The organism is Amycolatopsis sp. NPDC051716 (genome assembly GCF_040681595.1).
Classification (GTDB): domain Bacteria; phylum Actinomycetota; class Actinomycetes; order Mycobacteriales; family Pseudonocardiaceae; genus Amycolatopsis.
The window spans coordinates 55,743-171,085 of sequence record NZ_JBFAZA010000014.1 but is presented as its reverse complement, the minus strand read 5'-3'; the positions used below and the strand labels follow the sequence as shown (position 1 = coordinate 171,085).

Here is a 115,343-nt window from a genome sequence, read left to right as displayed (position 1 = left end):
TCGGTACCAGCCCCATCGCCGGGCAGTCCGATGTGGACGCAGCGCTCGAATCGGCCGCGCAAGCGTTTGCGACCTGGCGGCGCAGCACCCCGGCCCGACGTCAGCTGGCCTTGCTGAAGATCGCGGACGCCCTCGAAGCCCGGGCTTCCGAGTTCGCCGACCTCGAAGTCCGGGAGACCGGGAAAATCCGGTCCGTGGTGCTCGAGGAGGAGATCCCGGAGTGCGTGAGCGCCTTGCGGTTCTTCGCCGGCGCCGCCCGGCACCTGGAGGGCACCGCGGCGGGCGAGTACACACCGGGCCACACGTCGGTGATCCGCCGCGAGCCGATCGGCGTCTGCGCGCAGATCGCGCCGTGGAACTACCCGCTGATGATGGCGGTCTGGAAGATCGCACCGGCCCTGGCGGCGGGCAACACGGTGGTGCTCAAGCCGGCCGAGACAACCCCGTCGACGGCCCTGCTCCTGGCTCGCGTCGCCGCGGAGTTCCTGCCACCGGGGGCGTTCACGGTGCTGACGGGCGACCGCGACACGGGCTGGGCGTTGGTTCGCCATCCGATCACCGACCTGGTCTCGATCACCGGCTCGACACGGGCGGGCATCGACGTCGCCACGGTCGCGGCCGCCGACCTCAAGCGCACCCACCTGGAACTGGGCGGCAACGCACCCTTGCTGGTCTTCCCGGACGTCGACCTGGCCACAACGGCGGAGGGCATCGCCGGGGCGGCGTTCTACAACGCGGGCCAGGACTGCACGGCGGCCAGCCGCGTCTTGGTGCACGAGTCGGTCCACGACGCCTTCGTCGCGACCCTGACGAAGGCGGCTTCGGAGCGGACACCGGGCGTGGACTACGGGCCGCTGAACAGCGCGGCCCAGTTCTCACGCATCGAAGGCCTCATCGCCCGGCTCCCACCGCACGCACACATCGAGACGGGCGGCACACGGTTCGGAGCACAAGGTTTCTTCTTCTCCCCCACCGTGATCTCGGGGGTCCGACAGGAAGACGAGATCGTCCAGGAGGAGATCTTCGGCCCGGTGATCACGGTCCAGTCCTTTTCGGACGAACCAGCGGGGGTAGCACTGGCCAACGACGTCCCTTATGGCCTGGCATCGTCGGTGTGGACTCGCGACCTCACCGTCGCCGCACGGGTGTCAGCCGAGCTGGACTTCGGCTGTGTCTGGGTGAACACGCACGGACCACTGGTGGCCGAGATGCCCCACGGCGGTTTCGGCCACTCAGGCCACGGCAAGGACCTCTCGACATACGCATTCACCGAATACACCCGGGTCAAGCACGTGATGACGAGGTTCGCTTCAACCCAGGTAGAAACCCTCAGCTCCGATTGGCATCCTTACGCCGAACCGGCTCCTCCGAAGACCCCAGACGAGAAGCCCACTCGGTAACCCGCCGAGCGACATCCTGAGCAGTCAACCCGATCCGCCCCAGCACCTCATCCCGGCTCCCCAGATCATGGAAAGCCTGCGGCACAGCCAAATCCCGCAACGGAACATCACACTCGGCATCCCGGAACAGAGCGGCCAGAGCCGACCCGAACCCCCCATGCCGCCCACTGTCCTCGACAGTCACGACCAGCTTGTGCTGCGAAGCCAACGCCACGAGCTCAGCCGGCACGGGAAGCACCCACCGCGGATCCACGACGGTCACCCCGATCCCCTGATCAGCCAGCCGATCCGCGGCCGCCAACCCCAGCGTGGCAAAGGCCCCGACCGTCACGAGCAAGACGTCGGCACCAGCACCAGGCCGACGCAGCACATCGACCGTGCCGACCCGCTCGACGGCGGTCACATCGGTGCCGACCTTCCCCTTCGAGAACCGCAGCGCGGTCGGCCCGTCGGAGACGGCAACCGCCTCCCGCAGCTCCTCCCGCAGCGTCCCCGGGTCACGCGGAGCGGCCACCCGCATCCCCGGCACCATGCCGAGCAGCGACAGGTCCCACATGCCGTGGTGACTGGGCCCGTCCGGCCCGGTGATCCCGGCCCGGTCGAGCACCAGCGTCACCGGCAGCCGGTGCAGAGCGACGTCCATCAGCACCTGGTCGAACGCCCGGTTCAGGAACGTCGAGTAGATCGCGACGACCGGGTGCAGCCCGCCCATGGCCAACCCGGCGGCGGAGGTGACCGCGTGCTGCTCGGCGATACCGACGTCGTACCAGCGGTCCGGGAAGGCCTCGGCGAACTTGTCCAGCCCGGTGGACCGCAGCATCGCCGCGGTGATGGCGACGACGTCCTCACGCTCGGCGCCGATCGCCGCCAGCTCGGAGCCGAACACACCGGTCCAGCTCGGGCCCTTCACCGGCGGCAGGCCGGTCTCCGGGTCGATCGGGTCGGTCTGGTGCATCTGGTCGTGCTCGTTGTTGACCGCGGGCGCGTAGCCGTGACCCTTTTCGGTGACCACGTGCACGATCACGGCGCCGCCGAAGGAACGCGCGCTGTACAGGGCCTTCTCCAGCGCCACCTGGTCGTGACCGTCGACCGGGCCGAGGTACTTCAGGCCCAGGTCGGAGAACATCGCCTGCGGGCTCAGCGCGTCCTTCAGGCCGGCCTTCGCGGCGTGCAGCGCGGCGTAGATCGGCCGGCCAACAACCGGGGTGTGTTTGAGGATCTCGCGGCCGCCGTCGAGGAGCCGCTCGTAGCCGGGCTGCAGGCGCAGCGCCGCGAGGTGGTCGGCCAGGCCGCCGATGGTCGGCGAGTAGGAGCGGCCGTTGTCGTTGATCACGATGACGACCGGGCGGTCCTTGTGCGCGGCGATGTTGTTGAGCGCCTCCCAGCACATGCCGCCGGTGAGCGCGCCGTCGCCGACGACGGCGATCGCGTGCCGGCCGCCGCCGGCCAGCTCGAACGCCTTCGCCAGGCCGTCCACATAGGACAGTCCGGACGACGCGTGGCTGCTTTCCACCCAGTCGTGTTCACTCTCCGCGCGCGACGGGTAACCGGTGACCCCGCCGGTCTGGCGCAGCAGGTCGAACCCGGCTGCGCGGCCGGTGACGAGCTTGTGGACGTACGCCTGGTGACCGACGTCCCACACGATCGCGTCGCGCGGCGAGTCGAACACGCGGTGCAGGGCCAGGGTCAGCTCGACGACGCCGAGGTTCGGGCCCAGGTGGCCACCCGCCCGGCGCACCTTGTCGACGAGGAAGTCCCGGATCTCGGCGGCCAGTTCGCCGAGGTCCTCGACACTCATGCGCTTCAGGTCCGCCGGCCCGCCCAGGGACTCCAGCATCGTCACTCGTCTCCACCTCACTCGCTCGGTTCCGGCCAGTCTACGGAGACCCGCCAGGGCGGGACCGCAGGCCGCGTCCGGCGTCACAACCGGAGCGCGACCGCCGGTCAGCACCCGGGGTGAACCTCGTCTCCTCGCGTCGCTGTGGCGGTCACGCGGCGTGGCCACGAGAATGGGCCGCATGGCGGATTTCTTCATCGGCGGCGAATGGGTGGACGCGGTGGACGGCGGCCGGCGGGAGATCCGCTGCCCGGCCGACGGCTCCCTGGTCGCGACGGTCGCCGAGGGCACCGCCAAGGACACCGAGGCCGCCATCGCGGCGGCCCGCCGGGCTTTCGACAGCGGCCCGTGGCCCGGTACCCCCGCCCACCTGCGCGGTGACCTGCTGCTGAGGGCGGCGGACCTGCTGGATCGCGACGCGGAGGCGTTCGCCCGCGCCGAGTCGCTCGACACGGGCAAGCGCCTGGTCGAGAGCCGGTACGACATGGCCGACATCGCCGCCTGCCTGCGCTACTTCGGCAAGCTCGCGGCGCAGGACGCCGGGCGCGTCGTCGACACCGGCAGCCCGGACGCGATCAGCCGGATCGTGCACGAGCCGGTCGGCGTCTGCGGGCTGATCACACCCTGGAACTACCCGCTGCTGCAGACCGTGTGGAAGATCGCACCGGCGCTGGCCGCGGGCAACACGTTCGTGCTCAAGCCGAGCGAGCTCACCCCGCACACGGCGATCCTGTTCCTGAGGCTGCTCACCGAGGCCGGCCTGCCACCGGGCGCGGGCAACCTGGTGCTGGGCGCGGGCGCCGAGGCCGGCGCGCCCCTGGCGTCCCACCCGGACGTCGACCTGGTGTCGTTCACCGGCGGCCTGGCGACCGGTCGCGGCATCGCCGCCGCGGCCGCCGGGACCGTCAAGAAAGTGGCCCTGGAGCTGGGCGGCAAGAACCCGAACGTGGTGTTCGCCGACGCCGACTTCGAGACGGCGGTCGACTACGCGCTGACGGCGGTGTTCCTGCACTCCGGCCAGGTCTGTTCGGCGGGTGCGCGGCTGATCGTGCAGCGCGAATGGCACGACGAGTTCGTCGGCGAGCTGGTGCGCCGGGCGGAGCGGATCCGCCTGGGCGGCCCGTTCGACTCGCAGGCGGAGACCGGCCCGCTGATCTCGGCGGCGCACCGGGCGAAGGTCGAGGCGTACGTGGCGGCCGCGCTGGCCGAGGGCGCGGTGCTGCGCACGGGCGGCCGCCGTCCGGACGACCCGGCCCTGGCCGACGGCTTCTACTACCTCCCCACCATCCTCGATCAGGTGAAACAGGGTTCGTCGGCGGTGGTCGACGAGTCGTTCGGCCCGGTGCTGACGGTCGAGACGTTCACCGACGAGGACGACGCGGTCCGCATCGCCAACGACACCCACTACGGCCTGGCCGGCGCGGTGTTCACGAACGACGCTTCGCGGGCGCAGCGGGTGGCGGGGCGGCTGCGCCACGGGACGGTGTGGATCAACGACTTCCACCCGTACCTGCCCCAGGCCGAGTGGGGCGGCTACAAGCAGTCCGGCTTCGGCCGCGAGCTGGGCCCGACGGGGCTGGCCGAGTACACCGAGGTCAAGCACATCTACCAGAACCTCCGGCCGGCACCGCAGCGCTGGTTCTCGGGCTGAGGCCGGTCCGCGCCTTATGCTGCCTCCACCGCGAGGCAGGGAGGCCGGAGTGGACCAGAGGCGACCGTGGAAACGGCTCCGGGGCCCGCGGGCCGTACTGGTGGGCGCGGCGGCGCTGGGTGTGCTCGCCGGCCTCACCCTGCGGACGGCCGACTACCCGGGGGTGCTGCCGCCCGGAACACCCGACCCGGAGCTGGACCTGAGCCTGCGCCTGGTGTGCGCCGCAGCGGTGCTGATCGCGGTGACGCTGGCGTACCTGACGTTCGCCCGCCACCAGGACGAGCCCCTGGCGATGGCGTGCCTGCCGGGGCTGGTGGTGACCGGGGTGATCCTGCGGCACTTGGTGGTGACGCTGCCGGGAGTGACCCGCCTCCAGCCGGCGGCGAGGGTGGTCCCGGGAGCCGGGGCATGGGTGCTGCTGGTGTCGGGCGTGGCGATGACGGCGACCGGGTTGGCGGCGGCGTTCGCGGTGCGCCGGGCGAGCTGAGGTTCCCGGCGGCGTTCGCGGTGCGCCGCGCAGGCCGAGGCCCCCGGCAGCGTTCGCGGTGCGCCGGCCAGGCCGAGGCCCCCGGCAGCGTTCGCGGTGCGCCGGCCAGGCCGAGGCCCCCGGCAGCGTTCGCGGTGCGCCGGCCAGGCCGAGGCCCCCGGCCGCGTTCGCGGTGCGCCGGCCAGGCCGAGGCCCCCGGCCGCGTTCGCCATGCTCCGGGCAGCCTGAGGTCCCCGGCCGCGTTCGCGGTGCGCCGGGCAGCAGACGCGACCACCCGCTCGGTCCCGCCCTGCCAGCCGATCCGTCGCTGCCGCGTGGCGCGAACACGAGGTAAACTCGTTTCATGCCGCAACGAAATGAATCCGCCGAACTCGCGCGGGCCGTCATGGAGCTCATCGACCAGGGGCATCGGCGGATCTCGCGGCGCCTCGACCTCACCCGCCTCCGTGTGGCCGGGCTGCTCGCCGCCCAGGGCCCGATGCGGCCGCGCGACATCGCCGGCGCACTCGACCTCACCGCCTCCGCCACCAGCCGGCACCTCACCGCTCTCGAGCGGGAAGGGGCGGTGGCCGTCGAACCGGATCCGGACGACTCGCGCACCTTCCTCGCCGGCGTCACCGCGGACGGCCGCGCCGGGATCGAGACCGCCGTCGATGCCGGTGCCGCCGTCTTCGCGCGGGTCATCGCCGACTGGCCCGACGAAGACGTCACTGCCGCGCGCGTGCTCGTCAGCCGCCTCAACGAGGCCTGGGCGCGGCACGGCGGCAGCGCCGCCCCACCCGCCGTCCCGGGCTGGCAGCGGGCTCGCCACAAGGACGCCTGACCGTGGCACCGCGGAGCCAGCCGGCACCCGTCCAGGCCGCCCGGGCGCTGCTCGCTTTCGTCGGGCTCGGCCACCTCGTCATCCCGGCCGTCATGGGGGCGCGCGAAGACACACTGCGCGACCAGATCGCCGCTCGGCAGCCGGACTTCGGCACCGCCGAAGTCGCGCGCTCAGCCGATATCGCCGTGCTGTCCGGCGCCGTCTTCCACGGCATCCTGTTCGTCCTCTGTGTCCTCCTCACCGTCAAGCTCGCCACGGGCCGTCCGTGGACGCGCCGGCTCGCCACCGTCTCCCAGCTGCTGTCCGTGGTCTTCGGCTTCTTCTCCTGGTCGTCCTCGCCGATGTTCCACGCCGTGATCCCGGTGGCCGCCGCCGCGCAGCTCGCCGTCGTCGGCCTCGTCTGGCTGCCACGGCCGTCGCGGGATTTCTTCGCCACCTCCTAGCCGTTCACCGCCTTCCGGCCCAGGAAGGCCGCCAGCTCGTCGGCCGCCGTCGCGTCCGGGGGTGGCGGGATCTCCGGCCCGAACGGGCCGCCCGGCTGCCGTGGCGTCGCGCGGAACCGCGTCCGCCACTGCTCCAGCGCCCGCGCCGCCAGCTCGGGCGCCAGGTCTGTCGGCTGCCCCGTCGCGTCCGCGATGTCCCAGCCGTGGGCGAGGTACTCGTTCACCCTCATGTGCACCAGGAACACCCCGGGCACCTCACCGAGCGGCGTCGTCACCTGCCGCGAAAACAGCCCTGGCTCAGCCAGCACCGCCCGGGTCGCCGAGACCGACGCGGTGAACGCCTCGGCCGGTGAGGAACCCAGGTAGTCGCCGTCCGGGGCCGGGGGGCCCGTGCCCGCCCAGAAGGCCACTTTCGCGTTGCCGTGCGCCAAATGGTTCACCACCGCGCGCACGTCCCAGTCCGGGCACGCCGTCGGGAGCGCCCACTGGCCGGCCCGGACCGTGGTGACCAGGCGGGTCACCGTCGAAGCTGCGAGGTCGAAGTCGTCGAGAGCGGTCATGGCACACAGTGTGCCGACCACCACCGACAGTTTTGAGAAGGCGAGTCAGGAAAGCAGCGCCACGCACTCCACGTGGTGGGTCATCGGGAACGCGTCGAACGCCCGCAGGTCCGTCAGCGAGTACCCGTGGGCCGCGAAGGTCGCCACATCGCGCGCCAGCGCCGCCGGATCGCAGGCCACGTAGACGATCCGGTCCGGGGCACCCGCCACGATGGACTCCACGACCGCCTTGCCCGCACCCTTGCGCGGCGGGTCCAGGACCACGACGTCGACCGGCTTGGCCGCCGACGCCAGCACGTGCTCGACGCGCCCGGCCTGCCACGAAACCTGGGGCAGGTCCGCGAGGTTGCGCTCGCCGTCGGCGACCGCGCGCCGGCCGGACTCGATCGCCAGCACCCGGCCCGACGTCCCGACCTGGGCCGCCAGCACCGACGCGAACAGCCCGACCCCGGCGTAGAGGTCCCAGGCCGAGCCGCCCACCGGCGCCTCGGCCCACTCCGCCACGACCGCGGCCAGCGTCGACGCCGCCGCCGGGTGGACCTGCCAGAAACCGTGCGCGTCCAGGCGCCAGTCGCGGCCCGCCGCGTGCTGGACCGCGACCCCGCCGGTCAGCTGCCGCGCCCGGACCTTCCCGCGCACCGTCGACAGCTCGCGGACGTGCACCCCGCCGTCACCGTCCTGGGTGACCTCCAGCTCGCTGCCCGGCCGCCAGCGCCGCGCCAGGACGTCGTCGAGCTCGCCCGGGACGGCGATCGGGCAGTCGTCCAGGGCCACCACCCGGTGGCTGTGGTGGGCGCGCAGCCCCGCGCGCCCGTCGTGCCCGGCGACCAGCCGGACGCGGCTGCGCCAGTCCAGGGGCCCGCCGTCGAGCGCCTCGACGACGACTTCACGTTCGATGCCCGCCAGCCGCCGCAGCTGTTCCGCCACCACCGACGCCTTCAGCGAACGCTGGTAGTCCGGGTCGGCGTGCTGCCAGTCGCAGCCGCCGCAGCCGCCCGGCACGGCCAGCGGGCACGGCGGCGGAACCCGGTGCGGCGACGCGCCGAGCACCTCGACGGCGTCTCCGCGGCAGAACGAGCCGCCGTTGTCCTCGGTGATCTCGACGCGGACCTGCTCCCCCGGCAGCGCGTGCCGGACGAACACGACCCGCCCTTCCGCGCGGGCGACGCAGTGGCCGCCGTGCGCGACCGCGCCGACCTCGACCTCGAGGACGCGGCCCAGCCAGCTGGTCATTCGGCAGGCTCCTTGGGCTTCGGGACCACGACCGGCTTCCCGTTGGGCGAGAACCCGCGGCGGACGTCGCCCGCGGCCGGGCGCTCGTTCCGGACCCGCGCGGCCGCCTTGGCCGACGACTCCAGCTGCCACGGCACGCTCGCCACGATCACGCCGGACTGGAACAGCAGCCGGCCCTTGAGCCGCAGCGCGCTCTGGTTGTGCAGCACCTGTTCCCACCAGTGCCCGACCACGTACTCCGGGATGAACACGGTGACCACGTTGCGCGGGTTGTCCCCGCGCACGCGCTTCACGTAGTCGAGAACGGGCTTCGTGATCTCGCGGTAGGGCGATTCGACGACCTTCAGCGGCACCTTGAAGTTGTGCGCGTCCCACTCGGCGGTCAACCGGCGGGTGTCCGCGTCGTCCACATTGACCGTCACGGCTTCGAGCACGTCCGGGCGCATCGCCTTGGCGTAGGCCAGCGCGCGCAGCGTCGGCCGGTGCAGTTTGGACACCAGCACGATGGCGTGGTTGCGCGAGGGCAGCACGGTCGGGGTGTCGCCGAGGTCCTTGAGCTCGTCGGCGACGCGGTCGTAGTGCCGCCGGATCGCCGTCATCAGCACGTAGATGGCCACCATCGCGGCGATCGCGATCCACGCGCCGAGCAGGAACTTGGTGATGAGCACGATCACCAGGACGGTCGCGGTCATGGTCAGGCCGATCGCGTTGACCGTCTGCGAACGCCGCATCCGCCGCCGCGCGCCCGGGTCGGTTTCCTTGGCCAGCAACCGGTTCCAGTGCCGGATCATGCCCGCCTGGCTCACCGTGAACGACACGAACACGCCCACGATGTAGAGCTGGATGAGCCGGGTCACCTCGGCGTCGAACGCGATGATCAGCACCAGCGCGAAGGCGGACAGGAACAGGATGCCGTTGGAGAACGCCAGCCGGTCGCCGCGGGTGTGCAGCTGCCGCGGCAGGTAGCGGTCCTGCGCCAGGATCGAGCCCAGCACCGGGAAGCCGTTGAACGCGGTGTTCGCGGCCAGCAGCAGGATGATGCCGGTGGAGAAGGAGATGTAGTAGAACGCCGGCGGGAAGTCGGCGAACACCGCGTGCGCGATCTGCGCCACGATCGTCTTCTGCTCGTAGCCGGCGGGCGCGCCCTCGAGCTGCCGCGCCGGGTCCTCGGCGAACTTGACGTCGGTGATCGTGGCCAGGGTGATGATGCCGACCAGCATGGTGACCGCGAGCACGCCCATCATCAGCAGCGTGGTGGCCGCGTTCTTCGACTTCGGCTTCTGGAACGCCGGGACGCCGTTGCTGATCGCCTCCACCCCGGTCAGCGCCGCCGCGCCGGAGGAGAACGCCCGCAGCACCAGGAACGCGTACCCGACGCCCGCGAAAGTGCCTTCGGCGGTCAGGGTGAACCCGGCGCTCTCGGCCTTCACCTCGGTACCGGTGGCCGCCTGCACCAGGCCCCACACGACCATGACCATGATGCCGATGATGAACCCGTACGTCGGGATCGCGAAGGCCTTCCCCGACTCGCGGATGCCGCGCAGGTTCAGCGACGTCAGCACCACGACGATGACGATCGACGCGAGCACCTTGTGCTGGGCGACCCACGGGACGGCCGAGCCGATGTTGGCCACACCGGACGAAGTGGACACCGCGACCGTCAGCACGTAGTCGACCAGCAGGGCGCTGGCCACCGTCAGGCCGAACCGGCCGCCCAGGTTCGTGTTGGCGACCTCGTAGTCACCGCCGCCGCTCGGGTAGGCGTGCACGTTCTGCCGGTAGGAGGCGACGACGACCAGCATGACCAGGGCGACCATGATGCCGATCCACGGCGCGAGCGCGTACGCGGACAGCCCGGCGACGCTCAGCGTCAGGAAGATCTCTTCCGGGGCGTAGGCGACGCTCGAGAGCGCGTCCGACGCGAAGATCGGCAGCGCGATGCGCTTGGGCAGGAGCGTGTGAGCGAGCCTGTCACTGCGGAACGGACGTCCGAGGACCAGGCGTTTCAGCACGGTCGGGAACTTCGACACCACGGAAGCGTAACGGGCGAGCGGCACGGTAGGTTCGGCGCTGGTAGGTAGGGGTGGCAACGGACGGGTAACCGCCGAGGAGGAGGCAGGGCGTGCACGTGGTGATCATGGGGTGCGGCCGGGTCGGCGCGTCCCTGGCCGCTGCGCTGGAGCGGCTCGGCCACGAGGTGGCCGTCATCGACAAGAACCAGCAGGCGTTCCGCCGGCTCGGCAGCGACTTCCACGGCCAGCAGGTCGTCGGCGTCGGCTTCGACCGCCGGGTGCTGATCGAAGCCGGCATCGAGCGGGCCGGCGCGTTCGCGGCGGTGTCCAGCGGCGACAACTCGAACATCATCTCGGCCAGGGTCGCGCGCGAGAACTTCGGCGTCGAGCACGTCGTGGCGCGCATCTACGACCACAAGCGCGCGGCCGTGTACGAGCGGCTGGGCATCCCGACGGTCGCGACCGTGCCGTGGACGACCGACCGGTTCCTGCGCAGCCTGCTGCCGGACGGCGTCGCGTCGGCGTGGCGTGATCCGTCGGGCAACGTCGCGCTGCTGCAGCTGCCGCTGCACGAGGGCTGGGTCGGGCACTCCGTCCGGTCCCTGCAGCAGGCGAGCGGCGCGCGGGTGGCGTTCATCATGCGGATGGGCACCGCCGTGCTGCCGGACACCAAGACGGTGCTGCAGGCCGACGACGTCGTGTGGGTGGCCGCGCGCTCGGGCACCATCACCGACGTCACCAGTGTGGCCCAACGCGAACCGGAGGACGAGGCATGAGGGTCGCGATTGCCGGCGCCGGGGCGGTCGGCCGTTCCATCGCCGCCGAGCTGATCGACGGCAGGCACCAGGTGATGCTGATCGAGCGCGAGGCCGACCAGTTCGAGCCGCACGCGGTCGAGCAGGCCGACTGGGTGCTCGGCGACGCCTGCGAGGTGTCGATCCTGGAGGAGTCCGGGATCGAGCAGTGCGACGTCGTCATCGCCGCGACCGGCGACGACAAGGCGAACCTGGTGGTGTCCCTGCTGGCCAAGACGGAGTTCGCGGTGCGGCGCGTGGTGGCCCGGGTGAACAACCCGGCCAACGAGTGGCTGTTCACCGACGCGTGGGGCGTCGACGTCGCGGTCTCGACCCCCCGCATGCTGGCGGCGATGGTCGAGGAGGCGGTCAGCGTCGGCGACCTGGTGCGGCTGATGACGTTCCGCCAGAGCAACGCGAACCTCGTCGAGCTGACGCTGCCGGCGGAGACCCCGCTGGCCGGGAAGCCGGTGAGTGAGCTGACGCTGCCCCGGGACGCGGCCCTGGTGACGATCCTGCGGGGCGACCGGGTGATCGTGCCGCAGCCGGAGGACCCGCTGGAGCCGGGTGACGAGCTCCTGTTCGTGGCGACCGCTGATGTCGAGCCGGAGATCCGGACGGCGCTCGGGTACTGAGATCGATCGGGGAAGGCCCTTGGCGGGTTCGCCGGGGGCCTTTTTCGCGGCCTGGCTCGGCTCAGCCTGGCCTGGGCTCGGCCCGGCTCGGCATGGCTCCGCTTGGCCCGGCCGGTCTGGCCCGGCCCGCCTGGCTCCGCTCGGCCTGGCTCCGCTCCGCTTGGCTTGGCCCGGCCGGTCTGGTCTGGCCTGGCTTGGCTTGGCTTGGCTTGGCTTGGCTTGGCTTGGCTTGGGCCCAGCCTGGCTCGGCCCGGCCCGGCCCGGCCCGGCCTGGGCTGGGCTGGGCTGGGCTGGGCTCAGCCTGGCTCCGCTCGGCTCGGCGGTGGGGCGAGTGGGCAAGTGCGGCGACCGGAAATGTCGGTGCCTGCAGGTAGCGTGGAAAACGGGGGGCGCCCCCGCGCGCCGGGGATCTCGGCGACTTCCGGACCTTCTCACCACCCTGCCCGACGTGGTCGGGGAGGAAATCTCGGCTTGGCCGGTGACGAAACTGTGTCGGCTTGGCCGGGCTGGAAATCTCGGCTTGGCCGGGGCCGGAACTTTCACACTCGAAGGCGAGCGCCGGGGTACCTCGGCCCGGATCTCGCCCGAACCTACCCGCATCTCGCGTGCTCCAGCGCGGATCTCCCGTGACTCGAGGCGAAACTCGCGTGATCGAGCACAAACCGAGAAGGCATCTCGCGTGCCAAACGGGTATCTCGCGTGATTGGAGGGGCATCTCGCGTGATTGAGGGGGCATCACGCGTGACCAGGCCGCCGACACGGCGAAACTGTCGGTGCCTGCCGGTAGAGTCGAAAACGGGGGGCACCCCGGCGGGTCAGGCTTCCGGAGTCGCGTACTTCTCGCGCAGCCGGGCCTCGACCTCCGCGTCGGTCTCCGGGGCCGGCTCGTCCTCGGCCATCGCCTTCAGGCGCTTGTCCGACCGGCGGACCGCCCACACGACCACCAGCAGGCCCAGCGCGTACAGCGGGTAGCCCATCGCGATCTTCGCGAAGGCCAGCCAGCCGGTGTAGTCCTCCTGGTAGAGCCACCGCTGCACCACGAACCGGGCGGCGAAGATCGCCGCCATGGCCAGGGTGGCGACGTCGTAGCCGTAGCGGGAGGGCTTGTCCTTGCGCCAGGCCTGGCCGGTGCCGTTGAGCAGGTTCCAGACCACGCCCGCGATCGGCCAGCGCACCACCACCGACAGCACGAAGATGCCGCAGTAGATCAAGCTCGCGTAGATCCCGAACAGGAAGAAGCCCTTCGCCGACCCCGTGCGGTAGGCGATGAACGCCGCGATCGCGACGCCGAAGAAGCCCGAGATCGCCGGCTGCAGGGGCTCCTTGCGGAGCAGCCGCAGCACCGTGATGGCCACGGCACTGCCGATCGAGGTCCAGATGGCCGCGGTCAGGCCGAAGAACGAGTTCGCCAGCACGAAGACGATCACCGGCACCGAGGAGTAGATCAGGCCGGACACGCCGCCCATCTGCTCGAGCAGGGTCGGCTGCGGCTCGTCCTCGTCGGTCTTCTTCTCGCTCGGGGCGGGTTCAGTCACGATGGGTGATCAACTCACTGGGCTCTGGAGCTCGTAATAGGGGTTGTACAGCACCTTCTGGCCGTCACGCTCGGCCATCCGACCACGCACCTTGATCGTCCGGCCAGGCTCGATGCCCGGGATCCGGCGGCGGCCGAGCCAGATTAGCGTCACGCCCTGTGTTCCGTCGAACAGCTCGGCCTCCAGCGTGGCGGCCTCGTTGGTCGGGCAGAGCTCGACGCTGCGGAGCCGCCCCATCACGGTGACCTCTTCGCCGGAGCGGCAGTCACAGGCCCGCTGCGCGCCTTCGGCGCCGGACCTCATCGACATCTCGTCGGCGTCGAGATCCTCGACGTCGCTGGTCAGCTTGCGTACCAACCGGCTGAAGTAGCCGCCGTCTTTGGCGGACATAGGTGCTCCTGTGCTCCGGGGCCCGGCGACGAATTTGCTTGCGGCCCGTGCGATTCCAGCGTACTGCGGTCCCCGCCAGGGAAACGCCTTTGCGCAAAGATCGCAACGTGACGTCCGCAATCAGAGTTCCCGCCGCGGTGCTGCTCCCCGGTACCGGCTCGGACGACGTCTTCGTCCGTGCCGTCTTCGAACGGCCCCTGCGCGCCCTCGGTGTCCCGCTCATCGCGCCACCCCCGCCGCCGGGCGCGGCGCTCGCCGAGGGCTACCTGGCCGTCTTGGACGCGCTGGCGGACGAACACGGCGAACTGCTCGTAGGCGGCATTTCGTTCGGCGCGCACCTCGCCGCGGAGTGGGCGGTGCGCAACCAGGGCCGTTGCGGGGGCCTGCTGGCCGCGCTCCCGGCCTGGAACGGCCTCCCGGGCCCGGCACCCGCATCGCTGGCCGCGACGCTGACGGCGGATCTGGTGGCCGGTTCCGGCGTCGGCGCGGCACTGGCGCAGACCGAGGGCAGCCCGGGTTGGCTGCGGACGGAGCTGGACCGGGCGTGGCGGCGGCACGGCGACGGCCTGGCGGACAGCCTGCGTGTCGCGGCGGGCCGGGCGGCGCCGACCTCGGCCGAGCTGGCGGCGCTGCCCGTCCCGGCCGGGATCGGCACGTGCACCGACGACCCGATCCACCCGACGAAAGTCGCGGCGGAGTGGGCGGGCGCACTCCCCCGCGCGGCCCTCGGGGAGACGACGCTCACCGCCTTGGGCGCGGACCGCGAGTCACTCGGCCGGGCGACCGTCCTCGCCTTCCTCCGGGCCCTGCGAAAGCCGTGAAGGCCACCTTGGGGGACCCAAGGTGGCCTTCACGGACCTGCGGGTGGCTCAGCCCTGCTGCTGCTGGGCCGCGATGTGCTCGGCGACCGCCTCGGGCAGCGTGATGGTCAGCGGAGTCCGGACCGGCATGGGCGCGTCGCCGCGGTCGACGATGGTCCGCCGGACGATCTCGCGCAGCACCTCGACGGCCCCCGCGGCCTCGGACTGCGGCCCGGCGATGACGCCACGCAGCATCCAGCGGGGCCGGTCGACGCCGACGAAGCGCAGCGCCACGTCGCCGATGATGGCCGAAATCTCCAGGCCCCAGAGGCCGCGGCCGATGGTGACCTTGGCGCCGTCGGCCCGCAGCTGGTCGGCCAGCTCGGAGCTGACCTCCCGCCACAGCCCGCCGGAGCGCGGCGCGGCGTACGCGCTGACCGTGATCTGGCCCTGCTCGGTGACGACGTGCACGGCGCGCACGCCCCCGGCCTCCGGGTCCATCTCGACCTGGACCTGGGAACCGTCGGGCACCGGCACCTTCACCGAGCCGAGGTCGATCCGCGGGATGCCGTCGTCGTCGAAGTCGGCCACGTCGAACGGGCCGTCGGAGACGTCCGACAGCTCCGGCCCGTCCTCGTCGTCGTACGCCTCGTCCTCGAAAGTGTCGTCGGCCTCGGGCGCGGCGTGCCGTCCGGCGGACCCGCCCTCGGTCCGTCGCTTGCGTCCGAAAATCCCCACTACTTCTCCGTTCCTTCCCCCGTGGCGGCGCTCGCGGCGAGCGCCGGTGCTCCCAGTGTGGCGTGTCCACCCGTCGAGCCGTAGCCTCCGTCGCCCCGCTCGGTCGCGTCGAGCCCGTCGACCTCGACGAACTCGGCGTGCTCGACCCGCTGCACGACCAGTTGGGCGATGCGGTCGCCGCGCGTCAGCTCCAGCGGGTGCACCGGGTCGTGGTTGATCAGGCAGACCTTGATCTCGCCGCGGTAGCCCGAGTCGATCGTTCCCGGGGTGTTCACGACCGAGAGGCCGGCCCGGGCGGCCAGGCCGGACCGCGGGTGGACGAACCCCGCGTACCCGGGCGGGAGCGCGATCGCGACGCCGGTGCCGACGACACCGCGTTCCCCGGGTCCGAGGACGATATCCGAGGTGGTGACGAGATCGGCGCCCGCGTCGCCCGGTCGGGCGTAGGCGGGCAGCGGGACATCCGGATCGAGCCGGGAGAGGAGTACCTGAACGCTGGACACGGGCGGCGAGATTACTCTCTACCCGTGGGTGAATCAGCGAAGACGGCCGCGAACGCCGCGGTGCGGCACTCGGAACGGCTGTACGTCCCGTGGTGGGGCTGGCCGCTGCCGGTGCTGGGGGCGGTCCTGCTCGCCGCCGAGATCGACCTCGGGTACCCCGGGATCCGGGCGTGGCTGCCGTACGTGATCGCGTTGCCGGTGGTCGTGGCCCTGCTGCTGTCGCTGGGCCGGTCGAAGGTCCGGATCACCGGCGGTGCCGAGCCGGAACTGTGGGTCGGCGACGCCCACCTGCCGCTGCGCTACGCCGGCGAGGTGGAGATCTTCGACAAGGAAGCCAAGCGCAAGGCCCTGGGGCGCGACGGCGACCCGGCGGCCTACGTGCTGCACCGCGGCTGGGTCGGCCCGGTCGTCAAGGTCCGGCTGACGGACGCGGACGACCCGACGCCGTACTGGCTGTTCAGCACCCGGCACCCCGAGCGCGTCGCCGAGCTGCTCAAAGGCGCCTGAACCGGCGCCACCCCCGCAAGACATGGGAAGGGGGCCGGCCTTCCGGCCGGCCCCCTTGTCCCCAGCGCGCTTCGAGCCTCGCCCTCGGGAAACACTGCCCTCGAGGCTCTCCGTCGCGTCTGTTCGTCCCCTGTGTCCGAGAACCCCTTCGCGCTTGTCAGGCGCAGTCGCGGCAGATCAGGCGTCCGCCGTTGTCCTCGGCCAGCCGGCTGCGGTGGTGCACCAGGAAGCACACGGAGCAGGTGAACTCGTCCGCCTGCTTCGGCACCACCTTCACGGTCATGTCCTCACCGGAAAGCCCGGAGAGGTCGGCACCCGGCAGCTCGAAGTTCTCGGCGGTCGCGTCCTCGTCGACGTCGACGACGCCGGACTGGTTCTCGTTCCGCCGGGCCTTGAGCTCCTCCAACGAGTCTTCGGCCAGCTCGTCGGCTTCGCTGCGGCGCGGAGCGTCGTAGTCGGTAGCCATGTGTCCCTCACCCCTGCGATCAGCTTGTGTAGTCGTTTTCCCGGACCCCCGGATGCGCCCGTGAGTCCGCCGTGCCGCTGGTCAACGTTCCAGGGCCCTCGTTTGTGCCCGACGGCCGAAGTGACCGAGGTCTCTTCTTTTTGCGCCTCTTCCTGCGGCCGGAGCCCGGGAAGGGTAGCTCACCGCTGTCCGGGTTCTGCAACGAGTCAGACATTGCCGGGGAATCGTCACCCGACAGGGGGAACCCGCAGGTAAGACGCGTTGTCGTCCGTTCGGGTTGCGCGGAGGTGGAGAACTTCACGCGCGGCCCGTCTCCGCTTGCCCCGGCCGGTCCCGCCGTGGTGCGATCGCCTCACGGGGATCGGTCCGGCTGGGGCCCGGTACCGCAGGCAGAACACGGGAACCCACCGGGTGACCCGGGACCACGTGCGTCGGTCGCAGCGCCTAGGCTGACCGGTCTCGGCGGTGCCCGGTTCGCACGGCCGTTCGGTGTTCGGGAAGGGACGGGCAGGTGGCGTCGGGGAACGGCATCGGGGACCGTGGGACGCGGCCGTATCGCAAGCACAAGCCGCTGCCGGCGCTGATCGTCATCGGCGTGCTCGCCGTGGGCGCGATCGTCGTCTGGGTGCACGCCGCCATCGGCAAGGGCGACGTCGACGAGGCCGTCAAGTGCGACCCGCCGGCGAGCCCGCCGCCGGGTGTGACGTTCAGCAGCCTGCCCCACAACGCGCTCGACGACCGCGCGCCCATCCCGCCGGACAAGGTCGCCTACCGGGTCCTCAACGCCTCGGGCAGCCGCGGCCAGGGCGGCATCACCACGACGACGCTGCGCGAGCTCGGCTTCACCGGTGCCGCCGAACCGGCCAACGACCCGGCGTACGAGAACCGCGAGGCCAAGTGCCGCGGCCAGATCCGCTTCGGCGAGAACGGCGTCACCGCGGCCCGGACGATCAGCCTCGTGGTGCCGTGCGCCGAGCTGGTCCAGGACAACCGCAAGGACGCGAGCGTCGACGTGGTCACCGGCACGCTGTTCGGCGACCTCCGGCCCCGCCCCGAGGCCCGCCAGATCATCACGCAGCTCGCCGACTGGTCGAAGGCCCACCAGGGCGGCGGCGGCAACGAGCAGTCCGCCGGAGCCCCGGCCCCGGTCGTCGACCAGACGCTGCTGGCCTCGGCCCGCGACGTGGCCTGCTGACCCTGCGCCGGCAACCCCCGCCCGCGGGGGCGCCCCCCGTTTCCACGCTACCGGAGGGCACCGACACTTTCGGTCGCCCGAAGCGGCCCTCGCTGCCCGGAGCCCTGGTCGCCGAGGGTCGCGAATGACTCATTCGGGACGTCGGAGGTCCCGAATGAGTCATTCGGGACCCTCGGAAGTAGTCAGACCTCCGCCGCGCCGCAGTCCGCCAGCACCGTCCGCAGCGGGTCCGCGATCGACGGGGCCGCCGCGTAGGTCGCGTCCACGCCCAGCTCCGGTGCCGCGCCCGGGAGGGACACCGCCGCGCCCGCCTCGGCCGCGATCAGCGCCCCCGCCGCCCAGTCCCAGCGGTTGAGCCCGTGCTCGACGTACGCGTCCAGCCAGCCCGCCGCCACCGCGCACAGGTCCAGCGACGCGGCGCCGTTGCGGCGGATGTCCCGCACCCGCCCGAGCAGCTCCGCCGCGAACCGCGACTGCCGCGTCCGCCGCTCGCGCGCGTAGGCGAACCCGGTTCCGACCAGCGTCACTTCCAGGCTCGGCGGCGCCGACACCGCCAGCCGCCGTCCGTCCAGGAAGGCACCCTGCCCGCGGGCCGCCGACCAGACGCGCCCGCTCGCCGGCTCGACCACCGCGCCGGCCACCGACTCGCCGCCGACCTGCGCGGCCACCGACACCGCGAACCACGGCAGCCCGTAGAGGAAGTTGACCGTCCCGTCGATCGGGTCGACCACCCACGTCACGCCGTCGCCCGCGGCGCCGCCGCCTTCCTCGCCCAGCACCGGCTCCCCCGGCCGCAGCGCGGCCAGCCGCGCGCGCACCAGGCGTTCGGACTCGTGGTCCACCGCGGTCACCACGTCGGTGGCCCCGGACTTGGTGCCCACGGCCACCTCCCGGCCCTCCGCCATGCCCGCCCAGGCCTCGCGGACCAGGGCGGCGGCTTCCGTCGCGACCTGCACCGCGACGCTTTTCAGCAACGACTCGTCAACTCCCACGTCCGACATGTCACCACATCCGGTTAAAGTCTCCGAGGCAGGCTTCTGAATCGTGCGAGAAGGGACCACGTCCGTGGTGGAGGCGACCCGCCGAGGTTTCGGCATCGACATCGGCGGCAGCGGGATCAAGGGCGCCTTGGTCGACCTGGACAAGGGGGCGCTCATCGGCGACCGCATCCGGATCGAGACGCCGAAGCCGTCCACGCCGTCGGCGGTGGCGGACGTCGTGCACGACATCGTCACGCAGGCGGGCTGGGACGGCCCGGTCGGCGTGACCCTGCCGGCGGTCGTCAAGAAGGGCGTCGCGCACACCGCGGCCAACATCGACAAGCAGTGGATCGGCACCGACGCCGACGCGCTGTTCGCCAAGCGGCTCGGCCGCAGCGTCGACCAGGTCGCGATGCTGAACGACGCCGACGCGGCGGGCATGGCGGAGATCCGCTTCGGCGACCCGGTCGCGCGCACGGGCGTGACCGCGCTGCTCACCTTCGGCACCGGGATCGGCAGCGCGGTGTTCCAGGACGGCAAGCTCGTCCCGAACACCGAGTTCGGCCACCTCGAGATCGACGGCCACGACGCCGAGAAGCGCGCGGCCGCTTCGGTGAAGGACAACGAGGGGCTCTCCTACCCCGAATGGGCCAAGCGCGTGCACCGTTATCTGACCGTGCTGGAGAACCTGATCTGGCCCGACCTGTTCATCGTCGGCGGCGGGGTCAGCAAGAAGGCCGAGAAATGGGTGCCGCTGCTGGACATCCGCACTCCGGTGCTGGTGGCGAGCCTGCAGAACAACGCCGGGATCGTCGGCGCCGCGGCCGCCGCGGCGGAGGGCATCCAGCACTGATTCGGCGCTGAGGGTGATCGCTTCGCACCGCATGCGCGTACCGTCGTTACAATGGAACACGGCCCACGGCTGCGGAGGTCAAAACCGCAGGCCGAGGCGTGATCCCCGAATGTGAGGCAGCAGTGGCCCCAGGCCGTTGCTCGTCGTGATCGACCGCTGCGAAAGGGCGTAAGTGGCAGCCGCAAGAACCGCAACCCGAGGCGGGACGAAGACAGCGACCGCAGCCGGCGAGCCGGCCGAAGAGGCAGCCACCGGGACGGCGAAGCCGGCGGCCCGCAAGACCACCACCACCGCCAAGAAGGCCCCGGCCAAGAAGGCCCCGGCGAAGAAGGCCGTGACCAAGGGCGGCAAGACCGAAGACGGCGAGCCGGACGGTCCCGCCGACCTCGAGGACGACGAACTGGGTACGCCCGATCTGTCGGACCTGGAAGAGGTCGAGGTCGACGTCGTCGAAGAGACGGTCGCCGACGAGCCGGAGGCCGACTCGGCCGAAGACGACGATGACGACGACGAGTCGGACGAGGAGACCCCGGCCCAGCGGCGTCGCGGCGCGGCGGCCGACAAGGCCGCGGCCAAGAGCGACAACCCGGACTTCGTCTGGGACGAGGAGGAGTCCGAGGCGCTGCGCCAGGCGCGCAAGGACGCCGAGCTCACCGCCTCCGCCGACTCCGTGCGTGCCTACCTCAAGCAGATCGGCAAGGTCGCGCTGCTGAACGCGGAGGAGGAGGTGGAGCTGGCCAAGCGGATCGAGGCCGGGCTCTACGCCGCCGAGCGCGTGCGCACCGCCGAAGAGGAGGGCGAGAAGCTCGTCACCCAGATGCGCCGCGATCTCAAGTGGATCGTGCGTGACGGCGAGCGCGCCAAGAACCACCTGCTCGAGGCGAACCTCCGGCTCGTGGTCTCGCTGGCCAAGCGCTACACCGGCCGCGGCATGGCGTTCCTGGACCTGATCCAGGAGGGCAACCTCGGCCTGATCCGCGCGGTGGAGAAGTTCGACTACACCAAGGGCTACAAGTTCTCGACGTACGCCACGTGGTGGATCCGCCAGGCGATCACCCGCGCGATGGCCGACCAGGCGCGCACCATCCGCATCCCGGTGCACATGGTCGAGGTCATCAACAAGCTGGGCCGCATCCAGCGCGAACTGCTCCAGGACCTCGGCCGCGAGCCGACCCCGGAAGAGCTCGCGAAGGAAATGGACATCTCCCCGGAGAAGGTCCTGGAGATCCAGCAGTACGCGCGGGAGCCGATCTCGCTCGACCAGACGATCGGCGACGAGGGCGACAGCCAGCTCGGCGACTTCATCGAGGACTCCGAAGCGGTCGTCGCGGTCGACGCGGTGTCGTTCACGCTGCTGCAGGACCAGCTCCAGTCGGTGCTGCAGACGCTGTCCGAGCGCGAGGCGGGCGTGGTCCGGCTGCGCTTCGGCCTCACGGACGGCCAGCCGCGCACGCTCGACGAGATCGGCCAGGTGTACGGGGTGACCCGCGAGCGCATCCGGCAGATCGAGTCGAAGACGATGTCGAAGCTGCGCCACCCGTCGCGGTCCCAGGTCCTGCGCGACTACCTGGACTGAGTTTCCTTACGGGACAACGGAAACCCCGCCACCGGCCTCCGGTGGCGGGGTTTTCCCGTGGCGGCTCGAGGGCAGGGCTCAGGGCACGGCCAGCCCGCGCTCCCGCAGCGACTGTTCGACGCGCAGGCGTTCGATCTCGCGGTCCATCCCCTCGGGCAGCTCCCCGAGCCGGTGCGGGACGCCGACCTGGCGGCAGGCCACGGTGAGGAGCTCGTCGTACGCCTGCCGGGTGCCGAGCCGGCGCGCGGCCGGCGTCCCGGACGGGTAGCCGGCGAGCAGCCGGTGCACCCGCCGCAGGTCCGCGGCGACGCGTTCGATCGGCGGGCCTTCCGGCTGCGGCTGCGCCCGCTTCTCCCGGACCCAGCCGACCACCCTGGGGACGCGCAACGCGCACCAGAACAGCACCGTGGGAGCGATGCAGACCACGGCGAAGAGGATCAGGTTCGCAAGGACGTCACCGGTGCCGCCCATCCCCCGATGGTAAGCCCGCCACACCCACCCCGCGGAAAGCTTTTCGCGTGATCGAGAGGTCGACACCCGTGATGGGGAAGTCGACTCGCGTGATTGAAGGGTCGACACGATGCCGTTGCCGTGTCGTCCCCCCAATCACGCGTGTCGACCTTCGGATCACGCGTGTCGACCCTCGGGTCACGCCAAGTCGGGGTCCGGTGGGGTCTCCTCGACCAGCCAGAGGACGCCGGCCGGGGGGAGCTGGAGGACCGCGGAGGCCGGCTGGCCGTGCCACGGGTCCTCCGTCGCCTCCACCGCGCCCAGGTTCCCGACGCCGGAGCCGCCGTACGCCTCGGCGTCGGTGTTGACGACCTCCCGCCAGCGGCCCGCCGCGGGCAAGCCCACCCGGTAGTCGTGGTGCGGGACGCCCGCGAAGTTCGCCACGCAGGCCAGGCGTGAGCCGTCGGTGCCGATGCGGAGGAAGCTCAGCACGTTGCCGCTCGAGTCGTTCGCGTCGATCCAGCGGAAGCCGTCCGGCGAGGTGTCCTGGCTGTACAACGCCGGCGACGACCGGTACACCGCGTTCAGCGACCGCAGCAGCTCCCAGACGCCCAGGTGCAGCGGCTCGTCCATCAGGTGCCAGTCGAGCGACTTCGACTCCGACCACTCCCCCGGCTGGCCGAACTCGCCGCCCATGAACAGCAGCTGCTTGCCCGGGTGCGCCCACATGAACGCCAGCAGCGACCGCAGCCCGGCCGCCTTGTTCCAGGCGTCACCCGGCATCCGGCCCCACAGGGATCCCTTGCCGTGCACCACTTCGTCGTGCGACAGCGGCAGCACGAAGTTCTCGCTCCACGCGTACACGAGCGAGAACGTCATCTCGTTGTGGTGGTACGCGCGGTGGATCGGCTCGTGCGAGAGGTACCGGAGCGTGTCGTGCATCCAGCCCATGTTCCACTTGAAGCCGAACCCGAGGCCGCCCAGGTGGGTCGGGCGCGTGACACCCGGCCAGGCCGTCGACTCCTCGGCCACCATCACGATGCCCGGGTGTCGCTTGTAGACGGTCGCGTTCAGCTCCTGCAGGAACCGCACGGCGTCGAGGTTTTCCCGCCCGCCGTACTGGTTGGGCAGCCACTCCCCTTCGTTGCGGGAGTAGTCGAGGTACAGCATCGACGCCACCGCATCGACCCGCAGGCCGTCGAGGTGGAACTCCTCGATCCAGTACAGCGCGTTGGCGACCAGGAAGTTGCGGACCTCGTTGCGGCCGAAGTCGAACACGAGCGTGCCCCAGTCGGGCTGCTCGCCGCGGCGCGGGTCCGCGTGCTCGTACAGCGCGGTGCCGTCGAACTTCGCCAGCGCCCAGCTGTCCTTCGGGAAGTGCGCGGGCACCCAGTCCACGAGCACGCCGATCCCCCGCTGGTGCAGGCGGTCGACGAAGTAGCGGAAGTCGTCCGGCGAGCCGAAGCGGGACGTCGGCGCGTAGTACGACGTCACCTGGTAGCCCCACGAGCCGCCGAAGGGGTGCTCCGACACCGGCAGCAGCTCCACGTGCGTGAAACCGGTTTCGACGAGGTAGTCGCCCAGCTGGTCGGCCAGTTCCCGGTAGTCCAGGCCGGGCCGCCACGAACCGAGGTGGACCTCGTAGATGCTCATCGGCGCCGCGGCCCATTGCGTGGCTTCGCGCTGAGCGACCCACTCGTCGTCTTCCCACAGGTGCGCCGAGCTGGTGACGACCGAGGCCGTCGCCGGCGGCTGCTCCGTGCCGAACGCCATCGGGTCGGCCTTTTCGCGCCAGTTGCCGTCGGCACCCAGGATCCGGAACTTGTAGCAGGTGCCCACGCCGACGCCGGGCACGAACAGCTCCCAGACCCCGGACGAGCCGAGCGAGCGCATCGGGTGCCCGCGCCCGTCCCAGCCGTTGAAGTCGCCGATGACGCGGATACCGCGCGCGTTCGGCGCCCAGACCGCGAACGACGTCCCCTCGACGACGCCGTTCGGCGTCTCGTACGACCGGACGTGCGCGCCCAGCACCTCCCAGAGCCGCTCGTGACGGCCCTCGCCGATCAGGTGCAGGTCCAGCTCGCCCACCGTGGGCAGCCAGCGGTACGGGTCGTCGGAGGTGGCGGTGTGCCCGTCGTACTCGACTTCCAGCCGGTAGTCGCCGGGGTGTTCGGGCACGGCGACGGCGAACAGCGCGTCGATCACCGGTTCCATCGGGTACTTGTGTTCACCCGCGCACAGCGTGACGGCTTTCGCGCCGGGCAGCAGCGCCCGGGCCGCGAAGCCCTTGCCCACTGCGTGCACGCCCAGCACCGAGTGCGGGTCGTGGTGGGACCCGGCGAGCAGCCGGTCGATGTCCGCGGCCGGCGGGGCCGCGGCCGGGAGGCCTTCGGGAGCCGCGTTCACGGTTTCGTCCCTCCGCTAGTGATCCGGGCGATCGAGGCGAGCGGCACGCCCAGCCAGTCCGGCCGGTTCGCGTGCTCGTAACCCACTTCGTAGACCGCCTTGTCCAGTTCGAAAGCGCGCAGCAGCTCGCCCTGCTCTCGCGGGTCCGCCGCGATCGCGGCGTAGCCCTCGCAGAACGCCGCCCGGTTGCGCTCCGACCACTCGTGGGCGCGCTCGGCCAGCGCCGGTTCGTCCGGCTGGCCGACCAGCATCTGCTGGGCCGCGTAGTCGAACGACCTCAGCATGCCCGCCACGTCGCGCAACGGCGACCGCAGCGCGTGGCGTTCCTCGACCGGGGCCGCGGGCTCGCCCTCGAAGTCGATCAGCAGCCAGCCGCCGACGGTCCGCAGCACCTGACCGAGGTGCAGGTCGCCGTGGATGTACTGCATGGTCACCGAGCCGGCGGGCAGCGTGCGCAACCCCTCGAACGCCGCCCGCAGCTTGGGGGCGTGCGCGGCCAGCTCGGGTACCCGCCCGGCGAGCGTGTCGAGCCGGTCGAGCATCGCCTTCGTCGAGCGCTCGAGCTCGTCGGCGTCGGCGGGCTCGGTGCCGAGCGCCTCGGCGAGGTCCGCGTGCACCTCGGCGACGGCGCGCCCGAGCCGCTCGGCCTCGCCCGCGAAGTCCCCGCCGACCTCTTCCGGGTGCAGTTCGGGTGCGGCCATCAGGTCGCGGACGCTGGTGGTGGCCATCGCCCAGCCGTCGACCGCGTCCGACACGAACTGCTGGAGCATGCCGACCGTGGTCGGCTCGCCGTTCAGTTCGCCGGTGACCGACCCGAGCACCGGGGCGATGTGCTTGCTGCCGACGCCCTGCAGCGCGCGGTGCAGCAGCAGGTCCTTGTTCTTGCCCGGCGACAGCTTCCGGAACAGCTTGAGGATGTACTGCCCGCCGTAGACCAGGGACGTGTTGCTCTGCTCCGACGTGATCGGCCGGGCGCGCAGGCCGGTCTCCAGCTCCACGCCGGGCTCGTGCTCGAAGACCAGCACCCCGACCCGCTCCTCGCGGGCCATCAGGTCCAGCAGCACGCCGGTGACGTCCAGGTCACCGGACGCCTCGTAGGCGTTGAGATCGCCGACGGCGCCGATCCAGCTGGTCGAGGCGATCTCCGGCGGGTGCGTCCGCCGGCCCACCAGCAGCTGGTAGGGCTCACGCCGGTCGTCCTGCACGACCTCGATGACGACGTGCAGCAGCTGCGGATCACCGGACACCAGCTCGGTCACGCCGAGCCTCCGGACACCGGTCACCGGCCGGTCTTTGCCGGCGAACCACCGCTGTTCCGGCAGCCAGCGCTTCAGGTCGCCGGTCAGTTCGTCGACCAGCTCGCGCGGGTCGGACAAGGGACTCACCTCGCTTCGCCTTCGTCTCCCGGGCTCGTCAGCTGGAACCAGTAGAAGCCGTGCCCGGGCAGCGTCAGCAGGTACGACAGGTCCCCGATGCTGGGGAACCGCACGCCGCCGGTGAGCTCCACCGGCGTGCACCCGCGGTGCGCGGACAGGTCCAGCTCCACCGGCTGCGGGAACCGGGAGAGGTTGTTCACGCAGAGCACGACGTCTTCGCCGCCGTCCGGGCGCCGCCACTGGCGCTTGTAGGCCAGCACGCTCGGGTTCGACCCGCCGAGGTCGATGAACTCGCCCTCGGCGAACGCGTGGTGCTGCTTGCGCACCTCGATCATCCGGCGGGTCCAGTTGAGCAGCGAAGACGCGTTGTTCGACTGCGCCTCGACGTTCAGGCCCTGGTAGCCGTACACCGGGTCCATGATCACCGGCAGGTAGATGCGGCCCGGGTCGCAGGAGGAGAACCCGGCGTTGCGGTCCGGGGTCCACTGCATGGGGGTGCGCACCGCGTCGCGGTCTCCGAGCCAGATGTTGTCTCCCATGCCGATCTCGTCACCGTAGTACAGAACGGGCGAACCGGGGAGCGACAGCAGCATCGCGGTGAACAGCTCCTGCTGGTTGCGGTCGTTGTCCAGCAGCGGGGCCAGCCGGCGGCGGATGCCGATGTTGGCCTTCATGCGCGGGTCCTTGGCGTACTCCGCGTACATGTAGTCGCGCTCTTCGTCGGTGACCATCTCGAGGGTCAGCTCGTCGTGGTTGCGCAGGAAGATGCCCCACTGGGCCCCGCTGGGGATGGTCGGGGTCTGGGTGAGGATCTCCGAGATCGGGAACCGGGACTCGCGCCGCACCGCCATGAAGATCCGCGGCATCAGCGGGAAGTGGAACGCCATGTGGCACTCGTCGCCGCCGACCGCCGGGTCGCCGAAGTACTCGACGACGTCCGAGGGCCACTGGTTCGCCTCGGCCAGCAGGATCCGGCCGGGGTACTCGTCGTCGACGACCTTGCGGCAGCGCTTGAGGAACTCGTGCGTGCGCGGCAGGTTCTCGCAGTTGGTGCCCTCCTGCTCGAACAGGTACGGCACGGCGTCCAGCCGGAACCCGTCGATGCCCAGGTCCAGCCAGAACCGCAGGGTGTCGATCATCGCGTTCTGGACATCGACGTTCTCGAAGTTCAGGTCGGGCTGGTGGGAGAAGAACCGGTGCCAGTAGAACTGGCCGCGCACCGGGTCGTAGGTCCAGTTCGACGTCTCGGTGTCGACGAAGATGATCCGGGCGTCGGCGTAGCGCGAGTCGTCGTCGCTCCACACGTAGTAGTCGCCGTACGGGCCGTCGGGGTCGCTGCGGGACTGCTGGAACCACGGGTGCGCGTCCGAGGTGTGGTTGAGCACCAAGTCGGTGATCACCCGGATGCCGCGCCGGTGGGCCTCGTTGAGCAGGAAGACGAAGTCCTCGACGCTGCCGAACTCCGGCAGCACCGCGCGGAAGTCGCTGATGTCGTACCCGCCGTCGCGCAGGGGCGAGGCGTAGAACGGCGGCAGCCACAGGCAGTCGATGCCCAGCCAGGCCAGGTAATCGAGTCTGCCGGCCAAGCCGCGCAGGTCGCCGGTGCCGTCGCCGTTGGAGTCGGCGAACGCGCGCACCAGCACCTCGTAGAACACCGCGCCCTTGAACCACTCCGGGTTGCTCGGCGCCTGCTGCGCCGACCGGAAGTCCCCGGCCTGCGGTTCGACCAGCATGCCGTCGGCGGTCATCGCCTCACCGGTGTGCGGGACACCGTCCAGCCCCAACGCCGCGTCGGGCCGGGCTTCTTCCGCCATGTGTTCCACCTCGTCCCTCGAGTGCCTGTCCTTCCACCTCAGCCGGCCAGCCGGCGTCTCACCGAAACCACGTGCGCCACCGCCCGCCAGGGTTCGAGCCGGACGTAGTTCGCCGGCCCCCAGTCCCAGGTGTCGCCGGTGACCGCGTCGTGGGCGATCAGCCGCTCGTGCGCTTCGAAGCCGAGCGCCGCGGTGTCGAGCCACAACGTGCCCTCCTGCGGCCCGTACGGGTCGAGGGTGACGACGGTGACCACGGTGTCGCCGGTGGCCGGGTCCTGTTTGGAGTAGGCCAGCAGCGCGTCGTTGTCGATGTGGTGGAAGTGCAGGGTGCGCATCTGCTGCAGCGCCGGGTGGGCGCGGCGGACGGCGTTCAGCTTCGCCAGCCACGGCTCCAGCGAGCGGCCTTCGGCGAGCGCGCGCTCGAAGTCGCGCGGGCGCAGCTGGTACTTCTCGGAATCGAGGTACTCCTCGCTGCCTTCGCGGACCGGGACGTGCTCGAACAGCTCGTAGCCGGAGTAGACGCCCCACGTCGGCGAGATCGTCGCCGCCAGTGCCGCCCGCAGCGCGAACATGCCGGGGCCGCCGCGCTGCAGCGACTCGTGGAGGATGTCCGGGGTGTTGACGAACAGGTTCGGGCGGCCCTCGTGCCAGTGTTCGCGCAGGTCGATGGCGAAGTCGATCAGTTCCTGCTTGCCGGTGCGCCAGGTGAAGTAGGTGTAGCTCTGGGTGAAGCCGAGCCGGGCCAGGCCCCACAGGCGCGCCGGGCGGGTGAACGCCTCGGCCAGGAACAGCACGTCCGGGTGGGCGTCCTTGACCGACTGGATCAGCCAGGCCCAGAAGTCCGGCGGCTTGGTGTGCGGGTTGTCGACCCGGAAGATCTTCACCCCGTGGTCGATCCAGACGGTGATGACCCGCAGCATCTCTTCGTAGATGGCCTTGGGGTCGTTGTCGAAGTTGATCGGGTAGATGTCCTGGTACTTCTTCGGCGGGTTCTCCGCGTACGCGATCGAGCCGTCCGGGCGGGTCGTGAAGAACTCGGGGTGCTTGAGCACCCACGGGTGGTCGGGGGCGGCCTGCAGCGCGAAGTCGAGCGCCACCTCCATGCCGAGTTCTTCCGCGCGGGCCACGAAGGCGTCGAAGTCCTCGAAGGTGCCGAGGTCGGGGTGGATGGCGTCGTGACCGCCCTCGTCGGCGCCGATCGCCCACGGCGAGCCGACGTCTTCCGGCTTGGCGTCGAGGGTGTTGTTGGGTCCCTTGCGGTTGACTCGCCCGATCGGGTGAATCGGCGGGAGGTAGACGACGTCGAAGCCCATTTTCGCGACGCGGTCGAGCGCGGTCGCGGCGGTGGCGAAGGTGCCGTGCACCGCCTTGCCCTCGGCGTCGAGGCCGCCGGTCGAGCGGGGGAACAGCTCGTACCAGGAGCCGTACGCGGCGCGGCGGCGATCCACCCACACCTTGCGCGGCTTGCCCTTGGTGATCAGCTCCCGCACCGGGAACTCGTGCATGATCTGGCGGACCTCGGGCGAGAGCGCGGGGCCGACGCGTTCGGCGAGGCTGAGCTCTTCGTCGCGCAGGGCCTTCACCGCGCCGACCAGCAGCGCCTTCTCGCCCCGGCGGTCCGGGCGGCGGGAGACGCGCTCGATCAGCCGGGCGCCGTTCTCGATGTCGTTGGCGAGGTCCTCGGGCCCCTGCCCGGCGGCGACCTTCACCTCGACGGCGTGCTCCCACGTCGCCCAGGGATCACCCCAGGCGTCGATCCGGAACGTCCACAGGCCGGTGGTGTCCGGGGCGATCACCGCGGCGAACTCGTCCGGGTGGTCGGGGCCGCGCGGCACCATCCGCGTCTGGCGCGTGAGCCGGTCTTCCGGCCCGCGCCACGCGACGGTGGCCGCGACCGCGTCGTGGCCCTCGCGCCAGACGGTCGCGAAGACCGGGATGTGTTCCCCCACAACGGCTTTGGCCGGATACCGGCCGCAGCTCACGCTGGGGGAGACGTCGTCGATGCCGAGCCGGCCGGTCATGGGCAACGCCCTTCGATATGTCGGTTGGACGCAGACGGCGTCAGTCTGCCTGACTCGATCAAGCGCCCACACGGCAGGGTTCTCTTCCCGGGTACCCAAACCGGATCGGGTGAAACGCTTTCCGCGCAAGGAGTTCCGTCCACGTGTCCGGTAGGTTACGGCCGGCCGCCGCCCCGCCCCCGGTCCCGTCCGCCCTGACACGCGAACCCGAACGGCCGAAACCCGTACCCCAACGGACGACTCGCGTACCCAGACGGTCGGCCCGCGTACCCGGGGAGTCGGCCTGCGTACCCAGACGGTCGGCTCACCGTCCGACCCTCCAGGTACGCGAACCGACTCTCCAGGTACGCGAGTCGACCCTTCCGGTACGGGTCAGTAGGGCTCGGGGTGGGGTTCGGCGGCCAGGCGGGGGGCGCGGAGCAGGAGCAGGGAGCGGGACTGGAGCGTCAGCCGGCTCTTGGCTTCGAGGGGACCCGGGTTGGCCGGGCTGCCGTCCGCGGTGCTCGTGTCGAGGGTCGGCTTGAACGTCTCGCCGTACTCGCGCCCGGGCAGGACGACCTCGCCCGGCGCGTCGCCCGCGTGCAGCCACAGCAGCCACGAGTGGTCGGGCACCAGCGCGCCCTCGCGGTTGCGGGCCTGGCTGTTCGAGCCGTCGATCCACATGCCCAGCGTGTGCCGGTCCTCGAACCAGTCGCTTTCGCCGAACTCCTCGCCGTCCGGGCGGAACCAGACCAGGTCCGGCTTGCCGGTCGGCGTCGTCCGGCCTTCGAAGAACTCCGGCTGCCGCAGTGCCGGGCTGTTCGCGCGCAGCCGCACGACCCGGCGCGCGAACGCGAGCATGGCCTCGGCCTCCGGGTCGTCCGGTGTCCAGTCGAACCACGACGTCTCGTCGTCGAGGCAGTACGCGTTGTTGTTGCCGCCTTGGGTCCGCCAGAACTCGTCACCCGCGGTGAGCATCGGGGTGCCGGTGGACAGCAGCAGCGTGGCGAACATGTTGCGCGCCTGCCGGGCCCGCAGGTCGCGGATGCCCGCGTCCGCCGTGTCACCCTCGGCGCCGTGGTTCCACGAGCGGTTGTCGTTGGTGCCGTCGCGGTTGTCCTCGCCGTTGCCTTCGTTGTGCTTTTCGTTGTAGGACACCAGGTCCCGCAGCGTGAAGCCGTCGTGGGCGGTGACGAAGTTGATCGACTGCCACGGCCGGCGCAGGTTGTGGTCGTACAGGTCCGACGACCCGGACAGCCGGTAGGCGAGGTCGCGGACGCCGGTCGCGCCGCGCCAGAAGTCACGCACGGTGTCGCGGTAGCGGCCGTTCCACTCCGCCCACTGGGCGCCGAAGCCGCCGACGCGGTAGCCCTCGCCGGTCGCGTCCCACGGCTCGGCGATCAGCTTGCAGTGCGAGAGCACCGGGTCGGTGGTGATCGCGGTGAGCAGCGTCGACGCCGGGTCGAACGCGCCGCCGCGCGGCCGCCCGAGCGTGCTGGCGAGGTCGAAGCGGAAGCCGTCGACGCCCATCTCCTGCGTCCAGTACCGCAGCGAGTCGGTCACCAGCCGGACCACGGTCGGCGAGCCCGCCTCGAGGGTGTTGCCGCAGCCGGTGATGTCGGCCATGTGCCCGCGCTCGGTGTGCAGGTAGTACACCGGCGCGTTCAGCCCGCGGAAGCTCAGCGTCGGCCCGTCCGGGCCGCCCTCGCAGGTGTGGTTGAACACGACGTCGAGAATCACTTCGATGCCGGCCGCGTGCAGGGCGGCCACCATCAGCCGGAACTCCTCGACCTCGTGGCCCGGTTCGCTGGCGTAGGCGGCGTGCGGGGCGAAGAAGCCGAGCGGCGAGTATCCCCAGTAGTTGTGCCGCCCGGCGCGGACCAGCGACGGCTCGTCGAGGAACGAGTGCACCGGCAGCAGCTCCACCGACGTGACGCCGAGCCGGGTCAGGTACTCGATCGCGACCGGGTGGGCCAGGCCGAGGTAGGTGCCGCGCAGTGCCTCCGGGATGAACGGGTGCTGCTGGGTGAACCCCTTGACGTGCAGCTCGTAGACCACCGCCTCCTCGAACGGGACCTCCGGCTTCGTCCCGGTGTCCGGGCCGCCCGGCGAGGTCACCACCGACAGCGGCACGCTGCCCCGGGAATCCACAGTGGACATCGGCCCGCGCTCGGGGTCGCCGGTGAAGCCCTGCGCCGCGGTCAGGTCGGTGAGGCCGCCGGTGATCTGCCGGGCGTACGGGTCGACCAGCAGCTTGTGCGGGTTGCACCGCAGGCCGCGGGCGGGGTCGTACGGGCCGTGGATCCGGTAGCCGTACCGCTGCCCCGGCGTCACCCCGGGCACCAGGCCGTGCCAGACACCGAAGGTGCGCTCGGTCAGCGCGATCCGGCGTTCCGACCCGTCGGCGTCGATCAGGCACAGCTCGACGGCGTCCGCGACGGCGGACGTGATCGCGAACCGCACCCCGCCGGCCTCGGGGTGGGCTCCGAGGGGGAAGGGGCGGCCGGCGAGGACGTGGTCGGCGGAGGGTCGTGTGGCCATTCCTGAATCGTCCCAGATCGGCGGTGGTCCGTGCGCGCCACGACGGGACAGTTACCCGGAGGTAACGTCGGTCAAGGTGTCGTATCGGCCACGACGAAGGTGTCCGGGGGCAGGTGAGCGGCCCCACCGTCCACGGTGGCCTCCCCCCACCTGAGCAGCGACACGGTCGCCCCGAGCGGCAGCGTCACCGGGCCGGGGCCGAAGTTGACGGCCAGCCGCAGCCCGCCGCGGTGCAGCACGAGCCAGGACCCGTCCGGCGCGGAGTCGACACGCAGGTCCGCGACCCACGGGTCGGCCAGCTCGGGCCGCTCCCGGCGCAGCCGGATCAACGACCGGTACAGCTCCAGCATGTCCCGGTGACCGGGACGCTCCGGCTCGGACCAGTCCAGCCGCGAACGTTCGACGGTGGCCGGGTCCATCGGGTCCGGCACGTCCGATTCGCCCCAGCCGTGCCGGGAGAACTCGCGGCGGCGGCCGGTGCGGACGGCCTCGGCCAGCTCCGGGTCCGGGAAGGACGCGAAGAACTGCCACGGCGTGCTCGCCGCCCACTCCTCCCCCATGAACACCATCGGCGTGTACGGCGAGCAGAACAGGACCGCCGCACCGCAGGCGAGCCGGCCCGGGGCGACCGTCGCGGACAGCCGGTCGCCGGTCGCGCGGTTGCCGATCTGGTCGTGGTTCTGCAGGTAGCCGAGGAAGCGGTGGCCGGGCACGGTCCGCGTGTCGACCGGGCGGCCGTGCGTCCGCTCGCGGAAGGACGACCACGTCCCGGCGTGGAAGAACACCTCGCGCAGCACCCGCTCGAGCGCGTCCGGGGCGGCGAAGTCCGTGTAGTACCCCGTCGTCTCGCCGGTCAGCTTGACGTGCAGGACGTGGTGCAGGTCGTCCGACCACTGGGCGTGCAGGCCGTACCCGCCGCGCTCGCGGGGCGTGACCAGCCGCGGGTCGTTGAGGTCGGATTCGGCGATCAGGGTCAGCGGCCGGTTCAGCGCCGCCGACAGCGCGTCGACCTCGGTGGCGAGCTGTTCGAGCAGGTGGACGGCCCGCCGGTCGAGCAGCGCGTGCACGGCGTCCAGGCGCAGCGCGTCGATGTGGAAGTCGCGCAGCCAGCTCAGCGCGTTGTCGATCACGTACCGGCGGACTTCGTCGGAGCCGGGTCCGTCGAGGTTGAGGCCGGGACCCCAGTCGTTCTGGCCGGCGAAGTAGGGCCCGAACTTGTCGAGGTAGGCCCCGGACGGCCCGAGGTGGTTGTAGACGACGTCGAGCACGACGGCCAGGCCGCGCGCGTGGGCCGCGTCGACGAACCGCTTGAGCCCGTCCGGCCCGCCGTAGGGCTCGTGGACCGCGCCCCACAGGACGCCGTCGTAGCCCCAGCCGGCGGTGCCGTCGAAGGCGTTGACCGGCAGCAGCTCGACGTGCGTGATGCCGAGGTCGACGAGGTGGTCGAGCCGGTCGATGGCCGCGTCGAAGGTGCCGCCCTCGGTGAAGGTGCCGACGTGCAGTTCGTAGAGAACGGCGCCGGGCAGCTGCCGCCCGGTCCAGGCGTCGTCGGTCCAGGCGAACTCGCCGTGGTCGTAGACCCGCGACTCGGCGTGGACGCCGTGCGGCTGCCACCGCGACCGGGGGTCGGGCAGCGGCTTTTCGTCGTCGAGCAGGAAGGCGTAGTTGATGCCCTCGGCCTCGGCGTGCCACCAGCCGCCGTCGGCCTCGGTCATCTCGTGCACGCCGGCGTCGACGCTCACCCGGACCCGGCGGGCCGCGGGGGCCCACACGCTGAACCTCATACGTCTCCTCGCACCAGCAACGCGACGGGATAGCGGTCGAACAGGGTGGCGACGTCCGTAGAAGCGTCGCGACCGGTCAAGACGTCGGTCCAGGTGCCGTCCGGCAGCGGCAGCACGGTGTCGCGCCAGCCGCCGTCCGCCTCGAGGCCGACGGGCAACCGGGTGACCACCACCGCGAGGTCCGGGCTGCGCGTGTAGGCGAGGACGTGCTCGGCGGCCGCCCCCTCCGCCCGCAGCGGTCGGTAGCCGCGGAACAGCGCCGGGTGCTCCTGGCGAAGCTTCAGCGCCTTGTGCACGACGAGGAGCTTGGCCGCGCCCGACGCGTCGATCTCCGGCAGCTCGCCGTCGGCGACCCGGGTCAGCAGCTCGCGACGCAGTGCGTAGTCGACCGGGCGGCGGTTGTCCGGGTCGACCAGCGAGAAGTCCCACAGCTCGGTGCCCTGGTAGACGTCCGGGACGCCGGGGGCGGTCAGCTGGACGAGCTTCTGGCCGAGCGAGTTCGCGTAACCGGGGCCCTCGATCCGCTGGACGAACGCCTCGACGTCCGCCGCGAGCTCGGCATCGTTCATGACGTCTTCGGGCCACGCGGCGACGTCGGCCTCGAAGGCCTCGTCGTGGTCGGTCCAGCTGGTCCGGAGCTTGGCCTCCTTGGCCGCCTTGTCGAGGTAGTCCCGCAGCCGGGCCGGCTCGATCGGCCAGGTCGACACCAGCGTCTGCCAGGCCAGCAGGTTGAGCGAGGGCTCGTCGATCCCCCGCCGGGCGGTCCACCGGCGGACGGCCTGGGCGAACTCGCCGGGGACTTCGGCCAGCACCGCCATCCGGGCGCGGGTGTCCTCGGAGCGCTTGGTGTCGTGCGTGGTCAGCGTCGTCATCGCGGCCGGGTAGCCGGCCTCGCGCTCGGCGGCCAGCCGGTGGAACTCCTCGACGCCGAGGCCGAACCGGTCCGGGTTGCCGCCGACCTCGTTGAGCGCGGCGAAGCGCGTGTAGCGGTAGAAGGTCGTGTCCTCGGTGCCCTTCGCCACGACCATGCCGGAGGTCTGCTGGAGCCGGGTGGCCAGCTCGCTGTCCGGGTTCTTGCGCATGGCGGCGTCGAGCATCGTCAGCGGCTCGGCGAGGTCGGGCCGGGCGCGGCGGGCCCCGTCGATCGCGGCCGCCCAGTGCGCCGCCCCCTCCGGGAGGTAGGAGCGGTAGACGGGGAAGGCGATCATCGTCTCCGCGACCGCCTGCCGCGCCGCTTCGGGGTCGACGTCCCGCAGCTGCGCGGCGATCCGCCGGACCTCGGCGACCAGGATGCGGTCGGTGACCAGGCGCCGGGCCTCGGCCTCGACGCGGTGGTAGCCGGTCTTCACGCCCAGCTCGTTCGCCAGCGCGGTGAAGTCGGGCTCGCCGGCCGGGTCGATGAAGACGCCGGCTATCTCGCGCAGCGCGTCGTAGCCGGTGGTGCCGTCGACCGGCCAGCTCTGCGGCAGCGGTTCGCCCGGGTGCAGGATCTTTTCGGCCACGATCCACGCGTTCGGCGCGTTCTCGCGCAGCCGCCGGAAGTAGCCGCCCGGGTCGGCGAGGCCGTCCGGGTGGTCGACGCGCAGGCCGGTGACGTCGCCGTCGGCGACCCAGCGCAGCACCTCGCCGTGCGTCTCGGCGAACACCTTCGGGTCTTCGACGCGGACCGCGGCCAAGGTCGTGATGTCGAAGAACCGGCGGTAGGTCAGCTCGGCGTTGCCGCGGCGCCAGCCGGCCAGGCGGTAGTGCTGGCGCTCGTGGATCTCTTGCGGCGTCCCGGTTCCCGTGCCGGGGGCGATCGGGAACCGGTGGTCGTAGTAGACGAGTTCGTCGCCTTCGACCGACAGTTCCGCGACGGCGTCGTCGTCGCCCAGGACCGGCAGCAGGATCGGGCCGCGGTCCCAGTCGATGTCGAAGAAGGACGCGTACTCCGAGTCGCGGCCGTGCTCGAGCACGTCCCACCACCAGCGGTTCGCCTTCGGCACCTCGACCGACATGTGGTTCGGCACGATGTCCACCACCAGGCCCAGCCCGAGCTCCTTCAGCAGCGCCGAGAGCTCCTGGCGCGCGGCCTCGCCGCCGAGGGCGGGCCGCGCGCGGGTCGGGTCGACGACGTCATAACCGTGCGTCGAGCCCGGCGCCGCGTCCAGCACCGGCGACGCGTACAGCGCGCCGATGCCGAGGTCGCGGAGGTAGCCGGCGATGCCGGCCGCGTCGGCGAAGGTGAACTCCGGGCGCAGCTGCACCCGATAGGTCGACTCCGGCACCGTCATTCGGCTTCCGTCTCCGTCCGTTGCAGCACGATCAGGGACCGGGCGGGGAGGGTGAGCCGGCCGCCGCCTTCGATCGGCTTCGCGTCGGCGGGCTCCACCTCCCCGGTCGCGGTGTCGACCACGACGGTCCAGCTTTCCCCGTAGCCGTTGCCCGGGAGCGTGGCGTCGATGTCCTCGTAGTGGGCGTTGAAGGCGAGCAGGAACGAGTCGTCCTCGACCTTCATCCCGCGCTGGTCGAGGTCGGGGATCGCCTTGCCGTTGAGGAAGACGACGACCGCCTTGCCGAAGCCGTCGTCCCAGTTCTGCTCGGTCATCTCCTCGCCGGCCGGGGTGAACCAGGCGATGTCGCCGAGCTTTTCGCCCTTGCCGACCGGGCCGCCCTGGAAGAAGCGACGGCGGCGGAACACCGGGTGCCGCTGCCGGAGCGCGGTCAGCCCGGCGGTGAACTGCACCAGGTCGGCGTTCTCCTTGGCCAGTTCCCAGTCCATCCAGGACAGTTCGGAGTCCTGGCAGTAGACGTTGTTGTTGCCCTGCTGGGTGCGGCCGAGCTCGTCGCCGTGCAGGATCATCGGCACACCCTGGGAAAGGATCAGCGTGGCCAGCATGTTCCGCTGCTGCCGGACGCGCAGGGTCAGCACCTCGGGATCGTCGGTCTCGCCTTCGACCCCGCAGTTCCACGACCGGTTGTCGTCGGCGCCGTCGCGGCCGTCCTCACCGTTGGCCTCGTTGTGCTTTTCGTTGTAGGACACCAGGTCCCGCAGCGTGAAGCCGTCGTGCGCGGTGACGAAGTTGATCGACGCGAACGGGCGGCGGCCGTCGTCCTGGTAGAGGTCCGACGAACCGGTGATCCGCGAGGCGAACTCCCCCAGCGTCGAGGGCTCGCCGCGCCAGAAGTCGCGGACGGTGTCGCGGAACTGCCCGTTCCACTCCGTCCACAGCGGCGGGAAGTTGCCGACCTGGTAGCCACCGGGGCCGACGTCCCACGGCTCGGCGATCAGCTTCACCTGGCTGACGATCGGGTCCTGCTGCACCAGGTCGAAGAACGTCGACAGCCGGTCGACGTCGTAGAACTCGCGCGCCAGTGCCGAGGCGAGGTCGAACCGGAAGCCGTCGACGTGCATCTCCGTCACCCAGTACCGCAGTGAATCCATGATCAGCTGCAGGGTGTGCGGGTTGCGCACGTTCAGCGAGTTCCCGGTGCCGGTGTAGTCCATGTAGTACTCGGGCTCCCCCTCGACCAGCCGGTAGTAGGCCTCGTTGTCGATGCCGCGCATCGACAGGGTCGGCCCGAGGTGGTTGCCCTCGGCGGTGTGGTTGTAAACCACGTCGAGGATCACTTCGATGCCCGCCTCGTGAAAGGCCTTGACCATGCCCTTGAACTCCTGGACCTGGCCGCCCTCGCCGGGCACCGCCGAGTAGGAGTCGTGCGGCGCGAAGTACCCGATCGTGTTGTAGCCCCAGTAGTTCGTCAGGCCCTTTTCGGCCAGGCCGTGGTCCGTGACGAACTGGTGCACCGGCAGCAGCTCAACGGCGGTCACGCCGAGTTTCTGCAGGTGCTCGACGACGGCGGGGTGCGCGAGGCCGGCGTACGTGCCCCGCAGCGCTTCGGGCACGAACGGGTGGTGCACGGTCATGCCCTTGACGTGGGCCTCGTAGATGACCGTCTCGTTGTACGGCCGCTTCGGCTGCCGGTCGTTGCCCCAGTCGAAGAACGGGTTCGCCACCAGCGAATACGGCACGCGGCCGGCGCTGTCGGCGTCGTTGCGCTCGTCCGGGTTGTCGAACTGGTAGCCGAACAGCGACTCGTCCCACTTCACGCCGTGCGAGACGGCCTTCGCGTACGGGTCGATGAGCAGCTTGTTCGGGTTGCAGCGCAGGCCGCGCTTCGGGTCGTACGGGCCGTGCACGCGGAACCCGTAGCGCTGGCCGGGGCCGACGTTGAGCAGGTAGCCGTGGTGGACGAAGCCGTCGACCTCTTCGAGCGCGTGGCGTGTCTCCTTGCCCTCGGCGTCGAACAGGCACAGTTCGACGCGCTCGGCCACCTCGGAGAACAGGGCGAAGTTCGTCCCGACTCCGTCATAGGTGGCGCCGAGCGGGTAGGGCGTTCCGGGCCAGGGCCGCACTGGGTTTCTCCTCGAGCTTGGGTCGTGCCGGTGGCGTCCGCGTATCGGGGGTCGCGCGCGACGGTGTGGTCGTTACCGGGGCAACGGGTGGTCGTTACCGGGGCAACGGCCGGGCCGCCGCCAGCGGTGCGACCGCTGCGCGGACCCCCTGCGCGGTGAAGAAGCCGTCCACGCTGACGGGCAGGCGAATCCGCCAGTTAGGGTACTGGTCGACCGTTCCGGGCAGATTCGGCTGCCGCACCTGGCCCGCGACGTCGGCCGGCGAGGTCAGCACGAGCCGCGACGCGGCCTTCGCGAGCAGGGTGTGCAGCGCGACGACCGGGTCGTCGGCCGGAATCCCTTCCCGCGCAACGAGTTCCAGCAGCGCCTTGCGCTCCCCGGCGGCCGCTTCTTCCTCGGCGTCGACCCCGCGGTCCAGCAGTCCGAGCTCGGCCCGGACCCGGACGTGCTCGCTCTTCAGCCAGCCCGAGACCGTCGGCAGGTCGTGCGTGGAGATGCTGGCCATGGCGTCCGGGTCCCAGCTGTCCGGCGGCGTGAACGGCTGGCCGGGCGCGTCCCAGTCCCGCTCGAACCACAGCACGGCCGAGCTGAGCATCCCCCGTTCGTGCATGGTGTCGGTGACGACCTCCTCGACGGTCCCGAGGTCCTCCCCCACGACGACGGCGCCGGCGCGGTGCGCTTCGAGCGCGAGCACGCCGACCATCGCTTCGGCGTCGTAGTGGACGTACGTGCCGCGGTGTGCGGGCTCGCCCGGCGGGATCCACCACAGCCGCCACAGGCCGGCGATGTGGTCGACGCGGATGCCGTCGGCGAAGCGCAGGACGCCCCGGATGACGTCCCGGAACGGCGCGTACCCGGCCTCGGCCAGCTTGTCCGGCCGCCACGGCGGCAGGTTCCAGTCCTGTCCTTGCTGGTTGAAGGCGTCCGGCGGCGCCCCGACCCGCACGTCGGCGGCGAAGACGTCTTTGAGCGCCCACGTGTCCGCCCCGCCGGGGTGCACCCCGACCGGCAGGTCGTGCACGATCCCGACAGTCATTCCGGCCTCGCGCGCAGCTGTCCGAGCCGCCTCCAGCTGAACCCGGCAGAGGTGCTGAAGCCACGCATGGAAGGCGACGCGGTCCTTGAGCTCTTCGCGCGCCTTCGCGGTGGCCGGTCCGGCCGGGTCGCGCAGGTCCTCGGGCCACTCCCGCCAGTCGGCGCCGTGCTGCTCGGCGAGGGCGCAGAACAGGGCGAAGCCGAGCAGGTCCCCGTCCTCGGGCACCGCTTCGACGCGGTGCGGCCACAGCAGCTCGAGCGCGGCCCGCTTGGCGGTCCAGACGGCGTCGTAGTCGATCAGTTCGCCTTCGCGGTCCGGGGCGAGGGACTCGACGGCCGCCCGGGTCGCCTCATCGGCTCGCTCGAACGTCTCGGTGGCGGTGACGCGCAGGTAGACGGGGTTGGCGAACCGCCGGCTCGCCGGCGAGTACGGCGAGCGTTCGATCGGGTGCGCGGGGCTGATCGCCTGCACCGGGTTCACCAGCAGCACGCCGGCGTCCAGTTCCGCCGCCGACCGGGCGGCGAAGGTGGCGAGGTCGGCGTAGTCGCCGATGCCCCAGGACCCGGCCGAGTGCAGGGCGTAGAGCTGCAGCATCCACCCCCAGGCGGGCGTGACTCGCGGCAGCTTCGCCGGCACCACGGCCAGAACGACGTCCTGCTCGGCGGTGACGACCCGGTGCCACCCGAGCGGCAGGTCCGCGGGCAGCCGGCCATCGGCCCGCCGCCGCGTCCCGTCTTCGAGGACGACCTCGGCCTCGACGCCCAGCGCTTTCCCGGTGCCCTCCCGCACGACGATGGTCGGCGGCAGCGCGGCCGGCGCTTCCCGCGCGGCGGTGAGAGCGGCGGCGATGGCCGGGGCGCTGGTCGCATCGACACCGAACTGTCCGAGGACGGCGACGACGACATCATCGTCCACGTCGACCCAGACCCGATCGGCGTTCTGGTACCGGGTGGCAACCCCGTGGAGGTCGGCGAGCTCGTGCAGGGCGCTGCGGGCGGGGATCTCTTCGGGCACGGGACCAGCATTCCGGTGCCCGGCCGTTCCCGCCATCTGCACGGGCGACGTCACTCCCGGCGCCCGCTGCCCGCGGCGGGAGCGGCAGTCCCCCGGCCGCTCCCGCCGCCCTCCCCCGGCCCCCCGTGGGCCTTATCCGGCCGCGGTTCGCGGGCGGCTCACCCTCTGGCGCGCGTGGAGGCCTGCCGGCCGACCGCACGCTCTCGAGCAGCCTGACCGCCGCCGCGCTCCTCCCTCCAGCCGACCAGCACGCCAACCAGCCTGATCAGCGCGGCACCTCCTCGCCGTGGCCGATCGGCACGCGCCCAGGCAGCTCAACCGCCGCAGCACCTCACCCGCCGGCCGACCAGCACGCTCTCCACCGGCTCGCCTGTCGCCGCACTCCGCCCGCCGGCCGGCCGAACGGCACGCGGGCGGGCCAGCGAGCCAGCGAGCCAGCGAGCCAGCGGGCCAGCGGGCCAGCGGGCCAGCGGGCCAGCGGGCCAGCGGGCCAGCGGGCCAGCGGGCCGAACGGCACACCCGCCAACCGGCCCGATCGCCACAGCCCCTTCCTCCCGGCCCGCCAGTGCCTTCCGACCAGCCCGATCACCGCGGCACGCCCTCACCGTGGCCGATCGACACGCGCCCAAGCAGCTCAACCGCCGCAGCACCTCACCCGCCAGCCGACCAGCACGCCCCATCCAGCCCGATCGCCACAGTCCCTTCCTCGCGGCTGGCCGGCGCCCTCCGACCAGCCCGATCACCGCCGCACCTCCTCACCGCGGCCGAACCGCGCGCCCGCCAACCAACCCAATCGCCACACCTCCTTCCTCCCAGCCGGCCGGCGCTCTCCGACCAGCCCGATCACCGCCGCACCTTCGCCCGCGTACCGGACAGCTCCTCCCAGACCGGCCCCGTGACCAGCCAGATCGCCGACACGGCGCCCAGCCGGGGGAACCAGTCCCACAGCGGTGCGACCTGCTCCGGCGTGCCGATCGCGAAGATCGCCGCCAGCAGGGCCGCCGCCGCGATCCCGCAGGCCAGCAGGCACTTCGCGAACTCCCTCCACTCGTGGTGCAGCCGCTCCTTCCCCTCCCGCTTCGGTGGTGCCGGGCCGCCGGCGAACCGGTGCGCGAACCGCACGTCGGCCCAGCGGACCAGGCTCGGCCCGAACACCACGCTGAATCCGAGGTACACCGCCGCGAGACCGTGCGTGAAGTTCGCCTTCGCGCCGCCGGCCAGGTCGGCGGTGGCCGCCACCAGCACCACGACGTCGATCAGCGGTACCAGCGCGAGCAGCACCGCCGACGTCCGCCGGGCACGCAGGCCGTACCGCACGGCGAGCCCCGCCGCGATGAGGACCCAGAACCCGGCCTCGCCCGCCGCGATGACGGCGGCCGTCGGGTTCTCCGCGATGAACTTCCCGATTTCGTCCACCTCTCCACGCTCTCCCCCGCGCCCGGCCGGCCGCGTCGGCGAAGAGGAGGACCGGGCATCATCACTTCGTAGGACGCACATCGGGCACCCGGTGTGCTGGGATGGTCACATGCAGTTCCCCCGCCTCCGCTCACTCCCGGTGTGGCAGCAGGACGCCTTGATCGCCCTCGCCACCTGGGTCGTCGGCTTCGGCATCTACGCCACCGGCAACCACCGGCTGCTGGGCGCCCACGACGACGCGCCGCTGTGGGTGCGGCTGATCGAACTCACCGTGCTCTGCGGCCTGGCGATGCTGCGCCGCTGGGTGCCGGGCGCACTGATCATCGCCACCGCGGTGCTCGCGGTGGACGTCTGGATCAGCACGTCGCTGCCGGCACTGATCGTCTACACCGACTTCCTGTACGCGGCGACGCTGTACGGCTCCCGGCGCACGAGCCGGGTGATGATCGGCCTCGCCGCGCTGTCGGTGGCCGGCGCGCTCGTCGCGGTACTGGTGCTCGCGCACGAGTGGCGCGTCGCGGTGCTGGCCGCGGTGACCGTGCTGCCCTTCGCCGTCATGCCGGTGTGGTGGGCGACGAACGTCCGGCAGCAACGCGACATCGCCGAAACCGAGCGGGCGAACGCCCGGCAGCTCGCGAAAATTGCGGAGCTGGATCGGCGGGCCGCGGTCGCCGCCGAGCGCGGGCGGATGGCGCGTGACCTGCACGACGTCATCGCCGGGCACCTTTCGGCCATCGCGATCCAGTCGGAGGCGGCGCTGTCGATGCCCGACCCGAAGCTGGCGAGGACGGTGCTGCGGTCGGTGCGGGAAAACAGCGTGAGCGCCCTGGAGGAGATGCGCGCGATGATCGGGCTGCTCAAAACGGACGGCGGAGCCGCGGAAACGACCGCACCGGCCCGGCTCACCGAACTGCTCAAACTGGTGGAGTCGGCGCGGGCGAGCGGGCTGGACGTCGCGGTCGGGTCCACTGTGGACGTGGTGCTGCCGGCGGCGGTCGATCTGACCGCCTACCGGATCGCGCAGGAGGCGCTGACGAACGCGGCCAAGCACGCGCCCGGCGGCCGGGTCGACGTCGACGTCTGCTTCTACGACCAGGTCCTGCAGGTCAAGATCCGCAACGACGTCTTCCACGCCGACACCGAGCCCGCCGACGGCGCCGGTCTGCTGAACATGCGCGAACGCGCGGACGCGGTCGGCGGCACGCTGACCGCGGGCCCGGCGGACGGCGGCTGGCTGGTTCGCGCGGACCTCCCGGTGAGCGACCAGCGATGACCGTCACCGTTCTCATCGCCGACGACCACGAAGCCATCCGCTTCGGTCTCACCACCATCCTCAACCACGCCGAGGGCATCGAAGTCGTGGGCGAAGCCGCCGACGGCGCCGCCGCCGTGCGAAAGGCACGCGCCCTCCGTCCGGACGTCACGCTGATGGACGTCCGGATGCCGGGCACCGACGGCATCGCCGCCACCCGGCAGCTGGTCGCCGAAGGGCTCACCCAGGTGCTCGTGCTGACCACGTTCGACCTCGACGAGTACGTGGACGGGACACTGCAGGCGGGCGCCGCCGGGTTCCTGCTCAAGTCGGTCGAAGCACCGCGGCTGATCGAGGCCGTGAAGCTCGTGGCGGCCGGAAAGGGCGTGCTCGCTCCGCAGATCACCCGGCGGGTGATCACCGCCTTCGCCGCGTCGGGCCGGGAACCGGCGCCGGCGCCCCAGGGCCTCGGCGACCTCACCGAGCGCGAGCGCGAGGTGCTCGGCTGCCTGGGCGAGGGCCTGTCCAACGCCCAGATCGGCACCCGGCTGTACATCGGCGAGACGACGGTGAAGACGCACGTCTCGCGCGTGCTCGCCAAACTCGACCTGCGCTCCCGCGTGCAGGCCGCGATCCTCGCCCAGGAGAACGGCCTGACCCGGGAAAACTCCGTCGCCGATCTGCGGGAGGGCCCATGACCTTCTAACTTCTCCTCATGGGTGAGCGGCGAACGCTGAACGTGGACGAGGTCCTGGAACGCCAGGACTCCGGGGAGCTCAAACGGCGGCTGCGCGGACGCGACCTGGTCGGGTTCGGCGTCGGGATCATCATCGGCACCGGCATCTTCACCTTGGCGGGTGTCGAGGCGAAGACGCACGCCGGGCCCGCCGTGACGCTGTCGTTCGTGCTCGGCGCGGTCGTCGCCGGGCTCGCGGCGCTGTGCTACGCCGAGCTCGCCTCCAGCGTCCCGACGGCGGGGAGTGCTTACACCTACGCGTTCGCCACCCTCGGCGAGGTCTTTGCCTGGATCATCGGCTGGGACCTGCTGCTGGAGTTCGCGCTCGGCGCCGCCGTGGTGTCACGGGGCTGGTCGGGGTACCTGGCGAACCTGCTCGGGCTGTCACCGGAGTGGTTCGGCGAAGACGCGAAGGTCAACATCGGCGCGGTGGTCATCATCGCCGTGCTGACCGTTGTCGCCGTGCTGGGCATCAAGGAGTCGGCCTGGCTGACCAACCTGCTGGTGTGCGTCAAGGTCGCGGTGTGCGTGCTGGTGCTCGCGGTCGGCTTGTTCTTCGTCAAGAGCGCGAACCTGACGCCGTTCATCCCGCCGGCGAAGGCGCCCGAAGCCGGCACGACGGCGCTGGAACAACCGTTGGTCCAGGCGGCGCTGGGGCTGGAGCAGTCGGTTTACGGCATCGCCGGGATGATCACCGCGGCGGCCGTGGTCTTCTTCGCCTACACCGGTTTCGAGGCGCTCGCGAACCTCGGCGAGGAGACGCTGAACCCGCGCAAGGACCTCCGGGTCGGCATTCTCGGGGCGCTGGGGGTGTGCGCGCTGCTCTACATCGGCGTCTCGATCGTGCTGACCGGCATGATCCCGTTCACCGACATCGACACGGGCGCGCCGCTGGCCGACGCGTTCGACCGGGTCGGCCAGCACTGGGTGGGCGCGCTGATCTCGCTCGGCGCGGTGACCGGGCTGACGTCGGTGATGATGGTCGAGCTGGTCACGATCGGGCGGATCGGGTTCGCCATGGGCCGCGACGGCCTGCTGCCCAAGGCGCTCGGCACCGCGCACCCGCGCTGGGGCACCCCGCACCGGATGACCATCGGCGGCGCCGCCCTGATCGCGGTGCTGGCCGCGTTCATCCCGATTTCGGAGCTGGCCGACATGGTCAGCATCGGCGCGCTGTCGGCGATGATCATCGTGGCCGTGGCGGTCCCGGTGCTGCGCCGCCGCCGTCCCGACCTCGATCGGCCGTTCAGGGTGCCGTTCTCCCCGGCGATCCCGGTCGTGGCCGCGCTGGCTTGCCTGTACCTGATGCTCAACCTGAACGTGCTGACGTGGCTGCGGTTCGCCGCGTGGCTGGTGATCGGCCTGGTGATCTACTTCGCCTACGGCCGCCGCCACTCCCGCTTCGCGCCCGGGGCGCCGGTCAGTCCCAAAAGGACGGACTGAGCCCGGCGGCGCGAGCCGCCGCGCGGACCACGTCGGCTTGGCCGACGTCGACGACCACGAGCACGCCGAGGCCGGCCAGCGCCGCCGTCACCCATTCGACCGGCTGGTCGTGGCGGCCGTTGTCGCCGAGGGACGGATAAGTGTCCACAACGGACAGCAGGGTGCCCTCGGCGCCGATGCGGATGCCCGCCAGGAGCACGAAGTGGCCGCCGGGCGGGCGCCAGCGGGACGTCCACAGTGGCGGGACGCCGGTGTCGAGGTAGTCGAGCAGCGCGCGTTCCGGGGTGTCGTGGGCGCCGAGCTCGGCGCCGTCGATCCGGGCGAGCACCGCCACGCGCGGGACGTCCCACAGCCCGACGAGCAGGTCGAACAGGGCCTCGGTAGTCCACTCCCCCGTCACCGGCACCGCCGCGAGCGCGCTCCGCGACAGCGACCCGATAGCCGCCGCCAGCCCGGAAACCCGGGTGCCGGCCGCGACCGGGTCGTCGACGACCGGCAGCGGCAGCCGGAAGTCGTGGCGGCCCGGCTCACCCGGCGGCCGCACGGCCGGGCCCCGGACCGTGCCCGCGGCCGCCGCGACGGCGTCCTGATCGGCCACGTCGAGCCCGGCCGCCCGCAGTGCGGCGAGCCCGCAGAACGCCGCGGCCAGGCCGTCCTTCTGGGGCAGTTCCGCCTGGGCCACCGCGGCCAGCCGGGCGCCGCCCGGCAGCCACCGCACCCCGGACAGGTCGAGCTGCCCGCCGTCGATCCCCGAAGACATCGGTCCCCTCAGTAGCGCCAAAGGTGGGCGGCGACGATCTCGTCGGCCGTGCGTTCGGCCGCCCACGCCGCGTCGGAGGCCCGGACGGCGCGGAAGGCGCCCAGCAGCTCGTCACCGAGCACGCCGGCGATCCGCGGCGACGCCACGAGCGCGGCGTCCTGTTCGGCGGGGTCCGCCGGCAGCCGGCACACCCCGCGGGCCTCCCGCTCTTCGTCCGTCCAGCCGCCCGGGTCCTCGCCGATCGGCTCGGGCAGCGCGGGCGCGTCCTCGATGCCGGCCATCCCAGCGGCGAGCACCGCGGCCAGCGCGAGGTACGGGTTGGCCGAGGCGTCGGACGTCTTGAGCTCGACGTTCGCGTGGCCCTCGCCGAGCAGGGCCGAGCCGGGGACGTACCGCAGCGGCGCTTCCCGGTTCTCGACGCCCCAGAACGCGTAGGCGCCCGCGAAGTAGCCGGGCCGCAGCCGCAGCGTCGAGGGAACGCTCGGCGCGGTGATCGCGGTCAGGGCCGGCAGGTCACGCAGCAGCCCGGCGAGGTAGCCGGCGCCTTCCCCGTCCGGCCGCCCGTCGCCGTCGAGCAGATTGCGTCCCTTGCGGCGGACCGAGGTGTGCAGGTGCCACCCGTTGCCGGCGGCACCGAGGCCGATCAGCGGCGCGAAGCTGACGGCGAGACCGTGCACCCGCGCGGCGGCGTGGATGGTCTGCCGGGCGAGCAGCTGGTCATCGGCGGCGGAGACGGGATCGGTGGCGGCCAGCGACACCTCGAGCTGCGCGACGCCGTACTCGGCGTGGAGCTGGCCGATCCGCAGGCCGTTGGCCGCGAAGTCGTGCAGGAGGGCGCCGACGAAGCCGTCGAGCCCGATGAGGGCGTGCGGGCTGTAGGCGGGCCCGGGGTGGCCGGGAGCGGCGAGGACGTCGGCACTGCCGGCGGGAGCGACGGCGAACTCCAGCTCGTAGCCGGCCCGGAACTCGAGCCCGCGCTTGCCGGCCTCGGCCACCTGCGCTTCGAGGACGGCGCGCTGGCAGTAGGGCCAGGGATCGCCGTCGCGGGTGAGCTGCCGCACGGGCGCCCAGGCGAGCGCGGGCTGCCCGGCGAGCCGCCGCAGCCGCTCGACGACGGGCACGAGCCGGATGTCGCCGGACGGCGTGCCGAGGTTTTCGTGCCGGTAGGTGATGGCGTCGTGGGTGTCGAAGACGGCGAAGAGCGAGGTCGCCCCGACCCCGCGAGTGGCGGCATCGGCCAGCCCGGCGACGGGCACGATCCGCGAGCGCGGAATGCCGTTGTTGTCCGCCCAGGCAAGGTGCACCCCACCCACTCCGGCAGCGGCGAAGTCCTTCGCCGCTGCCGACGCCGCCTTGGTCATGGCCACCCGCTTCCTGCCGCCCGCGCTCAGTATCCCGGGCGCGCGCGGCGGGGGCCATCACGATCCCGATCCTGGGGCGCGCCACGGCTTCACCGGCTGCCGATCCGGGCGGTGCGCCGGGGTGGTAGCCCGAGCGAGCCGGGGTCCGAGTGGCCGGGGCCCGAGTGGTGGCCGACTCCGGGCGGCATGGCGAGGTCGGGGAACATCGGGAGGTCGCTTGGGCCGGTCCGCCCGCCTCCAGGGGCCCGAACCGGCGCGGTCGGGAACATCGGGAGGTCGGCTGAGCCGGCGCGCCCACCGCCGCAGAGCCCACCGCCGCAGAGCCCACCGCCGCAGAGCCCACCGCCGCAGAGCCCACCGCCGCAGAGCCCACCCTCCCTGGGGGATCCGCCCCGCTTCAGCCTATCGGGGGCAGCCGACGGAAACTGGCGAAAAGCGCTCGCTGCGGAGAGGTTGTCCACAACGCCGGGGGCGTGTGGACAACTCGCCTCGACCACCTGAACCGGGTGCCCGGAGCGCCGCATTCACCTCACGCGGTGCCCAGGACACCCACTCACCCCACATGGCGCCCAGCGCTCAGGCGCCTCAAAGCCCCGCTCGGCACTCCCCCAGCCAAAGCCCCGCTCGCAGCCCCGCAGAGACCCCAACAAAGCCCACTAAAGCCCACTAAAGCCCACTAAAGCCCACCGAAGCCCACCGAAGCCCCCAGAGGGTCACCCCGGCGGCTCCACCGCCCGTGACTCCCGCCCCTCCCGGCTCCGCAACCCCACCCCCGCCACGACAGCCAGCGTCCCCGCCGCCTCCGGCACGCTCGGCACCTGCCCCAGGAGCGCGAACCCCATCACCCCCGCCGTCACCGGGAGCAGAGCCAAGAGGGTCGCGAACCGTGCCTGGCCCACGCGTCGCAGGACCAGCTGGTCCAGTGCGTACGGCACCACCGTCGACAGCACGCCCACCCCGATGCCCAGCCCCAGCAACCGTGGCGAGGACCACACCGGCCCCGTCCCCAGCGCCAGCGGGGACAGCACGACCGTCCCCGCCGCGAAGCCGATCGCCAGGCTGTCGATGCCGTCGCCGTCGGTGGCGACCCTCTTGCCCAGGAGGATGTAGCCCGCCCACGCCGCCGCCGCTCCCAAGGCGAACATCACTCCCGGGAAACTGCCGCCGAGGTGGACGTCCGTGATCGCCACGACCCCCGCCGCCACCAGGAGCAGCGCGAGGACGTCGCGCAGGGTTCGGGAGCCCAGGGCCGCCACCACCACCGGGCCGGCGAACTCCACCGCCACCGCCGTGCCCAGGGGCAGGCGGGCGATCGCCTCGTAGAACAGCACGTTCATGCCCGCCGTCACCACGCCGAACACGATCGCCAGCAGCAGCCGCCTGCCGCGCCATGCCGCGCGGCCCGGGCGGCGCCAGGCCAGCAGGACCACCGCCGCGCCCAGGCAGCGGAGCCAGGCCACCCCCGCCGGGGTGGCGTGGCCGAAAAGGTCGACCGCCACCGCCGCTCCGGCGTACATCGAAATTCCGCTGAGAACGAACAAGAGCGGAGCGGGCACCGCGGAAAGCCGTCGTGGGGAAGTCACCGTACTCACCAGCTCATGGTGCCTGACCACGGAAAATGTAACTCTCCGGGTAATCGTCTCCTGGAATGCGGGACAGCGCTACGGCATCCGGGGTAAATCGACGTGACTCAGGTCCCACCGGCGCGGGAACACTTGCGAGCCGCGAAACGTCTGGAACAGTGGAAGCACGAACACGCGGAGCCGGAGGCGATCGCCGTCACCGGTAGCAGTCCCGAAGTGGGCGTAGCTGGATCGATGGCACCGGGCGACCGGTGCCGGGACGGAGGGAGACCCCCATGACATCGCCGACGCTCACCCGCCCCGAACTGACCGCCACCGACCGCTGTGACCGGTGCGGAGCAGCAGCTCAGGTACGAGCCATCCTCAGTACGGGTGGCGAACTACTGTTCTGCGGGCACCACGCCCGCGAGCACGAGGCCAAGCTCAAGGAACTGTCCGCCGACATCCAGCGGTAACCCTGCAGACGCGAAAGGCGGCTGGTGCGCACAGGCACCGGCCGCCTTTCTGCATCTTGCAGATTGCGTGGTATAAATCACGGTTCGGCCGCGATAAGCGGTGATTCCGGACACGAAACCGGACAGGAAATCAGACAGAATCCAGCACGACTTCGAACGCCACCTCGGCGGCGCCGAGCAGCTTCCCGTCGGCTCCCAGCGCCGAGCTGATGATCCGCGTGCCGCCGACCGCCCGGCTCACCAGGCTGCGCCGGCGGACCTCGGTGCCGACGTGCCGCAGCACCGGCTCCGGCAGCACCGTCAGCAGGTCGCCGAGGATCACCAGCTGCGGCCCCAGCAGGTTGACGACGTTGATCAGCCCCAGCGTGAGCCACTCGGCGAACTCGGCGAGCCGCGTCATCGCCGTCTCCGGGTCGCGGCCCAGCTCGCGCAGCTCGAACAGGATCGCCCCGCGGGCGGTGTCCTCGGCCAGGCCGAGCGCGCGGCACAGCGCCGCCTCGCCGACCTCGGTCTCCCAGCAGCCGCTGCTGCCGCAGTAGCAGGGGCGCCCGTCGGGGCGGATCACCATGTGCCCGATCTCGCCGACGTACCCCGAGCCGCCGCGCAACGCCGAGCCTTCGGCGATGACGCCGCCGCCGACCCCGACGTCCGCCGAGATGTACACCACGTCGGACGCGCCGCGGGCGGCCCCGCGCAGGTGCTCGGCGACCGCGCCGAACTCGGCGTCGTTGCCGACCAGGATCGGGATCTGCAGCACCCCGCCGAGCCGCTCGCCGAGGGCGACGTCGGTCCAGCGCAGGTTCGGCGCCTCGTGCACGTGCCCGTCCGCGCGCCGGACGACGCCGGGCACCGACACCCCGGCCGCCACCGGGCTCACGTCGAGGTCGCCGGCCAGGATGGCCGTCGACTCGATGATGTGGGTGATGACCTCGTCCGGCTGACCCATCCGGCCGCGCAGGTTCCAGCTGTTGCGGCCCAGGATCTGCCCGCCGAGCCCGACGAGGGCGATCGCGACGTGCTCGACCTGCAGGTCGACCGCGAGCACGACCGCCGCGTGGGGCTGGGGCAGGACCAAGAGCGAGGGGCGGCCCGCCCCTCGTCCCGGCCTCGGCACCTTCTCCTCGACGACGCCGGCTTCGGCGAGCCCGTCGACGAGGGTCTTGATCGTGCTCCGGTTGAGCCCCAGCTCGGCGGCCAGGGTCGCCCGGGTGCTCGGCCCGCCGACGTGCAGCAGGCGGAGCAGGGTCGTGCGGTTGTGCCGGCGCACCTCGTCGGGTCGAGCAACGGGCGAGCTGGTCACGGGTTTGATCATCCCATGCTGGTTCAGCGCGCCGACGCAGCCGCGCGGCGCCGGGACAGCGCGTCGACCGTGGCGGCGAGCAGCAGGACCAGACCGGTGATGATGTTGACCACCGCGGCCGGCTGCTTGAGCAGGCCCAGGCCGTTGATCACGACGGCGATCACGAGCCCGCCGACCACGGCGTCGGACACGCGGCCCTTGCCGCCGAACAGCGACGTGCCGCCGATGACGGCCGAGCCGACCGCGAACAGCAGCGTGTTCAGGCCACCGGACTGCGGGCTGACCGAACCGACCTTCGACGCGGCGACGATGCCGCCGACCGCGGCCACCGCCGAGCCGATGACGAACACGCTCGCCCGGATCTTCGGCACGTCGATACCGGCGCGGCGGGCGGCTTCCTTGTTGCCGCCGACCGCGTAGACGTACCGGCCGTACTTGGTCCGGTTGAGCACGTAGGTCCCGGCCACGAGCAGCACCAGCATGATCGGGATGACGTACGGGACGCCCTCGATCGTGACGACCGCCTTGTTCGGCGAGCGGTTGATCGTCAGCAGCCAGGTGCCCAGCGCCGACAGCACGACCAGCACGGCGACCTTGACCATGACCAGCGCCGTCGGCTGGACGACCAGGCCGCGCTGGAGCCGCTTGAAGTGGCTGATCAGCGTGATCACCGCGAACCCGCCGGCGGCGATGAGGAAGAAGATCCAGCTGCCCAGGATGTTCAGGTTGCCGTTGGCGATCTTGTACAGGACGTCGGAGTTGCTGATGCCGATCGTGCCGCCCTCACCGATGAACTGCAGCAGGACGCCCTGCCACACGATGAACAGCGCCAGCGTCACGACGAAGGACGGCATGCCGATCTTCGACACGAGGAAGCCGGTGATGCAGCCGATCGCGGTGCCGACGCAGATGGCCAGCAGGATCTCGAGCCAGGCGTTGGCGGGCACGCCGATCGCGACGATCAGCAGGCCCAGCAGCGAAAGCCCGGCACCGGCCCAGAGCCGCTGGTAGGCCGACAGCAGCGTGGCGACGGCCAGGACGCCGATGAACGTGATGAACACGCCGGTTCCGAGGGTGCCCAGCAGGTTCCCGGCGTGCACGTAGTGCAGGGCCATCACGGAAGCGGCGACACCGGAGGCCACACCGGCGGCGAGGTCGATCTCGCCGAGCAGCAGCACGAACACGATGCCCATCGCGATGATGATGACGCCCGCGCCCTGCGGGAACACGTTGGCGATGTTGGCCAGCGTGAAGAAGTTGTCCGACAGCGCGCTGAACAGGATCACCAGCACGAGCAGGCCGAACAGCGACGGCAGCGCGCCGAGCTCGCCGGCCCGCAGGCGGGCGAAGTAGTCACGGACCGCTTCACCGGTTGACATCGATGTCGTGTCGATGCCGAAGTCGGTGATCGCCGCGGACGGGTTCTGGGTCTGCGCGAGCGCGTCGGCGGGGGTGCCGACCTCGTGCTTGGCAGGGGTTTCAGTCATTTCCGGTTCTTTCTTCCCGCTCACAGGACCACGGCTTCGGGCCGGGCCAGACCGAGGTCACCGGAGCGACCCGCGGTGATCAGCTCCACGACCTGGCCGTGGGAGACGTCCTTCGTGTGCACCTCGGCGACGAGCCGGCCGAGGTAGAGCACCGCGATGCGGTCGGCGACCTCGAACACGTCGGCCATGTTGTGGCTGATGAGCACGACCCCCAGGCCCTGCTCGGCCAGCCGGCGGACCAGGTCCAGCACCTGCCGGGTCTGCGCGACACCGAGGGCGGCGGTGGGCTCGTCGAGCACGACCACCTTGCTGTTCCACAGCACCGACTTCGCGATGGCGACGGTCTGCCGCTGACCACCGGACAGCGAGGAGACCGGCGTGCGGACCGACTTCACGGTCCGGACCGACAGGGAGGCCAGCGTCTCGCGGGCGGCCTTCTCCATGCTGGCTTCGTCGAGCTTCCACGAACTGCCGCGTTCGCGGCCGAGGAACATGTTCTGGACGATGTCGAGGTTGTCGGCGAGCGCGAGGTCCTGGTAGACGACCTCGATGCCGAGGTCGGCGGCGTCGCGCGGACCGCGGATGTGGGCGTCCTGCCCGTTGAACCGCACGGCCCCCGAGTCGTACGGGTGGATGCCGGCGATGCACTTGACGAGCGTCGACTTGCCGGCACCGTTGTCGCCGACCAGTGCGGTCACTTCGCCCGCGCGCACGTCGAAGTCCACGTCGTGGAGGACGTGGACCGGCCCGAAGCTCTTGTTCAGGCCCTTGATCTCGAGAATGGGCTCACTCATGGATGGCTTTCTCCTGGGTGGGGACCGGGCCGGGACGCGCCGTCGGGGTGCGCGTCCCGGCCCGGCTGTTCATGGGGTGTTGCGGGGGCTCAGGAGATGCCGAGCGAGGTGCACTTGGCGGCGAGGTCGCCACCGCAGATCTCGGTCGACTTGACGTAGCCCTGGGTCACGACGGTCTTGATGTCCTTGGCCAGGATCGTCGTCGGGGTCAGCAGCACGGACTTGATGTCGCGGTTGCCCTTCGGGTCGTGCAGCGTGCCCTTGGCGATGGCGTCGGCCGCGGCCTTGTCGCCCTTGGCCAGTGCGGCCGCCAGCTTCGCGCTCGCCTCGGCCTCTTCCTTGATCGGCTTGAAGACGGTCATGTACTGCTCGCCGCGCATGACCGCCATCAGGCCGTCGGCGGTGGCGTCCTGGCCGGTGACCGGGATCTTGCCGTTGAGGCCGTTCTTCTTGAGGATGGTGATGACCGCGCCGGCCAGGCCGTCGTTCGCCGCGACGACGCCGTCGACCTTGCCGCCGTTGGCCTGGAAGATCTGCTCGAACGTCGTGCCGCCGAGCTGGTTGTCCCAGTCGTTGATCGGCTGCCTCTGGATCCGCTTCAGCGTGCCCGCCGAGACCAGCGGTTCAAGCACGGAGTCCTGGCCCTTGGTGAACAGGGTCGCGTTGTTGTCGGTCGGAGCGCCCTCGATCTGGACGAAGCCGGCGCCCGGCTTGTCCTTGAGCGCGTCCGCCATCGCCTGGCCCTGGAGCTGGCCGACCTTCTCGTTGTCGAACGAGACGTAGTACTCGGCGCTGCCGCCGAGGCTCGGGCGGTCGTAGTTGATGACCGGGATGCCCGCGGTCTTCGCCTTGGCCTCGACCGCGGCACCGACGGCCGGGTCGGACGGGGCGATGATCAGGACCTTGACGCCGGAGCTGATGAAGCCGTCGGCCAGAGTCGAGAACTTCTGGGCGTCGCCCTGGGCGTTCTGGACGTCGGCGTCGAAGCCCTGCGCCGCGAGGGCGGCCTGCAGCATCGGCTTGTCGAAGGCTTCCCAGCGGGCCGAGCTGGCGGTCTCCGGCAGGATGACGCCGACCTTGCCGTTGGCACCGCCCCCGGCGGCCGGGGCCGAGGAGGAAGCGGAGTTGCTCCCCGTGCCCCCGCTGTTCGAGCTGTTGGTACCGCAGGCGGTCAGCACCAGGCCGACGCTCACCGTCGCGGCGAGGAGGGTAAGGGTTCTGCTGCGCATCCTCGTTCCTTCCGGATCCAAGCATTGGTGACGAGTGGCCGTCGGCGTTTGCGTCGGGCCTGCGCTGCGGTGATCCGGGGAGGCCCGGCGCACCGTCGCGCATATGTTGTGGGCGACAACATATGCCGCTGAGCGGCTGCGGGGAAGATAGCTGGATCGATTAAATGACACCAATTGGACACGGTTCGGCAACACAGGCTGCCCCTCGCCCGGAAAGAGTAGATCCGCTGACGATGTGATCGCCAGCACTCACGGTAAGTTACATCGAGGTTTCATGAGGGCGCGAGGTTGCTCCGGTCGTGTGCACCGAGCGCAACCCGTGGCCGATCCACGGCTCGCCGGCGCGATTGGTCGCCGACTTGCGAAATCGGGGCGATGAGATGCCCGGGAGACCATCCGCCGGGGGACGGAGGGGCAGCCCGCTCGTGACAACGGGACACGCAGCGTCACAAGCCTGGCGGTGGGGTGAACCCGCCGTCCCGGGGACGGACGGTGATCACCGGAACTTCAGCCTCCCGGGCGACAGCGCACCGGGACCGGCCACCCTCACCAGGATCGCAGCGTGACGATCCGTTCTTCCAGCTGCTCGACGGTCGCCATGGCTGTGACCGGGCCGCCACACACCCGCCGCAGCTCGTTGTGGATCGCGCCGTGCGGCTTCTTCGTCCGGTGGTGGTACATCCCCACCAGCGCGTTCAGCTCCTTGCGCAACGCACCCAGCCGCTCGCTCACCGACTGCGGGCGGGCCGTCGGCGGTGGGGCTTCCTCCTTGGCCGGCTTGCGACGCTTTTCGTCCGCGACCTGCTCTTCCTGCCGCTTCCGCAGCAGCGCCCGCACCTGGTCCGGCTCCAGCAGCCCCGGCAACCCCAGGTACTCCTGCTCCTCGTCCGACCCGGAGAACACCGCCGTGCCGAACGAGTTGCCGTCGTAGATGACCTGGTCGAGCTCGGCGGAGGCGCCCAGGGACGTGAACGCCTTCTCCTCCTCGCCCGGCTCGTCCTCGGTGCGGTTGGCCTGGGCGAGGAGCTCGTCCTCCCAGCCTTCCTTCTCCCGGTGCGGCTTGCCGAGCACGTGGTCGCGCTGGGCCTCCAGCTCGCTGGCCAGCTCCAGCAGCACCGGCACCGACGGCAGGAACACGCTCGCCGTCTCGCCCTTCTTGCGCGCCCGCACGTACCGGCCGATCGCCTGGGCGAAGAACAACGGCGTCGACGCGCTCGTCGCGTACACGCCCACCGCCAGGCGCGGGACGTCGACGCCTTCCGAGACCATCCGGACCGCCACGATCCAGCGCTCGTTCGTCTCGGAGAACTCCTTGATCCGCCCCGAGGCCTTCGGGTCGTCCGAGAGCACCAGCGTCGGCATCTCGCCGGAGAGGCGCTCCAGGATCTTCGCGTACGCCCGCGCCGACTCCTGGTCCGTCGCGATCACCAGGCCGCCCGCGTCCGGGACGCTCTGGCGGACCTGCGACAACCGTGTGTCGGCGGCCTGCAGCACCGCCGGGATCCACTCGCCCGCCGGGTCGAGGGCCGTGCGCCACGCGCGGGCGTTCTGCTCCGCTGTCAGCGGCTCGCCGAGCCGGGCGGTGAACTCCTCCCCCGCGCTGGTACGCCAGGAGGCCTCGCCCGAATACGCCAGGAAGACGACCGGCCGGACCACGCCGTCGGCCAGCGCGTCCGCGTAGCCGTACGAATGGTCGGCCTTGCTGCGCTGGAAGCCGCCCGCGTCCGGCTCGTACGTGACGAACGGGATGGCCGAGTCGTCGGACCGGAACGGCGTGCCGGTCAGCGACAGCCGCCGGACGGCCGGGGTGAAGGCCTCGCGGATCGCGTCGCCCCAGGACTTCGCGTCGCCGCCGTGGTGGATCTCGTCGAGGATGACCAGTGTCTTGCGGTTCTCCGTGCGCACCCGGTGCAGCGTCGGGTGCGCCGCGACCTGCGCGTACGTCAGCGCGACGCCGTTGTAGTCGGACGAGGTGACGCCGGTGGTGTTGCGGAAGTTCGAGTCGATGGCGATGCCGGCCGCCGCGGCCGAGGCCGCCCACTGGTGCTTGAGGTGCTCGGTCGGGGTGACGATGGTGACCGCCTCGATCGTGCGGTCGCTCAGCAGCTCCGCGGCGATCCGCAGGCCGAAGACGGTCTTGCCGGCGCCGGGCGTCGCCACCGCGAGGAAGTCCTTGGGCTTGCGCGTCAGGTACTTCGTGAGCGCCCGCCGCTGCCACGCCCGCAGCGGGCGCGCGGTCGAGTCCTTCTCCGCGGGAGGCGCCCCGAGCTGCGTCTCCGTCATCGCCGGTCCTCCCCCTCGCTCAACTGCCTCGACTGCCTCAAGTGCTGTGACGTGCGAAAACCCTCACTGTGGTACCGACTTCTGCGGTGTTGACCGGTCGGCGACTGCGGTGAGGGCACTGGAGCGAGTCTACCGGCCGGGTCCGACAGTTCCCGGCACCGGCACGGGTGACGTCCGCCGACACGCCCGGCCGCAGGGGGTGTGACGAGCCAAATCAGCGGCGATGGACCATGCTGGACACGTCATGGGTGAGGTGCAGCCGTCCGCAGCGACGAAGGTGGCCCGCAAGGGGCCGTGGCGGCTCGTCACGCGCACGTTCGCCAAGGCCTGGGAAGGCAACATCTTCTCCGAGGCCGCCGAGGCGGCCTTCTGGCAGACGCTGTCGCTGCCGCCGCTGCTGCTCGGCCTGCTGGGCAGCCTGGGCTTCGTCGGCGAGTGGTTCGGGCAGGACGTCGTCGCCGCGGTGCACGACCGGATCATCGGCTTCTGCCGGACGGTCTTCAGCCAGAACGCGGTCCACGACATCATCGAACCGACCGTGAACAGCATCCTCACCGTCGGCAAGGGCGAGATCGTCTCGGTCGGCTTCCTCATCTCGCTGTGGGCGGGTTCGTCGGCGATGTCGTCGTTCGTGGACGCCATCACCGTCGCGCACGACCAGTACGGCGTCCGCAACGACGTCTGGCAGCGGATCTTCGCGCTCCTGCTGTACCTGTGCGGCCTGGTGATCCTGGTGGTCGGGCTGCCGCTGCTGGCGATCGGCCCCGATCTGCTGCCGGAGTTCTTCCCGACCGCGTGGCGCCCGACCGTGACGTCGTGGGTGAGCGCGCTGTACTTCCCCGCGCTCGGCGCGATGATCACCCTCGCGCTGACCACGCTGTACAAGCTCGCGCTGCCGCGGAAGCTGCCGTGGCACCGCGGGCTGCCGGGCGCGGTGCTCGCCATGGTCGTGTTCCTGCTGTCCTCGGTCGGCCTGCGCGTCTACCTGAACTGGATCACCAAGACCGGCTACACCTACGGTGCGCTGGCCGCGCCGATCGCGTTCCTGCTGCTGATGTTCTTCATCGGGCTGGCCGTGGTCGGCGGCGCGTACTTCAACAGCGCGATCCAGGAACTGTGGCCGGCGAAGGCGACCCGGCGGCAGCGGCGCAAGTGGCGGCGGCTGGAGATGGAACGCGCCTCCGAGCGGCTGCGCTCGGAGGAGGGCCGCAAGCTGTGGGACCGCTCGACCACGCCGCTGCGGCGCCCGCGCGCCGAAGACGCCGCCGCGAACGGCGGCGAGCCCGAGCCGTCCGAAGAGGACACGTCGTCACCCAGCGCGCCGGAACCGGCACCGAGCGCAGCTCAGGGGCGCGGGTCCTCCGAAGGGACGACCCGGAATCCACCCTCAGACTGAGTCGCTCTCAGCAACGGCGTGAAAAGCTCAGCGGGCCATTGACGCCGGCGGGGGCCACTGTGCCTCTTACGGCATTCCCGAGGGGGTTTTCACGTCATGTCCGTGCTGGCCAGACTGAGCCTGCGCAACCGGAGCCTGATCGGCCTGCTCGCGCTGGTCGTCGTCGGCTTCGGCGCCTTCGCGCTGCCGCAGCTCAAACAACAGCTCTTCCCGTCCCTGCAGTTCCCGCAGGCGCAGATCGTCACCGCGTACCCGGGGGCGTCGCCGGACGCGGTCGACCGGCAGGTCTCCGAGCCGCTGGAGGGCGGGCTCCAGGGGCTGAAGGGCCTCGAGCAGGTCACTTCGACGTCGTCGGACGGTGTTTCGCGGGTCGTCGCGCAGTTCGAGTTCGGCACGGACATCGACGCCGCCGTCTCGCAGATCCAGCAGGTGGTGAACCAGGTCCGGGCGCGGCTGCCGCAGAACACCGAGCCCACCGTGTCCGCGGGCAGCACCGACGACCTGCCGGTGGCGCTGGTCGCCGCGGGCACCGCCGGGGACCCGCAGGCGCTCGCGCCCGCGCTGACCGACCAGGTCGCGCCGGAGCTGCGGAAGATCGAGGGCGTCCGCACGGTGACCGTCACCGGCGTGCGCCAGCCGCGCGTCACCATCACGCTCGACTACGCGAAGCTCGCCGCGGCGGGTGTCGACCCGGCGTCGATCGCGACCACGCTGCAGACCGCCGGCGCCTCGGTGCCGGCGGGGACGCTGAGCGAAAACGGCAAGACGCTGTCGGTGCAGGTCGGCGGCGGTCAGACCACTGTGGACAGTCTCCGCAACCTGTACCTGACGCCGGCCGCCCGGGCGGGCGCCCCGGCGCGCGGTCCGGTGAAGCTGGGTGACGTCGCCGACGTCCAGGCCGGGTTCGCGCCGCCGACGTCGATCACGCGCACCAACGGCAAGCCGAGCCTCGGTCTGTCGATCACCATGGTGGACAACGGGAACGCCGTCGCCATTTCCGGCGCGGTCCGCGACAAGCTGCCGGACCTGGCGAAGAAGACCGGCGCCGAGATGAGCGTCGTGTTCGACCAGGGCACCCCGGTGAAGGACGCGATCAGCGGCCTGACCACCGAAGGCCTGCTGGGGCTGGCGTTCGCGGTCATCGTCATCCTGCTGTTCCTGCTGTCGGTGCGCTCGACGCTGGTGACCGCGGTGTCGATCCCGCTGTCGGTCGTCGTCGCGCTGCTGGCGCTGTGGACCGGCGACCTGTCGCTCAACCTGCTCACCCTCGGCGCGCTCACCATCGCGATCGGCCGGGTGGTCGACGACTCGATCGTCGTGCTGGAGAACATCAAACGCCACCTCGCGTACGGCGAGGAGAAGGAACGCGCGGTGCTCGACGGCGTCCGCGAGGTGGCCGGCGCGGTCACCTCGTCCACGCTGACGACCGTCGCGGTGTTCCTGCCGATCGCGTTCGTCGGCGGGTTCGTCGGCGAGCTGTTCTCGCCCTTCGCGATCACCGTAACGGTGGCGCTGCTGGCCTCGCTGCTCGTGTCGCTGACCGTGGTTCCCGTGCTGGCGTACTGGTTCCTGAAGCGGCCCGCGGTCCCGGCGGACGCCGTCGAGGCCGAGCGGGCGCGCGAGGCGGCCGTCGAGAAGGAACGCCGCAGCATCCTGCAGCGCGCCTACCTGCCGGTGATCCGGTTCGCGACGCGGCGGCGGCTCACCGTCGTGCTGCTGGCCCTGCTGATCTTCGCCGGCACGGTCGGGCTCGCGACGCGGCTGAACACGAACTTCCTCGACCAGTCCGGCGGCACCACGCTGAACATGACGCAGAAGCTGCCGGCCGGCACCAGCGTCGAGGCGAAGGAGAAGGCGGCCACGGCCGTCGAGCAGGCCCTCGCGGCGGAGCCCGCGGTGCAGACCTACCAGGTCAGCATCGGCGGCGGCGGGGCGTTCGGCTTCGGCGGCGGGACCAACACGAGCATCTCGGTCACCGTCGCCAAGGACACCGACCTCGACGCGCTGTCGGACCGGCTGCGGTCGAAGCTGACGTCGCGCCCGGACCTGGGCGAGATCAAGATCGGCGCGGACGCGTCCGGGTTCAACTCCGACCAGGTGTCGGTGTCGGTGACCGCGCCGTCGGAGGCCGCGCTGAAGCCGGCGTCCGACCAGGTGGCGCAGGCGCTGCGCGGGGTGTCCGGGCTGACCGAGGTTTCGAGTGACCTGGCCGTCGGCTCGCCGCGGGTGCAGGTCGAGGTGGACGACGCCGCGGCCGCGGCGCGCGGGCTCTCGGCGAGCACCATCGGGCAGATCGCCAACCAGGCGATCGCCGGGCGCACGGTGACGCAGCTGCCGGTCGACGGGCAGCGCACGGACATCGTGCTGCGCGCCGGCACGGCTCCGGTCACGGTCGACCAGGTGAAGGGCCTGCAGATTCCCGGCCCCGGCGGCGTCGTCCGGCTCGACGAGGTGGCCAAGGTGTCCACTGTGGACGGACCGGCGTCGGTGCACCGCACCGGCGGCGACCTGAGCACCACGGTGACCGCGAAGAACACCGGTGACGACCTGACCAAGACCACCGCGGACATCAAGTCCAAACTGGACGGACTGACGTTCACCGGCGGGGCGGCGTACTCGCTCGGCGGTGTCAGCCAGGATCAGCAGGAGGCGTTCTCCAACCTGTTCCTGGCACTGCTCGCGGCCATCGCGATCGTGTTCCTGATCATGGTGGCGACGTTCCGGAGCCTGATCCAGCCGCTGATCCTGCTCGTGTCGATCCCGTTCGCGGCGACCGGCGCGATCGGGCTGCTGCTGGCCACCGGCACCGCGCTCGGCCTGCCGTCCCTGATCGGCATGCTGATGCTGGTGGGCATCGTCGTGACCAACGCGATCGTGCTGATCGACCTGATCAACCAGTACCGCGCCGAGGGGATGAGCGTCGCCGACGCCGTCACCGAAGGCGGCCGGCGCCGGCTGCGGCCGATCCTGATGACCGCGGCGGCGACGATCTTCGCGCTGGTCCCGATGGCGCTGGGCATCACCGGCCAGGGCGGGTTCATCGGCCAGCCCCTGGCGATCGTGGTGATCGGCGGCCTGGTCAGCTCGACGCTGCTGACCCTGGTCCTGGTCCCGACCCTCTACACGATGGTCGAGACCCGCAAGGAACGCCGGCGCGCCCGCCGCCAGGCCCGCCGCACCCCGGCCCAGGCCCCGGAGTCGGAGTCCCTGAACCCGGAACTCGCGTGATCAGAACGCCGACACCCGTGATTTGAGGGTCGACACGCGTGATCAGGAGGACGACACGCCGGAGCCACGGCAGGCCCGGCGTGTCGTCGCTTCAATCACGGGTGCCGGCTCCGCAATCACGCGTGTCGACCCTTCCGTCACCGGGTCCGCTCACTGGCGGAAGCGGTAGGTCTTGCTGTCGAAGAGGATGCAGATGCTCGGGGACATCACGACCACGCGGAGGGTGTTGTCGCGCTCGTCGAAGTCGATGCCCTCGACCTCGAACGAGCCCGAGCAGCCGCTGCGGAGCGGGAGCTGGCCCAGGGACGTCACGTGGCCGGTGACGTCCGAGCCGGACAGCGGGCCGGCCAGGTCGACCTGCAGCAGCGGCTTCGTCGTGCCGAAGAGGCTGCCGTCCGGGTCGTCCGACGAGCAGAGCAGGCGGGTCGCGGTCTGGAAGTCGCAGCCCTGGACGTCGCGGACCGGGTGGTCCAGGCGGATGGTGCCGGCCAGCGGCAGGTTCTGGGCCGGGTTCGTGGCGACCACGCCGGGCATTGGGTGCACCAGCAGCCGGTCCATGGTGCCCCACTCCCCCGCGACCAGCCAGCGCGCGTCCGGCGACACCGCGGCGAAGGAGTTGTTGTTCGCTTCCCACGACTCGAGGGTGTGCTGGTAGTTGGCCCACGAGCCGTCCGGGGCCTGGACGCGGAAGAGCTTCGCGCCGCGGTCGTCACGCTGGTAGGGCTCGACGTACCAGCCCTGGGCCGAGCCCGGGTCGCCGACGTGGTTCCAGCCCTGCGAGTTCAGGTCGGCCGGGATCGTGCCGATCCCGGTGTAGCGGATCGTCGTGCCCGACGGGCGCACGATCGTCGCGAGCCCCTGGCTCTCGTCGAGGGCCCTGGCGTTGTCGGAGCCGACCTCCGTCCAGCCGGTGACGGCCTGGGCCAGCGCGGGTGCGGCCACGGCGAGCAAGGTGACGAGGGTGAGCACGATCCCGGTTCTGCGCATGTGCGACTCCGGTGGGTGAGGGAACCTGGTCCGCTGGATCTACCAGGACTCCCGCACCCGGCACACCCGCCGAATGAAGGTTTTTCACGTTTGTTCGGCTATCTGTCCGTTTCCGGACAGCCGAAAGACCCGGCGGGCTCACCCGCCGGGATTCAGGCCCCGATCACTTACCGGGGCGGAGGCTGTCGTAGATCTCCTTGCAGGCCGGGCAGACCGGCGACCCGGGCTTCGGCGACTTCGTCACCGGGAAGACCTCGCCGCAGAGCGCCACCACGTGAGTGCCCATGACCGCGCTCTCGGCGATCTTGTTCTTCTTCACGTAGTGGAACATCTTCGGGGTGTCGTCGTCGGTGGTGTCCGTGCCCTCGGGCGTGGTTTCCGGCTTCGTCAGCGTCTCGGTGCTCACCCGCCCATTGTGCCCGAGTCCCGCCGAACCTCCCGCGATCGGCCCCTCGGCCTGGCAGGATCGGCCGCATGTTCCAGAAGGTGCTCGCGACGTTCGGCTCGGGCGGGGCGCGGATCGACGCCCGCCTGCTGGAGTCCACCGCCGCCCCCGGCCACCCGCTGCACGGCGAGGTGCTGCTGCTCGGCGGCGAGGTCGACCAGGAGATCAAGGGGCTCGCCGTGACGCTGCTGGCCCGCGTCCAGGTGCCCGGCGACCGGACCGAAGACCTCCCGTTCGAGACCCGGCAGCTGGTCGGCAGCGAGGTCATCCGGGCCGGGCAGCGGATCCGGGTGCCGTTCGAGGTGCCGCTGCCCTGGGAGACGCCGGTGACCAGCGTCTACACCAAGCCGCTCACCGGCATGGCGGTCGGTGTCCGGACCGAGCTCGACCTGGCCGCCGCGGTCAGCGACCCGTTCGACGCCGACGCCGTCGCGATCGAGCCGCTCCCGGCGCAGAAGCGGATCCTCGACGCGCTGAGCCGGCTCGGCTTCACCTTCCGCGAGGCCGTCCTCGAGCAGGGCCGGGTCGACGGCGCCCGCCAGCAGCTGCCGTTCTTCCAGGAGATCCGCTTCACGCCTTCGCCGCGCTTCGCCGGTGTCTTCGCCCAGGTCGCCGTCACCTTCCTGACGTCGGCCGAGCGCACCGACGTCGTGCTGGAGGTCACCAAGCGGGTCCGCGTGAGCAAGAGCGGCGGGTTCGGCGGCCGCGGCCAGGACTTCCTCGGGATGTTCACCGTGCGGCCGGACGTGCAGTGGGAGAAGCAGCTCGAGGACTGGCTCGACCAGGTGGCGCGGCCCCGCGGGATCTTCGACTGATGCGGTGGCACGACGCGGTGGCCGCGCTCGGCGGCGAACCCGGGGCCTGGCCGCGGCTCGAAGCCCGGTACGCCGAGCCCCACCGTCGCTACCACACGCTCACCCACGCGGCCGCCGTCGCGCGCGACTCCGCCTGGCTGGCGGCGGGCCTCGGGGAGACCGGCCGCGCGATCCTCGCCGTAGCGGCCTGGACGCACGACGTCGTCTACGACGCGAAGCCCGGTCAAGACGAACGCGCCAGCGCCGCTTGGGCTCGCGAAGCCCTGGCGGGGGTGGCCGCGGCGCACGTCGAGCGCGTCGAAGGCCTGATCCTCACCACGATCGGGCACGACGCACCGCCGGACGACCTCCTGGCCACCGCCCTCCTCGACGCCGACCTCGCCATCCTCGGAGCGCCCGAAGAGCAGTACGCGGAGTACGCCCGCGGCGTGCGCGAGGAGTACGCGAAGTACCCCGACGACGTCTGGCGCGAGGGGCGCATCGCCGTCCTCGAGCGCATGCTGTCCCGGCCGCTTTACCGCAGTGAAACCGCGCGAACACGCTGGGCGAGCGCCGCCGAAAAGAACCTGACCGCCGAGCTGACCCACTGGCGCCGCGCGCGGGGCGATCACCGATGATGGTCTCTCGTGACTACCGCACTCTCCCTGCACGAAGAGGTCGCCTCGGCGCTGCGTGACGGGCACCCCGTCGTCGCGCTGGAGAGCACCATCCTGTCCCACGGCCTGCCGCCGGGCCGCAACCTCGACGTCGCCCGCCGCCTCGAAGGCGTGGTCCGCGACGGCGGGGCCGTCCCGGCCACGATCGCGGTGCTCGACGGCCGGGTCGTCGTCGGCCTCTCCCCCGCCGAGCTCGAGCGCGTCTGCGCCCCGGACGCCGGGCTCGACAAGCTCTCGCTGCGCGACCTCGGCCCGGCCGTCGGGCTCGGCCGCTCCGGCGCGACGACCGTGGCGAGCACGTCGGCGCTGGCCGCCGCGGCCGGGATCGGGATGTTCGCCACCGGCGGGCTCGGCGGCGTGCACGTCGGCGCCGCGCAGAGCTGGGACATCTCGGCGGACCTCGGCGTGCTGGCGAAGGTGCCGACCGTGGTCGTCTGCTCCGGCGTGAAGTCGGTGCTCGACATCCCGGCCACCCTCGAAGTCCTCGAGACGAACTCGGTGCCGGTGCTGGGCTACCGCACCGGCGACTTCCCGGCGTTCTACCTGCGCTCGTCGGGGCACCAGGTCGGCTGGCGGGTCGACGACCCGAAACAGGCCGCCGCGGTCATCGACGCGCACCGCGCGTACGCGAATTCCGGCGTCCTGCTCGCGAACCCGATCCCGGAAGCGTCCGAAATGGACAAAGAACTGCACGACCGGCTGCTCGCCGAGGGCCTCGCGCTGGTCGAAGAGCGGAACGTGCACGGCGCCGAAGTCACCCCGGTGCTGCTGGAGCACTTCCACACCGCGAGCGGCGGGGTCAGCATCGACGCGAACGAAGCGCTGGTGCTGAACAACGCCAAGCTGGCCACCGAGGTCGCGGTGGCGCTGGCATGAGGGGGATCGTGGTGGTCGGCGACGCCGCCCTGGACGTGATCGCCCGGCACGACAAGCCGTTGCCGCACGGCGGCGATGCCCGCGCGAAGATCCGCTTCACCGGCGGCGGCGCGGGCGCCAACACGGCGCTGTGGCTGCGGCACCTCGGCGCGGAGACGACGTTGCTCGCGCGGATCGGCGACGACCCGGGCGGCCGGCTGATCAAGGCCGAGCTGGAAGCGGCGGGCGTGCGGTGCGCGTTCTCCGTCGACCCCGAGGCGCCCACCTGCTGCGTCGTCGTCATGGTCGACGGGTCCGGGCAGCGCAGCATGCTGGCCGACCGCGGCGCGAACCAGCGCTTCGCGCCCGAGGACGTCACCCCGGAGGCGCTCGCCGGGGCGAGCCACCTGCACCTTTCGGGGTACGTGCTGCTCGACCCGCCGTCGCGCGCCGCCGGTCTCGCCGCACTGGCCGCGGCGAAGGAAGCCGGACTGACCACGTCGGTCGACCCGCAGGCCGCCGCGCACATCACCGACCCGGCCGCCTTCCTGGCCGACGTCCGCGGGGTCGACCTGCTGATGCCGAACACCGAAGAGCTGGTCGCGCTGACCGGTTCGGCCGACCCGGTGTCGGCGAAGGAACTGCTCGGCACGGTCGGCGCGGTGGTCGTCACCGCCGGGCTCGACGGGGCCAGCTGGGTCGACGCGGGCGGCGTCACGAGCGTGCCCGCGGTCGAGGCGGAGTGCGTCGATTCGACCGGCGCGGGCGACGCCTTCGACGCGGGCGTGCTCACCGGCTGGCTGGCCGGGGAGTCCACTGTGGACGTCCTGCGGCACGGGACGCGGCTGGGCGCGCTGGCCGTCGGGAAGGTGGGCCCCCAGCCGGTCTGAGCCTCAGCCGTCGATGACGCGGTGGGTGGTGCCCTCGATCGCCGTCGCCTCGCGCCGGTAGGTGTTGACCTGCTCGGTCTTGCGGGGCGGGCGGTCGTTGGCGATCAGCACCGCGATCCACGGCAGCGGCACCGAGATCGCCAGGAAGCCCAGCGCCAGCCACCACACGTGGTAGGTCAGCCCGGCCGCGATCAGGCACGGGATGCGGCAGCCCATCATGATCACGTACTTGCGTTTGCGCGTGGCGAGCTGCTGTTCGTACGACGGGGCTGCCGCGGTGATCAGCACCGGGTCCGAGTCGTTGGCGGGCATGGTCACTGCACCACCTCCGCTGTCCATCGTCCCACTTGCGGGGTTCATCCGACACCGGGGTGACGCATCTTGCTCAACGCGGCCACCACGAGGGTTTCGATGCCCGTGCGCAGGGTCGGGTGCAGCACCGGGGCGAACCGCGGCGAGTGGTTGGACGGGACGTCGCGCTCGAACCGGCCCTCGGTCATCGCGGTGATCACCGTCTGCGGGTCGAAGCCGCCGACCAGCCAGAACACCGACGGCACGCCGGCCGCGCGGCCGAACTCGCTGAAGTCCTCACTGCCGGTGATCAGCGGCGCCGGCAGCACCACGTCGGTGCCGAAGTGGCCGCGGAAGACCTCGGTGAGGGCCTCGTTGGCGGCCTCGTCGTTTTCGGTGATCGGGTACGAGCCGGACCGGACGATTTCCGGCGGCTTCGGCGCGCCGGCCGTCGCCGCCTCGCCGTGCACGATCCGCTCGACCGCGGCCAGCACGCGCTCGCGGACGGCCTGGTCGAACGACCGGACGTTGACTTCCAGCACGGCGTCGTCGGCGATCACGTTGCTCGCGGTGCCCACGTGCAGCGAACCGACCGTGACCACGGCCGAGTCGGTGGCGGCGATCTCGCGCGACACGATCGTCTGCAGCTTGAGCACCACGGACGCGGCCAGCACGGCCGGGTCGACGGTGGTCTCCGGGCGCGAGCCGTGGCCGCCGCGGCCGTGCAGGGTGACGCGCAGCGTGTCGGTGGCGGCCATGATCACCCCGGGCCGGGTGAGCACCCAGCCGGCCGGGCCGGGGACCAGGTGCTGCCCGAACACGACGTCGGGCTTCCCCGCGACGTCGAACAGGCCGTCGCGGACCATCGCCACGGCGCCGCCCGCGCCCTCCTCCCCCGGCTGGAACACCACCAGCAGCGTGCCGGCCCAGGTGTCACGGCCCTTCGCGAGCAGCGCGGCGGCGCCGGACAGCCAGGTGGCGTGCATGTCGTGCCCGCAGGCGTGCATGACGGGGACCTCGTTGCCGTGCTCGTCGGTGCCGCGGACCGTGCTGGCGTAGGACAGCCCGGTCTTCTCCTCGACCGGCAGCGCGTCGATGTCGGCCCGCAGCAGCACGGTGGGTCCCTCGCCGTTGCGCAGCACGCCCAGCACGCCGGTGCCGGCGATGCCGGTGTGCACCTCGTAGCCGTCGCCCTCCAGCCGCCGGGCCAGCTCGGCGGCCGTCCGGGTCTCGGCGAACGACAGCTCCGGGTGCCGGTGGAGGTCGATGTACAGCGCTTCGAGCTCGGGCAGCGCCGCGTCGAGCGGGGCGAGGACGCGTTCAAGGGTCACGGGGGCCATCGTGGCAGCATTACCCACCGTGAGCACGCGAAGCGTACTGCCCGACCTGTCCGACGACGTCTGCGCGCGGCTGCGCGAGGCCTTCCGGCGCACTTCCTACGACGCCGACGGCGTGGTGGCGGCCCTCGGCGGGGCCGCGCACGCGGCGCTGGGCCGGGGCGAGCCGGTGCCGGCCGAACGCGCGAGCCGGGACGCGGGTGACCTCGGCACGCTGATCCGGCTGTTCCTGCTGGGCGGCACCGAGCCGGAGACCGCGGTCAAGGCCGCCTTCGCGCCGCTCGCGCCCGAGGACGCCGTCTCCGCCGGGGTCCTGTCGGCGGCCGACGGCGGCTACCGGGCCGCGCTGGACATCCGGCCGCACGGCGACGAGGAGGGCTCCTGGTGGGTCGTGTCCGACCTCGACGCCGACGTGCTCGGCACCACCGTGCCCGAGGACCACGTGCTCGGCGTCGGCCACGCGTCGCTGTCGCTGATCCGCGCGACCAGCCGCCGCCCGGTCGGCACCCTGCTCGACCTGGGCACCGGCAACGGCGTGCAGGCGCTGCACGCAACCCGGCACGCCCAGCGCGTGACCGCGACCGACGTCTCCGCGCGGGCCCTCGCCCTGGCCGCGGCGACCTTCCGGCTGAACGAGCTGGACGTCGAGCTCGTCCGCGGGGAGTGGTTCGCGCCGGTCGCGCGGCGGAAGTTCGACCAGGTCGTGTGCAATCCGCCGTTCGTGGTCGGCCCGGCCCGCGTCGACTACACCTACCGCGACTCCGGGCTGGCCGGCGACGACGCGAGCGCGCTGGTCGTGCGGCAGCTGCCGGGGTTCCTCAACGACGGCGGCACCGGGCACCTGCTCGCTTCGTGGCTGCACACCTCCCGCGAGGACTGGGCCGACCGGGTGAGCCGCTGGCTGCCCGCCGAGACCGACGCCTGGTTCGTCCAGCGCGACGTCGCCGACCCGGCCCTCTACGTCGGCACGTGGCTGCGGGACGCGGGCCTCGACCCGCGCTCGCCGGAGGGCCGGGCGAAGGCGGCGGCGTGGCTCGACTGGTTCGCCGCCAACGACGTGCGGGGCATCGGCTTCGGCTTCGTCACGCTGCGGCGCGCGTCCGGGCGGACACCGACCGTCGTGTGCGAGGACCTGCGGCAGGCTTACGACGACCCGCTGGGCCCGGAAGCGGCGGGCTGGCTGGACCGCGTGGAATGGCTGCGCGAATCGGGTGATTCGCTGCTTGATGTCCGATTTGTGGTGCCCGACACGGTTTTGCTCGAAAGCGTCGAGGAACCCGGTGACGAAGGCTGGGCGACGACCATCCGGCGGCTGCACCGCACCGACGGGCCGGGCTGGCAGCACGAGGTCGACGAACTGGCCACGCGGCTGCTGGCCGGGTGCCGCGGCGCGTTGCCGCTGGAGGACCTGATCGAGCTGCTCGCGGCGGCGCAGGGCCTGTCGTCCGAGGAGCTGGCGGCCGCCGCGCTGCCCGTCGTCCGGGAGCTCGTCCGGCACGGCATGCTCGTCCCGGCGGACCAGTGAGGGCGGTCGCGGCCCGCGTCACGCGGGCGGACGTCACCGTCGGCGGCGAGGTCGTCGGCGCGATCGACGAGCCGGGATTGCTTGTGCTGCTGGGAATTCACGTCGATGACGACGTCGCGAAGGCCGGCACGATGGCGCGCAAACTGCACGAACTGCGGGTGTTGCGCGACGAGGAATCATGCGCCACCGCGAATGCACCGCTGCTCGTGGTGAGCCAGTTCACGCTCTACGGCGACACGAAGAAAGGACGGCGGCCGTCGTGGACGCAGGCCGCCCGGCCGGAGGTCGCGGAGCCGTTGGTGGACGCCGTCGTGGCCGAGCTGCGCGGGCGCGGCGCCACGGTGGCGACGGGCCGTTTCGGGGCCATGATGGCGGTCTCGAGCGTGAACGACGGTCCGTTCACGGTTTTGGTTGAGGTCTAGACCATTGCGATCTGGTTCAGTTTCTGACCGGATTCATATGGAATTCTCAGGTTCCCCGGTCACGGAACGTTCTCAGCAAAAGCTCAGCATTGGTTGAGCAACCGGATCGCTCCGGCAGCCGTCTTCTCCTATGACGAGCCGGGAACGTTTTGGGAACCCGGAGCGTTGTGCCAGATGTCCAGCCAAGCCGGCCGGACCGGCGTACCGGGATCCACAGGCCTCGGTGCGCGGGTGCGCACACCGGTGGACGACCGCAGCAGCACGTTCAGCCCGTGACCGGGGAGGCAGAATGTCAGTCCAGACTCTCGAACGCGAGTCGCGCGGGATTCGCGAGCGTATCCCGGCTCAGGCGACCGAGGAGTCGGTGATGAGCGTGGGGACGCTCACCGACGCCGACCTCGACGCCCAGAGCCCCGCCGCCGACCTCGTCCGCGTCTACCTCAACGGCATCGGCAAGACGGCCCTGCTGTCCGCGGCCGACGAGGTCGAGCTGGCGAAGCGCATCGAAGCCGGCGTGTTCGCCCAGCACATGCTGGACACCGCCGAGGAGCTCACGGCCAAGCGCCGCACCGAGCTGGCCGCGCTGGTCCGCGACGGCCACGTGGCGAAGAACCACCTGCTGGAGGCCAACCTCCGCCTGGTGGTCTCGCTCGCCAAGCGCTACACCGGCCGGGGGATGCCGCTGCTCGACCTGATCCAGGAGGGGAACCTGGGTCTCATCCGCGCGGTGGAGAAGTTCGACTACTCCAAGGGGTTCAAGTTCTCGACCTACGCCACCTGGTGGATCCGGCAGGCCATCACCCGGGGCATGGCCGACCAGGGCCGCACCATCCGGCTGCCCGTCCACCTGGTGGAACAGGTGAACAAGCTGGCCCGCATCAAGCGCGACCTGCACCAGCAGCTCGGCCGCGACGCGACGCACGAGGAGCTGGCGGCCGAGTCGGGCATCCCGGCGCACAAGATCTCGGACCTGCTCGACCACTCGCGTGACCCGGTAAGCCTGGACATGCCGGTCGGCGCGGAGGAGGACGCCCCGCTGGGCGACTTCATCGAGGACTCCGAGGCCACCGACGCGGAGAGCGCCGTGATCTCGGGCCTGCTGCAGGACGACCTGCGCCGGGTGCTGGCGACGCTGGACGACCGCGAGCAGCACGTGATCCGCCTGCGCTACGGCCTCGACGACGGCCAGCCGCGCACGCTCGACCAGATCGGCAAGCACTTCGGGCTGTCCCGCGAGCGCGTCCGCCAGATCGAGCGCGAGGTCATGTCGAAGCTGCGCCAGGGCGAGCGCGCGGACCGGCTCCGCGCCTACGCCAGCTGATCGCTTCTCGGCCGAGGGCGGGTGCACGATGTGCACCCGCCCTCGGCCATTTCCGCACCTCGCTGACCAGGCGTTCGGCCAAGCGCGAAAATCTCCCACGAAAACCGGGTTTCACCCTTCACGGGCCTGGGTAGCAACCCTCCGCCAGCACCCGTTCGGCGGCGTTGACTTATGACCTGCGTCACGCCAGCCTCGAAGTGCCGGCGCAGGCCTCGCGACCGGGTGTGCACGCATCCGGGAGCTTTCCCCGGGAGGTCGGGTCCGTCGGGGTGGACCCGGCCTCCCGACCAGCTTCCCGCAGCAGCGCACCCGGCCGGCCAAGGCTCGTACCCAGACGGTCGGCTCGCGTACCCAGACAGTCGGCTCGCGTACCCGGACGGTCGGCTCGCGTACCCAGGCGGTCGGCTCGCGTACCCGGACGGTCGGCTCGCGTACCCGGACGGTCGGCTCGCGTACCCGGACGGTCGGCTCGCGTACCCGGACGGTCGGCTCGCGTACCCAGGCGGTCGGCTCGCGTACCTGTATGCCGAACGGTCGCGGGCGGCATCACCGGCACCCCACCCAGCCCTCCCCGCCACCCCGATCCGAAGCCAGAACACGGACGGTGGTGCCGGGTCAAGGCATCTTTCCCGCCTTGACGCGGTACCCCCGTCCGTCGTCACAATCGGGCTTCGGGGTGGTGGGCCCGAACCGGCTTCGGGGTGGCGGGTCCCGGAAGCCGCGTGGGGTGGCCCACAGTGACCGCATACCTCTTCGGCGTGGCCGCCGCACCTGCGTAGGGTGGACCGATCCCGGAGCTGGCAAAGGAGCCTGGCAAGTGCCGTCCACCCCGTTTCAGCACACCGAAGTCCTGCCGCTGGGCAAGGACACCACCACCGAATACCGGTTGGTCACCGACGAAGGCGTCGAGACCGTCGAAGCCGCCGGGCGCACCTTCCTGAAGATCGCCCCGGAAGCGCTCACCACGCTCGCGCGCACCGCCATCACCGACATCCAGCACCTGTTGCGCACGTCACACCTGCGGCAGCTGCGCGCCATCGTCGATGACCCCGAAGCGAGTGGCAACGACCGGTTCGTCGCCATGGACCTGCTGCGCAACGCCGCCATCTCCGCCGGCGGGGTGCTGCCCATGTGCCAGGACACCGGGACCGCCATCGTCATCGGCAAGCGCGGCGAAGGCGTGCTCACCGGCGGTAACGACGAGCGCGCCCTCTCGCAGGGCATCTTCGACGCCTACCAGCAGCTGAACCTGCGGTACTCGCAGATGGCGCCGGTCAACTTCTGGGACGAGCGCAACACCGGCACCAACCTGCCCGCGCAGATCGAGCTGTACCACAAAGACGGGCAACAGAACCCGGCCTACGAGTTCCTCTTCATGGCCAAGGGCGGCGGCAGCGCCAACAAGACGTTCCTCTACCAGGAGACCAAGGCCGTCCTGAACCCGAAGCGGCTCGCGCGGTTCCTCGACGAGAAGCTGCGCAGCCTCGGCACCGCCGCCTGCCCGCCCTACCACCTCGCGATCGTCGTCGGCGGGATGTCGGCCGAGTTCAACCTCAAGGTCGCGAAGCTCGCCTCCGCCCGCTACCTCGACACGCTGCCGCAGGAGGGCTCCGAGCTCGGCCACGCCTTCCGCGACCCGGACCTCGAGCAGCAGGTGCTGGAGATGACCCGGCAGTTCGGCATCGGCGCGCAGTTCGGCGGCAAGTACTTCTGCCACGACGTCCGGGTCATCCGGCTCCCCCGGCACGGCGCGAGCTGCCCGGTCGGCATCGCCGTCTCCTGCTCCGCCGACCGGCAGGCCAAGGCCAAGATCACCGCCGACGGGGTGTTCATCGAGCAGCTCGAGCGCGACCCGGCCCGCTTCCTGCCCGACGTCACCGAGGAAGACCTCTCCGACGACGTCGTCGCCGTCGACCTCAACCGGCCGATGGCCGAGATCCGCGCGCAGCTCTCGCAGCTGCCGGTCAAGACGCGGCTTTCGCTCACCGGGCCGCTGGTCGTCGCGCGGGACATCGCGCACGCCAAGATCGCCGAGCGCCTCGACGCCGGCGAGGAGATGCCGGATTACCTGAAGGACCACCCGGTCTACTACGCGGGCCCGGCGAAGACGCCCGAGGGCTACGCGTCCGGTTCGTTCGGCCCGACCACGGCCGGGCGGATGGACTCCTACGTCGAGCAGTTCCAGGCCGCCGGCGGCTCACTCGTCATGCTGGCCAAGGGAAACCGTTCGAAGCAGGTGACCGCCGCGTGCGAGGCGCACGGCGGGTTCTACCTCGGTTCGATCGGCGGCCCGGCGGCGCGGCTCGCGCAGGACTGCATCAAGAAGGTCGACGTGCTCGAGTACGCCGAGCTGGGTATGGAAGCCGTCTGGAAGATCGAGGTCGAGGACTTCCCGGCGTTCATCGTCATCGACGACAAGGGCAACGACTTCTTCGCCAGCACCGGCGACCCGGTGCTGCAGATCAGTTTCCGTTAGAGAGCAAGGGAAGGGGACACCGGCCCGCCGCCGGTGTCCCCTCCTCGCTCAGCCGACGCGCTCGATCCGCGCGCGCCGGATGAGGAACTTGCCGGGCTCCCGGACCTGTTCGAAGGCCGCGTTGTTGAGCAGCGTGCAGCTGCCCGACACCGACGTCACCGACACCGTGGTGGACTTCGAGTTGTCCAGGTTGGTCACCTTGAGCTTCGTCCCGGCCGGGAACTGGTTGCTCGACGCGGCCGGCGCGCCGCCCTCGCCCGACAGCGTCACGGTCGAGCCGGGGCACACCACCTGGCCCACCGCCGCGCCCGCGCTGGCGGCCGGCTGCTCCTGCTTCTTCTGCTGCCCGGGCGCCTGCGCCTTGCCCGGCGCGTTGCCGGAGTTCCCCGGGGCCGCGGCGGCCTGACCGTTGTTCGCCGCGACGTTCGCCGTGCAGCCCGCCACTTGCCGCCGCTGCTGGATCAGGTCCACCACGGCCTGCCGGTTGGTGATCCGCGCGGCCGACTGCGCGTCCGGGTTCGCCTGCTGGCCCGCGATGAAGTTCAGGTTGTTCTGCAACGCGGTGTCGAGGCCACCGCAGTTCTCCTTGGGCGCTTCGGCCGCGTTGCCCGCGGGACTGCTCAGCGCGATGGCGGTCGCGGTGATGCCGGCGACGCCCAGCAACGCGGCCATTCCGACGGTCGCCTGCTTGCGGTGCCGGCCACTGCTCAACCGGGGCATGGGGCCCCTCCTCTCTGATCGCCACCTCACTCCGGGACACGGCCCGGTCACGGCGGCGGTTCAGCGGGAGCCCTGACAATTTTCGACAACTTCGACGAACCGGACCACGGGTGTCACGTGGTCCGGACCACCGCCGGGCGATCGTCCACTGCGGACAGCACGCGGCCCCCGGGGAGGTCTCCCCCGGGGGCCGCGGCACGGCGATTTACTTCGGCGGCGTGGTCTTCAGCACCACGGTGCGCTGATCCAGCGGCGCGGCCAGGGCGACCGAGATCACCGGGTAGCGGATGTCCATCGTGCACATCTGATTGGTCTGGGCCTTCGTCTCGCTCAGGTTGACGACGACGTGGTCGCCCGCCTGTTCGGCCGCTTCGCCGAGCGCGTGCCCGCAGCCGCCTTCCTGGGCGCGGATGTTGAGGACCGTGCCGCCGTTGGCCGTCCACACCTCGCGCGGGAACCCGGCGGGCAGCGCGGTCGCGTCGAGCTGGCCCGCCGGCACCTGGGTGCTGCCCTCGGGCACGGTCAGCCGGGGCTTGCCCGGCGGGTTGGGCTCGGGCGGGGCGGGCAGCACCGATCCACTCGGCGACGGCGACGGCGACGCCGGTGCGGGCACCGACACGCTGCCGGTCGATCCCCCGGGCCGGTTGGTGGGCATGTCCTGGCCGGCGCAGGCCGTCACCATCAGCAGGAGTGCGCCTGTCCCGACCACCTTCGCTGAGTACCTCATGCCCCCAAGACGGAACGAGGGCGGCACGGGGTTGCACCGGAATGGTCTGGGAGGGCGTCCCGGGCATCCCGGGGCCGCCCTCCCAGCGTCCGGGGGTCAGCCCTGGCGGAGCACGACCGTGCGCGTGCCGAGCGGCGCCACGAGGGCGAGCGGCACCTTGATCTCCTTGATGTAGTCCGGGCACATCTGGCCCTTGGGCGCCGACGCCACGGCGACCAGCACGACCACCTGCTGCGCGGTCTGCTCGCTGACGCGCGCCGAGACGCGGCGGCAGCCGCCCTCCTCGGCCTGCAGGATCAGGGTCCGGCCGTCGAGGCTGCGGGTGAGGCTGCGCGGGTAGCCCTCGGGCAGCCCGCGGGCGTCGACCTGGGTCTCGGCGACGACGTCGTCGCCCGGCGCGATGCCCTGCGTCGGCCGGCCGACCGTCTGGGACGGCGGCGGGCCGGGCGCCGGGGACGATGACGGGCCGAGGGTGGGCGTCACGGTCCCGGGCACGCTCGTGGACGTCGTGGGCGCCGAGCCGGTGCCCGCCGGGGCGCCGGCGCCGGAATTCGCGGCGCAGGCCGTTGCCGTGAGCAGCAGCAGGCCCGCGCCCAGCAGTTTCACCGTGGTACGCATACCTGCCAGACGGAGTGGACCCGCCCGGGGTTGCATCCCGCCCGCAACGCCACCCTCAGAGCCGGCCGGCGGCGACGAAGACGCACACCGCCAGCAGCACGACGTTGATCCCGGCGTTGCGCCACTCGGCCGGCTCGTGCCGCACGATCGCCAGCCTGCCGTGCATCGCCATGGCGCCCAGCATCACCACGGCCAGCCCGACGGCCGCCCAGCCGGTCAGGACCGGCGCGATGCCCAGCAGCCGCGGCAGGACCAGGCCCACCGCGGCGAGGAGTTCGCAGATCGCGGTGAACCGGACCACGGGCAGCGGGTACGCCGCGGCACCGGTTTGGCCGGTTTCGAGCATCCGCTGCCGCGACATCGTCGACTTGAGCGCGCCCGACACGGCGAAGAGCACGGCCAGCAGCACCTGACCTGTCCACAATGCGGCGTTCATCTCGTCCTCCCGGTTCGGTGGCTTGCGGGAGGGACGAGGGCACCGCGCGAAACGTGACAGCTCCTCAGCCGGCGGACCGGCCCAGGCGGGTCGTGAAGCTGAGCCGGTCCCCGCGGTAGAGCGACCGGACCCGCTCGAACGGCACCCCGTCCGGCCCCCACGAGACGCGGTGGGTCAGCAGCATCGGCAGCGCCGGGTTCGTCCCGATCAGCAAGGCCTCACGCGGGGTGGCCAGCACCGTCTCGACCCGCTCCTCCGCCCCGTCGAACACCACACCGAGCTTCCCGGTCAGGCACGCGTGCAAGGACTGCCGGGGGTCGAAGACGTCGAGGAGGTCCGGGAACCGCGAAGCGAGGAGATATGTCGACTCGAGCCCGACGCGCTCCTCGTCGGCCAGCAGGACCCGCTCGAGGTGGAAGACCTCGGCGTCCGACGTCACCTGCAGGTCGGCGGCCAGCGCGCGGCCGGCCGGGCGCCGCTCCCGGGTGATCACCGTGCGGCCGGGCCGGATGCCCTGGCGCCGCAGCCCCTCCGTGTAGCTCACCAGGGCCAGCGGCTGGACGAGCTTCGGGCCGGCGATGTACGTGCCGCTCCCCTGGCGGCGGCTGAGGCGGCCCTCGAGCACCAGCTCCGCGACCGCCTGCCGTACCGTCGCCCTCGACACTTCGAACCGTTCGCACAATTCCCGTTCCGTGGGCAGCACCGCTCCTTCGCCGAGTTCCGCGATCACCGCCAGCAGTTCGACCTTGACCGCGTAGTAACGCGGGACGCGGCCGTGTTCGGGAATCCCGTCGAGGACGGGACCGTCGGCGGACAGGCGGGAATGGTGCGAAGGGGCAGGCACGGAATCGACCCTATTCGGTTCTTCGCCCGCCGTGGTTCGCTGTGGCGCGCAACACGGCCGACAGCTGGAGGATCACCCGGATGCCCCCGACTTCCCTCACCCGCCGGCTCGGCCTCGCCGACGCCGTTTTCCTCGGCCTGGGTTCGATGATCGGGGCCGGCGTGTTCGCCGCGTTCGCGCCGGCGGCGCGCGCCGCGGGGGCCGGATTGCTCATCGCATTGGTGCTCGCGGCCGTCATCGCTTACTGCAATGCGACGTCGTCGGCGCGGCTCGCCGCGATTTACCCGGAATCCGGCGGCACCTACGTTTACGGGCGGGAAAGGCTCGGTGAATTCTGGGGCTACCTCGCCGGCTGGGGATTCGTCACCGGGAAGACCGCCAGCTGCGCCGCGATGACGCTGACCGTCGTCGCCTACGCCGCGCCCGGGCTCGGGCAGCCGTGGCGGAGCCTCCTCGCCGTCGCGGTGGTCGCCGCGCTCACCGCCGTCAACTACTTCGGGGTGCACCGGTCGGCGCTCGCCACCCGGGTGATCGTGTCGTGCACCCTGCTCGTGCTCACGGTCTCGGGAGTGGCGATGGCCGCCGGGCCGTCCGGCGGCGGCCCGCTCGTCGCCTGGCCGGGTGGCGGCGGCGTGCTCGAAGCGGCCGGGCTGCTCTTCTTCGCCTTCGCCGGGTACGCGCGGCTCGCCACCCTCGGCGAGGAGGTCCGCGACCCGGCCCGCACCATCCCCCGGGCCATCCCGCTGGCCCTCGGCATCACCCTCGTGGTCTACGCCGCGCTGGCCGTGCTGCTGCTCGTCCGGCTCGGCCCCGCCGCGCTCGCCGCGAGCCCGGACCCGATCGCCGCGGCCGTGCCGGGGTGGCTCGCCCCGGTCGTCCGGGTGGGCGCGGCCGTCGCCGCGCTCGGTTCGCTGCTCGCGCTCATCCTCGGCGTCTCGCGCACGACGCTGGCGATGAGCCGCGACGGCCACCTCCCCCGCTTCCTCGCCGCCGTGCACCCGCGCTACCAGGTGCCGCACCGGGCGGAGCTCGCCGTCGGGCTCGTCGTCGCCGTGCTCGCCGCGACGATCGACCTGCGCGCCGCCATCGGCTTCTCGTCCTTCGCCGTCCTGACGTACTACGCGATCGCCAACGCCGCCGCCCTCACCCTGCGCGGGAAGGCGCTGCCGGTCGCCGTCCTCGGCCTCGCCGGGTGCGTGGTGCTCGCCTTCAGCCTGCCGCTGCCGTCGGTGCTCGCCGGCTGCGTCGCGTTGTTGCTCGGCGTTTCGGCCTACGGCGTTCGCCGGATCCGCCGGTGAGAAATCACCCAACCGCCCGAAAGATCCGAAGAAAGTCGGTTGTCCCGGTCTTGACCACCTGGTGTAGTCATGGGGCCGCCGACGGCAATGGCTTCCACTGTGGACACTGGAAGGACTGATCCCCTTGGTTCCCAAGCGCTGGTTCACCCTGCTCAGAAACGCCACCACCACGCTGGCCGCGGTCGCCGCGGCCGCGGCGTTCGCCACCCCGGCGATCGCCACCGCCGCCCAGCCGCCGTCCACCGACGTCGTCGGCGGCACCCGGGCCGCCCAGGGCGAATTCCCGTTCATGGTCCGGCTTTCCATGGGCTGCGGCGGGGCGCTCTACACCAAGCAGATCGTCCTGACCGCGGCGCACTGCGTCAGCCGGACGGGTTCGAACACCTCGATCACCGCCACCGTGGGCGTGGTCGACCTGCAGAGCTCCAGCGCGCAGAAGATCCGCTCGACCTACGTCTACCAGTCCCCCACCTACGGCTCCTCGACCGGCGGCGACTGGGCGCTGATCAAGCTGGCCAGCCCGGTGAGCGGGCTGGCGACGATGCCGATCGCGACGACCAGCGCGTACAACACCGGCACGTTCACCGTGGCCGGCTGGGGCGCGGCCCGCGAAGGCGGCGCGCAGCAGCGGTACCTGCTCAAGGCGACGGTCCCGTTCGTCGACGACGCCACCTGCGCCGCCCAGGGCGGCAGCTACCCCGACCTCATCCCGAGCGCCGAGATCTGCGCGGGCAACCTCGCCTCCGGCGGCGTCGACACCTGCCAGGGCGACTCCGGCGGCCCGATGTTCCGCCGGGACAACAACAACGCCTGGATCCAGGTCGGCATCGTCAGCTGGGGTGACGGCTGCGCCCGGGCGCACGCCCCCGGCGTCTACACCGAGGTGAGCACGTTCGCGTCGAAGATCGCCGCGGCCGCCGCCACGCTGTAGCCGTTCACGCACGAGAAAGGGGCCCCGCCGCGGCGGGGCCCCTTTCCTGCGGTTCAGCGGGTCTTGTCCAGGCGGGAAAGCGCTTCTTCGTAGCCGGCGACGAGCTCGGCGACGACGTCGGCCACCGGACGGACCTGGTTCATCCGGCCGACGATCTGCCCGACCGGCATCGACACCACGCTCGGGTCGTTCGCCGCGTGGATCCGGTTGTGGGCGGGGGAAACCAGCAGGTTCTGGAGGGGCATCGGCAACGGCTCGGGCGCGTCCGCCGCGGCCCACGCCTCGGTCCAGCGGGTCTTCAGCAGCCGGGCCGGCTTGCCGGTGTAGATCCGCGTCCGCACGGTGTCCGACGACGTCGCCGCGACGAGCGCCTGCTGCATCGCCACCGATTCACCCATCGTCTGCAGGTACTCCTCGGTGGCCAGCCACATCGACCCCATCCAGACGCCGGACGCGCCGAGGGCGAGCGCCGCGGCCATCTGGCGGCCGGAACCGATTCCGCCCGCGGCGAGCACCGGCACGTCGACCGCGTCGACGATCTCCGGCACCAGCACCATGGACGCGATCTCGCCGGTGTGCCCGCCGGCTTCGTAGCCCTGCGCCACCACGAAGTCGACGCCGTTCTCGACGTGCCGCACCGCGTGCTCGGCCTTCCCGGCGAGCGCCGCGACCGGGACACCCTTGTCGTGGCACTGGCCGATGACGTCCGCCGGCGGCGAGCCGAGCGCGTTGGCGATCAGCTTGATCGGGTGGTTCAGCGCCACCTCGACGTGCGAGCGGGCGACCGAATGCAGCCAGCCGAGCACCCCCGCGCGCTCGTCGGTGTCGTCCGGCAGGGGCGGGACCGAGAGCTCCTTCAGGACGCGGTCGACGAACGCGCGGTGCCCGTCCGGGATGAGCTTCGCCAGGTCGACCTGCGTGCCCTCGGCGGGCACCTTGGCCGGCATGACGATGTCGACGCCGTACGGTTTCCCGCCGGTGTTCTCGTCCATCCAGGTGAGCACCCGGTCGAGCTCGGCGGCGTCGTTGAACCGCACGCAGCCGAGCACGCCGAGCCCGCCGGCGCGGCTCAGTGCCGCGGCGACGTGCTCCGACGGGGTGAACCCGACGATCGGCAGGTCGATGCCGAGCCGGTCGCACAGGGGTGTCCGCACGGTGTAGTCCTCCTCAGACGGGCTGGGCCGCGGCCGGTTCGTGCTCGGCGGCGTAGCGCTGGGCCCACGGGTAGTCCGGCTTGCCGCTGGGCGAACGGCCGATCTCGCCGGCCAGCCAGACCGTCCGCGGCACCTTGTAGCCGGCGATCTCGCCGCGGACGTGCTCTTCGATCGCCGTCAGGTCTCCTTCGGCGCCCTCGCGGAGCTGGACGACGGCGGCGACGCGCTGGCCGAGCCGCTCGTCCGGGACGCCGATGACGAGCGCGTCGAAGACGTCGGGATGGGACTTGAGCGCCCCTTCGACCTCTTCCGGGTAGACCTTCTCGCCGCCGGTGTTGACGCACTGGGAGCCACGCCCGAGCAGCGTGACGGTGCCGTCCTCCTCGTAGCGGGCGTAGTCGCCCGGGACGACATAACGGACGCCGTCGACCTCGACGAAGATCTTCTTGCTCTTCTCGGGATCGCCGTAGTAGCCGAGCGGGACGTGCCCGCGGCGGCCGATCAGCCCGACCGCGCCGGGCTTCTTTTCGACGAGGTTGCCGTCGTCGTCGAGCAGGATGGCGTCCTTGCCGAAGCTGACCCGCGGGCCGGCGCTGTGGTCGGAGCCCTTGGCCACCATGCCGATGCCGGTGAAGCCGCTCTCCGACGAGCCGATGGCGTCGGTGATCACGGCGTGCGGCACGAGCTCGACGAACTCCTGCTTCACCGACTGCGAGAACAGGGCGGCGTGGCTCGAGACGGCGACGATCGACGACGCGTCGTAGTCGCCCTCGCGGAAGGCCTCGATGAGCGGCCGCGCCATCGCGTCGCCGACGATCGTGAGGACCTGGACCTTGTGCTCCTGCACGGCCTTCCAGATCTCGTGGGCGTCGAAGCGGGGCACGAAGACGACGGGGCTGCCGGTGAACAGCGCCCCGAACGCGGCCCACTGCGCGGCGCCGTGGATCAGCGGCGCGGCGGGCAGCCGGGTCAGGCTCCCGGCCTTGCCCTGCTCGGCGAGCGTCCACTCGTCCGGGATGTACTCGCCGGTGACGAAGTTGATCCCGCCGCCGAGCGCGCGCCAGACGTCCTCCTGCCGCCAGAGCACGCCCTTCGGGTAGCCCGTGGTGCCGCCGGTGTAGAGGATGTAGAGGTCGTCGTTGCTGCGCTCCTCGAAATCGCGCTCGGGGCTCTGGGCCGCGAGCGCGGATTCGTAGTCGACGCCGCCGTAGCTCTCGTAGTCGCCGTCGCTGCCGTCGTCGATCACGACAACGTGTTTCAGTTTCGGCGCCTCCGGCAGCACCGCGGCGACCTTGCCGGCGTAGCTGCGTTCGTGGACGAGCGCGACGATCTCGGCGTCGTTGAAGAGGTAGACGAGTTCGCCGTGCACGTACCGGTAGTTGACGTTGACGGCGATCGCGCGCAGCTTGTACGCCGCGATCATCGCCTCCAAGGCCTCGATCGAATTGCGGGAATAGACCCCGATGTGGGACCCGCGTCCCACGCCGTGCGCGGCGAGGTGGTGGGCGAGCCGGTTGGCCCGCGCCTCCAGTTCGGCGAAGGTGACCCGCCGGTCGCCGCACACGACCGCGACGCGCTCCGGCACGGCGTCGACGGCGTGCTCCAGAAGATCCGCGATGTTGAGTGCCACGCCCTCAAAGTAGAACATGTTATCGTTCCGGGCAATGGCACTGCTCCTTCAGGAGGTCTTCCGTGGGTGAACCGCACGCGCTGGTGACACAGGAGGGGCAGACCCTCGTCGTCACGATGAACCGGCCCGAGGCGCGCAACGCGATCACCGGCGAGATGATGTCGATCATGGTCGAGGCCTGGGACCGGGTCGATTCCGACGACTCGATCCGCAGCTGCATCCTGACCGGCGCGGGCGGCGCGTTCTGCGCGGGCGCGGACCTGAAGTCGATGTCGCGCAACTCGCCGTCGGAGTCGTTCGCGTCGGGCAAGTTCGACCCTTCGCGCATCCCGGGGCTCTTGAAGGGCCGCCGCCTGACGAAGCCCCTGATCGCGGCGGTCGAGGGCCCGGCCATCGCGGGCGGCACCGAGATCCTCCAGGGGACCGACATCCGGGTGGCGGGCGCGTCGGCTCGCTTCGGCGTGTCGGAGGCCCGCTGGGGCCTGTTCCCGATGGGCGGATCGGCGGTGCGGCTGCCGCGCCAGATCCCGTACACGCTGGCCGCGGACATCCTGCTGACCGGCCGTCACCTGACCGCGGCGGAGGCGCTGGCCATCGGCTTGATCGGGCACGTGGTGCCGGACGGTACCGCGCTCTCGCGCGCCTTGGAGCTGGCTGCGCTGGTGAACGCGAACGGGCCTCTGGCGGTGCGGGCGATCCTGCGGACCATGCGGGACACCGAGGGGTTGCACGAGGAAGAGGCGTTCAAGCTGGACTCGCAGTACGGGATCGAGGTGTTCGCTTCGGAGGACGCCAAGGAGGGGCCGCGGGCGTTCTCGGAGAAGCGGAAGCCGGATTTCAAGGGTCGCTGACGGCGCCGAGGCGTAACAAGCCCCGCGCCTGCCGCGAGTTCATCGGCAACAGGTCGTCGATCTGCGACAGGAGGCCGAGTGGACTCGCCTGAGGAACAGGGACGCGAAGGATCGACCGACTTGTCGGCGATCACCGGCGAAGCGAAGTTCGCCGCAGAAATCCTTCTCGCCGAGTACAGAACCCTGCGCGACGAGATCCTCAAGAAAATGGACCACCGAACGTCGATGGTGGTCTGCTCCGTCACCGTGAGTTCCGCGGTGCTGGGCTTCGGCGTCGAACGGGCGAACAGCCCTCTGCTCCTGCTCTCCCCGCTCGTCTCCCTTCTCCTGGGCACGCTCATCGCCTTCCAGAACGCCCAGATCGGGGAGGCTTCCGAGCACATCCGGAACCAGATCGAAGCTCCTCTTCTCGCGACCTACGCCGGTTATCACGGCTGGCACGCCGTCAAGCGAGATCCCAAGTACCGCCTCAAGCAGCGACTGCTTCCCTACCACCTCCCCTTGATCCTGATCGCGGTCGCCCCCGCCTTCGTGGCCATCCCCCTCGCCCTGGCGCACGCGAAACCGCTCGTTTTGACCCTTCCCATCCTGTTCGTCGACCTTTGCCTCCTGGCGGTCTACATCGCGCAGATCGTCAAGCTGCGGGACTTGCTGTGACCCGCCCGGCAACCACACGCGGCCCACTGCCATCGCACTTAGAACACGTTCCTCCGGCCGATGATTGCCTGTCGCGGTATCTTGCCGCCAGAACGAGAACGTGTTTCACTCAACGATGTGACCGAGACACCACTAGCGGCACCGCTGAACGTCGGCTTCGACTACACCCGCTCGACCGGGCCCGTCCTCGGCCGGTTCGTCACCGCGCTGCGTGATCGCCGGATCGAGGGCATCCGTGGCAGCGATGGCCGGGTGCACGTTCCGCCGGTCGAGTACGACCCAGTCACCGCCGAACAGCTCAGCGAGTTCGTGCCGGTCGCCGAAGAGGGGACCGTCGTCTCGTGGTCGTGGTGCCCGGAGCCCCTCGACGGGCAGCCGCTGAGCCGACCCTTCGCCTGGGCGCTCGTGAAGCTCGACGGCGCGGACACCGCCATGCTCCACGCGGTCGACGCCGGCGAGCCCGGCAACATCCACAGTGGACAGCGGGTGCGCGTGCGCTGGGCCGACGAGGTCGTCGGGCACATCCGCGACATCGCCTACTTCCTGCCCCTGGACGCCGAGGACACCACGCCCACCGAGCCCGCTCCCCCGGTCGCCGACCGGGAAGAGGGCGCGCCGGTCAGCGTCGTCATCACTCCGGTGCACCTCAAGTACACGCACTCCGCCTCCCCCGAGGAGAGCACCTACCTGCGCGGGCTCGCCGAGGGGAAACTCATCGGCCAGCGGTGCCCCGCCTGCGAAAAGGTCTACATCCCGCCGCGCGGGGCCTGCCCGACAGATGGCGTGCCGACCACCGAAGAGGTCGAGCTGCCCGACACCGGCATCGTCACCACGTTCTGCATCGTCAACGTCCCGTTCCTCGGCCAGCGGATCAAGCCGCCGTACGTCGCCGCTTACATCCTGCTCGACGGCGCCGACATCGCCTTCCTCCACCTCGTCCTGGGCTGCGCCGCCGAAGACGTCAAGATGGGGATGCGGGTGCGCGCCGCGTGGAAGCCGCGCGATCAGTGGTGGACGTCGCTGGAGAACATCAGCCACTTCGAGCCGACCGGCGAGCCGGACGCGGCTTACGAAACCTTCGCCCACCACCTGTGAGGTCCTGATGCCAGACGTCGCGATCGCGGGCTTCGCGAAGGCCCCCAACGTCCGCGAAACCGCGGGTACCACCAACGGCGTGGAGATGCTCGTCCCGATCTTCGCCGAGGTCTTCGCCCAGACCGGACTGTCCAAAAAAGACATCGGGTTCTGGTGCTCCGGCTCGTCGGACTACCTGGCCGGCCGCGCGTTCTCCTTCATCGCCGCCGTCGACGCGATCGGCGCGTTCCCGCCGATCCACGAGTCGCACGTCGAGATGGACGCCGCCTGGGCGCTGTACGAGGCGTGGCTGAAGATCAAGATGGGCGAGGTCGAGACCGCGCTCGTCTACGGCTTCGGCAAGTCCAGCGCCGGGCAGCTGCGCCGGGTGCTCGCCCTGCAGCTCGACCCGTACGTCGTCACGCCCCTGTGGCCGGACTCGGTTTCGATCGCCGGGATCCAGGCGCGGCTGGGCCTGGAGGCCGGGCTCTGGTCCGAAAAGGACCTCGCCGAGGTGGCCGCGCGCGGGACCGGCAAAGACGTCGCGGAACTCCTCGACACGCCGTACTACGCCGATCCGTTGCGCAAGCACGACATCGCGCCGATCACCGATGGGGCCGCCGTCATCGTCCTGTCCACTGTGGAACGCGCGCGGGAGATCGTCGATCATCCGGCGGTGATCACCGGCATCGAGCACCGCGTCGACTCCCCCGTGCTCGGCGCCCGCGACTTGACGCGAAGCCCGTCCACCGAAGCCGCGGCAAAGGCCCTGGACCTCGACGGCGCCGACCTCGCCGAGCTGCACGCCCCCTTCACCCACCAAGAGCTCATCCTGCGCACCGCGCTCGGGCTCGGCGACGGCGTGAAGATCAACCCCTCCGGCGGGGCGCTGGCCGCGAACCCGATGTTCTCCGCCGGGCTCGCCCGGATCGGCGAAGCCGCGATCCGGATCCACCGCGGCGAATCCCGCAAGGCCGTGGCGCACGCGACGAGCGGCCCGGCCCTGCAACAGAACCTGGTGACCGTGCTGGAGGCCCGATGACCAAGCAGCTCACCGCCGTGCTCGGCACCGGCCAGACGCACCACCGCGCCAAGCGGCAGGACGTCTCGATGCCGGGCCTGCTGCGCGAGGCGATCGACCGCGCGATGACCGACGCCCAGGTGGAGTGGGCCGACATCGACGCCGTCGTGCTCGGCAAGGCCCCGGACCTGTTCGAGGGCGTGATGATGCCCGAGCTGTTCCTCGCCGACTCGCTCGGCGCCAACGGGAAACCGCTGCTGCGCGTGCACACCGCCGGGTCGGTGGGCGGTTCGACGGCGCTGGTGGCGGCGTCGCTCATCCAGTCGGGCGTGCACCGGCGCGTGCTCACCGTGGCCTACGAGAAGCAGTCCGAGTCGAACGCGATGTGGGGGCTGTCGATCCTCCCGCCGTTCCAGATGCCGGTCGGGGCCGGCGCGGGCGGCTACTTCGCACCGCACGTCCGGTCCTACATCCGCCGTTCCGGGGCGCCCGAGCACGTGGGGGCCATCGTCGCGGCGAAGGACCGGCGAAACGGCGCCTTGAACCCCTTCGCGCACCTGCGGCAGCCGGACATCACCGTCGAGTCGGTGCGGGCGTCGCAGATGCTGTGGGACCCGATCCGCTACGACGAGACGTGCCCGTCGTCCGACGGCGCGTGCGCGATGGTGCTCGGCGACGAGGCCGCCGGGGACGCCGTCGAAGGCGGCGCGGCGTGGATCCACGCGACGGCGATGCGCACCGAGCCGACCACGTTCGCCGGCCGCGACCAGGTGAACCCGCGGGCGGGACGCGAGGCCGCGGCCGCGCTGTGGGCCGAGGCGGGCATCACCGACCCGATGTCCGAAGTGGACGTCGCCGAAATCTACGTGCCGTTCTCGTGGTTCGAGCCGATGTGGCTGGAGAACCTCGGTTTCGCCCCCGAAGGCGAGGGCTGGAAGGTCACCGAGAAGGGCGAGACGGCGATCGGCGGACGGCTCCCGTGCAACCCGTCCGGCGGAGTGCTGTCTTCCAACCCGATCGGCGCGTCCGGCATGCTGCGGTTCTCCGAAGCCGCGAAGCAGGTCATGGGCCGGGCCGGGGACTACCAGGTGGACGGCGCGCGCCGCGCGCTCGGGCACGCCTACGGCGGCGGGTCGCAGTACTTCTCGATGTGGCTGGTGGGGTCGGAGAAGCCGAGCTGATCACCGGCGGGAGCGGCGCCAGCGCAGCGCGAGCAGGGTGCCGAGCACCCCGGTGACCACGCCGACCGTGGCGGGCACGGCGATCGGCGGGTCCACCACGACCACCGGCTCCAGCACCACCGGCGCCGGTGGCTGGACCGGCTTCGGGGGTGCGTCCGAGCCCGTCGCGGTCCACGCCGTGACGAACACGAGCAGCCGCGCCACCAGCGAGATGAAGAAGATCAGACCGATGACCGAGCCGAACGCGATCCCGGTCGGCGAGTCGCCGATCAGCCGGAGGTAGAACCCGCCGAGCAGCTTCAGCACCTCGAACCCGACGGCGAGGGCCACCGCGCCGCGGACCGCGCTGCGCACGCCGACCTTCTGCCGCGGCAGCCGGGTGAGCACCCAGAGGAACACCAGCCAGTCCGCGACCAGCGACAACGGCACCGACGACGCCGAGACGAGCTGGTGCCCCCAGCTGGTGTCGTCGAGACCGACGAGGCGGAGCAGGTAGCCGCCGAGGGCGGTGCCGGAGATGGTGAGCGTGAACGACACGAGCAGCGCCGCAGTCAGGCCGAGCAGCGCGAGCAGGTCCCCGAGGATCAGCCGCGGCAGCGACTGGTCCGACCGGTTCTGCCCCCACAGCGCCGTCAGCGAGTCCCGCAGCGCGTTCATCCAGTTCCAGCCGGAGTAGAGGCCGATGGCCAGGCCGACCACCCCGACGCTGGTCCGCTGCTCGACGAAGCCGGTGAGCAGTTCGGTGGCCTTGTCGCCGAGCCCGCCGGGCAGCGTGCTGACGATCGCGTGCACCAGCGTGTCGAGCAGGCCCGGCTGGGTGGCCAGCACGAACCCGGCGACCGACGAGGCGACCATCAGCAGCGGCACCAGCGACAGCAGGCTGAAGTAGGTGATCGAGGCGACGTAGTGGTAGCCGCCGGAATCGATGTAGCGGTTGGTCGCGCGGGCGATGTGGTCCAGCCACCGGTACCGGGCGCGCGCCCGGGCCCAGGGGCTCGGCGCCTTGGGGGAACTCTTCACGAAGACTGTCTACCCAGCCGCGGCCGTCTTCGCGCAGGCAACACGCGGATCAGCCCAGAACGACCAATCCGGATCCGTCGTCGACGGGCAGCGCGGTGTCCGTCGTCGCGAAGATGGTGCTGCCCAGGAAGTCGAGCTCGCCGCCGAGCGTGGCGAGGAAGGCGGTGTCGGCGGCGTCGCGGCCGGTGGAGATCCGCAGCATGGTCTGCCGCGGCGCGAGCCGGGTGGCGTCGAAGACGTACCAGTGCCCGTCGACCGCGGCTTCGAAGACGGCGTGGAAGTCCATCGGCGCGAGCCCGGGCGCGTAGACGCCGACGTAGCGGGCGGGGATGTCGAGGAACCGGCACAGGGTGATGCAGACGTGCGCGAAGTCCCGGCAGACGCCTTCGCCGGCGAGCAGGGTGTCGATCGCATCGTCGGCGGGCCGGCTCGAACCGACCACATAGGACAGTCGCTCGTGGACGTGCCGGACGAGGGCTTCGACCTGTTTCCCGGGGTTTTCGATCCCGAGCAGCTCCGGCGGCACGAGCCCGGCGACGCGATCGGACGGGCAGTACCGGCTCGGCCGGGTGAACACGACGAGGTCGGCGAGTGTGACGGGCTCGGGTTCGGCGTCGGTGAGCACGCGCTCGGCGTGGTAGGTGACCTGGTGCTCGCCGGTGGGCAGGTCGAAGACCTCGGCCCGGGTGCCGTGCGGGAACTCGACGGACCGGCTGTCCCCGTGCCAGGACACGCGGAGTTCCTCGGTGTCGGCGTGCGCCGCGGAGACCGAGATCGCCGCGGGCCCGGGCTGGGTGACACGGATGGCGAACTCGACGTCCACGGTCGCTCGCGAAGGCATCGTCCCATCATGGCATCCCCTGGCAGAATCGCCGCGTGAGCGACATCGTGGTGTTCCACTCAGTGCTGGGGCTACGGCCCGTCGAACTCGGTTTCGCCGACCGGCTGCGGGCCGCCGGACACCGCGTCACCACCCCGGACCTCTACGCCGGCCGCATGGCGGCGACCCTCGAGGAGGGCTTCGCCGTGAAGGATGCCGTCGGCTGGGAGGCCATCACCCGGCGAGCCCGTGATGCGGTGCACGACCTGCCCGGGGAAACCGTGCTCGTGGGTGTGTCGATGGGGGCGGGGGTCGTCGAGACCGTGCTGCCGCACCGGCCCGGCACCGCCGGTGTCGTGCTGCTGCACGCGGTGGGAGCGCTGCCCGCCGGGCACCGCGCGGGCCTGCCGGTGCAGGTCCACGTCGCCGATCCCGACCCGATCGCACCGCCGGCGCAGGTCGCGGCCTGGCGTGAAGCCGCGGCGCGGTCGGGCGCCGAGACCCGGGTGTACACCTACCCCGGCCTCGGCCACTTCTACACCGACGCGGACGGCCCCGACCACGATGTGGCCGGGGCCGAACTCACCTGGGAACGCGTCGCCGCGTTCCTCAGCCGTAGTGCACGGGGTAGTGCTTGATGCCGTTCAGCCAGCTCGACCGCAGCCGGACCGGGGGTGCCGCCTCGGTGATGTTCGGCATCACGTCGGCGATCGCGTTGAAGATCAGGTCGATCTGCAGCCGCGCCAGGTTCGCGCCGATGCAGTAGTGCGATCCGGTGCCGCCGAACCCGACGTGCGGGTTGTCCTCGCGGAGGACGTCGAACTTCTCCGGCTCGTCGAAGACCTCGTGGTCGAAGTTGGCGGAGCTGTAGAACATGCCGACGCGGTCGCCCTGGCGGATGTGCGCGCCGCCGAGCTCGGTGTCCCGGGTGGCGGTGCGCTGGAAGGCGATCACCGGGGTGGCCCAGCGGACGATCTCGTCGGGCGCGGTCTTCGGCCGCTGGTCCTTGAAGATCTCCCACTGGTCCGGGTGGTCCAGGAGGGCCTTCATGCCGTGGGTGATGGAGTTGCGCGTCGTCTCGTTGCCGGCGACGGCGAGCAGGATCACGAAGAAGCCGAACTCGTCGGAGCCGAGCTCTTCGCCGTCGACGTCGGCCTGGATCAGCTTCGTGACGATGTCGTCCATCGGGCACTTGCGACGGTCCTCGGCCATGTTCCAGGCGTAGCCGATGAGCTGGGTGGACGCCTCCAGGGGCGCGACCTCGTACTCGGGGTCGTCGTAGGCGACCATCTGGTTGGACCAGTCGAAGATCTTCAGCCGGTCCTCCTGCGGGATGCCGATCAGCTCGGCGATCGCCTGCAGCGGCAGCTCGCAGGCGACGTCGGTGACGAAGTCGCCCGTCCCCTTCTTCTTCGCCTCGGAAACGATCCGTTCGGCGCGATCCCGCAGCGTGTCCTCGAGCTTCGAGATGGAGCGCGGGGTGAAGCCCTTCGACACGATCCGCCGCAGCTTGGTGTGCTGCGGGGCGTCCATGTTGAGCAGCACCAGGCGGTTCGCTTCGAGGTTGTCCTCGGTCATGTTCTCGTCGAAGCGGATGATGGCGGTCTTCTCCCGCGACGAGTAGAGCGTGCTGTCGCGCGAGACCTCCTTGACGTCCGCATGCCGCGAGACGACCCAGTAACCGTCGTCGCGGAAGCCCGCGGTGTTGTGCTTCTGGGGGTTCCACCACACCGGGGCGGTTCGCCGGAGTTCGGCGAACTCGGCGACGGGTAGTCGCTCCGCCAAGAGATCGGGATCGGTGAAGTCGAACCCGGCGGGGATGAGCGGAGCGGCCACGTTGCCTCCCACGGTTCGTCTTGGAACACGTTCTAAGTTGGATTGAAGCATACGGCGTTAACCAACGGAAGACCGTAAGTGAAACCCGTTTACTTAACCGATGATGCCAGGTGAGCGTGCGCTCACCTGGTGAAGATCAAGAAGGGGTCGCGCCTGCGCGGACTTGCACAAAACGATAACTCGTTCTAGTTTTGGCGGTAGTGAACAGTGTTTCCCGACGGAAGGGACGACATGGGCGTGCCGGTCATCGTCGAAGCCGTGCGAACCCCGATCGGCAAGCGGAACGGGCTGCTGGCCGGCCTGCACGCGGCCGAGCTGCTGGGCGCCGCGCAGCTCGCCCTGCTGGACCGCGCCGGGATCGACCCGGCCCTCGTCGAACAGCTCATCGGCGGCTGCGTCACGCAGGCCGGCGAGCAGTCGAACAACGTCACGCGCACGGCCTGGCTGCACGCGGGCCTGCCCGAGACGGCGGGCGCGACGACGATCGATGCCCAGTGCGGCTCGGCGCAGCAGGCCACCCACCTCGTCGCCGGCCTGATCGCGGCGGGTGCCATCGAGGCCGGTGTCGCGTGCGGGGTCGAGGCGATGAGCCGGGTGCCGCTGGGCACGAACCGGGCCGGCGCTTCACCGCGGCCGTCGTCGTGGTCGATCGACCTGCCCAACCAGTACGGCGCGGCGGAGCGGATCGCGGTCCGCCGCGGGCTGACACGCGAGGACGTCGACGCGTTCGGCGCGGCGTCCCAGCAGAAGGCGGCGGCCGCCTGGGCGGCGGGCCACTTCGACCGCGAGGTGGTGCCGGTGAAGGCCCCGGTCCTCTCCGCCGACGGGGCACTGACCGGGGAAACGCGCTTGGTCGCCCGCGACCAGGGCCTGCGCGAGACGACGGTGGACGGCCTCGCCCGGCTCAAGCCGGTGGTCGAGGACGGCATCCACACCGCGGGCACGTCGTCCCAGATCTCCGACGGCGCGGCCGCCCTGCTCCTGCTGGACGCCGGCCGCGCCGCGGAGCTGGGGCTGCGTCCGCGGGCCCGGATCGTCGCGCAGGCGCTGGTCGGCGCCGAGCCGTACTACCACCTGGACGGCCCGATCCGCGCCACGGAACGGGTGCTGTCCCGCGCCGGGATGACCGTGGGTGACGTGGACCTGTTCGAGGTGAACGAGGCCTTCGCGTCGGTCGCGTTGTCCTGGCAGCAGGTGGTTTCGCCGGATCCGTCCCGGGTCAACGTCAACGGCGGCGCCATCGCCCTCGGCCACCCGGTGGGCAGCACCGGAGCCCGGCTGCTGACGACGGCGTTGCACGAGCTGGAGCGCCGGGACGCGTCGACGGCGCTGGTGACGATGTGCGCGGGCGGCGCGCTGGCCACCGCGTCGATCATCGAACGGCTCTAGCCCGGCAGGTGGGCGTCCACCTCGATCTCGATCTTCATGCGCGGGTCCGCCAGGCCGCACTCCAGCATCGTCGCGGCCGGGCGGACGTCCGCGAACGCCTTGCGCAGCACCGGCCAGCACGGCTCGAAGTCCGCGCGGGAAGGCAGCAGGTACCGGACGCGGACCACGTCCGCGAACGTGCAGCCCGCCTCGGCCAGCGCCGCTTCGATGTTCCGCAGGCACTGGGCGGCCTGCTCGACGACGTCGTCGGAGATGGTCATGACCGCGTAGTCGAAGCCGGTCGTGCCCGAGACATACACGCGGTCGCCGTGCACCACGGCGCGGGCGTAACCGATCTGTTCCTCGAAAGCGGACCCGCTGAGGATCGCTCGCCGTTCCGTCATACCGCGCACATTAGCTTGCGGCCCTTGTGCTTCACTTCGATGCATGATCTCGGAAAGCCGTTGCCCGGTGGAGGACGGTGAGCTCCTCGTCCGCCGCGGCGGCGAGGGCCCGGCACTGCTGCTGATCGCGGGCGGCACCGGATCGGGCGAGGCCTACCGCGCGCTGGCGAAGCAGCTGTACGCGGCGTACACCGTGATCACCTACGACCGCCGCGGCCACTTCGGCAGCACGGACACGACGACCGGCCCGGTCCCGGTTTCCCTGCAGGCGGACGACGCCCTCGCCGTCCTGGACCACGCAGCCGACGGCCCGGCCCGGGTGTTCGGCTCCAGCGCGGGCGCCCTGATCGGCCTCGACCTCGTCGCCCGCCACCCGGACCGCGTGGCGACGCTGGTCGCGCACGAACCCCCGGCGGTCCACCTGATGCCGGACGCGGGCGGCTGGCTCGAAGCGGCGGCGGAACAGGTCCGGCTGGCCCGTTCGGGTGAGCTGATGGCCGCGGTGACGCGCTTCGCGGACGCGATCGCGGGCGCGGCCCTGCCGAACCTGCCGAACCTGCGCCTCCCCCACGAAGCCGAGTGGATCCGGCTGTTCGACCGCGAGCTGACGGAGTTCTTCGACTACCTGCCGGATCTGCGGGCGCTGCGGAAGGCGACCACGGAGATCCTCCCGGTGGCGGGCGAGGGCAGCCGGGGCCGGTACCACTACCAGCCGGCGAAGATCCTGGCTTTGGAGCTGGGCTTGCCGTTTACCGAGCTGCCGGGGTCACACCTGGCGCCGCAGCGGAACCCGGCGAAGTTCGCCGCGGCGCTGAAGGACCTGCTGAGCCCGGAGTCCTGACGGACGACACGCGTGTCCGGGCGGTCGACACGCGTGTCCGGGAGGACGACACGGGGTCAGACGACCCGGATGCCGTCCTTCCAGACCTCCCGGATGTTCGACGCCAGCGCCGGGAAGTCGTACGGGTTCCCGGCCACCACCACGACGTCCGCCCGCAGGCCCGGCGCCAGCCGGCCCAGCTCGCCGTCCAGGCCCATCAAGCGGGCCGACGATGACGTCGTCGCCTCCAGGACGTCGGCCGGGGTCATCCCGCACGCCGCCATCAGGGCCAGCTCCTCGAGGTTCGTGCCGTGCGGTCCTACGCCGCTGTCGGTGCCCATCGCGATCCGGACGCCCGCCGCGTACGCGCGGCGGACCGAGTCCCGGTGCGCCTCCACCACTTCACGCGCCTTCGCCACCACCGCCGCCGGGAGGTCGACGCCCGCGTCGGCCGCGCGGACCACGTTGACCGGGGCGATCAGCGTCGGCACCAGCCAGGTTCCGTGGCCGAGCATCAGCTCGATCGCTTCGTCGTCGAGGTAGATCCCGTGCTCGATCGACCGCGCGCCCGCGCGGACGGCGTTCTTGATGCCCGCCGCGCCCTGGGCGTGCGCCATCACCGGGCGGCCCTGCATCGCCGCCTCCGTCACCAGGACGTCCAGCTCCTCCGGCGTGAACTGCGAATGCCGCGGGTCGTCGCGCGGGGAGAGCACGCCGCCGGTCGTGCACACCTTGAGCACGTCGGCGCCCGCGCGCAGCAGCGTCCGGGCCACCCGGCGCATCTCGTCGGGCCCGTCGACCGTGGTCTCCGGCCGGCCCGGGTGCGGGACCATCAGCGGGACGCACAGCCCCGAGGGGTTCCACGCGTCGCCGTGGCCGCCGGTCGGGCTGATCAGGCCGATCGAGATCTGCAGCCGCGGGCCGGGGATCAGGCCGTCGTCCACCGCCTCCTTGATGCCGAGGTCCGCGCCCGCCGCGTCGCGGACCGTCGTGATCCCCAGCCCGAGGGTCGCCCACAGGTTCCGCGCGGCTTCGTAGAACTGGTAGGAGAACGGCTTCTGCACCCGGGACAGCAGCCCGATGTCCGAGATCGTCACGTGCACGTGGCAGTCGAACAGCCCGGGCAGCAGCACCGTGCCGGTGCAGTCGACGCCCTCGTCGCCGTCCAGGTCCGTGCCGACGTCGACGATCCGGCCGTGCTCGACGACGACGTCGGCCGGTGCCGGGTCCGCGCCGGTGCCGTCGAACACCGAGCCGCCGGTGAACACCGTGCGCGTCACGCCGCCTCCACGAGAGAAGTCCGTCGCGGCACCACCACCGCGGCCAGCGCGAGCACGACGACGTTCGCGCCGAGCCCGACCAAGCCGACGTTGACCGTGCCGACGAGATGGGTGTCCACAAAGGTCAGCCAGAGGACCACGAGCTCGCCGGCGACCAGGCCGGTCAGCACCGGGACCTTGCCGACCGGCACGCGCCGCAGGAACCCCAGCAGGTTGGCCGGCGCCAGCTGGACCGACCCCGAATAGGTCAGCAGCAGCAGGTTGGCCAGCAGGTCCGGCCGGAAGATCCCGAGCACGAGGGCAAGAGTACTCGCGACCACAACCGTGCCGTGGTTGATCCAGAACTGCCGGCGGCCACTGCGGACGCGGACGATGTTGCGCGCCACCAGCGACGAGATGCCGATCAGGATCCCGGCCGCCGGGACCATCGCGGTGGCCGTCGCGGCGACCACGACGATCCCCGTCACCCAGCCGGGCAAGGCGTCCTTCGAGAGCGTCAGCAATACTCCGTTCGGGTCACTCCCTTTGGGTACCACGATGATCGCCGCGAACCCGATCACCATCGGCAGCAGCAGGCACAGCTCGTACACCGGCATCCAGGCGTAGTTGCGCCGCAGCACCTTCGGGTCGCGCGCGGACATCAGCGCCGGCCACGAGTGCGGCAGCGTCATCAGCCCGACGCCGATCGCGCTGACCAGCATGCTCGTCACGAACCAGACGTGATCGTTCGATCCACTATGGACGATCAGCTTCTCCGGGTGCAGCTGCTCGATCTTGTGGAACACCGCGGGAATCCCGCCCGCGAAGTGCGTCGGCACCGCGATGATCAGCACCACCAGCGCGACGAGCATGATCCCGTCCTTGAAGTAGGACGTCGCCGCGACGCCGCGCAAGCCGGCCCACAGCACGAACGCGACCACCAGCACGCTGCCGGCGACCATGCTCAGCGTCCCGGATGCGGTGTCGCCGGTGACCAGCCGGACGATCAGCCCGAGCCCGGTGATCTGCAGCTGCAGGTAGGGCAGCACGAACACGACGCCGAGCACCGCGGACAGCGTCCCGAGCGTCCGGCTGCGGTAGCGGTCCTCGAGGAAGTCGCCCTGGGTGAGGTACCCGCGCTCCTTCCCCAGCGTCCACAGGCGTTTCGCGAGGAAGAACAGCACGACGTAGGCGATCGGGACGTACGGCAGCGCGTACATCGCGGCGACGCCGCCGGAGAAGGCGAGGCCGGCCATGCCGAGGAAGGTGAAGGTGGTGAACACCTCCCCGGCCTGGAGGAACCACATCGTCATGGCGCCGAAGCGGCGGCCGCCGACGGTCCATTCGGCCAGGTCGGCGACGGGTTTGCGCCGCCCGACGAAACCGAGCACGCCGATCAGCACGATGCCCACGAGGGTGAAGGCGAGGATCATTCGCCGTCCTCCCCCGCGCGCATCAGGCGTTCCGAGAGCAGCAGCGCCGGGGTGAACATCAGGCACCAGAACGCGCCCCACACGATCATCCGCGGCAGCCCGAGCCAGAGCCCGGTGGTGTTGACGAACGGCAGGAACGGCATCAGGACCAGGGCGACGACCGGCAGCAGCGGCGGCCAGTGGTAGCTGCGCACCGGCGTCACCCGGCCAGGAGCGCGAGCCGGCGGACGGCGAGTTCGGCCAGCAGCGCGGCGCCGTCGCCGAGCACGCTGTCGTCGAAGCGGGCCCGCGGAGAGTGGTTGTCCGGCGCGCTCGCCGGGTCGCCCGGGCACGCGCCGAGGAAGAGGTACGCACCCGGAACCCGTTCCAGGACCCGGGAAAAGTCCTCCGAACCGGTGATCGGATCGGCCATCTCGGTGAAGCGCTCCTCGCCGAAGACGTCACGGATCGTGCCGGCCACGAAGGCGTAGGCGTCGGCGTCGTTGACCGTCGCGGGGTACTCCGGTTCGAAGGTGACTTCGATGTCGAGACCGTGCGCTTGGGCGATGCCGCGGCAGACCTGCTCCGCGCGCTCGCCCACGCGGGCCGCAACTTCCGGCGAGAACGACCGCAGCGTCGCTTCGAACACCGCGTCGTCCGGGATGATGTTGCGCCGGGTGCCGGCGTGGAACGAGCCGACGGTGATGACGACCGGGTCGAAGACGTCGAAGGTGCGCGTGACCATCGTCTGCAGGGCGGTCACCATCTCGCAGGCCGCCGGGATGGGGTCGCGGGCGTCGTGCGGGGACGAGCCGTGGCCGCCGTCGCCCTTCACCCGGACCTCGAGGGCGCCGGAGGCCGCCATCAGCGTGCCCGGGCGGGCGGTGAACTGGCCCTTCGCGTAGCTCGCGGCCGAAACGTGCAGGCCGTAGGCGGCGTCGACGGGCCTGCCGGACGCCGTCAGCACGCCTTCGTCGATCATGTGGCCGGCGCCGTCCCAGCCCTCTTCGCCGGGCTGGAACATGAAGACGACGTCACCGGGGAGGTCTTGCCGGCGGGCGGCGAGCAGGCGGGCCGCGCCGGCCAGGCCCGCGGTGTGGAGGTCGTGGCCGCAGGCGTGCATGGCGCCGTCGAGGGTCGAGGTGAACTCCTCGCCGCTGGCCTCGGTGACCGGGAGCGCGTCCATGTCGCCGCGCAGGAGCACGGTGCCGCCGGGTTTCGTCCCGCGGAGGACCGCGGTGATCGACGACAGGTTCTTGCCGAGGGTGATTTCGAGCGGCAGGCCGTCGAGGGCGGCGAGCACCCGGTCCTGGGTGCGCGGGAGGTGCAGACCGATCTCGGGGATGCGGTGCAGGTCGCGGCGCAGGGTCTGCAGGTCGGCGAGCATGGCGGCGGCGTCGGAGCGCAGGGTCATGCGCCGATCATGCGAGTGTCGAGCACAATAGCCGGGGAAAATCGCCGAAACCACCGTTTCGAGGGCTGATGAGCGAAGAATCCGCCATGCTGGCCGAGCAGGACCTCAAACTGGCCGACGCCCTCCAGGCGGCGCCGCGGGCCTCGTGGTCGACGCTCGGGGACGCGCTCGGCCTGGGCGCGGTGACCGTGTCCCGCCGATGGGACACCCTGGTGGAGCGCGGCGACGCCTGGCTCACCGCTTATGCCGGCGGCGAGCTGATCGAGCGGCTGGCGCTGGCCTTCGTCACGATCGACTGTGAGCCCGGGGCGGTTTTCCCGGTCGCCGCCGCGCTGGCCGCGGACGTCCACGTGGCCACGGTCGAGCACGTGGCCGGGCCGGGCGATCTGCTCGCCCACGTCGTCGCGCCGTCCCTGCGGGAGCTGGGCGCGCACGTGGCGAGCCGGGTGGCGGCGATCCCCGGCGTGGCGCGGGTGCGGACGACGCTGTCCCCGCGGATGTTCACCGAGGGCAGCCGGTGGCGGGTGCGGGCGATCTCGCCGGGCCAGCGCGAGGCGTTGTCGGCCAAGCCGGCTCGCCAGCGCGCACCGCTGCGGTTCGACGCGGCGGACCGGGCCCTGATCCTGGCCCTGGGCACGGACCCCCGCGCCTCGGCGGCGGCGCTGGCGGCCTCGCTCGGCGTCGGGGCGACGACGGTGCGCCGCCGGCTCGACGGGCTGCTCGGCCGCGGCGCGATCCGCATCCGCTGCGAGATCGCGCGGTCGGTGTCACCGGCGCCGGTCACGGTGACGCTGTGGCTGCGGGTGCCGCCGGACAAGCTGGAGACGACGGCCCGGTCGCTGGCGATGGTCCCGGAGGTCCGCATGTGCGCGGCGTTGACCGGGGCGGCGAACCTGATGCTGGTGCTGTGGCTGCCTTCGGCGCACGACGTGCTTTCCGTGGAGGCGCAGCTGGCGGCGAAGCTGCCGTGGCTGGAGATCACCGGCCGGGCGGTGACGCTGCGGAGCGTCAAGCTGATGGGCCGGTTGCTCGACGCCGAGGGCCGGGGAACGGGCCGGGTGCCGCTGGACTTCTGGGCCGCGGTCCCCGTGCCGGAGCACGGGGACCGCAGCGTTCACCGGTCCGGGGGATGAGGGGGGTGAGGTGGAGGGAAGCACCCCCCGGAGCCGGAGTTTCGTGGGCCCCGAAGCCGGGCCGGCCCGGTGACCGAGGGGCGGCCACCGGCCGGGGCTTCGCGGCGGGTTTCGCGATTCGGGGCGTCGTGTGCTCGGCCGCGGAAGTCGCGTGATGGGGACGGATCTCGCGTGATTCGGGGCGGATCTCGTGGGGTGGGCGGGGTGTTGCGTGGCTGGAGGGGCAACTCGCGTGATGAGGAAGGCATCTCGCGTGATTGGGCGGCCATCTCGTGGGCCTGGAGGGTCGGGGTGCGTACCGGAAGGGTCGGTTCGCGGGTCTGGACGGTCGGGGTGCGTGCCTGGAAGGTCGGATCACGTGATCAGCGGCGATTCTCGCGTGACTGGGTGGGCATCTCGCGTGTCTGGAGGGTCAACTCGCGTGATTGAAGGGTCAACTCGCGGGTCTGGAGGGTCGGGGGGCGTACCGGAAGGGTCGGTTCGCGGGTCTGGAGGGTCGGGGTGCGTACCTGGAAGGTCGGGGAGGGGGAAGGGTTCCGGCGCGGTGGACGGGGGGTGAGGTGGAGGGAAGCGTCCACCGGGCCGGAACTCGCGGGCGGGAGTGACTCCCGCTTTCTCCTCCTTCGCTGATCCGGCTGGGCCGGATCGGTGGGGTGAAGAATCCCGGCCCGGTGGACTGGGGGGTGAGGTGGAGGGAAGCGTCCACCGGACCGGGGCTCGGGCGCGGAACCGAAGTCCCGCGATTTCCTGCGGTGAAACAACCGGCCCGGCGGACAAGGGGGTGAGGTGGAGGGAAGCGTCCACCGGGCCGGGGCTCGGATGCGGGAGGGAGTCCCGCGGGGTTGGTGCGGGAGGGAGTCCCGCGATTGCGTGCGGGAGGGGGCCCGCGGTTTTCGGGTGGTGCAACCGGCCCGGCGAACAGGGGGGTGAGGTGGAGGGAAGTGTCCGCCGGGCCGGGGATCGTGGGGGCGGGTCAGTACCCGCCTGGGGAGGTCGCCAGTGCCTGCTGGACCGCCGGCCGGCGAGCCGGGTCCGCCTTGCAGCCGTTGGGTTCCAGTGCGTACCAGGTGCCGCCCGCGCCGTGGCCGGTGGCCAGTCCCGGCTCGTCGTCGGATGCGTACCGGTACACCGGCCAGCCGCCGACCGTCACCTGGCTCGTGCCGTCCGGGCGGCGGATGCGGCCGACCAGTCCGGCGTCGATGCCGTCGGCGACGGTGGTGCGGCCGCCGGCCTCCAGTGGTGGCCACTTCCGCGCGCAAGCCGCGTCGCAAGTGGACTTTCCGGAGTCTCTGCCGTCCTTGGTGAAAAGATACAGCGTGTGGCCGTCGGTGTCCGTGAGGACGGGCCCGAGGCCGTCGATCTCCTTGGTGCCGAGGGTCGGCGGCTCGGTGCCCGCCTTCTCCCCCGTCGGCGCCATCGCCGCCCAGTCCGCGCCGGCCGCCCGGCCGAGCGCGATGCCCGGCCCGGTGTCCTTCGCGTACCGGTAGACCGGCCAGCCGGCGACCGTCACCTGCTTGCGGCCGTCGGGCCGGGTGACCAGGCCGACCAGCGCGCTGTCCACCCCGGCGGCGAGCACCGGGACGTCGGAGACCAGCGGCGGCCACGTCATCGCGCACGGGCCGGCGCAGGTGGCCTTCGACGGCTTGGCCGTGTCCTTCGCGTAGCGGTAGAGCGTGTGCCCTTCCGCGTCGGCCAGTACCGTACCCAGTCCGTCCACAGTGGAGGATATCAGCTGGGCCGCGGAGCCGGCCGGAACCGCGCTCGCCGGCTGCTGCTGCGCCCCGAGCACCAGCGGCTGGACGGCACCGGACGTGGCGTACGGGTTGGTCCCGCAGGCCGCGACCAGCGCGAGTCCGGCAACGGCGATCGGTGCGGCAACAGCCGGGCGAGCACGGTTCATCGGAAGTTCTCCTTCCCGCGGTACAGGTGGCCGGGTGCCGTTATTCGGCGCAGGCCTTGCCGGAGTTGACGCAGTTGACCAGGCGGCCCATGATCTGCTTGCTCATCACGTTCGCGAAGTCGTCGTGGTCGGACCGCGGGTTGTGCTTCTCCTGGGCGAAAGCGTCCACTTTGTACTCGCCGTTCTGCTGGACGTCCTGCGGGACGTCGTAGACCAGCGTGACCTGCAGCTGCGGCACGTTCTTGAACCCCTGGGGGCACTTGCCCTGCTGGTTGGCGAACACGATGTGGGTGCGGTGGTTCGCGCTGTCGGTGTTCTTGCCGTCCCAGCAGTTCGGGAAGGCGTGGATGCGCTCCACCTTGCTGCCCGCCGGGCAGATCGGGTAGAGGTCGGTGAGCCGGTCCTCGAACCCGGTGCAGGTCCAGCTGGGCCGGGCGTTGGCCGGGCCGTTGGTGCTCTGCTTGGCGTCACCGTAGAGGATCTTCAGGCCGAGCGGCATCGCGACGACGTTGTCCGCGCCGCCGCCGATGAACTTCAGCGTCGCGGACTCCGGCTCGATGATCGTGCCGTCGTTGTCGCCGACTTCCTTGTTCTCGCCCTGGATGCCGCCGAGCTCGTCCTGCTGGGCCTGCTGCTGGGCCTTGTCCTGATTGGCCTTGTCCTGGTTCTGGTTCTGGTTCTGCTGCTGGTTCTTGTTCTGGCCCTGCTTGTTCTGGTCCTGCTGCTGGTTCTGGTTCTGCTTGTTCTGGTCCTGCTGGTTCTGCTGCTGGCCCTGGTTGCGCTGACGCTGCTGCTGCTGACCGTCCTGGTTCTGGTTCTGGTCACCCTGCTGCTGCGCGCTCTTGCCGGAGCGGCCGCCACCACCCTGACCCTGGCTGTTGCGCTGCTCCTGCGCGTCCTGGGCGTCCTGGGCGCTCTTGTCCTGCTGGACGTCGCCCGTCTTGCCCTTCTGCTGCTGCTGGGCCTTCTGGTTCTTCTGCTGCGCCTGCGCCTTGTCTTCCCGGTCGACGCGGATGACGGGCCAGAAGTAGGCGGACTTGTCACCGTTCTTGCAGGTGGTGCCGCCGGCCAGCAGGCTCTTGAGGCTCGAGTCGGCGTCGGTGGTCAGGTTGCCGACGTAGTCGTGCAGGTGCTGGGCGCCGTTCTTGATCCCGGGCTGGGCGATGAAGTTGTCCGGGTTCTGGTGCGCACCGTCGGCGTTGGTTCCGCAGTTGACGGTGAAGGACCCTTGCGCACCCTTCTTCTTCAAAGCCGCGTTGACGTTGTTGCCGGCGGGGACCTTGTTGATGTCGATGAAGAACGACGGGTCCGCGGGGTCAGCGCTGGCTTCGCCCGTGCGGCCCGCGGTGACCGCGACGGCGAGTCCGCCGACGGCGATCGCCAGGCCGATCGCACCCATCGCGATCTTGGTTCGGCGGGCGACACGATGCTTGCCCGACACGGGGGGCCGAGAATTCCGGGGCATGGACTAGTTCACCTCGTTCGTTTTTCCGGGCGCGCGCTTCAACAGCGCGGCAGCCCGGGCAAGAACTACCGTCAATTGAGGTCGAGATCGCACGGAACCGATCGGGGGATGCTTTCGGTTCCGGCTGTCGGGATGCATCGGGGGATGCATTGGGGGATACGGACCTGAGCGGCCCGAGGTTCAAAAGCGACCAGCCCGTTATCTGTTCGTTATCTACGAGAACGCAACCGGGCAGCATTGACCCAGGTCACGGCGGTTCACCGAAAAGAAAGAGATTCAGCGCTGGACGACGACGAGGATGGTGCCGTCTTCGCCGCGGACCTCGAACCGGCTGATCTGGTCCATCGCCAGGGAGACCGAACCCTGCAACCGCAACGGTTCGGGCGAGCCGGGGATGCCGAACCCCTTGGGCGGCACCGACCAGCTGGAGACGACGCGCTCGGCACCGGTCGCCGGGACGGCGACCAGCTGGCACTTCACCGGCCCGACGATCCCGCGCAGCTCGAGCTCGACGCGGCTGCCCCACTCCACCGGCGAAACGGTGACCAGGGCGCTGACGGCGGACCCGCCGCTGCCGCGGCCGTAGGTCTGGCCACCACCGGGCTGGCCCTGAGCGCCCGCCGGCGGCGGCGTGGACGTCGCAGGGACGCTCGTGGCCGGCGGCGGCTGCTTGTTGCTCGGGGCGGCGAGCGAGGCGGGCGGAACGGCGTCGGCCGGCCGGACCGCGAGCGTCACCAGCGGGCCGGCGATCACGGCCGCCGCGGCCGCGGCCCCGGCGAGGATGCCGATCCGGCGACGGCGGCGGCGCTTGACGGCGGCCTCTTCCATGAGGCCGCGCAGCACCCGGGGGCCCGGCGAGAGGGTGCGCGGGCTGGGCGCGGGCATCGGGGGTTCCGGCCAGCTGCGCTTGACCAGGTCGAGGACGTCCGGCAGCTGGTAGAGCTCGATCAGGTCGAGCTGGCAGTGCGGGCAGTTCATCAGGTGGGCTTCGAACTGGGTGTTCTCGGCTTCGCTGAGGACGCCGAGCACGTAGGCGGCGACGTCGGTGTGTGCGGATCCGGCCACGCTCAGTTCACCCCCGCTCGCGCAAGGCCCGGCGCAGCGCGCGCACGGCGTGGTGGATGCGTGATTTGACGGTGCCCGGTGGTACGCCGAGGGTCGCCGCGACCTCGTTCACGGTCCGATCGCGCAGGTAGGTCTGCTGGATGGCCTCCCGCTGCTCGGGCGAAAGGCCCTGCAGCGCCTCGTAAACGATCATCGCGGCGAGCGTCCGGTCCGATTCGTCGGACACCGCGATCGCGTCGGATTCGATCTCCTCGAGCTCCTGGGGCCGGACGCTGCGGCTGCGCCAGCCGTCGATGACGGTACGCCGGGCCACCGTGAACAACCAGGCACGCAGCATCTCCGGCTGGCGGTCGAGCTTGTCGGCGTTCCGCCACGCCTTGATCAAGGTCTCCTGCACGACGTCTTCGGCCCACTGCCGGTCGTGGCCGGTCAGCCGCAGCGCGAACGCCATCAGGGACCCGCCGAACTCCTGGTAAAGCGCCTTCGCCAGATCGTCGTGGCCGTCGCCGGGCTCGACGACGGCATCCTGATCTCCGATGGATCTCAGCGCTCGGGTGTGCCGTCCCACGCGGGACATCCTGGTGGGCCGGACGGCCTACGTCCAGTACTTCCGGCCCGCAAACCGGGAGCAAAACTTTTTTGAACCGTTTCCGGACCGTGTCCGTATCCCCTACCGAAGACCCCGACCAGGCGTTGTCCCCCGCAACGCTCCGCATCCACTCCGGACCGAATGTCCACTGTGGATCTTTCGCGCCCTTTTCCGTTGCACTACCGGCAACAGCGCGTAGTCATGCCCACGGAGGAGCAGTGATTCGCATTCCCCGCCCGGTGGTCCCCGCCGCCGTGTGCCTCACCGCACTCGCCTTGCTCACTGCCTGTACCGCCAGCGCCGCCACCTCGAATGGCGGGTACGCCGGGATGCAGATGCCCGGCATGCAGCAGCAGGGGCAAGTTGTCCTGCCGATGCCGCAGGGCATCACCGCCGACCCGAACAACCCGGCGAAGAGCCAGCTCAGGGCGGCGAAGACCTTCGACCTCGGCCTCCTGCTCGTCGACGGGACCGGGTACACGATCTACCGGTACGACCGGGACACCCCCCGGCCTTCGCGGTCGAACTGCACGGGCGCGTGCGCAACCAAGTGGATCCCGGTCAAGCCCGGCAACCTGGGCCCGATCGACGTCGACCAGTCGCTGATCGGGCAGGTCACCCGTGACGACGGCAGCACGCAGCAGACCCTCGCCGGGTGGCCGCTGTACCACTTCACCGGCGACCAGGAACCGGCCGACACCTCCGGCCAGGGCCTGGACCAGGCCTGGTACCCGATCGCGCCGGACGGCAAGAAGATCACGATCACCCAGGACGAGTGGAGGCAAAATGCGTTCGGCGTCTGAGCTCGCCGGGTTCGACTTCGAGCCCCTGTCCGTCCTCGAGCGTTCCCGGCCGCTGGTCCGGATCCTCTTCGTCGCGGCCCTGGTGCTGGCGCTGCTCGCGCCGGGCTCGGCCTCCCTCGCCCAGACCAACGCGATTTCCGACACCGACGCATTGCTCCTGACCAAGGTCCGCCAGGCCGGCCTGTGGGAGATGCCGTCGGGCATGATGGCGATGGAGAAGGGCAGCCCGATCGTCCAGAAGGTCGGCTTCGCGATCATGATGGACCACGGCCGCCTCGACGTGGCGACCCGCGCGCTCTCCCAGAAGCTGAACTCGCCGGTCCCCGACCAGCCCTCCGAGGAACAGCGCGGCTGGCTCGGCGAAGAGATGGCCGCCTCCCCCGGCCCGGAATTCGACCGCGTCTTCGCCAACCGGCTGCGGGCGGCGCACGGCGCGGTGTTCAACGTCCTGGCGCAGTTGCGGGCCGGTACCCGCAACGACGACGTGCGAGCCTTCGCGACGGTCGGCAACCAGGCCGTGATGCGGCACATGACGATGCTCGAGAGCACCGGGATGGTCGACTACACCGCGCTGCCGGCCCCGTCCGTCTCCACGACCGCGGCGCCCACCGGGATCCAGCTCGGACTCGACCCGTCCCAGATCGCCGTGGTGGCGGCCTTGTTCCTGTTGCTCGGCGGCGGCCTCTTCTACGTGCTCCGCCAGGTCAAGAGCAATCGCAGCCGGGCCAGGGCGACGGCCCGGCCGGCCACCGCGAGAGCAGGGGGCGGCCGTGGTTGAGACCTGGCACGACGCGACGATCTTCCTCACCCAGCAGTTCCAGCCCAAGACCGACCCGGCCGCGCGCGGCCTCGCCGCCTTCGCCGCCCGGACGTCCTACGGGGCGACGATGCTGACGCTCACCTGGGGCGTGCTCACCGCGACCGGCTGGATCCGCTCGGTCACCGGCCGGAAGGGCCTGCGCAGCACCCACATGGTGCTGGCCACCGCGACGATCATCTTCGGCGCCGTCCACGCGCTGGGCTTCACCTACCTGACGGTCCAGCCGTACAGCTTCGCCTACATGTTCATCCCATTCGGCTCCGGGCAGGAGGGACGCCACATCGCGGGCATCGTCGGCTTCGAGGTCATGTTCGCCATCTTCCTCACCGCCGGCCTGCAGCGCTTCACGTCCTACCGGCGCTGGCTGTGGCTGCACCGCTGCGCGTACCCGGCGGTGGCGCTCATCGCGATCCACTCCTGGTTCGGCGCCATCGCGAACGGTCACCTCTCGGTCACCTGGCTGGGCGGCATCACGCTGCTCGTCCCGGCCGTGACGGTGTCGATGCTGCGGTTCATGCCGGCCCGCACCCTGGAACGCATCGGTCTCGTGGAAGAGCAGGTGGCCTGACATGCCCTTCCGGTTACCCGGTGGCGGCCCCCGGATCAGCGTCGACAACGACCGGTGCGAGCTCTACGGCATCTGCGCCATGGAGGCACCGGACGTGTTCGACCTCGGCCAGGACGGCCGCTTGCGCTTCCACACCAGGCTGCTCGACGAAACCACCATTGAACAGGCGAAGATGGCCGCCCGCTGCTGCCCGATGCAGGCGGTCGTGATGAGAGGGGACCTCGATGGCTGACGGCGACCGGATCGTCATCGTCGGTGCGGGCGTCGCCGGGCTGCGCGCCGCGGAACGCTTGCGGGAACAGAAGTTCGACGGGGAGATCGTCCTGATCGGCGACGAGGCCCGGCGGCCCTACCACCGCCCGATGGTCTCCAAGGCGCTGGTGATGGGGACCGAACGGCCCAGCGACGTGGGCCTTTCGCACTACCTGCCGGACCTCGACGTGCACTGGCGCCTCGGCGCGCGGGTCACGCATTTGGACACCACCGAGCGGGTCGTGCACCTGCCCGGCGGCGAGTCCCTCTGGTACGACGGCCTGATCGCCGCGACCGGCGTCTACCCGCGGCACCTGCCCGGGGCACCGCGGCACGACCCGCGGGTGCGGATCCTGCGCACGGTCGAGGACTCGATGGCGGTGCGGCGCTGCCTCAACGCCAGCAAGAAGCCGGCCGTCGTGATCGGCGCCGGCCTGATCGGCAACGAGTTCGCCGCGAGCATGCGCCACATCGGCCGGGACGTGACCCTGATCGGGCACGCGAAGGCGCCGCTGCACCGCTTCGGCGACCGCGTTTCCAGCGGCATCGTCGAGGCGCACCACGAGCACCGGGCGAACCTGGCGATGCGCAGCGAAGTCCGGCACTGGATCAGCACGAAGGACACCGTCGGGCTGCACCTGACGAACAACCAGCTGCTGGTCGCCAGCGTCGTCGTGCTCGCCATCGGCAGTGTCCCGTCGGTCGACTGGATGCGCGGCTCCGGCCTCGACATCAGCGACGGCGTGCTCTGCGACTCGAAGCTGTTCGCCGAGGGTGCCTCCGACGTCGTCATCGCCGGGGACATCGCGCGCTGGCCGAACCTGCGCTTCGACGAGACCCCGCGGCGGGTCGAGCACTGGATCAACGCCGTCGAGTCGGCCCGGCACGCGGCGGACAACCTGCTGATGGGCCAGTCCAGCGCCGTGCCGTTCACCCCGCTCCCCCGGGCCTGGTCGACGCTGTACGACACGCGCCTGCAGATGTGCGGGATGCCGTCGCTGGCCGAGGACACCGTGTCCCTGGCCGACGGCATCACCGGCTTCGTCCGCGACGGCAGGCTCGTCGGCATCTCCTGCTGGGACAAGCCGCGGGCGATGCTCGACTGGATGGCCGAGCTCGACCGGCGGCTGCCCGCCCCCGACTACGTGCCCGAGCCGGAGCCCGCGCCCGTCGCGGAGGTCCCGCAGGTCCCGGTGGTCGAGCCGGCGCTCGCCGCACTGGCGGCCGAGGTGCCGCCGGAGTTCGACAGCGGGTTCGACGCGCAGGCCTTCGAGCGCGAGTTCGAGAGCGAGTTCGCGAACGACATCCCGACGACGGCGTTCCCCGCGCAGTCCCCGCCCACGACGGCGCTGCAGGCGCAGTCGCTGCCCGCGGCGGCGCTGCCGACGATGGCCATCCCGATGGGGAGGTAACGAAAGCCGGGACGGGGCTGCGCGCGGCGGCCCCCGTCCCTTGCCGGTCACCACACCCCCTCCGCGGCTGGGTGGTGTGGTGACCGGCCCCCCACGTCCCCCTGCCCGCCTCGGCTCTGGAAAGAACGAGCGCCCGGCGGGCCAGGAGAGGGCCATCCCGAGGGAACCCGACGCCCCCGGGGTGGCCTTCTTCCGGCGCACCGGGCGGGGCCCGGGGTCGAGCGCCGCGGCGGGTCACTCCGCCGGGGCGCACGAGTCGTGGAGATCGTTCCGGTGGACGGGTATGCCGCCGGAAGGGACGCCACGCCTCTTGCAGCACCGGTGCGGGGCCGTCCCGGGGGCACGGGAACCTCCGGGACGGTCTTCACCTCCCGCGCCGCGACCACCACGACTCCGCCACGACCAGGCCGCCGAGGACGAGCACCGCCACCCCGGCGACGCGCAGCCCGGCATCGGTACCGGAGACGAACGCCGTGACGACGTCGGACGCGCGGGGAGCCCGGGCCAGGGCCTCGGCCACGGTGTGCGCGCCACGCAGGTCCGGCGGCAGGGCGGCGGCGAACCGGGCGGTGGACACCGTGCTGACCACGGCGACGCCGAGGGCGCTGCCGAACTCCCGGGTCGTGGCCTGCAGCCCGGTGCCGACCCCCGCCCGGGCGGGCGGCAGGGCACCCGCGATCACGCCCGACAGCGTCGGCAACGCCAGCGTCACCCCGATCCCGGTCACGACGAGCCAGGCCGCGTAGGCGGCGTACGGGGTGCCCGCGTCGCTCGTGGACAGTCCGAGCAGGCCGACCCCGACGAACCCGAACGCGCACGCCACGGTGGCGTCGAGGCCGATCCGCCCGGCCAAGCGAGCCACGTGCCGGCCACCGAGGACGATCGGCACCGTCAGCGGGACGATCCCGAGCCCGGTCGCCAGGACACCGAACCCCTTGGCGTACTGGAGGAACGACGCGTTGACGTAGAACAGCGCGAACATGCCGAAGAAGATCGCGGTCAGCCCGAGGCAGGCGCTGCGCAGGCCCGCGATCCGGAACAGCCGGGGGTCCAGCAGCGGGTGCGCGGACCGCAGCTCGGTGACCACCCACGCCGCGAACAGCACGGTGGCGCCGGCGAAGCCGGTGACGACGACCGCGCTGCCCCAGCCCGCCTCCGGACCCTGGACGATCCCGACCAGCAGCGCGACCGACGCCCCGGTCAGCAGCACCGCGGCCAGCGGGCCGAGCGGGCGGTCGTGGCGTGACGACACCGGCGTGCCCCGGGCGACCAGGGCGGCGAGGCCCAGCGAGAGGGCCGCGGCGGCGGCGAACAGCCAGCGCCACGAGCCGGCCGTCAGGACCAGGCCGCCGCCGACGTTGCCGGCCACCCCGCCGATCCCGGTCATCGACGCCCAGGTGGCGATCGTCGCCGGTTTGCGCTCGGCGGGCACGGCGTGCAGCAGGACGGCGAGCGAGTTGGGCAGCACCGCGGCGGCACCGATCCCGGTGAGCGCCCGGCCGGCGAGCAGGACGGCGATGTCCGGTGCCGCCGCCGACAGCAGCGTGCCCGCGGCGAACAGCCCGAGGCCGGTCAGCAGGACGCCCTTGCGGCCGAACCGGTCGCCCGCGGCCCCGGCGGGGATCACCAGGCAGGCGAACACGATCACGTAGGTGTCGACGATCCAGACCAGGGCCGGCGCGGACGGGTGCAGCGCGCTCGCGGCGAACAGCGGGACGGCGAGGTTGATCGCCGCGACCATCCCGACGACGAGCACCACCGCGGCGCACATGAGGGTGAGCAGGCCGCGCTGTGCCGCCCGGGACGCCGGTTCGCGGCTCGGTTCGCGGATCGGAAGCTGAGTGGACATGAACCTGACGGTAGGAACGACTGACCACTGCGCGCGACGCAACTTCGGCAACAGACGTTTGCGTATGCTGCAACTGTGCCCGAGCAGCTCGACCTGAACCTCCTGCGCGTGTTCGACGCGCTCCTGCGGGACGGGAGCGTCACGGCCGCGGCCGAGCGCCTGCACCTGTCCATCCCGGCGACCAGCCGGGCGCTGGGCCGGCTGCGGCGGGCGATGGGCGACCCGATCCTGGTGCGCGCCGGGCGCGGGCTGGCCCCGACGCCGTTCGCGCTGCGCACGGCACCGCGGGTGCGGTCGCTGCTGGAGGAAGCGGCGGCCCTGGTCAGCACCGACTTCTCGCTCGCCGCCCTGGAGCGGACCTTCACGATCCGCATCAACGACGGCGTGGCCGCGACCCTGGCGACCGCGGCGGCCGAGGCCACGGCGGCGGCCGCTCCCGGCGTCACCCTGCGGTTCGTGGCCGAAGGCAGCGAAAGCACCGACGCCCTGCGCGACGGCTCGATCGACCTGGACATCGGCGTGGGCGGGCAGCCGGCCCCCGACATCCGGACCGCCGTGCTGTACCGCGAGCGCCTGGTGGCCGCGGTGCGCGCGGACAGCCCGCTGGGCCGGCACCGCCGTCCGACGCTGGCGCAGCTGTGCGGGCACCCGCACGTCTCGGCCTCCCGCCGCGGCCTGGCCCGCGGGCCGCTGGACGACGTGCTCGGCGCGGCGGGCCTGCGCCGGCACGTCGCCGCCGTCGTCCCCACCGCCGCCGTCGCCGCGCTCGTGGTCGCTTCGAGCCCCTACGTCGGGCTGCTGCCGCAGCGCCTCGCCGAGCAGTACGGCACCGCCCTCGGCCTCCGCTGGTTCCCGGTCCCGGCGGACCTCCCCGAAATCGAGGTGCGCCTGTCCTGGCACGCCCGCCTCGACGCCGACCCGGCCCAGCAGTGGCTCCGCGAAACGCTCCGCGACGCACTCCGCTGACCCGTGTCGACCCTCCAATCACGAGTGATGCCCTTCCAATCACACGTGCTGCCCCTCCAGTCACGAGTGATGCCCCTTCGAGCACGGGGACGCCGTGTGGGAACGGACGACACGCGTGACTGGAGGGACGACACGCGTGCTTGGCGGGACGACACGAAAGCCTCCGCGGCCGACGTCCGCTGTGGCACGATTCATCCGTGACCAGTTCCGCCACGGCGCAGTACCTGCGTGACCTCGCGCTGCTGCGCCGCGTCCGGGACCGGATCGACCGGGAGTACGCCCAGCCCCTCGACGTCGAGGCGCTGGCCCACGGCGTGAACATGTCGGCCGGGCACCTCAGCCGGCAGTTCCGGCGGGCGTACGGAGAGTCACCGTATTCGTACCTCATGACGCGGCGGATCGAACGGGCGATGGCGCTGCTGCGCACGGGCGAACTGAGCGTCACCGAGGTCTGCTTCACCGTCGGCTTCTCGTCGCTGGGCACCTTCAGCACGCGGTTCGCCGAGCTGGTCGGCATGCCCCCGAGCGTCTACCGCGAGCAGCAGGCCGCGGCCACCGTCGGGATGCCGCCGTGCGTCGCCAAGCAGGTCACCAGACCGATCAGGAATCGAGAAGCGCGGCCTTCGGCGGCCACCTAGGGTGACCGGCATGGACGTCACCATTCACTCCAGCTTCCTCCCCCACACGGACCCGGAAGCCTCACTCGCGTTCTACCGCGACCTGCTCGGTTTCGAGGTCCGCCAGAACGTCAAGTACGGCGGCATGCAGTGGATCACCGTCGGCCCGCCGAACCAGCCGGACACCGCGATCGTGCTGTCGCCGGTGGCCGCGACGCCCGGCCTGACCGACGACGAGCGCCGCATGATCGCCGAGATGATGGCCAAGGGCACCTACGCCTCGGCCAACCTGGCCACCGACGACCTCGACGCCCTCTTCGCCAAGCTCGAGGCGGGCAACGCCGAAGTCGTCCAGGAGCCGGTCGAGCAGCCCTACGGCATCCGCGACTGCTCGTTCCGCGACCCGGCCGGCAACCTCCTGCGCATCCAGGAACTGCGCTGACCACGATCGCCCCCGAAGCGCGCGGCTACCGCGAGGTGCTGCGCGACCGGCGGATCGCCGGGCTCCTGCTGGGGGACCTCCTGGCCAACGCCGGCACCGGCATGCTGCTGGTGGCCATGCCCGTGCAGACGCTCTCCCGCCACGGCGACGTCCCCAAGGCGATCGCCATCGGGCTCGTGGAGGCCGCGCCGTTCGTCCTCTCCACCGTGCTGGCCCTGGCCATCGGCCTCGGCCGGGTGCGGGTGCCGCCGCGCACGCTGCTCGTCGCCGACTGCGTGCTGCGGTCGCTGACCTTCGCCGTCCTCGGCGTCCTGGCCGTCACCGGCCTGCTCACGCTGCCGGTGCTGGTCGCCGGCCTCCTCTTCGGCGCGACGTTCCGGCTGGCCGGCTCGAGCAGCCGCCGCCTGCTGGCGACGTCGGCCGCGGGCGAGGCCGGGCGGTTCTCGGTCAACGGCCTGCTGGGCCTGAACACGACGTTCGCGCTCTACATCGCCGGTCCGGTGCTCGGCGGGGTCCTCGTGGCGACCGCCGGTGCCGGCTTCGCGCTCTTCGCCGACGCGGGCGGAGCGCTGGTCCTGCTGGCCGCCACGCTGGCGTGCGTGCCCCGCGGCGCCGAAGGCCGGGACGCGCTGCGTGACGAAGGCACCCATGAGTCGGGCTGGCGGATCCTGCGCCGCCGCCCGGTCGCCGCGCGGCTGCTGGTCGTCGAGTTCTTCTTCAACTTCCTGTACATGCCGGTCGAAGTGGCGCTCCCGCTGTACGTGAGCGGGACGCTGCACGCCGGCGCGTCCGGTCTGGGGGTGCTGTGGAGTGCGCTGGGGGTCGGCGCGTTCCTCGGCGCCGCGCTCGTCAGCCGGCTGCGGAACCTTCCGCAGCGGCCGCTGCTCGTCGCGATCATCGGCCTGTGGGCGCTGTGCCCGATCGCGCTCGCCGTCACCGGCGACCTCACCGTGGCGCTGCTGGTCTTCGGCCTGGGCGGCCTGGTGTACGCGCCGTTCACCCCGGTCGCGTACAGCTTCCTGCAGTCCGGGCTCGCCCCCGGGGAGCAGCAGCAGGTCGTCACGCTCTGGACGACCGGCTCCACGGTGGCCGCCCCGCTCGGGCTGGCCCTGGGCGGCCCCCTGATCGAACTGGCCGGCAGCACCGGCGGCCTCGTGCTGTCCGGCCTGCTGACCCTCCTGCTGCTCCCCGTCGCGGCCCGGTCGGTACTCGGCCGCAAAACGGAAGGGAATCCGACATGTGTCTCGGCCTGAAGATCGCCGCGCACCACCATTTCCGGGAATTGGTGCTGCTGCGCCGCGTCCGCGACCGGATCGATCGCGAATACCCGCTGCCACTCGAACTTGAAACGCTCGCGAGCACAGTGGACCTGCCGATCGCGGTGTTCGTCCGCCGTTTCCGCGACGCCTACGGCCTTTCACCGCACGATTACCGGCAGGCCGTCGCGGCGGTCAAGAACCGGGAAGCCCGGCCCGCACAGAAAATGGGAGCAGCCCGATGAGCAAGCCGCACGTCGCCGACAGCCACGACCTGATCCGCGTCCACGGCGCGCGCGTGAACAACCTCCGGGACGTCAGCGTCGAGCTGCCCAAGCGGCGGCTGACGGTGTTCACCGGGGTTTCCGGGTCCGGCAAGAGCTCCCTGGTCTTCAGCACCATCGCCGCCGAATCGCAGCGGCTGATCAACGAGACCTACAGCACCTTCGTGCAGGGGTTCATGCCGACGCTGGCCCGGCCCGACGTCGACGTCCTCGACGGGATCACCACCGCGATCATCGTCGACCAGGAGCGGATGGGCGCCAACCCGCACTCCACGGTCGGCACCGCGACCGACGCCAGCGCGATGCTGCGCATCCTGTTCAGCCGGCTCGGGCAGCCGCACATCGGTTCGCCGCAGGCGTTTTCCTTCAACGTCGCCTCGATCAGCGGGGCGGGTGCGGTCACCATCGAAAAGGGCGGCCGGCAGATCAAGGAGCGCCGCAGCTTCAGCATCACCGGCGGCATGTGCCCGCGCTGCGAGGGCCGCGGCAAGGTCAACGACATCGACCTGACCGCGCTGTTCGACGAGAACAAGTCGCTCAACGAAGGCGCGATCACCATCCCGGGCTACAGCATGGAAGGCTGGTACGGCCGCATCTTCCGCGGCTCCGGCTTCTTCGACCCGGACAAGCCGATCAAGAAGTACACCAAGAAGCAGTTCGCCGACCTGGTGTACAAGGAACCGACGAAGATCAAGGTCGAGGGCATCAACCTGACCTACTCGGGGCTGGTGCCGGCGATCCAGAAGTCCTTCCTGTCCAAGGACGTCGACGCGATGCAGCCGCACATCCGCGCGTTCGTCGAGCGCGCGGTGACGTTCCAGACCTGCCCGGACTGCGGCGGCACGCGGCTGTCGGCGGAGGCCCGGTCGTCGAAGATCGGCGGGATCAGCATCGCCGACGCGTGCGCGATGCAGATCAGCGACCTCGCCGCGTGGGTGGCGAAGCTGTCCGAGCCGTCGGTCGCGCCGCTGCTGGACGCGCTGAAGCACACCCTCGACTCGTTCGTCGAGATCGGCCTCGGCTACCTCTCGCTCGAGCGGCCGTCCGGGAGCCTTTCGGGCGGGGAAGCCCAGCGCACCAAGATGATCCGGCACCTCGGGTCGTCGCTGACCGACGTCACCTACGTCTTCGACGAGCCGACGATCGGCCTGCACCCGCACGACATCCGGCGCATGAACGACCTGCTGCTGCAGCTGCGCGACAAGGGCAACACGGTGCTGGTCGTCGAGCACAAGCCGGAGGCGATCGCGATCGCCGACCACGTCGTCGACCTCGGGCCGCGCGCCGGCACCGAAGGCGGCGAAATCGTCTTCGAGGGCACTGTGGACGGTCTGCGGTCCAGCGGCACGCTGACCGGGCGGCACCTCGACGACCGGGCGTCGCTGAAGCCGTCGGTGCGCTCGCCGTCGGGGGTACTGGAGGTGCGCGGGGCGGCCACGCACAACCTGCAGGACGTCGACGTCGACATCCCGCTCGGCGTGCTGGTGGTCGTGACCGGGGTGGCGGGCTCGGGCAAGAGCTCGCTGATCCACGGTTCGGTGTCCGGCGGCGAGGGTGTGGTGACGGTCGACCAGACCGGCATCCGCGGCTCGCGCCGCAGCAACCCGGCGACGTACACGGGCCTGCTGGAGCCGATCCGCAAGGCGTTCGCCAAGGCCAACGGCGTGAAGCCGGCCCTGTTCAGCGCCAACTCCGAAGGCGCGTGCCCGAACTGCAACGGCGCCGGCGTGGTCTACACGGACCTGGGGATCATGGCGGGCACCGCGACGCCGTGCGAGGTGTGCGAGGGCAAGCGGTTCAACGCCGAGGTGCTGGAGTACACCTTCGGCGGCCGCGACATCAGCGAGGTGCTCGCGATGCCGGTGGCCGAGGCGCTCGAGTTCTTCGCTTCCGGCGACGCCGCACTGCCGGCGGCGCACAAGATCCTGACGCACCTGTCCGACGTCGGCCTCGGCTACCTGACGCTGGGCCAGCCGTTGACGACCCTGTCCGGCGGCGAGCGGCAGCGGATCAAGCTGGCCACGCACATGGCGGAGCAGGGCGGGGTGTACGTCCTCGACGAGCCGACGGCGGGCCTGCACCTGGCGGACGTCGAGCAGCTGCTGGGCCTGCTGGACAGGCTGGTGGACGCGGGCAAGTCGGTGATCGTCATCGAGCACCACCAGGCGGTGATGGCCCACGCGGACTGGCTCATCGACCTCGGCCCCGGCGCCGGCCACGACGGCGGGCGGATCGTGTTCGAGGGCACCCCGGCGCAGCTGGTGAAGGCGCGGAAGAAGACGCTGACGGGCAAGCACCTCGCGGAGTACGTCGCCTCCTGACCCGAGGGGTCGTATACCAGCGCCGGCGGTAGGGCTGGCCCCCGCAAACCGGCTGGGGCCCGCAGGATTCCGGCGTGCGCTCCACCAGCGAAGACTCGGGTCGGTGACCACCACAGAGAACCGCGTCGGCAGCGACTTCGCCCGGCTGAGCCACCGCATCACCGCCGCCGGGCTGATGGCCCGCCGGCCCGGCTACTACACCGCCCGGATCGCCGTCGTGGCCGGGTTGTTCGGGGCCGGCTGGGTGACCTTCGCGCTGCTCGGGAACTCGTGGTGGCAGCTCGCCGTCGCGGTCTTCATGGCCGTGCTGTTCGGGCAGATCGCGTTGCTCTCCCACGATCTCGCGCACAAGCAGGTGTTCCGGCGACGGCGGCCCACCGAGATCGCCGGGCTGCTCGCCGGGAACCTCGGGATCGGGATGAGCTACGGCTGGTGGATGGACAAGCACACCCGCCACCACGCCAACCCGAACCACGAGGACCTCGATCCCGACGTCGACCCGGACATCCTCGTCTGGTCGAAGGACCAGGCCCGCGCCAGCCGCGGCGTGCCCCGGTTCATCGGGCGGTACCAGGCGTTCCTGTTCTTCCCGCTGCTCACCCTCGAGGGCCTGAACCTGCACTGGTCCGGGATCCGCGCGGTCCGCAAGCCGGGCCTGCGCCGCCGCGGCACCGAAGCCGCCCTGCTCGCCGCGCACTTCGTCCTCTACTTCGGCGCGCTGCTCACCGTGCTCAGCCCCGGGATGGCGTTGCTGTTCTTCGTCGTCCACCAGGGACTGTGGGGTGTCTACATGGGATCGATCTTCGCGCCCAACCACAAGGGCATGCCGACGCTGACCGGGCGCACCGAGCTCGACTTCCTCCGCAAGCAGGTGCTGACTTCGCGCAACGTCCGCGGCGGTGCCGTCACCGACGTCGCCCTCGGCGGCCTCAACTACCAGATCGAGCACCACCTGTTCCCGAGCATGCCGTCGCCGCACCTGCGGCGGGCGCAGCCGATCGTCCAGGCCTACTGCGCCGAGCTGGGCGTCCCGTACCTGCAGACGAGCCTGGTCGAGTCCTACCGGCAGGCCCTCACCCACCTGCATGAAGCTGGGGCGCCTCTCAGGAAGCGTTCGTAGACTCGGGG

Annotated in this window: 101 protein-coding genes and 1 pseudogene (1 of these 102 only partly in view); 49 read left to right on the top strand and 53 right to left on the bottom strand. The window is 71.4% G+C overall.

Annotated features, from left to right (window positions below):
* A protein-coding gene (locus AB0M30_RS21135) for an aminobutyraldehyde dehydrogenase (protein WP_364585913.1) crosses the window boundary here: on the top strand, positions 1-1,400 show its 3' portion. It extends 46 nt beyond the left edge of the window; 1,400 of the gene's 1,446 nt are visible here — the last part of the coding sequence; its start codon lies beyond the left edge, outside the window; its stop codon occupies positions 1,398-1,400.
* Here the strand turns inward: AB0M30_RS21135 and dxs are convergent.
* Positions 1,330-3,243 carry a 1-deoxy-D-xylulose-5-phosphate synthase gene (gene dxs, locus AB0M30_RS21130; RefSeq protein ID WP_364585911.1) on the bottom strand — a complete coding sequence of 638 codons (1,914 nt, stop codon included), beginning with the start codon at positions 3,241-3,243 and terminating at the stop codon, positions 1,330-1,332. The two genes, AB0M30_RS21135 and dxs, sit on opposite strands and share 71 nt — an antisense overlap.
* 175 nt (positions 3,244-3,418) lie before the next feature.
* On the opposite strand from dxs, the gene AB0M30_RS21125 reads away from it, so the two are divergent.
* From AB0M30_RS21125 to AB0M30_RS21110, 4 genes are all read left to right on the top strand, one after another.
* Positions 3,419-4,888, top strand: coding sequence for an aldehyde dehydrogenase family protein (locus AB0M30_RS21125; protein ID WP_364585909.1), 1,470 nt, complete (start codon positions 3,419-3,421; stop codon positions 4,886-4,888).
* Positions 4,889-4,937: 49 nt separating this feature from the next.
* Positions 4,938-5,375, top strand: coding sequence for a hypothetical protein (locus tag AB0M30_RS21120; protein ID WP_364585907.1), 438 nt, complete (start codon positions 4,938-4,940; stop codon positions 5,373-5,375).
* A gap of 343 nt (positions 5,376-5,718) precedes the next feature.
* A complete protein-coding gene (locus tag AB0M30_RS21115) occupies positions 5,719-6,198 on the top strand; it encodes a MarR family transcriptional regulator (RefSeq protein ID WP_364585905.1) in 480 nt (159 codons plus the stop codon).
* Between the two features lie 2 nt (positions 6,199-6,200).
* Positions 6,201-6,641 (top strand): hypothetical protein, encoded by a 441-nt coding sequence (locus tag AB0M30_RS21110; RefSeq protein WP_364585903.1) that lies wholly within the window; start codon positions 6,201-6,203, stop codon positions 6,639-6,641.
* Here the strand turns inward: AB0M30_RS21110 and AB0M30_RS21105 are convergent.
* The 3 genes from AB0M30_RS21105 to AB0M30_RS21095 are packed head-to-tail and all read right to left on the bottom strand — an operon-like array spanning position 6,638 to position 10,464.
* The gene (locus tag AB0M30_RS21105; RefSeq protein WP_364585901.1) at positions 6,638-7,201 is read right to left on the bottom strand and encodes a TIGR03086 family metal-binding protein; all 564 of its coding nucleotides are present in this window, start codon (positions 7,199-7,201) and stop codon (positions 6,638-6,640) included. The genes AB0M30_RS21110 and AB0M30_RS21105 overlap by 4 nt on opposite strands.
* A gap of 45 nt (positions 7,202-7,246) precedes the next feature.
* Entirely contained in the window at positions 7,247-8,434 is a 1,188-nt protein-coding gene (locus AB0M30_RS21100; RefSeq protein ID WP_364585899.1) for a TRAM domain-containing protein, read from the bottom strand.
* The gene (locus tag AB0M30_RS21095; protein ID WP_364585897.1) at positions 8,431-10,464 is read right to left on the bottom strand and encodes an APC family permease; all 2,034 of its coding nucleotides are present in this window, start codon (positions 10,462-10,464) and stop codon (positions 8,431-8,433) included. The genes AB0M30_RS21100 and AB0M30_RS21095 overlap by 4 nt, the downstream gene beginning before the upstream one ends.
* Positions 10,465-10,547: 83 nt before the next feature.
* On the opposite strand from AB0M30_RS21095, the pseudogene AB0M30_RS21090 reads away from it, so the two are divergent.
* Positions 10,548-11,222 (top strand): annotated as a pseudogene (locus AB0M30_RS21090) (TrkA family potassium uptake protein); the annotation flags it as partial.
* Positions 11,219-11,875, top strand: coding sequence for a TrkA family potassium uptake protein (locus tag AB0M30_RS21085; RefSeq protein WP_003067924.1), 657 nt, complete (start codon positions 11,219-11,221; stop codon positions 11,873-11,875). The pseudogene AB0M30_RS21090 and the gene AB0M30_RS21085, both read left to right, overlap by 4 nt.
* Before the next feature lie 815 nt (positions 11,876-12,690).
* Here the strand turns inward: AB0M30_RS21085 and AB0M30_RS21080 are convergent.
* Both AB0M30_RS21080 and AB0M30_RS21075 read right to left on the bottom strand, forming a co-directional pair.
* Positions 12,691-13,410 (bottom strand): DUF3159 domain-containing protein, encoded by a 720-nt coding sequence (locus AB0M30_RS21080; protein ID WP_364585895.1) that lies wholly within the window; start codon positions 13,408-13,410, stop codon positions 12,691-12,693.
* Positions 13,411-13,419: 9 nt separating this feature from the next.
* Positions 13,420-13,800 carry an OB-fold nucleic acid binding domain-containing protein gene (locus AB0M30_RS21075; protein WP_003074944.1) on the bottom strand — a complete coding sequence of 127 codons (381 nt, stop codon included), beginning with the start codon at positions 13,798-13,800 and terminating at the stop codon, positions 13,420-13,422.
* A 137-nt stretch (positions 13,801-13,937) separates the two neighbouring features.
* Between AB0M30_RS21075 and AB0M30_RS21070 the strand changes: the two genes are divergently transcribed.
* Positions 13,938-14,621, top strand: a complete 684-nt coding sequence (locus AB0M30_RS21070; protein ID WP_364586015.1) for an alpha/beta hydrolase — start codon at positions 13,938-13,940, stop codon at positions 14,619-14,621.
* A gap of 48 nt (positions 14,622-14,669) precedes the next feature.
* Here the strand turns inward: AB0M30_RS21070 and AB0M30_RS21065 are convergent, their stop codons facing one another.
* Together AB0M30_RS21065 and dut are read right to left on the bottom strand one after the other, a co-directional pair.
* Positions 14,670-15,338, bottom strand: a complete 669-nt coding sequence (locus AB0M30_RS21065; RefSeq protein WP_103339672.1) for a DUF3710 domain-containing protein — start codon at positions 15,336-15,338, stop codon at positions 14,670-14,672.
* A complete protein-coding gene (gene dut / locus AB0M30_RS21060; protein WP_364585893.1) occupies positions 15,338-15,841 on the bottom strand; it encodes a dUTP diphosphatase in 504 nt (167 codons plus the stop codon). The genes AB0M30_RS21065 and dut overlap by 1 nt, the downstream gene beginning before the upstream one ends.
* A 24-nt stretch (positions 15,842-15,865) precedes the next feature.
* Between dut and AB0M30_RS21055 the strand changes: the two genes are divergently transcribed.
* Positions 15,866-16,348 carry a DUF3093 domain-containing protein gene (locus AB0M30_RS21055; protein WP_364585891.1) on the top strand — a complete coding sequence of 161 codons (483 nt, stop codon included), beginning with the start codon at positions 15,866-15,868 and terminating at the stop codon, positions 16,346-16,348.
* A gap of 157 nt (positions 16,349-16,505) precedes the next feature.
* Here AB0M30_RS21055 and AB0M30_RS21050 read toward each other — a convergent pair whose 3' ends face one another.
* Positions 16,506-16,814: a DUF4193 domain-containing protein gene (locus AB0M30_RS21050; protein WP_013224476.1), complete on the bottom strand. Its 309-nt coding sequence runs from the start codon at positions 16,812-16,814 to the stop codon at positions 16,506-16,508.
* Positions 16,815-17,325: 511 nt separating this feature from the next.
* On the opposite strand from AB0M30_RS21050, the gene cei reads away from it, so the two are divergent.
* Positions 17,326-18,009, top strand: coding sequence for an envelope integrity protein Cei (gene cei / locus AB0M30_RS21045; RefSeq protein WP_364585890.1), 684 nt, complete (start codon positions 17,326-17,328; stop codon positions 18,007-18,009).
* Positions 18,010-18,191: 182 nt separating this feature from the next.
* Here the strand turns inward: cei and AB0M30_RS21040 are convergent, their stop codons facing one another.
* Complete coding sequence (locus AB0M30_RS21040) at positions 18,192-19,010, bottom strand: inositol monophosphatase family protein (protein WP_364585888.1); 819 nt, start codon at positions 19,008-19,010, stop codon at positions 18,192-18,194.
* 67 nt (positions 19,011-19,077) lie between these two features.
* On the opposite strand from AB0M30_RS21040, the gene ppgK reads away from it, so the two are divergent.
* On the top strand, positions 19,078-19,842 hold the full coding sequence (ppgK, locus tag AB0M30_RS21035) for a polyphosphate--glucose phosphotransferase (protein ID WP_364586013.1): 765 nt from the start codon (positions 19,078-19,080) through the stop codon (positions 19,840-19,842).
* Positions 19,843-20,014: 172 nt separating this feature from the next.
* Positions 20,015-21,418, top strand: coding sequence for an RNA polymerase sigma factor (locus tag AB0M30_RS21030; protein ID WP_364585886.1), 1,404 nt, complete (start codon positions 20,015-20,017; stop codon positions 21,416-21,418).
* A 78-nt stretch (positions 21,419-21,496) separates the two neighbouring features.
* Here the strand turns inward: AB0M30_RS21030 and AB0M30_RS21025 are convergent, their stop codons facing one another.
* From AB0M30_RS21025 to AB0M30_RS20975, 11 genes are all read right to left on the bottom strand, one after another.
* Positions 21,497-21,889: a hypothetical protein gene (locus AB0M30_RS21025; protein ID WP_364585884.1), complete on the bottom strand. Its 393-nt coding sequence runs from the start codon at positions 21,887-21,889 to the stop codon at positions 21,497-21,499.
* Positions 21,890-22,066: 177 nt separating this feature from the next.
* Positions 22,067-24,274, bottom strand: a complete 2,208-nt coding sequence (glgB, locus tag AB0M30_RS21020) for a 1,4-alpha-glucan branching protein GlgB (protein WP_364585882.1) — start codon at positions 24,272-24,274, stop codon at positions 22,067-22,069.
* Complete coding sequence (locus AB0M30_RS21015; RefSeq protein ID WP_364585880.1) at positions 24,271-25,650, bottom strand: aminoglycoside phosphotransferase; 1,380 nt, start codon at positions 25,648-25,650, stop codon at positions 24,271-24,273. Before AB0M30_RS21015 ends, glgB begins: the two co-directional genes overlap by 4 nt.
* Before the next feature lie 5 nt (positions 25,651-25,655).
* Positions 25,656-27,464 (bottom strand): maltose alpha-D-glucosyltransferase, encoded by a 1,809-nt coding sequence (gene treS / locus AB0M30_RS21010; RefSeq protein WP_103339663.1) that lies wholly within the window; start codon positions 27,462-27,464, stop codon positions 25,656-25,658.
* Positions 27,465-27,502: 38 nt separating this feature from the next.
* Positions 27,503-29,485 (bottom strand): alpha-1,4-glucan--maltose-1-phosphate maltosyltransferase, encoded by a 1,983-nt coding sequence (locus tag AB0M30_RS21005; protein ID WP_364585878.1) that lies wholly within the window; start codon positions 29,483-29,485, stop codon positions 27,503-27,505.
* A gap of 372 nt (positions 29,486-29,857) precedes the next feature.
* Positions 29,858-32,005 (bottom strand): glycogen debranching protein GlgX, encoded by a 2,148-nt coding sequence (gene glgX, locus AB0M30_RS21000; protein ID WP_364585876.1) that lies wholly within the window; start codon positions 32,003-32,005, stop codon positions 29,858-29,860.
* A gap of 71 nt (positions 32,006-32,076) precedes the next feature.
* Positions 32,077-33,789 carry a malto-oligosyltrehalose trehalohydrolase gene (gene treZ, locus AB0M30_RS20995; protein WP_364585874.1) on the bottom strand — a complete coding sequence of 571 codons (1,713 nt, stop codon included), beginning with the start codon at positions 33,787-33,789 and terminating at the stop codon, positions 32,077-32,079.
* On the bottom strand, positions 33,786-36,062 hold the full coding sequence (gene treY / locus AB0M30_RS20990; protein WP_364585872.1) for a malto-oligosyltrehalose synthase: 2,277 nt from the start codon (positions 36,060-36,062) through the stop codon (positions 33,786-33,788). Before treY ends, treZ begins: the two co-directional genes overlap by 4 nt.
* Positions 36,059-38,185, bottom strand: a complete 2,127-nt coding sequence (gene glgX, locus AB0M30_RS20985; RefSeq protein WP_364585870.1) for a glycogen debranching protein GlgX — start codon at positions 38,183-38,185, stop codon at positions 36,059-36,061. Before glgX (AB0M30_RS20985) ends, treY begins: the two co-directional genes overlap by 4 nt.
* A 94-nt stretch (positions 38,186-38,279) precedes the next feature.
* Positions 38,280-40,235, bottom strand: a complete 1,956-nt coding sequence (gene malQ, locus AB0M30_RS20980; RefSeq protein WP_364585868.1) for a 4-alpha-glucanotransferase — start codon at positions 40,233-40,235, stop codon at positions 38,280-38,282.
* 843 nt (positions 40,236-41,078) lie between these two features.
* Complete coding sequence (locus AB0M30_RS20975; protein WP_364585866.1) at positions 41,079-41,651, bottom strand: hypothetical protein; 573 nt, start codon at positions 41,649-41,651, stop codon at positions 41,079-41,081.
* A gap of 109 nt (positions 41,652-41,760) precedes the next feature.
* Here AB0M30_RS20975 and AB0M30_RS20970 point away from each other — a divergent pair, with 109 nt between their 5' ends.
* Genes AB0M30_RS20970 through AB0M30_RS20960 form a run of 3 tightly spaced genes read left to right on the top strand, consistent with a single transcriptional unit; the run spans position 41,761 to position 45,082 of the window.
* A complete protein-coding gene (locus AB0M30_RS20970) occupies positions 41,761-42,924 on the top strand; it encodes a histidine kinase (RefSeq protein ID WP_364585864.1) in 1,164 nt (387 codons plus the stop codon).
* Positions 42,921-43,601, top strand: coding sequence for a response regulator transcription factor (locus tag AB0M30_RS20965; protein ID WP_103339654.1), 681 nt, complete (start codon positions 42,921-42,923; stop codon positions 43,599-43,601). Before AB0M30_RS20970 ends, AB0M30_RS20965 begins: the two co-directional genes overlap by 4 nt.
* Before the next feature lie 41 nt (positions 43,602-43,642).
* Positions 43,643-45,082, top strand: a complete 1,440-nt coding sequence (locus AB0M30_RS20960; RefSeq protein WP_364586012.1) for an amino acid permease — start codon at positions 43,643-43,645, stop codon at positions 45,080-45,082.
* Here the strand turns inward: AB0M30_RS20960 and AB0M30_RS20955 are convergent.
* From AB0M30_RS20955 to AB0M30_RS20945, 3 genes are all read right to left on the bottom strand, one after another.
* Positions 45,060-45,842 carry a hypothetical protein gene (locus tag AB0M30_RS20955; protein WP_364585862.1) on the bottom strand — a complete coding sequence of 261 codons (783 nt, stop codon included), beginning with the start codon at positions 45,840-45,842 and terminating at the stop codon, positions 45,060-45,062. The genes AB0M30_RS20960 and AB0M30_RS20955 overlap by 23 nt on opposite strands.
* An 8-nt stretch (positions 45,843-45,850) precedes the next feature.
* On the bottom strand, positions 45,851-47,203 hold the full coding sequence (locus AB0M30_RS20950; protein WP_364585860.1) for a glutamine synthetase: 1,353 nt from the start codon (positions 47,201-47,203) through the stop codon (positions 45,851-45,853).
* Between the two features lie 713 nt (positions 47,204-47,916).
* Positions 47,917-48,720, bottom strand: coding sequence for an EamA family transporter (locus AB0M30_RS20945; protein WP_364586010.1), 804 nt, complete (start codon positions 48,718-48,720; stop codon positions 47,917-47,919).
* Between the two features lie 341 nt (positions 48,721-49,061).
* Between AB0M30_RS20945 and AB0M30_RS20940 the strand changes: the two genes are divergently transcribed.
* The gene (locus tag AB0M30_RS20940; protein ID WP_020645063.1) at positions 49,062-49,241 is read left to right on the top strand and encodes a hypothetical protein; all 180 of its coding nucleotides are present in this window, start codon (positions 49,062-49,064) and stop codon (positions 49,239-49,241) included.
* 130 nt (positions 49,242-49,371) lie between these two features.
* Here AB0M30_RS20940 and AB0M30_RS20935 read toward each other — a convergent pair whose 3' ends face one another.
* From AB0M30_RS20935 to AB0M30_RS20915, 5 genes are all read right to left on the bottom strand, one after another.
* On the bottom strand, positions 49,372-50,553 hold the full coding sequence (locus AB0M30_RS20935) for an ROK family transcriptional regulator (RefSeq protein WP_364585858.1): 1,182 nt from the start codon (positions 50,551-50,553) through the stop codon (positions 49,372-49,374).
* Positions 50,554-50,564: 11 nt separating this feature from the next.
* Positions 50,565-52,028: an ABC transporter permease gene (locus AB0M30_RS20930; protein WP_364585856.1), complete on the bottom strand. Its 1,464-nt coding sequence runs from the start codon at positions 52,026-52,028 to the stop codon at positions 50,565-50,567.
* Positions 52,029-52,048: 20 nt separating this feature from the next.
* Positions 52,049-52,822, bottom strand: coding sequence for an ATP-binding cassette domain-containing protein (locus tag AB0M30_RS20925; protein WP_364585854.1), 774 nt, complete (start codon positions 52,820-52,822; stop codon positions 52,049-52,051).
* 89 nt (positions 52,823-52,911) lie between these two features.
* Positions 52,912-54,051, bottom strand: a complete 1,140-nt coding sequence (locus tag AB0M30_RS20920; protein ID WP_364585852.1) for a substrate-binding domain-containing protein — start codon at positions 54,049-54,051, stop codon at positions 52,912-52,914.
* A 546-nt stretch (positions 54,052-54,597) separates the two neighbouring features.
* Positions 54,598-56,334 carry a DEAD/DEAH box helicase gene (locus AB0M30_RS20915; protein WP_364585850.1) on the bottom strand — a complete coding sequence of 579 codons (1,737 nt, stop codon included), beginning with the start codon at positions 56,332-56,334 and terminating at the stop codon, positions 54,598-54,600.
* 244 nt (positions 56,335-56,578) lie between these two features.
* Between AB0M30_RS20915 and AB0M30_RS20910 the strand changes: the two genes are divergently transcribed.
* Positions 56,579-57,730 carry a YihY/virulence factor BrkB family protein gene (locus AB0M30_RS20910; RefSeq protein ID WP_364585849.1) on the top strand — a complete coding sequence of 384 codons (1,152 nt, stop codon included), beginning with the start codon at positions 56,579-56,581 and terminating at the stop codon, positions 57,728-57,730.
* A 96-nt stretch (positions 57,731-57,826) separates the two neighbouring features.
* Positions 57,827-60,958 (top strand): efflux RND transporter permease subunit, encoded by a 3,132-nt coding sequence (locus AB0M30_RS20905; protein ID WP_364585847.1) that lies wholly within the window; start codon positions 57,827-57,829, stop codon positions 60,956-60,958.
* Between the two features lie 150 nt (positions 60,959-61,108).
* Here the strand turns inward: AB0M30_RS20905 and AB0M30_RS20900 are convergent, their stop codons facing one another.
* Positions 61,109-61,945 carry a hypothetical protein gene (locus tag AB0M30_RS20900; RefSeq protein WP_364585845.1) on the bottom strand — a complete coding sequence of 279 codons (837 nt, stop codon included), beginning with the start codon at positions 61,943-61,945 and terminating at the stop codon, positions 61,109-61,111.
* A 163-nt stretch (positions 61,946-62,108) separates the two neighbouring features.
* Positions 62,109-62,351 (bottom strand): DUF3039 domain-containing protein, encoded by a 243-nt coding sequence (locus AB0M30_RS20895; protein WP_034284335.1) that lies wholly within the window; start codon positions 62,349-62,351, stop codon positions 62,109-62,111.
* A gap of 68 nt (positions 62,352-62,419) precedes the next feature.
* Between AB0M30_RS20895 and AB0M30_RS20890 the strand changes: the two genes are divergently transcribed.
* Genes AB0M30_RS20890 through AB0M30_RS20875 form a run of 4 tightly spaced genes read left to right on the top strand, consistent with a single transcriptional unit; the run spans position 62,420 to position 65,606 of the window.
* Positions 62,420-63,205, top strand: a complete 786-nt coding sequence (locus AB0M30_RS20890; RefSeq protein WP_364585843.1) for a sporulation protein — start codon at positions 62,420-62,422, stop codon at positions 63,203-63,205.
* A complete protein-coding gene (locus AB0M30_RS20885; protein WP_364585841.1) occupies positions 63,205-63,822 on the top strand; it encodes a hypothetical protein in 618 nt (205 codons plus the stop codon). Before AB0M30_RS20890 ends, AB0M30_RS20885 begins: the two co-directional genes overlap by 1 nt.
* A 9-nt stretch (positions 63,823-63,831) precedes the next feature.
* The gene (locus tag AB0M30_RS20880; protein WP_364585839.1) at positions 63,832-64,737 is read left to right on the top strand and encodes a pseudouridine-5'-phosphate glycosidase; all 906 of its coding nucleotides are present in this window, start codon (positions 63,832-63,834) and stop codon (positions 64,735-64,737) included.
* On the top strand, positions 64,734-65,606 hold the full coding sequence (locus AB0M30_RS20875) for a sugar kinase (protein ID WP_364585837.1): 873 nt from the start codon (positions 64,734-64,736) through the stop codon (positions 65,604-65,606). Before AB0M30_RS20880 ends, AB0M30_RS20875 begins: the two co-directional genes overlap by 4 nt.
* Before the next feature lie 3 nt (positions 65,607-65,609).
* Here the strand turns inward: AB0M30_RS20875 and AB0M30_RS20870 are convergent, their stop codons facing one another.
* Both AB0M30_RS20870 and AB0M30_RS20865 read right to left on the bottom strand, forming a co-directional pair.
* Positions 65,610-65,945 carry a DUF3099 domain-containing protein gene (locus AB0M30_RS20870; protein ID WP_364585835.1) on the bottom strand — a complete coding sequence of 112 codons (336 nt, stop codon included), beginning with the start codon at positions 65,943-65,945 and terminating at the stop codon, positions 65,610-65,612.
* A 17-nt stretch (positions 65,946-65,962) separates the two neighbouring features.
* Positions 65,963-67,228 carry an amidohydrolase gene (locus AB0M30_RS20865; RefSeq protein WP_364585833.1) on the bottom strand — a complete coding sequence of 422 codons (1,266 nt, stop codon included), beginning with the start codon at positions 67,226-67,228 and terminating at the stop codon, positions 65,963-65,965.
* Positions 67,229-67,256: 28 nt separating this feature from the next.
* Here AB0M30_RS20865 and AB0M30_RS20860 point away from each other — a divergent pair, with 28 nt between their 5' ends.
* The 4 genes from AB0M30_RS20860 to AB0M30_RS20845 all read left to right on the top strand — a co-directional run bounded on the left by AB0M30_RS20860 (position 67,257) and on the right by AB0M30_RS20845 (position 72,978).
* On the top strand, positions 67,257-68,759 hold the full coding sequence (locus AB0M30_RS20860; RefSeq protein WP_364585831.1) for a methyltransferase: 1,503 nt from the start codon (positions 67,257-67,259) through the stop codon (positions 68,757-68,759).
* Entirely contained in the window at positions 68,756-69,181 is a 426-nt protein-coding gene (gene dtd, locus AB0M30_RS20855) for a D-aminoacyl-tRNA deacylase (protein WP_364585829.1), read from the top strand. The genes AB0M30_RS20860 and dtd overlap by 4 nt, the downstream gene beginning before the upstream one ends.
* Before the next feature lie 289 nt (positions 69,182-69,470).
* A complete protein-coding gene (locus AB0M30_RS20850) occupies positions 69,471-70,502 on the top strand; it encodes a sigma-70 family RNA polymerase sigma factor (protein ID WP_364585827.1) in 1,032 nt (343 codons plus the stop codon).
* 817 nt (positions 70,503-71,319) lie between these two features.
* Positions 71,320-72,978, top strand: coding sequence for a fumarate hydratase (locus AB0M30_RS20845; RefSeq protein WP_364585825.1), 1,659 nt, complete (start codon positions 71,320-71,322; stop codon positions 72,976-72,978).
* Between the two features lie 48 nt (positions 72,979-73,026).
* On the opposite strand, the gene AB0M30_RS20840 is transcribed toward AB0M30_RS20845, so the two are convergent.
* The 5 genes from AB0M30_RS20840 to AB0M30_RS20820 all read right to left on the bottom strand — a co-directional run bounded on the left by AB0M30_RS20840 (position 73,027) and on the right by AB0M30_RS20820 (position 76,323).
* Positions 73,027-73,698, bottom strand: coding sequence for a hypothetical protein (locus tag AB0M30_RS20840; protein ID WP_364585823.1), 672 nt, complete (start codon positions 73,696-73,698; stop codon positions 73,027-73,029).
* 205 nt (positions 73,699-73,903) lie between these two features.
* On the bottom strand, positions 73,904-74,425 hold the full coding sequence (locus AB0M30_RS20835) for a hypothetical protein (protein WP_364585821.1): 522 nt from the start codon (positions 74,423-74,425) through the stop codon (positions 73,904-73,906).
* A 96-nt stretch (positions 74,426-74,521) separates the two neighbouring features.
* Positions 74,522-75,043, bottom strand: coding sequence for a hypothetical protein (locus AB0M30_RS20830; protein ID WP_364585820.1), 522 nt, complete (start codon positions 75,041-75,043; stop codon positions 74,522-74,524).
* A 55-nt stretch (positions 75,044-75,098) separates the two neighbouring features.
* Complete coding sequence (locus tag AB0M30_RS20825; RefSeq protein ID WP_364585818.1) at positions 75,099-75,479, bottom strand: DoxX family protein; 381 nt, start codon at positions 75,477-75,479, stop codon at positions 75,099-75,101.
* A gap of 64 nt (positions 75,480-75,543) precedes the next feature.
* The gene (locus AB0M30_RS20820; protein ID WP_364585817.1) at positions 75,544-76,323 is read right to left on the bottom strand and encodes a GntR family transcriptional regulator; all 780 of its coding nucleotides are present in this window, start codon (positions 76,321-76,323) and stop codon (positions 75,544-75,546) included.
* A gap of 80 nt (positions 76,324-76,403) precedes the next feature.
* Here AB0M30_RS20820 and AB0M30_RS20815 point away from each other — a divergent pair, with 80 nt between their 5' ends.
* The gene (locus tag AB0M30_RS20815) at positions 76,404-77,621 is read left to right on the top strand and encodes an amino acid permease (RefSeq protein ID WP_364585815.1); all 1,218 of its coding nucleotides are present in this window, start codon (positions 76,404-76,406) and stop codon (positions 77,619-77,621) included.
* A gap of 124 nt (positions 77,622-77,745) precedes the next feature.
* Positions 77,746-78,552 (top strand): serine protease, encoded by an 807-nt coding sequence (locus tag AB0M30_RS20810; protein WP_364585813.1) that lies wholly within the window; start codon positions 77,746-77,748, stop codon positions 78,550-78,552.
* Between the two features lie 53 nt (positions 78,553-78,605).
* Here the strand turns inward: AB0M30_RS20810 and AB0M30_RS20805 are convergent, their stop codons facing one another.
* Entirely contained in the window at positions 78,606-79,706 is a 1,101-nt protein-coding gene (locus AB0M30_RS20805) for a nitronate monooxygenase family protein (protein ID WP_364585811.1), read from the bottom strand.
* Positions 79,707-79,719: 13 nt separating this feature from the next.
* Positions 79,720-81,336: an acyl-CoA synthetase gene (locus tag AB0M30_RS20800; protein ID WP_364585809.1), complete on the bottom strand. Its 1,617-nt coding sequence runs from the start codon at positions 81,334-81,336 to the stop codon at positions 79,720-79,722.
* A 62-nt stretch (positions 81,337-81,398) separates the two neighbouring features.
* Here AB0M30_RS20800 and AB0M30_RS20795 point away from each other — a divergent pair, with 62 nt between their 5' ends.
* The 5 genes from AB0M30_RS20795 to AB0M30_RS20775 all read left to right on the top strand — a co-directional run bounded on the left by AB0M30_RS20795 (position 81,399) and on the right by AB0M30_RS20775 (position 86,120).
* On the top strand, positions 81,399-82,187 hold the full coding sequence (locus AB0M30_RS20795) for a crotonase/enoyl-CoA hydratase family protein (protein WP_364585807.1): 789 nt from the start codon (positions 81,399-81,401) through the stop codon (positions 82,185-82,187).
* 78 nt (positions 82,188-82,265) lie between these two features.
* Positions 82,266-82,844, top strand: coding sequence for a hypothetical protein (locus AB0M30_RS20790; RefSeq protein WP_364585805.1), 579 nt, complete (start codon positions 82,266-82,268; stop codon positions 82,842-82,844).
* Positions 82,845-82,961: 117 nt separating this feature from the next.
* Positions 82,962-83,939: an OB-fold domain-containing protein gene (locus tag AB0M30_RS20785; RefSeq protein WP_364585803.1), complete on the top strand. Its 978-nt coding sequence runs from the start codon at positions 82,962-82,964 to the stop codon at positions 83,937-83,939.
* 7 nt (positions 83,940-83,946) lie between these two features.
* Positions 83,947-84,960 (top strand): thiolase domain-containing protein, encoded by a 1,014-nt coding sequence (locus tag AB0M30_RS20780; RefSeq protein WP_364585801.1) that lies wholly within the window; start codon positions 83,947-83,949, stop codon positions 84,958-84,960.
* Entirely contained in the window at positions 84,957-86,120 is a 1,164-nt protein-coding gene (locus AB0M30_RS20775) for a thiolase domain-containing protein (RefSeq protein ID WP_364585799.1), read from the top strand. Before AB0M30_RS20780 ends, AB0M30_RS20775 begins: the two co-directional genes overlap by 4 nt.
* Here the strand turns inward: AB0M30_RS20775 and AB0M30_RS20770 are convergent, their stop codons facing one another.
* Positions 86,121-87,140 carry a YhjD/YihY/BrkB family envelope integrity protein gene (locus tag AB0M30_RS20770; protein WP_364585797.1) on the bottom strand — a complete coding sequence of 340 codons (1,020 nt, stop codon included), beginning with the start codon at positions 87,138-87,140 and terminating at the stop codon, positions 86,121-86,123.
* Between the two features lie 49 nt (positions 87,141-87,189).
* Positions 87,190-87,981 carry a transglutaminase family protein gene (locus AB0M30_RS20765; protein ID WP_364585795.1) on the bottom strand — a complete coding sequence of 264 codons (792 nt, stop codon included), beginning with the start codon at positions 87,979-87,981 and terminating at the stop codon, positions 87,190-87,192.
* 35 nt (positions 87,982-88,016) lie between these two features.
* Here AB0M30_RS20765 and AB0M30_RS20760 point away from each other — a divergent pair, with 35 nt between their 5' ends.
* Complete coding sequence (locus tag AB0M30_RS20760; RefSeq protein WP_364585793.1) at positions 88,017-88,598, top strand: dienelactone hydrolase family protein; 582 nt, start codon at positions 88,017-88,019, stop codon at positions 88,596-88,598.
* On the opposite strand, the gene AB0M30_RS20755 is transcribed toward AB0M30_RS20760, so the two are convergent.
* On the bottom strand, positions 88,570-89,796 hold the full coding sequence (locus tag AB0M30_RS20755; RefSeq protein WP_364585791.1) for a cytochrome P450: 1,227 nt from the start codon (positions 89,794-89,796) through the stop codon (positions 88,570-88,572). The two genes, AB0M30_RS20760 and AB0M30_RS20755, sit on opposite strands and share 29 nt — an antisense overlap.
* Before the next feature lie 231 nt (positions 89,797-90,027).
* Between AB0M30_RS20755 and AB0M30_RS20750 the strand changes: the two genes are divergently transcribed.
* Entirely contained in the window at positions 90,028-91,185 is a 1,158-nt protein-coding gene (locus AB0M30_RS20750) for a steroid 3-ketoacyl-CoA thiolase (protein WP_364585789.1), read from the top strand.
* On the opposite strand, the gene AB0M30_RS20745 is transcribed toward AB0M30_RS20750, so the two are convergent.
* Complete coding sequence (locus AB0M30_RS20745) at positions 91,182-91,568, bottom strand: RidA family protein (RefSeq protein ID WP_364585787.1); 387 nt, start codon at positions 91,566-91,568, stop codon at positions 91,182-91,184. The two genes, AB0M30_RS20750 and AB0M30_RS20745, sit on opposite strands and share 4 nt — an antisense overlap.
* A 43-nt stretch (positions 91,569-91,611) precedes the next feature.
* On the opposite strand from AB0M30_RS20745, the gene AB0M30_RS20740 reads away from it, so the two are divergent.
* Complete coding sequence (locus AB0M30_RS20740; protein WP_364585786.1) at positions 91,612-92,409, top strand: alpha/beta hydrolase; 798 nt, start codon at positions 91,612-91,614, stop codon at positions 92,407-92,409.
* Positions 92,410-92,465: 56 nt separating this feature from the next.
* On the opposite strand, the gene AB0M30_RS20735 is transcribed toward AB0M30_RS20740, so the two are convergent.
* The 4 genes from AB0M30_RS20735 to AB0M30_RS20720 are packed head-to-tail and all read right to left on the bottom strand — an operon-like array spanning position 92,466 to position 96,473.
* Entirely contained in the window at positions 92,466-93,668 is a 1,203-nt protein-coding gene (locus AB0M30_RS20735) for an amidohydrolase family protein (protein ID WP_364585785.1), read from the bottom strand.
* Positions 93,665-95,080, bottom strand: a complete 1,416-nt coding sequence (locus AB0M30_RS20730; protein WP_364585784.1) for a sodium:solute symporter family protein — start codon at positions 95,078-95,080, stop codon at positions 93,665-93,667. The genes AB0M30_RS20735 and AB0M30_RS20730 overlap by 4 nt, the downstream gene beginning before the upstream one ends.
* On the bottom strand, positions 95,077-95,274 hold the full coding sequence (locus AB0M30_RS20725; RefSeq protein ID WP_103339614.1) for a hypothetical protein: 198 nt from the start codon (positions 95,272-95,274) through the stop codon (positions 95,077-95,079). The genes AB0M30_RS20730 and AB0M30_RS20725 overlap by 4 nt, the downstream gene beginning before the upstream one ends.
* Positions 95,275-95,279: 5 nt before the next feature.
* Entirely contained in the window at positions 95,280-96,473 is a 1,194-nt protein-coding gene (locus AB0M30_RS20720) for a M20 family metallopeptidase (RefSeq protein ID WP_364585783.1), read from the bottom strand.
* Positions 96,474-96,541: 68 nt separating this feature from the next.
* Between AB0M30_RS20720 and AB0M30_RS20715 the strand changes: the two genes are divergently transcribed.
* Entirely contained in the window at positions 96,542-97,606 is a 1,065-nt protein-coding gene (locus tag AB0M30_RS20715) for an Lrp/AsnC ligand binding domain-containing protein (RefSeq protein WP_364585782.1), read from the top strand.
* 973 nt (positions 97,607-98,579) lie between these two features.
* On the opposite strand, the gene AB0M30_RS20710 is transcribed toward AB0M30_RS20715, so the two are convergent.
* The 4 genes from AB0M30_RS20710 to AB0M30_RS20695 form a co-directional block, all read right to left on the bottom strand.
* On the bottom strand, positions 98,580-99,506 hold the full coding sequence (locus tag AB0M30_RS20710; protein WP_364585780.1) for an SCO0930 family lipoprotein: 927 nt from the start codon (positions 99,504-99,506) through the stop codon (positions 98,580-98,582).
* 40 nt (positions 99,507-99,546) lie between these two features.
* On the bottom strand, positions 99,547-100,971 hold the full coding sequence (locus AB0M30_RS20705) for a DUF1996 domain-containing protein (RefSeq protein WP_364585778.1): 1,425 nt from the start codon (positions 100,969-100,971) through the stop codon (positions 99,547-99,549).
* A 276-nt stretch (positions 100,972-101,247) separates the two neighbouring features.
* A complete protein-coding gene (locus tag AB0M30_RS20700; RefSeq protein ID WP_013224413.1) occupies positions 101,248-102,036 on the bottom strand; it encodes a zf-HC2 domain-containing protein in 789 nt (262 codons plus the stop codon).
* A 7-nt stretch (positions 102,037-102,043) separates the two neighbouring features.
* Complete coding sequence (locus AB0M30_RS20695) at positions 102,044-102,604, bottom strand: sigma-70 family RNA polymerase sigma factor (RefSeq protein WP_013224412.1); 561 nt, start codon at positions 102,602-102,604, stop codon at positions 102,044-102,046.
* A gap of 239 nt (positions 102,605-102,843) precedes the next feature.
* On the opposite strand from AB0M30_RS20695, the gene AB0M30_RS20690 reads away from it, so the two are divergent.
* From AB0M30_RS20690 to AB0M30_RS20670, 5 genes are read left to right on the top strand one after another with little or no spacing between them, the layout of a single operon-like run.
* Positions 102,844-103,428 carry a hypothetical protein gene (locus AB0M30_RS20690; RefSeq protein ID WP_364585776.1) on the top strand — a complete coding sequence of 195 codons (585 nt, stop codon included), beginning with the start codon at positions 102,844-102,846 and terminating at the stop codon, positions 103,426-103,428.
* On the top strand, positions 103,412-104,206 hold the full coding sequence (locus AB0M30_RS20685; RefSeq protein ID WP_364585774.1) for a DUF4142 domain-containing protein: 795 nt from the start codon (positions 103,412-103,414) through the stop codon (positions 104,204-104,206). The genes AB0M30_RS20690 and AB0M30_RS20685 overlap by 17 nt, the downstream gene beginning before the upstream one ends.
* A complete protein-coding gene (locus AB0M30_RS20680; RefSeq protein WP_364585772.1) occupies positions 104,199-104,816 on the top strand; it encodes a ferric reductase-like transmembrane domain-containing protein in 618 nt (205 codons plus the stop codon). Before AB0M30_RS20685 ends, AB0M30_RS20680 begins: the two co-directional genes overlap by 8 nt.
* A gap of 1 nt (position 104,817) precedes the next feature.
* Positions 104,818-105,048 (top strand): ferredoxin, encoded by a 231-nt coding sequence (locus tag AB0M30_RS20675; protein ID WP_013224408.1) that lies wholly within the window; start codon positions 104,818-104,820, stop codon positions 105,046-105,048.
* Complete coding sequence (locus AB0M30_RS20670) at positions 105,041-106,480, top strand: FAD/NAD(P)-binding oxidoreductase (protein ID WP_364585770.1); 1,440 nt, start codon at positions 105,041-105,043, stop codon at positions 106,478-106,480. Before AB0M30_RS20675 ends, AB0M30_RS20670 begins: the two co-directional genes overlap by 8 nt.
* A 364-nt stretch (positions 106,481-106,844) precedes the next feature.
* Here AB0M30_RS20670 and AB0M30_RS20665 read toward each other — a convergent pair whose 3' ends face one another.
* Positions 106,845-108,251: an MFS transporter gene (locus AB0M30_RS20665; protein WP_364586008.1), complete on the bottom strand. Its 1,407-nt coding sequence runs from the start codon at positions 108,249-108,251 to the stop codon at positions 106,845-106,847.
* A gap of 153 nt (positions 108,252-108,404) precedes the next feature.
* On the opposite strand from AB0M30_RS20665, the gene AB0M30_RS20660 reads away from it, so the two are divergent.
* The 7 genes from AB0M30_RS20660 (at position 108,405) to AB0M30_RS20630 (ending at position 115,335) form a co-directional block, all read left to right on the top strand.
* Positions 108,405-109,295: a LysR family transcriptional regulator gene (locus tag AB0M30_RS20660; RefSeq protein ID WP_364585768.1), complete on the top strand. Its 891-nt coding sequence runs from the start codon at positions 108,405-108,407 to the stop codon at positions 109,293-109,295.
* 197 nt (positions 109,296-109,492) lie between these two features.
* Positions 109,493-109,933, top strand: a complete 441-nt coding sequence (locus AB0M30_RS20655) for a helix-turn-helix transcriptional regulator (RefSeq protein WP_364585766.1) — start codon at positions 109,493-109,495, stop codon at positions 109,931-109,933.
* Between the two features lie 10 nt (positions 109,934-109,943).
* Entirely contained in the window at positions 109,944-110,354 is a 411-nt protein-coding gene (locus AB0M30_RS20650) for a VOC family protein (RefSeq protein WP_103342960.1), read from the top strand.
* Between the two features lie 35 nt (positions 110,355-110,389).
* Positions 110,390-111,607 carry an MFS transporter gene (locus AB0M30_RS20645; protein WP_364585764.1) on the top strand — a complete coding sequence of 406 codons (1,218 nt, stop codon included), beginning with the start codon at positions 110,390-110,392 and terminating at the stop codon, positions 111,605-111,607.
* A complete protein-coding gene (locus AB0M30_RS20640; RefSeq protein WP_364585762.1) occupies positions 111,592-111,855 on the top strand; it encodes an AraC family transcriptional regulator in 264 nt (87 codons plus the stop codon). Before AB0M30_RS20645 ends, AB0M30_RS20640 begins: the two co-directional genes overlap by 16 nt.
* Entirely contained in the window at positions 111,852-114,215 is a 2,364-nt protein-coding gene (locus AB0M30_RS20635; protein ID WP_364585760.1) for an excinuclease ABC subunit UvrA, read from the top strand. Before AB0M30_RS20640 ends, AB0M30_RS20635 begins: the two co-directional genes overlap by 4 nt.
* A gap of 103 nt (positions 114,216-114,318) precedes the next feature.
* Positions 114,319-115,335, top strand: a complete 1,017-nt coding sequence (locus AB0M30_RS20630; RefSeq protein ID WP_364585758.1) for an acyl-CoA desaturase — start codon at positions 114,319-114,321, stop codon at positions 115,333-115,335.
* Positions 115,336-115,343 lie beyond the last annotated feature (8 nt).

Bases quoted from the DNA above. Each gene is read 5' to 3' on its own strand.
- AB0M30_RS21125 (WP_364585909.1), top strand. From the start codon at position 3,419: ATGGCGGATTTCTTCATCGGCGGCGAATGGGTGGACGCGGTGGACGGC.
- AB0M30_RS21115 (WP_364585905.1), top strand. From the start codon at position 5,719: ATGCCGCAACGAAATGAATCCGCCGAACTCGCGCGGGCCGTCATGGAG.
- AB0M30_RS21105 (WP_364585901.1), bottom strand. From the start codon at position 7,201: ATGACCGCTCTCGACGACTTCGACCTCGCAGCTTCGACGGTGACCCGC.
- AB0M30_RS21100 (WP_364585899.1), bottom strand. From the start codon at position 8,434: ATGACCAGCTGGCTGGGCCGCGTCCTCGAGGTCGAGGTCGGCGCGGTC.
- AB0M30_RS21085 (WP_003067924.1), top strand. From the start codon at position 11,219: ATGAGGGTCGCGATTGCCGGCGCCGGGGCGGTCGGCCGTTCCATCGCC.
- AB0M30_RS21075 (WP_003074944.1), bottom strand. From the start codon at position 13,800: ATGTCCGCCAAAGACGGCGGCTACTTCAGCCGGTTGGTACGCAAGCTG.
- AB0M30_RS21050 (WP_013224476.1), bottom strand. From the start codon at position 16,814: ATGGCTACCGACTACGACGCTCCGCGCCGCAGCGAAGCCGACGAGCTG.
- AB0M30_RS21040 (WP_364585888.1), bottom strand. From the start codon at position 19,010: ATGTCGGACGTGGGAGTTGACGAGTCGTTGCTGAAAAGCGTCGCGGTG.
- AB0M30_RS21025 (WP_364585884.1), bottom strand. From the start codon at position 21,889: ATGGGCGGCACCGGTGACGTCCTTGCGAACCTGATCCTCTTCGCCGTG.
- treS (WP_103339663.1), bottom strand. From the start codon at position 27,464: ATGGCGGAAGAAGCCCGGCCCGACGCGGCGTTGGGGCTGGACGGTGTC.
- AB0M30_RS21005 (WP_364585878.1), bottom strand. From the start codon at position 29,485: ATGACCGGCCGGCTCGGCATCGACGACGTCTCCCCCAGCGTGAGCTGC.
- glgX (WP_364585876.1), bottom strand. From the start codon at position 32,005: ATGGCCACACGACCCTCCGCCGACCACGTCCTCGCCGGCCGCCCCTTC.
- treZ (WP_364585874.1), bottom strand. From the start codon at position 33,789: ATGAGGTTCAGCGTGTGGGCCCCCGCGGCCCGCCGGGTCCGGGTGAGC.
- treY (WP_364585872.1), bottom strand. From the start codon at position 36,062: ATGACGGTGCCGGAGTCGACCTATCGGGTGCAGCTGCGCCCGGAGTTC.
- AB0M30_RS20970 (WP_364585864.1), top strand. From the start codon at position 41,761: ATGCAGTTCCCCCGCCTCCGCTCACTCCCGGTGTGGCAGCAGGACGCC.
- AB0M30_RS20965 (WP_103339654.1), top strand. From the start codon at position 42,921: ATGACCGTCACCGTTCTCATCGCCGACGACCACGAAGCCATCCGCTTC.
- AB0M30_RS20955 (WP_364585862.1), bottom strand. From the start codon at position 45,842: ATGTCTTCGGGGATCGACGGCGGGCAGCTCGACCTGTCCGGGGTGCGG.
- AB0M30_RS20950 (WP_364585860.1), bottom strand. From the start codon at position 47,203: ATGACCAAGGCGGCGTCGGCAGCGGCGAAGGACTTCGCCGCTGCCGGA.
- AB0M30_RS20945 (WP_364586010.1), bottom strand. From the start codon at position 48,720: ATGTACGCCGGAGCGGCGGTGGCGGTCGACCTTTTCGGCCACGCCACC.
- AB0M30_RS20940 (WP_020645063.1), top strand. From the start codon at position 49,062: ATGACATCGCCGACGCTCACCCGCCCCGAACTGACCGCCACCGACCGC.
- AB0M30_RS20935 (WP_364585858.1), bottom strand. From the start codon at position 50,553: ATGATCAAACCCGTGACCAGCTCGCCCGTTGCTCGACCCGACGAGGTG.
- AB0M30_RS20930 (WP_364585856.1), bottom strand. From the start codon at position 52,028: ATGACTGAAACCCCTGCCAAGCACGAGGTCGGCACCCCCGCCGACGCG.
- AB0M30_RS20925 (WP_364585854.1), bottom strand. From the start codon at position 52,822: ATGAGTGAGCCCATTCTCGAGATCAAGGGCCTGAACAAGAGCTTCGGG.
- AB0M30_RS20920 (WP_364585852.1), bottom strand. From the start codon at position 54,051: ATGCGCAGCAGAACCCTTACCCTCCTCGCCGCGACGGTGAGCGTCGGC.
- AB0M30_RS20915 (WP_364585850.1), bottom strand. From the start codon at position 56,334: ATGACGGAGACGCAGCTCGGGGCGCCTCCCGCGGAGAAGGACTCGACC.
- AB0M30_RS20910 (WP_364585849.1), top strand. From the start codon at position 56,579: ATGGGTGAGGTGCAGCCGTCCGCAGCGACGAAGGTGGCCCGCAAGGGG.
- AB0M30_RS20905 (WP_364585847.1), top strand. From the start codon at position 57,827: ATGTCCGTGCTGGCCAGACTGAGCCTGCGCAACCGGAGCCTGATCGGC.
- AB0M30_RS20900 (WP_364585845.1), bottom strand. From the start codon at position 61,945: ATGCGCAGAACCGGGATCGTGCTCACCCTCGTCACCTTGCTCGCCGTG.
- AB0M30_RS20890 (WP_364585843.1), top strand. From the start codon at position 62,420: ATGTTCCAGAAGGTGCTCGCGACGTTCGGCTCGGGCGGGGCGCGGATC.
- AB0M30_RS20885 (WP_364585841.1), top strand. From the start codon at position 63,205: ATGCGGTGGCACGACGCGGTGGCCGCGCTCGGCGGCGAACCCGGGGCC.
- AB0M30_RS20875 (WP_364585837.1), top strand. From the start codon at position 64,734: ATGAGGGGGATCGTGGTGGTCGGCGACGCCGCCCTGGACGTGATCGCC.
- AB0M30_RS20870 (WP_364585835.1), bottom strand. From the start codon at position 65,945: ATGGACAGCGGAGGTGGTGCAGTGACCATGCCCGCCAACGACTCGGAC.
- AB0M30_RS20850 (WP_364585827.1), top strand. From the start codon at position 69,471: ATGTCAGTCCAGACTCTCGAACGCGAGTCGCGCGGGATTCGCGAGCGT.
- AB0M30_RS20840 (WP_364585823.1), bottom strand. From the start codon at position 73,698: ATGCCCCGGTTGAGCAGTGGCCGGCACCGCAAGCAGGCGACCGTCGGA.
- AB0M30_RS20835 (WP_364585821.1), bottom strand. From the start codon at position 74,425: ATGAGGTACTCAGCGAAGGTGGTCGGGACAGGCGCACTCCTGCTGATG.
- AB0M30_RS20830 (WP_364585820.1), bottom strand. From the start codon at position 75,043: ATGCGTACCACGGTGAAACTGCTGGGCGCGGGCCTGCTGCTGCTCACG.
- AB0M30_RS20825 (WP_364585818.1), bottom strand. From the start codon at position 75,479: ATGAACGCCGCATTGTGGACAGGTCAGGTGCTGCTGGCCGTGCTCTTC.
- AB0M30_RS20815 (WP_364585815.1), top strand. From the start codon at position 76,404: ATGCCCCCGACTTCCCTCACCCGCCGGCTCGGCCTCGCCGACGCCGTT.
- AB0M30_RS20780 (WP_364585801.1), top strand. From the start codon at position 83,947: ATGCCAGACGTCGCGATCGCGGGCTTCGCGAAGGCCCCCAACGTCCGC.
- AB0M30_RS20775 (WP_364585799.1), top strand. From the start codon at position 84,957: ATGACCAAGCAGCTCACCGCCGTGCTCGGCACCGGCCAGACGCACCAC.
- AB0M30_RS20765 (WP_364585795.1), bottom strand. From the start codon at position 87,981: ATGCCTTCGCGAGCGACCGTGGACGTCGAGTTCGCCATCCGTGTCACC.
- AB0M30_RS20750 (WP_364585789.1), top strand. From the start codon at position 90,028: ATGGGCGTGCCGGTCATCGTCGAAGCCGTGCGAACCCCGATCGGCAAG.
- AB0M30_RS20745 (WP_364585787.1), bottom strand. From the start codon at position 91,568: ATGACGGAACGGCGAGCGATCCTCAGCGGGTCCGCTTTCGAGGAACAG.
- AB0M30_RS20740 (WP_364585786.1), top strand. From the start codon at position 91,612: ATGATCTCGGAAAGCCGTTGCCCGGTGGAGGACGGTGAGCTCCTCGTC.
- AB0M30_RS20730 (WP_364585784.1), bottom strand. From the start codon at position 95,080: ATGATCCTCGCCTTCACCCTCGTGGGCATCGTGCTGATCGGCGTGCTC.
- AB0M30_RS20720 (WP_364585783.1), bottom strand. From the start codon at position 96,473: ATGACCCTGCGCTCCGACGCCGCCGCCATGCTCGCCGACCTGCAGACC.
- AB0M30_RS20715 (WP_364585782.1), top strand. From the start codon at position 96,542: ATGAGCGAAGAATCCGCCATGCTGGCCGAGCAGGACCTCAAACTGGCC.
- AB0M30_RS20710 (WP_364585780.1), bottom strand. From the start codon at position 99,506: ATGAACCGTGCTCGCCCGGCTGTTGCCGCACCGATCGCCGTTGCCGGA.
- AB0M30_RS20705 (WP_364585778.1), bottom strand. From the start codon at position 100,971: ATGCCCCGGAATTCTCGGCCCCCCGTGTCGGGCAAGCATCGTGTCGCC.
- AB0M30_RS20685 (WP_364585774.1), top strand. From the start codon at position 103,412: ATGCGTTCGGCGTCTGAGCTCGCCGGGTTCGACTTCGAGCCCCTGTCC.
- AB0M30_RS20675 (WP_013224408.1), top strand. From the start codon at position 104,818: ATGCCCTTCCGGTTACCCGGTGGCGGCCCCCGGATCAGCGTCGACAAC.
- AB0M30_RS20670 (WP_364585770.1), top strand. From the start codon at position 105,041: ATGGCTGACGGCGACCGGATCGTCATCGTCGGTGCGGGCGTCGCCGGG.
- AB0M30_RS20665 (WP_364586008.1), bottom strand. From the start codon at position 108,251: ATGTGCGCCGCGGTGGTGCTCGTCGTCGGGATGGTCGCGGCGATCAAC.
- AB0M30_RS20650 (WP_103342960.1), top strand. From the start codon at position 109,944: ATGGACGTCACCATTCACTCCAGCTTCCTCCCCCACACGGACCCGGAA.
- AB0M30_RS20640 (WP_364585762.1), top strand. From the start codon at position 111,592: ATGTGTCTCGGCCTGAAGATCGCCGCGCACCACCATTTCCGGGAATTG.
- AB0M30_RS20635 (WP_364585760.1), top strand. From the start codon at position 111,852: ATGAGCAAGCCGCACGTCGCCGACAGCCACGACCTGATCCGCGTCCAC.